The 115,343-nt window shown below is 60.6% G+C and carries 103 protein-coding genes, 1 tRNA gene, 1 pseudogene and 2 riboswitches (1 of these 107 cut by a window edge); of the genes and pseudogenes, 34 read left to right on the forward strand and 71 right to left on the reverse strand.

Annotation, left to right across the window (positions count from 1 at the left end):
* The 26 genes from RGAI101_RS06140 to RGAI101_RS06275 all read right to left on the reverse strand — a co-directional run.
* On the reverse strand, positions 1-1,093 hold a 1,093-nt coding region (locus RGAI101_RS06140), incomplete at its 3' end, for a TRAP transporter large permease (protein ID WP_037227555.1).
* Positions 1,086-1,622, reverse strand: coding sequence for a TRAP transporter small permease (locus tag RGAI101_RS06145; RefSeq protein WP_008226156.1), 537 nt, complete (start codon positions 1,620-1,622; stop codon positions 1,086-1,088). The genes RGAI101_RS06145 and RGAI101_RS06140, both read right to left, overlap by 8 nt.
* Positions 1,623-1,694: 72 nt before the next feature.
* Complete coding sequence (locus RGAI101_RS06150) at positions 1,695-2,831, reverse strand: C4-dicarboxylate TRAP transporter substrate-binding protein (RefSeq protein WP_008227552.1); 1,137 nt, start codon at positions 2,829-2,831, stop codon at positions 1,695-1,697.
* Between the two features lie 113 nt (positions 2,832-2,944).
* Entirely contained in the window at positions 2,945-3,721 is a 777-nt protein-coding gene (locus RGAI101_RS06155) for an enoyl-CoA hydratase-related protein (RefSeq protein WP_008227445.1), read from the reverse strand.
* The gene (locus RGAI101_RS06160) at positions 3,718-4,620 is read right to left on the reverse strand and encodes a crotonase/enoyl-CoA hydratase family protein (RefSeq protein WP_008227046.1); all 903 of its coding nucleotides are present in this window, start codon (positions 4,618-4,620) and stop codon (positions 3,718-3,720) included. The genes RGAI101_RS06155 and RGAI101_RS06160 overlap by 4 nt, the downstream gene beginning before the upstream one ends.
* Before the next feature lie 24 nt (positions 4,621-4,644).
* Complete coding sequence (locus RGAI101_RS06165) at positions 4,645-5,385, reverse strand: FadR/GntR family transcriptional regulator (RefSeq protein ID WP_008227925.1); 741 nt, start codon at positions 5,383-5,385, stop codon at positions 4,645-4,647.
* Positions 5,386-6,073: 688 nt separating this feature from the next.
* The gene (locus RGAI101_RS06175) at positions 6,074-6,835 is read right to left on the reverse strand and encodes an adenosylcobinamide-GDP ribazoletransferase (RefSeq protein WP_008226508.1); all 762 of its coding nucleotides are present in this window, start codon (positions 6,833-6,835) and stop codon (positions 6,074-6,076) included.
* Positions 6,835-7,860 (reverse strand): nicotinate-nucleotide--dimethylbenzimidazole phosphoribosyltransferase, encoded by a 1,026-nt coding sequence (gene cobT / locus RGAI101_RS06180; RefSeq protein WP_008229123.1) that lies wholly within the window; start codon positions 7,858-7,860, stop codon positions 6,835-6,837. Before cobT ends, RGAI101_RS06175 begins: the two co-directional genes overlap by 1 nt.
* A gap of 63 nt (positions 7,861-7,923) precedes the next feature.
* Positions 7,924-8,433, reverse strand: coding sequence for a bifunctional adenosylcobinamide kinase/adenosylcobinamide-phosphate guanylyltransferase (gene cobU / locus RGAI101_RS06185; protein WP_008226247.1), 510 nt, complete (start codon positions 8,431-8,433; stop codon positions 7,924-7,926).
* Positions 8,434-8,480: 47 nt separating this feature from the next.
* Positions 8,481-9,104 carry a cob(I)yrinic acid a,c-diamide adenosyltransferase gene (cobO, locus tag RGAI101_RS06190; protein ID WP_008225467.1) on the reverse strand — a complete coding sequence of 208 codons (624 nt, stop codon included), beginning with the start codon at positions 9,102-9,104 and terminating at the stop codon, positions 8,481-8,483.
* Positions 9,101-9,964: an ABC transporter substrate-binding protein gene (locus RGAI101_RS06195; protein ID WP_037227557.1), complete on the reverse strand. Its 864-nt coding sequence runs from the start codon at positions 9,962-9,964 to the stop codon at positions 9,101-9,103. The genes cobO and RGAI101_RS06195 overlap by 4 nt, the downstream gene beginning before the upstream one ends.
* On the reverse strand, positions 9,939-11,738 hold the full coding sequence (locus RGAI101_RS06200; RefSeq protein WP_008227030.1) for a TonB-dependent receptor plug domain-containing protein: 1,800 nt from the start codon (positions 11,736-11,738) through the stop codon (positions 9,939-9,941). Before RGAI101_RS06200 ends, RGAI101_RS06195 begins: the two co-directional genes overlap by 26 nt.
* A gap of 133 nt (positions 11,739-11,871) precedes the next feature.
* Positions 11,872-12,082: riboswitch (cobalamin riboswitch) on the reverse strand.
* Positions 12,083-12,128: 46 nt separating this feature from the next.
* A complete protein-coding gene (gene cobD, locus RGAI101_RS06205; protein WP_008225459.1) occupies positions 12,129-13,103 on the reverse strand; it encodes a threonine-phosphate decarboxylase CobD in 975 nt (324 codons plus the stop codon).
* Positions 13,104-13,113: 10 nt separating this feature from the next.
* A complete protein-coding gene (gene cbiB / locus RGAI101_RS06210) occupies positions 13,114-14,055 on the reverse strand; it encodes an adenosylcobinamide-phosphate synthase CbiB (protein WP_008225954.1) in 942 nt (313 codons plus the stop codon).
* A complete protein-coding gene (locus RGAI101_RS06215; RefSeq protein ID WP_050763247.1) occupies positions 14,052-14,885 on the reverse strand; it encodes a GHMP family kinase ATP-binding protein in 834 nt (277 codons plus the stop codon). The genes cbiB and RGAI101_RS06215 overlap by 4 nt, the downstream gene beginning before the upstream one ends.
* 177 nt (positions 14,886-15,062) lie before the next feature.
* The gene (locus RGAI101_RS06220) at positions 15,063-15,521 is read right to left on the reverse strand and encodes a CreA family protein (protein ID WP_037229150.1); all 459 of its coding nucleotides are present in this window, start codon (positions 15,519-15,521) and stop codon (positions 15,063-15,065) included.
* 175 nt (positions 15,522-15,696) lie between these two features.
* Positions 15,697-17,475, reverse strand: coding sequence for an ABC transporter ATP-binding protein (locus RGAI101_RS06225; protein ID WP_083792022.1), 1,779 nt, complete (start codon positions 17,473-17,475; stop codon positions 15,697-15,699).
* Entirely contained in the window at positions 17,472-18,419 is a 948-nt protein-coding gene (locus RGAI101_RS06230; RefSeq protein ID WP_037227559.1) for an acetamidase/formamidase family protein, read from the reverse strand. The genes RGAI101_RS06225 and RGAI101_RS06230 overlap by 4 nt, the downstream gene beginning before the upstream one ends.
* Entirely contained in the window at positions 18,409-20,049 is a 1,641-nt protein-coding gene (locus tag RGAI101_RS06235) for an ABC transporter substrate-binding protein (protein ID WP_008224993.1), read from the reverse strand. The genes RGAI101_RS06230 and RGAI101_RS06235 overlap by 11 nt, the downstream gene beginning before the upstream one ends.
* A 28-nt stretch (positions 20,050-20,077) precedes the next feature.
* Entirely contained in the window at positions 20,078-20,998 is a 921-nt protein-coding gene (locus tag RGAI101_RS06240) for an ABC transporter permease (RefSeq protein WP_008229396.1), read from the reverse strand.
* Positions 20,998-21,903 carry an ABC transporter permease gene (locus RGAI101_RS06245; protein WP_008228605.1) on the reverse strand — a complete coding sequence of 302 codons (906 nt, stop codon included), beginning with the start codon at positions 21,901-21,903 and terminating at the stop codon, positions 20,998-21,000. Before RGAI101_RS06245 ends, RGAI101_RS06240 begins: the two co-directional genes overlap by 1 nt.
* Positions 21,869-22,468: an ANTAR domain-containing response regulator gene (locus RGAI101_RS06250; protein ID WP_008227614.1), complete on the reverse strand. Its 600-nt coding sequence runs from the start codon at positions 22,466-22,468 to the stop codon at positions 21,869-21,871. The genes RGAI101_RS06245 and RGAI101_RS06250 overlap by 35 nt, the downstream gene beginning before the upstream one ends.
* Entirely contained in the window at positions 22,465-23,544 is a 1,080-nt protein-coding gene (locus RGAI101_RS06255) for a transporter substrate-binding protein (RefSeq protein WP_037229162.1), read from the reverse strand. The genes RGAI101_RS06250 and RGAI101_RS06255 overlap by 4 nt, the downstream gene beginning before the upstream one ends.
* Before the next feature lie 327 nt (positions 23,545-23,871).
* Positions 23,872-25,185, reverse strand: a complete 1,314-nt coding sequence (locus RGAI101_RS06260; RefSeq protein WP_008228824.1) for an HlyD family type I secretion periplasmic adaptor subunit — start codon at positions 25,183-25,185, stop codon at positions 23,872-23,874.
* Positions 25,182-26,912 carry a type I secretion system permease/ATPase gene (locus tag RGAI101_RS06265; protein ID WP_037229165.1) on the reverse strand — a complete coding sequence of 577 codons (1,731 nt, stop codon included), beginning with the start codon at positions 26,910-26,912 and terminating at the stop codon, positions 25,182-25,184. The genes RGAI101_RS06260 and RGAI101_RS06265 overlap by 4 nt, the downstream gene beginning before the upstream one ends.
* 711 nt (positions 26,913-27,623) lie before the next feature.
* On the reverse strand, positions 27,624-29,159 hold the full coding sequence (locus RGAI101_RS06275) for an AMP-binding protein (protein ID WP_037227561.1): 1,536 nt from the start codon (positions 29,157-29,159) through the stop codon (positions 27,624-27,626).
* Between the two features lie 236 nt (positions 29,160-29,395).
* Here RGAI101_RS06275 and RGAI101_RS06280 point away from each other — a divergent pair, with 236 nt between their 5' ends.
* The gene (locus RGAI101_RS06280) at positions 29,396-30,481 is read left to right on the forward strand and encodes a malate/lactate/ureidoglycolate dehydrogenase (protein WP_008228423.1); all 1,086 of its coding nucleotides are present in this window, start codon (positions 29,396-29,398) and stop codon (positions 30,479-30,481) included.
* Complete coding sequence (locus RGAI101_RS06285; protein WP_008226987.1) at positions 30,478-31,887, forward strand: FAD-binding oxidoreductase; 1,410 nt, start codon at positions 30,478-30,480, stop codon at positions 31,885-31,887. Before RGAI101_RS06280 ends, RGAI101_RS06285 begins: the two co-directional genes overlap by 4 nt.
* A gap of 200 nt (positions 31,888-32,087) precedes the next feature.
* Here the strand turns inward: RGAI101_RS06285 and uca are convergent, their stop codons facing one another.
* The 13 genes from uca to RGAI101_RS06350 form a co-directional block, all read right to left on the reverse strand.
* Positions 32,088-35,600 carry an urea carboxylase gene (gene uca / locus RGAI101_RS06290; protein WP_008228102.1) on the reverse strand — a complete coding sequence of 1,171 codons (3,513 nt, stop codon included), beginning with the start codon at positions 35,598-35,600 and terminating at the stop codon, positions 32,088-32,090.
* A gap of 3 nt (positions 35,601-35,603) precedes the next feature.
* On the reverse strand, positions 35,604-36,200 hold the full coding sequence (locus RGAI101_RS06295) for an urea amidolyase associated protein UAAP2 (protein WP_008227096.1): 597 nt from the start codon (positions 36,198-36,200) through the stop codon (positions 35,604-35,606).
* A gap of 4 nt (positions 36,201-36,204) precedes the next feature.
* Complete coding sequence (locus tag RGAI101_RS06300) at positions 36,205-37,020, reverse strand: urea amidolyase associated protein UAAP1 (protein ID WP_008226832.1); 816 nt, start codon at positions 37,018-37,020, stop codon at positions 36,205-36,207.
* A 1-nt stretch (position 37,021) separates the two neighbouring features.
* Positions 37,022-37,852 (reverse strand): ABC transporter ATP-binding protein, encoded by an 831-nt coding sequence (locus RGAI101_RS06305; RefSeq protein ID WP_008229073.1) that lies wholly within the window; start codon positions 37,850-37,852, stop codon positions 37,022-37,024.
* Entirely contained in the window at positions 37,849-38,667 is an 819-nt protein-coding gene (locus RGAI101_RS06310) for an ABC transporter permease (protein WP_008226249.1), read from the reverse strand. Before RGAI101_RS06310 ends, RGAI101_RS06305 begins: the two co-directional genes overlap by 4 nt.
* A 15-nt stretch (positions 38,668-38,682) precedes the next feature.
* Entirely contained in the window at positions 38,683-39,753 is a 1,071-nt protein-coding gene (locus tag RGAI101_RS06315) for a putative urea ABC transporter substrate-binding protein (RefSeq protein WP_008228398.1), read from the reverse strand.
* A gap of 70 nt (positions 39,754-39,823) precedes the next feature.
* A riboswitch (guanidine-I (ykkC/yxkD leader) is annotated at positions 39,824-39,932 on the reverse strand.
* Between the two features lie 189 nt (positions 39,933-40,121).
* Positions 40,122-42,116, reverse strand: a complete 1,995-nt coding sequence (locus RGAI101_RS06320; RefSeq protein ID WP_008224882.1) for a TRAP transporter permease — start codon at positions 42,114-42,116, stop codon at positions 40,122-40,124.
* 79 nt (positions 42,117-42,195) lie between these two features.
* Complete coding sequence (locus RGAI101_RS06325; protein ID WP_008226559.1) at positions 42,196-43,332, reverse strand: TAXI family TRAP transporter solute-binding subunit; 1,137 nt, start codon at positions 43,330-43,332, stop codon at positions 42,196-42,198.
* 235 nt (positions 43,333-43,567) lie between these two features.
* Positions 43,568-44,353: an SDR family NAD(P)-dependent oxidoreductase gene (locus tag RGAI101_RS06330; RefSeq protein WP_008228041.1), complete on the reverse strand. Its 786-nt coding sequence runs from the start codon at positions 44,351-44,353 to the stop codon at positions 43,568-43,570.
* A gap of 155 nt (positions 44,354-44,508) precedes the next feature.
* Positions 44,509-45,063: a pyridoxamine 5'-phosphate oxidase family protein gene (locus RGAI101_RS06335; protein WP_008228773.1), complete on the reverse strand. Its 555-nt coding sequence runs from the start codon at positions 45,061-45,063 to the stop codon at positions 44,509-44,511.
* Entirely contained in the window at positions 45,056-46,096 is a 1,041-nt protein-coding gene (locus RGAI101_RS06340) for a lipocalin-like domain-containing protein (RefSeq protein WP_037227563.1), read from the reverse strand. Before RGAI101_RS06340 ends, RGAI101_RS06335 begins: the two co-directional genes overlap by 8 nt.
* Positions 46,086-48,449, reverse strand: coding sequence for an ABC transporter permease (locus RGAI101_RS06345; RefSeq protein ID WP_037227565.1), 2,364 nt, complete (start codon positions 48,447-48,449; stop codon positions 46,086-46,088). The genes RGAI101_RS06340 and RGAI101_RS06345 overlap by 11 nt, the downstream gene beginning before the upstream one ends.
* Entirely contained in the window at positions 48,446-49,102 is a 657-nt protein-coding gene (locus tag RGAI101_RS06350) for an ABC transporter ATP-binding protein (protein ID WP_008228486.1), read from the reverse strand. Before RGAI101_RS06350 ends, RGAI101_RS06345 begins: the two co-directional genes overlap by 4 nt.
* Positions 49,103-49,281: 179 nt before the next feature.
* Between RGAI101_RS06350 and RGAI101_RS06355 the strand changes: the two genes are divergently transcribed.
* From RGAI101_RS06355 to RGAI101_RS06380, 6 genes are all read left to right on the forward strand, one after another.
* Complete coding sequence (locus tag RGAI101_RS06355) at positions 49,282-49,947, forward strand: TetR/AcrR family transcriptional regulator (protein ID WP_008225333.1); 666 nt, start codon at positions 49,282-49,284, stop codon at positions 49,945-49,947.
* 310 nt (positions 49,948-50,257) lie between these two features.
* Positions 50,258-51,109 (forward strand): ABC transporter ATP-binding protein, encoded by an 852-nt coding sequence (locus RGAI101_RS06360; RefSeq protein ID WP_008228648.1) that lies wholly within the window; start codon positions 50,258-50,260, stop codon positions 51,107-51,109.
* A 12-nt stretch (positions 51,110-51,121) separates the two neighbouring features.
* Positions 51,122-51,895, forward strand: coding sequence for an ABC transporter permease (locus tag RGAI101_RS06365; protein WP_008226318.1), 774 nt, complete (start codon positions 51,122-51,124; stop codon positions 51,893-51,895).
* Positions 51,896-51,928: 33 nt separating this feature from the next.
* Entirely contained in the window at positions 51,929-52,954 is a 1,026-nt protein-coding gene (locus RGAI101_RS06370; protein ID WP_008229390.1) for an ABC transporter substrate-binding protein, read from the forward strand.
* A 94-nt stretch (positions 52,955-53,048) separates the two neighbouring features.
* A complete protein-coding gene (locus RGAI101_RS06375) occupies positions 53,049-53,474 on the forward strand; it encodes a nuclear transport factor 2 family protein (RefSeq protein WP_008226049.1) in 426 nt (141 codons plus the stop codon).
* A 3-nt stretch (positions 53,475-53,477) separates the two neighbouring features.
* On the forward strand, positions 53,478-54,362 hold the full coding sequence (locus tag RGAI101_RS06380; RefSeq protein WP_008225828.1) for a polysaccharide deacetylase family protein: 885 nt from the start codon (positions 53,478-53,480) through the stop codon (positions 54,360-54,362).
* Between the two features lie 37 nt (positions 54,363-54,399).
* Here RGAI101_RS06380 and RGAI101_RS06385 read toward each other — a convergent pair whose 3' ends face one another.
* From RGAI101_RS06385 to atzF, 6 genes are all read right to left on the reverse strand, one after another.
* Complete coding sequence (locus tag RGAI101_RS06385; protein WP_008229060.1) at positions 54,400-56,031, reverse strand: dipeptide ABC transporter ATP-binding protein; 1,632 nt, start codon at positions 56,029-56,031, stop codon at positions 54,400-54,402.
* 3 nt (positions 56,032-56,034) lie between these two features.
* Positions 56,035-56,913: an ABC transporter permease gene (locus tag RGAI101_RS06390; protein ID WP_008229173.1), complete on the reverse strand. Its 879-nt coding sequence runs from the start codon at positions 56,911-56,913 to the stop codon at positions 56,035-56,037.
* A complete protein-coding gene (locus RGAI101_RS06395) occupies positions 56,910-58,004 on the reverse strand; it encodes an ABC transporter permease (RefSeq protein ID WP_254655246.1) in 1,095 nt (364 codons plus the stop codon). The genes RGAI101_RS06390 and RGAI101_RS06395 overlap by 4 nt, the downstream gene beginning before the upstream one ends.
* Positions 57,952-59,556 carry an ABC transporter substrate-binding protein gene (locus RGAI101_RS06400; protein WP_008228564.1) on the reverse strand — a complete coding sequence of 535 codons (1,605 nt, stop codon included), beginning with the start codon at positions 59,554-59,556 and terminating at the stop codon, positions 57,952-57,954. The genes RGAI101_RS06395 and RGAI101_RS06400 overlap by 53 nt, the downstream gene beginning before the upstream one ends.
* A 261-nt stretch (positions 59,557-59,817) precedes the next feature.
* Positions 59,818-61,296 carry an amidohydrolase family protein gene (locus RGAI101_RS06405; RefSeq protein ID WP_008226929.1) on the reverse strand — a complete coding sequence of 493 codons (1,479 nt, stop codon included), beginning with the start codon at positions 61,294-61,296 and terminating at the stop codon, positions 59,818-59,820.
* Positions 61,297-61,353: 57 nt separating this feature from the next.
* Positions 61,354-63,150 (reverse strand): allophanate hydrolase, encoded by a 1,797-nt coding sequence (atzF, locus tag RGAI101_RS06410; protein ID WP_008228256.1) that lies wholly within the window; start codon positions 63,148-63,150, stop codon positions 61,354-61,356.
* Positions 63,151-63,282: 132 nt separating this feature from the next.
* Between atzF and RGAI101_RS06415 the strand changes: the two genes are divergently transcribed.
* The 9 genes from RGAI101_RS06415 to RGAI101_RS06455 all read left to right on the forward strand — a co-directional run bounded on the left by RGAI101_RS06415 (position 63,283) and on the right by RGAI101_RS06455 (position 71,743).
* Positions 63,283-64,185: a LysR family transcriptional regulator gene (locus tag RGAI101_RS06415; protein ID WP_037229174.1), complete on the forward strand. Its 903-nt coding sequence runs from the start codon at positions 63,283-63,285 to the stop codon at positions 64,183-64,185.
* Between the two features lie 151 nt (positions 64,186-64,336).
* On the forward strand, positions 64,337-65,455 hold the full coding sequence (locus tag RGAI101_RS06420) for a BMP family ABC transporter substrate-binding protein (protein WP_008225774.1): 1,119 nt from the start codon (positions 64,337-64,339) through the stop codon (positions 65,453-65,455).
* 1 nt (position 65,456) lies between these two features.
* Positions 65,457-66,566 carry an ABC transporter permease gene (locus tag RGAI101_RS06425; protein WP_008225113.1) on the forward strand — a complete coding sequence of 370 codons (1,110 nt, stop codon included), beginning with the start codon at positions 65,457-65,459 and terminating at the stop codon, positions 66,564-66,566.
* Positions 66,566-67,492, forward strand: coding sequence for an ABC transporter permease (locus tag RGAI101_RS06430; RefSeq protein WP_008228299.1), 927 nt, complete (start codon positions 66,566-66,568; stop codon positions 67,490-67,492). The genes RGAI101_RS06425 and RGAI101_RS06430 overlap by 1 nt, the downstream gene beginning before the upstream one ends.
* A 12-nt stretch (positions 67,493-67,504) precedes the next feature.
* Positions 67,505-68,515: a formamidase gene (locus RGAI101_RS06435; protein WP_008227437.1), complete on the forward strand. Its 1,011-nt coding sequence runs from the start codon at positions 67,505-67,507 to the stop codon at positions 68,513-68,515.
* A complete protein-coding gene (gene biuH / locus RGAI101_RS06440; protein ID WP_008226720.1) occupies positions 68,512-69,189 on the forward strand; it encodes a biuret amidohydrolase in 678 nt (225 codons plus the stop codon). The genes RGAI101_RS06435 and biuH overlap by 4 nt, the downstream gene beginning before the upstream one ends.
* Before the next feature lie 34 nt (positions 69,190-69,223).
* The gene (locus tag RGAI101_RS06445; RefSeq protein ID WP_008228650.1) at positions 69,224-70,750 is read left to right on the forward strand and encodes an ABC transporter ATP-binding protein; all 1,527 of its coding nucleotides are present in this window, start codon (positions 69,224-69,226) and stop codon (positions 70,748-70,750) included.
* Positions 70,750-71,415, forward strand: coding sequence for a cysteine hydrolase family protein (locus RGAI101_RS06450; RefSeq protein WP_037229180.1), 666 nt, complete (start codon positions 70,750-70,752; stop codon positions 71,413-71,415). Before RGAI101_RS06445 ends, RGAI101_RS06450 begins: the two co-directional genes overlap by 1 nt.
* Positions 71,408-71,743, forward strand: coding sequence for a cupin domain-containing protein (locus RGAI101_RS06455; protein ID WP_008226634.1), 336 nt, complete (start codon positions 71,408-71,410; stop codon positions 71,741-71,743). Before RGAI101_RS06450 ends, RGAI101_RS06455 begins: the two co-directional genes overlap by 8 nt.
* Positions 71,744-71,860: 117 nt before the next feature.
* Here RGAI101_RS06455 and RGAI101_RS06460 read toward each other — a convergent pair whose 3' ends face one another.
* Positions 71,861-73,141: a glutamate-5-semialdehyde dehydrogenase gene (locus tag RGAI101_RS06460; protein WP_008226408.1), complete on the reverse strand. Its 1,281-nt coding sequence runs from the start codon at positions 73,139-73,141 to the stop codon at positions 71,861-71,863.
* A 199-nt stretch (positions 73,142-73,340) separates the two neighbouring features.
* A complete protein-coding gene (locus RGAI101_RS22555) occupies positions 73,341-73,466 on the reverse strand; it encodes a hypothetical protein (RefSeq protein WP_008227534.1) in 126 nt (41 codons plus the stop codon).
* Between the two features lie 275 nt (positions 73,467-73,741).
* Between RGAI101_RS22555 and proB the strand changes: the two genes are divergently transcribed.
* On the forward strand, positions 73,742-74,902 hold the full coding sequence (gene proB, locus RGAI101_RS06465) for a glutamate 5-kinase (RefSeq protein ID WP_008225724.1): 1,161 nt from the start codon (positions 73,742-73,744) through the stop codon (positions 74,900-74,902).
* Positions 74,903-75,014: 112 nt separating this feature from the next.
* Here proB and pcaF read toward each other — a convergent pair whose 3' ends face one another.
* From pcaF to RGAI101_RS06480, 3 genes are read right to left on the reverse strand one after another with little or no spacing between them, the layout of a single operon-like run.
* Positions 75,015-76,217: a 3-oxoadipyl-CoA thiolase gene (pcaF, locus tag RGAI101_RS06470; protein ID WP_008227535.1), complete on the reverse strand. Its 1,203-nt coding sequence runs from the start codon at positions 76,215-76,217 to the stop codon at positions 75,015-75,017.
* 9 nt (positions 76,218-76,226) lie between these two features.
* Positions 76,227-76,901: a CoA transferase subunit B gene (locus RGAI101_RS06475; RefSeq protein WP_008227106.1), complete on the reverse strand. Its 675-nt coding sequence runs from the start codon at positions 76,899-76,901 to the stop codon at positions 76,227-76,229.
* On the reverse strand, positions 76,898-77,605 hold the full coding sequence (locus tag RGAI101_RS06480; protein WP_008225165.1) for a 3-oxoacid CoA-transferase subunit A: 708 nt from the start codon (positions 77,603-77,605) through the stop codon (positions 76,898-76,900). The genes RGAI101_RS06475 and RGAI101_RS06480 overlap by 4 nt, the downstream gene beginning before the upstream one ends.
* A gap of 105 nt (positions 77,606-77,710) precedes the next feature.
* Between RGAI101_RS06480 and RGAI101_RS06485 the strand changes: the two genes are divergently transcribed.
* A complete protein-coding gene (locus RGAI101_RS06485; RefSeq protein ID WP_008226912.1) occupies positions 77,711-78,454 on the forward strand; it encodes an IclR family transcriptional regulator domain-containing protein in 744 nt (247 codons plus the stop codon).
* A gap of 52 nt (positions 78,455-78,506) precedes the next feature.
* Here RGAI101_RS06485 and RGAI101_RS06490 read toward each other — a convergent pair whose 3' ends face one another.
* Entirely contained in the window at positions 78,507-80,039 is a 1,533-nt protein-coding gene (locus tag RGAI101_RS06490) for an AMP-binding protein (RefSeq protein WP_008226839.1), read from the reverse strand.
* A gap of 186 nt (positions 80,040-80,225) precedes the next feature.
* On the reverse strand, positions 80,226-80,843 hold the full coding sequence (locus RGAI101_RS06495; RefSeq protein WP_037229182.1) for a TetR/AcrR family transcriptional regulator: 618 nt from the start codon (positions 80,841-80,843) through the stop codon (positions 80,226-80,228).
* 115 nt (positions 80,844-80,958) lie between these two features.
* Between RGAI101_RS06495 and RGAI101_RS06500 the strand changes: the two genes are divergently transcribed.
* A complete protein-coding gene (locus tag RGAI101_RS06500) occupies positions 80,959-82,047 on the forward strand; it encodes an efflux RND transporter periplasmic adaptor subunit (RefSeq protein ID WP_037227567.1) in 1,089 nt (362 codons plus the stop codon).
* Between the two features lie 4 nt (positions 82,048-82,051).
* Positions 82,052-85,135, forward strand: coding sequence for an efflux RND transporter permease subunit (locus RGAI101_RS06505; RefSeq protein WP_008225865.1), 3,084 nt, complete (start codon positions 82,052-82,054; stop codon positions 85,133-85,135).
* A gap of 73 nt (positions 85,136-85,208) precedes the next feature.
* Here the strand turns inward: RGAI101_RS06505 and RGAI101_RS06510 are convergent, their stop codons facing one another.
* The 6 genes and pseudogenes from RGAI101_RS06510 to RGAI101_RS06535 form a co-directional block, all read right to left on the reverse strand.
* Positions 85,209-86,192, reverse strand: coding sequence for a class 1 fructose-bisphosphatase (locus RGAI101_RS06510; protein WP_008228876.1), 984 nt, complete (start codon positions 86,190-86,192; stop codon positions 85,209-85,211).
* A gap of 215 nt (positions 86,193-86,407) precedes the next feature.
* Positions 86,408-86,912 (reverse strand): annotated as a pseudogene (locus RGAI101_RS06515) (FkbM family methyltransferase).
* A 353-nt stretch (positions 86,913-87,265) separates the two neighbouring features.
* The gene (locus RGAI101_RS06520) at positions 87,266-88,105 is read right to left on the reverse strand and encodes a metal ABC transporter permease (protein WP_008227053.1); all 840 of its coding nucleotides are present in this window, start codon (positions 88,103-88,105) and stop codon (positions 87,266-87,268) included.
* The gene (locus RGAI101_RS06525) at positions 88,102-88,977 is read right to left on the reverse strand and encodes a metal ABC transporter permease (protein WP_008228432.1); all 876 of its coding nucleotides are present in this window, start codon (positions 88,975-88,977) and stop codon (positions 88,102-88,104) included. Before RGAI101_RS06525 ends, RGAI101_RS06520 begins: the two co-directional genes overlap by 4 nt.
* Entirely contained in the window at positions 88,974-89,870 is an 897-nt protein-coding gene (locus tag RGAI101_RS06530) for a manganese/iron ABC transporter ATP-binding protein (RefSeq protein WP_008228235.1), read from the reverse strand. The genes RGAI101_RS06525 and RGAI101_RS06530 overlap by 4 nt, the downstream gene beginning before the upstream one ends.
* A 12-nt stretch (positions 89,871-89,882) precedes the next feature.
* A complete protein-coding gene (locus RGAI101_RS06535) occupies positions 89,883-90,773 on the reverse strand; it encodes a metal ABC transporter substrate-binding protein (RefSeq protein ID WP_008228068.1) in 891 nt (296 codons plus the stop codon).
* Positions 90,774-90,911: 138 nt separating this feature from the next.
* Here RGAI101_RS06535 and RGAI101_RS06540 point away from each other — a divergent pair, with 138 nt between their 5' ends.
* Positions 90,912-91,331 (forward strand): Fur family transcriptional regulator, encoded by a 420-nt coding sequence (locus RGAI101_RS06540; RefSeq protein WP_008225206.1) that lies wholly within the window; start codon positions 90,912-90,914, stop codon positions 91,329-91,331.
* On the opposite strand, the gene RGAI101_RS06545 is transcribed toward RGAI101_RS06540, so the two are convergent.
* The 6 genes from RGAI101_RS06545 to rpiA form a co-directional block, all read right to left on the reverse strand.
* Complete coding sequence (locus tag RGAI101_RS06545; protein WP_008228544.1) at positions 91,328-92,014, reverse strand: TetR/AcrR family transcriptional regulator; 687 nt, start codon at positions 92,012-92,014, stop codon at positions 91,328-91,330. The genes RGAI101_RS06540 and RGAI101_RS06545 overlap by 4 nt on opposite strands.
* A gap of 153 nt (positions 92,015-92,167) precedes the next feature.
* Entirely contained in the window at positions 92,168-93,652 is a 1,485-nt protein-coding gene (locus tag RGAI101_RS06550) for a Do family serine endopeptidase (RefSeq protein WP_008226683.1), read from the reverse strand.
* Between the two features lie 246 nt (positions 93,653-93,898).
* Positions 93,899-94,798: a protease modulator HflC gene (gene hflC / locus RGAI101_RS06555; protein ID WP_008225572.1), complete on the reverse strand. Its 900-nt coding sequence runs from the start codon at positions 94,796-94,798 to the stop codon at positions 93,899-93,901.
* On the reverse strand, positions 94,798-96,018 hold the full coding sequence (hflK, locus tag RGAI101_RS06560; protein WP_008228674.1) for an FtsH protease activity modulator HflK: 1,221 nt from the start codon (positions 96,016-96,018) through the stop codon (positions 94,798-94,800). Before hflK ends, hflC begins: the two co-directional genes overlap by 1 nt.
* Positions 96,019-96,087: 69 nt before the next feature.
* Positions 96,088-97,572 carry an FAD-dependent oxidoreductase gene (locus tag RGAI101_RS06565; protein ID WP_008225466.1) on the reverse strand — a complete coding sequence of 495 codons (1,485 nt, stop codon included), beginning with the start codon at positions 97,570-97,572 and terminating at the stop codon, positions 96,088-96,090.
* Positions 97,573-97,594: 22 nt separating this feature from the next.
* The gene (gene rpiA, locus RGAI101_RS06570; RefSeq protein WP_008226131.1) at positions 97,595-98,383 is read right to left on the reverse strand and encodes a ribose-5-phosphate isomerase RpiA; all 789 of its coding nucleotides are present in this window, start codon (positions 98,381-98,383) and stop codon (positions 97,595-97,597) included.
* 174 nt (positions 98,384-98,557) lie between these two features.
* Between rpiA and RGAI101_RS06575 the strand changes: the two genes are divergently transcribed.
* The 5 genes from RGAI101_RS06575 to RGAI101_RS06595 all read left to right on the forward strand — a co-directional run bounded on the left by RGAI101_RS06575 (position 98,558) and on the right by RGAI101_RS06595 (position 103,064).
* Positions 98,558-99,658 carry a type III polyketide synthase gene (locus tag RGAI101_RS06575; protein ID WP_008226224.1) on the forward strand — a complete coding sequence of 367 codons (1,101 nt, stop codon included), beginning with the start codon at positions 98,558-98,560 and terminating at the stop codon, positions 99,656-99,658.
* Positions 99,655-100,143, forward strand: coding sequence for an isoprenylcysteine carboxyl methyltransferase family protein (locus RGAI101_RS06580; RefSeq protein ID WP_008227817.1), 489 nt, complete (start codon positions 99,655-99,657; stop codon positions 100,141-100,143). The genes RGAI101_RS06575 and RGAI101_RS06580 overlap by 4 nt, the downstream gene beginning before the upstream one ends.
* 88 nt (positions 100,144-100,231) lie before the next feature.
* A complete protein-coding gene (locus RGAI101_RS06585; RefSeq protein WP_008229074.1) occupies positions 100,232-100,918 on the forward strand; it encodes a glutathione S-transferase family protein in 687 nt (228 codons plus the stop codon).
* The gene (locus RGAI101_RS06590) at positions 100,918-102,291 is read left to right on the forward strand and encodes an L-serine ammonia-lyase (RefSeq protein WP_008226663.1); all 1,374 of its coding nucleotides are present in this window, start codon (positions 100,918-100,920) and stop codon (positions 102,289-102,291) included. The genes RGAI101_RS06585 and RGAI101_RS06590 overlap by 1 nt, the downstream gene beginning before the upstream one ends.
* 92 nt (positions 102,292-102,383) lie before the next feature.
* Entirely contained in the window at positions 102,384-103,064 is a 681-nt protein-coding gene (locus tag RGAI101_RS06595) for a nitroreductase (protein ID WP_008227818.1), read from the forward strand.
* A 291-nt stretch (positions 103,065-103,355) separates the two neighbouring features.
* Here RGAI101_RS06595 and RGAI101_RS06600 read toward each other — a convergent pair whose 3' ends face one another.
* Positions 103,356-104,306, reverse strand: a complete 951-nt coding sequence (locus tag RGAI101_RS06600; RefSeq protein WP_008226163.1) for an NAD(P)-dependent oxidoreductase — start codon at positions 104,304-104,306, stop codon at positions 103,356-103,358.
* Positions 104,307-104,495: 189 nt separating this feature from the next.
* On the opposite strand from RGAI101_RS06600, the gene RGAI101_RS06605 reads away from it, so the two are divergent.
* Complete coding sequence (locus tag RGAI101_RS06605; RefSeq protein ID WP_008228973.1) at positions 104,496-105,407, forward strand: pirin family protein; 912 nt, start codon at positions 104,496-104,498, stop codon at positions 105,405-105,407.
* Positions 105,408-105,435: 28 nt separating this feature from the next.
* Here the strand turns inward: RGAI101_RS06605 and RGAI101_RS06610 are convergent, their stop codons facing one another.
* Complete coding sequence (locus tag RGAI101_RS06610; protein ID WP_008226647.1) at positions 105,436-106,023, reverse strand: TetR/AcrR family transcriptional regulator; 588 nt, start codon at positions 106,021-106,023, stop codon at positions 105,436-105,438.
* Positions 106,024-106,103: 80 nt separating this feature from the next.
* Here RGAI101_RS06610 and RGAI101_RS06615 point away from each other — a divergent pair, with 80 nt between their 5' ends.
* The 5 genes from RGAI101_RS06615 to RGAI101_RS06635 all read left to right on the forward strand — a co-directional run bounded on the left by RGAI101_RS06615 (position 106,104) and on the right by RGAI101_RS06635 (position 110,556).
* Positions 106,104-106,400, forward strand: a complete 297-nt coding sequence (locus RGAI101_RS06615) for a hypothetical protein (protein WP_008225715.1) — start codon at positions 106,104-106,106, stop codon at positions 106,398-106,400.
* A gap of 100 nt (positions 106,401-106,500) precedes the next feature.
* Positions 106,501-107,787 (forward strand): homoserine dehydrogenase, encoded by a 1,287-nt coding sequence (locus RGAI101_RS06620; RefSeq protein ID WP_037227574.1) that lies wholly within the window; start codon positions 106,501-106,503, stop codon positions 107,785-107,787.
* 104 nt (positions 107,788-107,891) lie between these two features.
* The gene (gene recJ / locus RGAI101_RS06625; protein WP_008225803.1) at positions 107,892-109,631 is read left to right on the forward strand and encodes a single-stranded-DNA-specific exonuclease RecJ; all 1,740 of its coding nucleotides are present in this window, start codon (positions 107,892-107,894) and stop codon (positions 109,629-109,631) included.
* A gap of 76 nt (positions 109,632-109,707) precedes the next feature.
* Positions 109,708-109,782, forward strand: a tRNA-Glu gene (locus tag RGAI101_RS06630).
* 459 nt (positions 109,783-110,241) lie between these two features.
* Positions 110,242-110,556: a putative quinol monooxygenase gene (locus RGAI101_RS06635; RefSeq protein ID WP_008225800.1), complete on the forward strand. Its 315-nt coding sequence runs from the start codon at positions 110,242-110,244 to the stop codon at positions 110,554-110,556.
* An 89-nt stretch (positions 110,557-110,645) separates the two neighbouring features.
* Here RGAI101_RS06635 and RGAI101_RS06640 read toward each other — a convergent pair whose 3' ends face one another.
* From RGAI101_RS06640 to RGAI101_RS06660, 5 genes are all read right to left on the reverse strand, one after another.
* A complete protein-coding gene (locus RGAI101_RS06640) occupies positions 110,646-111,617 on the reverse strand; it encodes a GGDEF domain-containing protein (RefSeq protein ID WP_254655247.1) in 972 nt (323 codons plus the stop codon).
* Between the two features lie 20 nt (positions 111,618-111,637).
* A complete protein-coding gene (locus tag RGAI101_RS06645) occupies positions 111,638-112,225 on the reverse strand; it encodes a heme NO-binding domain-containing protein (RefSeq protein WP_008227335.1) in 588 nt (195 codons plus the stop codon).
* Between the two features lie 148 nt (positions 112,226-112,373).
* Positions 112,374-113,936, reverse strand: coding sequence for a trimethylamine methyltransferase family protein (locus tag RGAI101_RS06650; RefSeq protein WP_008228119.1), 1,563 nt, complete (start codon positions 113,934-113,936; stop codon positions 112,374-112,376).
* A gap of 108 nt (positions 113,937-114,044) precedes the next feature.
* Positions 114,045-114,770, reverse strand: a complete 726-nt coding sequence (locus tag RGAI101_RS06655) for an HAD family hydrolase (protein WP_008225588.1) — start codon at positions 114,768-114,770, stop codon at positions 114,045-114,047.
* On the reverse strand, positions 114,767-115,048 hold the full coding sequence (locus RGAI101_RS06660; RefSeq protein ID WP_083792025.1) for a DUF3572 domain-containing protein: 282 nt from the start codon (positions 115,046-115,048) through the stop codon (positions 114,767-114,769). Before RGAI101_RS06660 ends, RGAI101_RS06655 begins: the two co-directional genes overlap by 4 nt.
* Before the next feature lie 102 nt (positions 115,049-115,150).
* Between RGAI101_RS06660 and RGAI101_RS06665 the strand changes: the two genes are divergently transcribed.
* A protein-coding gene (locus tag RGAI101_RS06665; RefSeq protein ID WP_008225273.1) for a diguanylate cyclase domain-containing protein crosses the window boundary here: on the forward strand, positions 115,151-115,343 show its 5' end (the start). 1,211 nt of this gene lie beyond the right edge of the window; the window shows 193 of its 1,404 coding nt (coding positions 1-193); it begins with the start codon at positions 115,151-115,153; its stop codon lies off the right edge, out of view.

The raw sequence follows: 115,343 nt of genomic DNA on the forward strand, positions 1-115,343 counted from the left end.
ACCACAGCAGGCTCCACCCCGATGCGTCGACCACCGGCAGGATAATCGGCAGCGTCAAAAGCATCGCGCCGATGGGTTCAAGAAACATGCCGATCAACAGGTAGACGCACACGATGCCAAGCATCAAAAGCACCGGGCTGTCCGCGATGGACAGAATTCCCCCGGACAGATAATCGCCCGCCCCCGACAACGCGAGGAACCGTGTCAGCAAACTGGCCCCGATCGCGATGATCAAAAGGGCGGCGGTCGTCATCAGGGTCTCGCGCGCGGCAGTCAGGAAGCGGCCAACCGTCATCTCGCCCGTGATAAGGGCCACGAGGCAGGCCAGAAACGCGCCTACGGCCCCCGCTTCGGTCGGCGTGAAGATGCCTCCGAAAAGGCCGCCGAAGATACCGATCATGATCAGCAACAGCGGCCATGTTTCCCGCAGCGCCAGCATCTTCTCGCGCAGCGTCACGCTTTCGTCCCGCTCCGGCGCAAGCGACGGGTTCAGCTTGACCCGGATGAGAACGACGATCACATACCCAAACGCGGTAAGGAGTCCCGCCGAGACACCGCCCAGAAACAGGTCGGCGATCGAGATTTGCGCAATCACGCCATAGAGGATCAAGATGATCGACGGCGGGATCAGCGCGCCGATGGTCCCGGCAACCGCAACCGTGCCTGTCGCCAGTTCGGGGTGGTATTTATGCTTCATCATCTCGGGGATGGCGATCCGCCCCATGGCAGCGGAACAGGCGATCGACGATCCGGAAACCGCCGCAAACCCGGCCGAACCGAAGATTGAGGCAATCGCCAAACCGCCGGGCAATCCCGCCAGCCAGATCCGCGCCGCGTTGAACATGCCCTTGGTCAACTGCGTGTGATAGCTGATGAACCCGAGAAACAGGAACATCGGGATCGACGACAAAATCCAGCTTGAGGTAAATTGATAGGGCACAAGGCCCATGGCCCCCCAGGCCACCCGCGGCCCCATAAGAGCCCAAAGCCCGCCAAATGACACGCCGATCAGCGCGATTCCGATAGGCACGCGTGCGGCGATAAGGGCGATCAGCGTCGCCAGACCCGTCAGGCCAATTCCAACATCAGTCATTGATAAGCTTTGCGTTCAAGTCTGTTTCATTAAGTCCGTTGCGCTGACCGGTCACGGTCACAACGATACGATAGGCGGCGATCAGCACCATCAGTGCCGCCCCCACTGGGATCGCCCAATAGCTTTGCCACACCTCGATCATCTGCGACCCTTCGACCAGTGTCGCACCGATGTTGGTTTTCTTCACCGCCTCGGTGTAGCCCGCGATCATCAGCACCGTGATGACGGCGACGGTCAGAATGTTCGAAAAGACCGAGAACCCCGATTGCACCTTTCTGGGCATCAGATCGGTCACGAATTCGACCGAGATATGCGCCTTTTTCTCTTCGGCGACGCCGATCGAGATGAACACGAGGACGATCATATAATAATTGGCGACCACGACGATGGTCCCCGCCAGAGGTGCATTGAAAAAGTAACGCCCGATCACGTCAGCGGTGACGTGCAACATCATCAGAACCACGCAGATCGTCCCGATCAGGGTCGATGCCTTTGCGAGTGCCGACAAGACTTTGCCGATCAGAAACATGGATTGTCCTCCCTTGGTCGCGAATGGGGCACCGGTCAGCCGCCGGTGCCCGCGTCAGTGTCATCGCGCGGCTTATTTGCCGTAGCTGCCGACATCGACCTTGGAGAAGATCTCATCCTCGTAAAGCTGCGCCAGGGCGTCGCCGCCTTCCACACCCTTGGTCAGATCGGTCCACTTGACCAAAAGCGCGTTCAGCGCGTCAGCCGCCGCGGCACCGGTTTCGATGCCGAACCGTTCCTTGTAGATGGAGGCAACGGCATCCTTGTCCTTGGCGATGAATTCACGGTTCAAAGCAACCATGTCATCAGCGGCACTGCCATATTCGATCCCCAGACCCGGCGCGCGTTCCTTACCTGCGCGGGCTTCTTCGATATAGACCCAGGTGACATCCGCCATCAATTTGGCGTTCGCACGCAGCATGGCCTGCTTTGCGCTGTCCGACAGGCTGTTCCAGCTGTCCTTGTTGATCGTGAACGGCACGTTGAATTGCGCACCCGGCAGACCGACGTAAACGTATTTCACGACGTCGATAAAGCTGAAGTTGACGAAGTCGGCCGTGTTGCTCGCGGTGCAATCCAGCACGCCCTGGTTCAACCCTTCAAGCGTTTCGTTTACCGACATCGACACCGGAACCGCACCGACGGTTTCAGCCCAACGCGCCCAGTAGGCCCCGGCGGCACGGATGCGCTTGCCCTCAAGATCGGCTGCGGAATTCAGTGGCACGACACATTGCAAAACGTAAGATGTTGTCGACCCAGCCCCCAGATAAACCTGATTTTGCGCCGCGACTTCCTGTTGGCAGTCGGGGCAGTTCAGCATGACGTATTCGGTAATTGCGCCGGCAAAGGCGGTTGAGCTCAGCTCGCCTGCGAATTGTTCAAGCTCGACCAACTCGGAAAATTCCGAGAGCATGTTGAGGTTGGGGTATTCAGCGGGAAAATACGCCGTCAGGTTGCCTGCGGCATCGGCGATCCCGTCGCGCACACCGGCGTTCACTTCGGCAAAGCTGAGCAGAGACAGCGGAAACACCTTCATGGTGACTTCACCGTTCGAATATTCCTCAAGCGCCTTGGCGTAGTCCTCTATCATTCTGGTCGGGGCGGAACCGGGGGGCCAGCCGCCTGCAAATGTCAGTTGCTGAGCATTGGCCGCAGCGGCCATTCCCAGCATGGATGCCCCTGCAAGTATTCCCTTGATTGTAATTCGCATGGTCTCGTTTCCTCCTCTTGAGACGTCGTCTTTCCCCGCGCCGCCATGTGACGGTTCGGGCCTCCCTCCAAGTCTGCGTGCCGGCATTTCTCCCGTTCAACCGGCACACGCGCTCAGTCGTTGAACCGCGCAGGTCGTTTTTCCAGAAACGCGGCCAGTCCTTCGGCAAAATCAGGCGTGTTCCCCGCCTCCTTCTGCCAAGACCTTTCATGTGCAAGCGTGGTTGCAAAATCGGTGTCAGCAGCGCTCCATGCCGCTTTGCGGATCAGGGCATGGCTGTGCAACGGCCCCGCTGCAAGCCGTGCCGCAATATCCTGCGCAGTCGTTTCAACGGCATCGTTGTCCACCAGCCGGGTGACCAACCCCCACTCGAAAGCGCGGTCAGCTGGTATTTTCTCGGCCAGCAACATCATTTCCATGGCGCGCACGCGGCCCACCGCGCGGGTCAAAAGCCAGGTTGCCCCGCCATCCGGGATCAGACCGATCCGGACGAATGCCTCAAGAAAATAGGCGTCGCGCCCCACGACGATGATATCACAGGCCAGTGCGATGGACGCCCCGACACCCGCTGCAGCGCCGCAAACGGCAGACACCAGCGGCACCGGCAGATCACGCATGGCCGCCATCAACGGATTATAATCCTGTTCAAGTGTTTCGCCGACGTCAAAGCTCGACATATCCTCGGACATCGACGCCTTGAGGTTTGCACCCGTCGAAAATGCCCTGGCACTGCCCGCCAGAATGATGGCCCGGGCGGTGCTTGCCTCTTGGAGCAGTTTTTCGTGCAATTCGCGGGCCATCGCGGGGGTCATAGCGTTCATTGTCGCGGGATCATTCAGGCGCAACACCGTGACCGGGCCGTCACGTTCGATCAGGATGGATCCGGTCATTGCGCATCTCCCTTACCGCGCGGCATTTCCCACTCAGGCTCGTCCCACCAAGGGTAAAAGCCCGGCATGTCGGCAGACACCTTGTCGGGGAATTCAGGGGCCCGCTTTTCCAGAAAGCTTGCCACGCCTTCGGCAGCATCCCCCATGCTGCTGCGCGCGGCGATGGCCCGACTGTCGATCCGATGCGCCTCCATCGGGTGCGCGGCTCCGGCCATCCGCCACATCATCTGACGCGTCAGCGCGATGGACACGGGGGCCGTGTTGTCAGCAATTTCGCGGGCAATGCGTTGCGCTTCAGGCAAGAGGTCCTTAGGGGCGTGCACCGACCGGACAAGCCCACCGGCCAGCGCTTCCTCAGCGCCGAACACCCGGCCTGAATAGCACCACTCCAACGCCTGAGACATGCCAACGATCCGCGGCAGAAACCACGAAGAGGCTGCTTCCGGCACGATGCCCCTGCGGGCAAAGACAAATCCGAACCGCGCCGTATCGGCGGCAAGACGAATGTCCATCGGCAGTTGCATGGTCATGCCAATCCCGACCGCAGGGCCGTTCACGGCGGCGATCACGGGCTTGAGGCACGCAAAGATGCGCAGGGCCAGAACGCCGCCCATATCCCGGTTCTCCGGATTGTCCCACACTGCAGGATCAGTCGCCCGTGGGTCAGGTTTTGCCGCCGTGAAGGCATCGGGATTGTCCAGATCGACGCCCGCGCAAAATCCGCGCCCTGCCCCGGTCACGATCACGACACGCACAGCGTCGTCGGCATCGGCCACATCGAACGCAGCGATCATCTGGTCCAGCATGCCGCGGGTAAAGGAATTAAGACGGTCGGGCCTGTTCAGCGTCAACGTCATGATACCGTCTTTGATATCGGTCAAAATCACTTGATCGGTCATGGGGTCAATTATCCTGCTGGTTCATCACGACAGAGCGCCCGGATTGAGGGCGATCTTGTCTTCAAGGCCAGCGATCTGCGCGCCGCGCCAGAAGTCTTCGATATGTTTGCGCGCCCATTTTTCTGCGCGATCTTCATCCCGGTCCCGCATCGCGGCAATGACGTTCGAATGCGCCTCGATCTGTCGCTTGTAAAAATTCGGTGCAAACGGGGCGATCTGCTCAAAGCCGCGAAACAGCAACAGGGCGATCGGTTCACGGGCAAGACCCAACACCCGGTTCCGGCCAATTTCCGCGATAAGCGTATGAAATTCCTCATCAATCTGGATGGTCCTGGTCGCGTTCCCTTCGGCGGCGACCAGTGCACCATGGAGAGTCTGGAGCGCGGTAATCTCGTCTTCCGTTCCATGCTGCGCGGCAAGCCGTGCCGCCAAAGGCTCGGTGACCATGGTGACCTGCGTCAACTCCCGAAACGTGACCTTCATCAAGGCCATCGCGCGACCGGCACGTGTCGTCAACTGGTCTGCTTGCGGTACCGTCACCTCCATCCGCCTTGGGGATGGCCGATGGACAAGGCCGTCGCTTTCCAACTGCCGCAAGCCTTCGCGCAGGGTTGAACGTGTCACGCCAAAGGAAACAGCCATCTGTTCCTCACCGGGCAACTGGTCGCCGGGCTTCAGATCGCCACGCAAAATCTGGGCCTCTATCTCGCCCGCTACCTGCTGGTAGGCGAAACCGGGCTGAACAGGTTTTGAGGCTGCACTCATTCTTCGTCCCCTCCCAATCGCACCCGCATCCCCTTGCGGTCAAACCCGCCCACAAAAAGAGCGATGAAGTTCAAACTGATCGCAAGCATTGCAATTAGTGTCCGACATTAATCCACATTGGCCAGAGTCCGTAAACCTGTCAACATCGGATTATTTTGGTGTCAGAGATAATATACTAGGCGTTTTTCTATGATTTCTCGCGGCAATGCCCCAGACAAAGGGATTCAATACACGAATCATCACGTGCCAAATCGCATTACTGTATGACAATAAATCTGAGCAGCGCCGCGTTTCACCTACCCGTCGCCACGTCGAACAGGTGCCAATGGCCGGTCGGTCGATGTTGTCAGGCCGTTTCGAACCGGCCGCTGTGCGCCCCGAGGTACCGCGGCCTACGAAAGGCAAACCGCGCGTCGGCATTCACGCGTCAATCTTCAAAAAACCGCGCAAGCGCCGCGCGCCGCCTAAGCTGATGTGGCCGGTAGGGTTTGACCTCGCCACTTTGCGGAACCGCCTCAGCATCAAGCCGGTCAGTCACTGACTGATGTAAAGGAAAGATGCAGATATTCTTTGCCATTTGTTCGCCCCACCAGGTCCTGTGTTCGGTTCACCTTATGGCTTTCGACTGCGTATGCGTGTGAAAATTTTCACCATTACGCGAATAACGGGATAGGCTGCGGGGTAACGATCAGCTTGTTGATGCCATCAGCAAGGTGATGACCGTCCATCCGGCGATCTCTGACAGTTTTTGGATTGATCCCATGACATCCCCCGTCTGTCCGCCAATCTGCTTCATGGCCAATCCGGAAACGGCAGCCCCGCAGGCCATCACGGCGCAGAAACCGACAATGGCCGGAAGGAGGCCGACAGCGAGAAGCCCGGCAAATCCGATAGCGATTGCAGCCAGGGCGGTACCTTTGGAAACGATGCTGACGGTCTGGCCCAGCCCGTCCTGACGGGCCGGCGGCATCCACCTGAGCCAGAATGGTAGACAGCCACGGCTTGCCATCGAAAGACCGATGGCTGCCGGGATCACAAGCGATGGGTCTTGAAGACGGGCGATCAGACTGGCGTGGATGGCGACCGCAAAGATCAATGCCAGAACGCCATAACTGCCGATGCGGCTGTCCCGCATGATATCCAGCTTTTGGTCCTTGCTGCGCCCCCCGCCAAAGCCATCTGCCATGTCGGCCAATCCGTCTTCGTGCATCGCCCCTGAACACAGGGCCAGCGTCGCAACCAACCCAAGCGCGGAAACCTGCGCCCCAAGTCCCGCAGTATAAAGCAGGAGATAGACAAGCGACGCAGGCACGGCGACGGCGAAACCGGTCAGCGGCCAGGCCCAGCCTGATGCACCGACGTCCGGAATAACATCCTTCAGGCGGCCGACCGGAAACCGGGTGAACAGCATGAAGGCAAGCTTCAGTTCGGCCAGCCGGCGGTGTACCATCACCCGTCCGCCACACCCGCCTCAGCAAAGGTCGACATACCACCGTGACAGGCCAGCGCAGACCGAAGCACCCCAAGCGCCAAAGCTGCCCCCGACCCTTCCCCAAGCCGCATGTCAAAATCGAGGATGGCGGTTTTCTGCAAGGCTTGCAGCAGCTTGCGATGCCCCGGTTCAACGCTCAGATGCCCCACCAGACAATGATCAAGGCAGGCCCGGTCGATCGCGTAAAGTGGCGCGACGGAGGCCGTGCAGATGAAACCGTCAAGGATCACCGGAATGCGCGCCAGACGGGCCGCCAGAACAGCACCGCAAATCGCCGCCTGCTCGCGGCCCCCCAGGGCTGCCAGTATCGCGGCACCATCGCCGTCCGTTTCCGCGTGACGGGCAAGGCCCCGTTCAATCACGTCGATTTTGCGCATCACGCCAGCATCATCCGATCCGGTGCCGCGCCCGACCCAGTCCTTGACAGCGCCGCCGAATACAGCGGCGACCAGTGCCGCCGCCACGGTTGAATTGCCAATCCCCATCTCGCCCAGGATCAAGACATCAGCGTCTGACGCGACTGCCGCTGCACCCGCATTCAGGGCGGCAACGCAGTCTTGGGGGGACATCGCGGCGTCTTGGGTAAAATCCGCTGTCGGCCTTTCCAGTTCAAGGTCAACGACGGACAGATCAGCGCCGTTGACCTTGCAAATCTGGTTGATCGCCGCCCCGCCCGCCTTGAAGTTCTGAACCATCTGGGCTGTTACCGCCTGGGGAAAGGGGTTCACATTCTGCGCGCAGATCCCGTGGTTTCCGGCAAAGACGATCGCCTGCGCCTTGCCGATTTCGGGCACTGCGCGGCCTTGCCAGCCTGCCATGAACACAGCCAGATCCTCAAGACGGCCCAGCGATCCGGGCGGCTTGGTCAGGGTATCCTGACGCGCGCGCGCGGCTTCATGGCTGTCCGGGTTCGAGGCAGGCAGATCACGGACAAGTTTTGCCAGATCGGACAGATCATTCAGGGGGAAAGTGACGTGGGGCATTCAGAACAACCTTTGTTGATGGGGACTTGTGGCTAGGACGGGCGCGTGTTTTTCGGTCACATTCTATCCCTTGAGCGTGAGAGGCAGGCCGCAGGACACCAGCACGACAGCGTCTGCCACTTCGGCAATCCTTTGGTTCATGACGCCGGACGCATCGCGGTACCGGCGACCAACGTCGGACATCGGAACGATGCCCCAGCCGACTTCGTTCGAGACCAGAACCACCGGGCTTTGCTGGGTCCGCAGAACATCCAGAACCTCGGACAGGCTGGCCTCCCAGTCGGTTTCGGCCAGAAACACATTCGACAGCCAAAGCGTCATGCAATCGACAAGCCGTGTGCCCCGCCCGTCCGAGCGCACCAAAGCGCCGCAAAGATCCAGAGGTTCCTCGATGGTTTCCCACCCTGCCCCACGCTGCACCTTATGCGCCGCGATCCGGTCCGACATCTCGTCATCCAGCGCCTGCCCTGTCGCGATATAGATCGCGGGACTGCCGGACGCCTTTACGATGCCCTCGGCATGACGGCTCTTGCCGGATTTTGCACCGCCCGTGACCAGTGTGATCTTGTTCATGATAGGGTGCCTTTCAAACACGGACCGCCGGGCGGCACGGCCTGTTTCTAGAATTCCACACCGGCTTGCGCGGCGATGCCCTGCTTGCGGAACGGGTGCTTGATCTCTTTCATCTCGGACACGAGGTCCGCGATTTCGATCAGACGGTCCGGCGCATTCCGACCTGTAATGACGACATGGGTCATCTCGGGCTTTTCACTCAGCAGAAATTCGGCGATCTCTTCTGCGTCCAGATAATCATAGCGCAGCGCGATGTTCAGTTCGTCCAGCAGGACCATGCGGTTCTGCGGGTCGCGGATCAGGTCTTTGGCTTTTTCCCATGCACGACGCGCTGCGGCAATGTCACGTTCGCGATCCTGCGTGTCCCAGGTAAAGCCTTCTCCCATCACATGGACCTGGCAAATGTCGCTGAAACGGTCGACCAGCAGTTCGCGGTCAGCAGAATACATCGACCCCTTGATGAACTGAACGACGGCGCAGGGGAACCCGTGCCCGATGCAGCGCAGGATCATCCCGAAGCCCGAGCTGCTTTTGCCCTTGCCGTTGCCGGTGTGGACGATGATCAAGCCCTTGGTCTTGGTCTTCTTGGCCATCATTTTCTTGCGCGCGGCCTGAACCTTGGCCATCCGTTCGGCGTGTTGCTTGTTCTCTTCCGGCGTATGGTCGGTCATTGGTCTTGCTCCTGATGCATGATGGTTTCGCGGGCGCGTCTGACATCCCTGACCGCCCGCAATGTGATCGGGGTACCGCAGACCCAGTCTGCCGAACTGAAGATAAGCCTTTCATCGCGCGCATAATGGGCGATGGCGGGGTGAAACATGATCTCTTCGGACCGTGACCCGCCCGGATAGCGCGGGCTCGAGATCAAGACGTCGGGGGCCTGCACGACCAACTGTTCCAGATCCAGGTTGCCGCTGCCCTTCATCCCCAGTTCCTGGGTCAGGTTCCGGAACCCTGCGGCCGTGATGATGTCGTGCCCCAGCGTATTCGCCCCGAGGGAATAGCCGTTGGGATAGTAAAACGCGGCCACGGGGGCCGTGCTGTCTGGGGGAACAACCGCGTCAAGATAGGCCTCGACCTCGGCCGCCCGTGCGGCGGCTTTGCCTTGCTGGTGCAGAACCTCGCCCATCTGACGGATCTGCTGTGGAATTTGGTCCAGCGCAGTCGTGATGGGAAACTGCTCTACCCGAAGCCCCAGCGACCGCAAAGTCGCCAGGGTCGTCTTGTCGGAATAGGTCCCCGCCAGCAAGATATCCGGCGCAGAGAGGAAAATCTCTTCGGCGCGGCCTGCATTGCGCGGGTATGCCTTGGCCTGCTCGGCCAGTGACGATGATCTGGCATCGGTTGCCAACCTGCTAAGCGATACGATCTGCTCGGGCTCGGCCAGCAGCAATACCAACTGGTCGGTACACAGGTTCATCGACACCACCCGCGGCAGGTCTGCCGCTTGGGCCGCGAACGCCCCAACCGACAAACTTCCCGCCAAGGCGATCAGACGGCCTAGATCAGAAATCCGCCTGGATACCGACATAAAGAGCCCTTCCCGAAGTGTTGTAGCCCCGCACCGTCTCGTATGTTTCATCCGTCAGATTGCGCAGTGTCACATAGGCGTTGGTCCGGTCGGTCAGGTCATACTGCGCCGACAGATCGACGACAGTATAGTCGGCAAGCGGCGTCAGCGTGCCAAAACCGTCCACCACATCCGCCACATGTGTCGCGCGCAGCACCGTCGACAGGCGGTCCGTCACATCGAAATCGGCGGCCAGAGACAGTTCGTGACGCGGGACACGCGCCAGCCGCGCGCCATCGCTTTCGCCAAGCGTATAGGTATAGTTGCCCGTAAAGCTCAGGCGGTCGGAAAAGCTGTAGTTCCCCGAAAGTTCAAGCCCCTTGGAAACCGTCGTGCCGGGCACCTGCGCATAGCTGGATGTCGCCGTGCTATATTCGATCAGGTTGTCGATCTCGATATAGAATGCCGTGGCGCGCAGCGTTGCTGTGTCGCCCATCCGATGTTCGACACCCAGGTCGAAACTGCGGCTGGTTTCGGGTTCCAGCACCGGTCCCGAATAGGGGCCAAAGCGTTCGTACAGCGACGGTGCACGGTAGCCTGTACCGAACGACGCACGGACAGTGGTCGCATCCGTCGCATCCCACGCCAACGCGGCCCGCCCTGAAAACTGGCCTTCGAAATCCGAGAAATCATCATAGCGCAGGTTGGCCGACAGCTCCAGATCATCACGGGGGGACAGTTTTATTTCGGCGAAGGCCGCCGTGTTGGAGGCCTCGAATTCCGTGCCGTCCAGCGACGCGCGTTCTTCGGTCCAGTCGATGCCAAAGGCAAGCGCGCTTGCGGTCGACAGATCGACACGCCCCACATACGCCGCCTTCAGCCGGTCACCGATGAACTCCTGCGTAAACCCGCCCGCATCAAACCGGTCATTGCGGTAAGCGGAGAGCGAGAATTCATGCTCCCACGCGCCTTGGGTCACTTCGGTAAACACGCGCAGACCCGACCGGACCTCGTCGGTGGAACCGCTGCTGTTGCTGGCGGAACGGTCAAAGTCGGACGTTCCGTCAGACCACAGACCCGACACCCCGACACGCACCGCGTCCGTCAGTTGATACGCGGCAAACAGGTTTGCCGTACTTTGTTCGAAACCGTCGTCTTCTGTGTCAGAGGCGCGGGCCGAAAAACCATCTGTGACGACGCGGCTGAGGCTGAAGGCAAGCTCAACCCGGTCGTCCCGGAACCCGACGCTGCTGGTCGCTGTGCGCGTGTTGAAGCTGCCGTATTCCAGCGTTGCCCTGCCGGACGCGCCATCCTGGGTCGGCCGCCATGTCTGGACGTCGATCAGACCTGCGATCGCATCAGACCCGTAAAGCGCCGATTGCGTGCCCTTGATTAGCGTGACGCGGTCCAGCGTGCCCGAGGTCAGCGTGCCAAAGTTAAAGCTGGTTTGCGTGCTGGACGGGTCCGTCACCTCGATCCCGTCGATGCGCACGCCAAGGTATGTGCCGTCCAACCCCCTGACCCGGATAGAAGACCGCGTTCCCAGCCCGCCGTTCGCGCTGAGTGAGACGCCCGGCAACACGGCAAGCGCATCTGCCACGCTGGCACCGCCCTGCTTGAGGTCTTCGCTGTCCACCACTTCGATCGTGGCACCGGTCGCGTCCAGCGTCGTCGGCAGGAACCCACCGTAAACGAGAATCGGCGCAAGGTCGAAAGTCGTTTCGCTCTGGGCCTGCGCCAGCGACGGCAAAAAGGCGACAGAACAAAGCAGCGTGCGCGTGAGGGTATTTTTCATAGAAATCTTCCAAGCCAGAATTCCGGTCGGTGACCGGTCAAAACAGATTTTACCTGGGGTGGATACGCCGCCCGCAGATGGTGAACGACACCTCTGCGGAAACTTCCGCCGTCCTGACGCGCCCCGCGCCCGAACCGGGTGTTCACTCTTGGCAGGTCTCCTGACTTGCGGGTCGACGCTTGGCTGGCCTTCCCGACCGGACATCCGGCAGTGGCATTTTCAGCTTCGCTCGCCGCTCACAGTTGCGGGGGCAGTCATGGAGTTCCCGTCGCCAGGTCACCACGTTCCCTTTTAACCAGATACACCAAATGGTGCGGCTCTGGACCAAGAATAATGGGTAAAGACCACCGGGCTTGATTTCTGTCAAGAGGTCCGGTGGCGAAAAACAGTCTAACCGCGCTGAAGGGCTGCGGTCAGGCGCGCCCAGTCATTTTCATGCGCAGGAAGCCCCAACCGTATCCATGTCTCAGAATAGGGAAAAATCCGTGTCCAGATCCGGTGCGCGGCAAGCTGTCTTTGCGCAACGACGCCATCCGGCGTGGCATATGTTCGAAACAGCGGTGTGCCCCCAACAAGGTTCCAGCCTGCGTCCTGCGCCAGCCCGTCCATCCGCACCGTGTCACGTTGCAACTGCGCCTGTGTCTGCCGTGTCCAGCCCGCGTCAGACAGCGCCCGCGCGGCCACCTCGATCGCCATGCCGGACACGGGCCACGGACCGACCATATCCCGGAACCGGCCCGCCAGCGCAGGCGTTGCCAGAACAAACCCGAGGCGCAGACCGGCAAGACCGTAGAATTTGCCAAAGGACCGCAGGACAACGACATTGTCCGGCAGGCCCCGCGAACAGGTGGTGACGGACAAATGGGGTTCCGGATCGACAAAGCTTTCATCGACGATCAGGATACCGACCTTGTCGGCAAGGGCAGCTAGGGCATCCGGCGCATAAAACCGGCCGTCGGGATTGTTGGGGTTTACGACCACGGCGACCGCATGTCCCTCAAGCGCGGCCAAGGTCGCGGCCTCACGAACCTCCCAGCCCGCGGATCGCAACGTCGCGGCGTGTTCGTTGTAGGTCGGCGTCAGAACGGCCGCCTGCCCTGCGGGTTGCAACCGTGGCACCAACTGGATCGCGGCCTGCGCCCCAGCGACGGCAACCACGTCCAGCGTGGTCCCGTAGGCCCGCTGAGCCCTACGCTCAAGACCAAGCAGACTTTCGCGTTCGGGCAACCGTGCCCAGGCCGCGGCAGACACCTGCCCGACGGGATAGGCGTTTGCGTTGATCCCCGTCGACAGGTCGATCCAGTCGGATGCGTCCCCGCCGAATTCGGCCATCGCCAGGCCGATATTGCCACCGTGATCTTGCATTCAATGATCCTCAAGCAAGCGCGACAAGCGCCAAGATTACGACCAGTACGACCATGGCCCGCACATAAAGCGCAAGCCCCCGATACGGCGCAGATGCCCCGGCATCGGGGGCGGTCGCGTTCAGCCAGGGTTCGTCCGCGGTCTGATCGCCATAGATCCGCGGGCCCGAAAGCCGCACGTCAAGCGCGCCCGCCATCGCCGCTTCGGGCCAGCCTGCATTGGGCGACCTGTGGTGCCGCGCATCGCGCAGCATCACGGAAAAGGACCGCGTCATGTGGCCGGACACCAGCGCAAACAGCACGCCCGTCAGCCGCGCCGGGATCAGGTTCACCAGATCATCCAGCCGTGCCGCGACCATGCCGAAATGCTCATAGCGCGCAGATCTGTGCCCGATCATCGAATCCATCGTATTGATCGCCTTGTACCCCACCAGACCCGGCAGGCCAAAGACGCCCCCCCAAAACACTGGCGCGACGATGCCGTCCGACGTATTTTCAGCAAGGCTTTCCAAGGACGCGCGGGCGATACCGGCATCGTCCAGCAAGTCGGGGTTGCGCCCGATGATCATTGAAACCGCCTGTCTTGCAGCGCCCGTTTCGCCCTGCGCCAAGGGGCGCGCGACGGCCACCACATGATCATAAAGCGATCGGGCGGCGAGGAAAGGCCACGCCAGAACCCCGCCGATGAGGATGCCAGCCCATCCGGCTGGCAGCATGGCGCTGAGCACAATGGAAGGCAGCACCGTTACGATCAGGATCACCACGACTGTCCCGGCACCAAGCAGATTCAGGACCAAAGGTGAGCGGCCCGGCGCATTCAGCCACCTTTCACACAGGCGGATGGCGTGGCCGATCCATGTGACCGGGTGACCGACAAGGCGAAACAGACCCGAGGGCCAGGCGACCAATGCTTCGATCAGGAAGCCCACGCAAAGTGCCGCTGCGAAGATCATCGCCCCGATCCCGTTAAAAACCGGAATGCACCGACGAACCCGGCAGCCTTTAGGATACTTTCGGCGTCCGAGGGAACCCCGCCTACCGGAAAGATGAAAGCCCGCGCCGAACCCGTATGTGCCCGTGCGTACCCCAATGCGTTCAGGCGTTTCGCGACCGCCGCAGACGGATCCCCTGCGGGACCGCGCAGGCGGGTGGTGCGGTCCGCCGCTTCGGACGCGAGACCTGCGATTTCAGCAAGGTCCGACGCGTCGGTAGCGTCCTGCCACGGGCCGATCAAATCGGAAATGTCGGCAAAGTCGGTATCATCAGCATTGGTTCTGATCGGGTCGCCAAGATATCCGCCGACAACCTCGCATTCCGGCGGACCTTTAAAGTGCTCACAAACTTCGGCGCTTCGGGACAACCAGAGCACGCGATCAGGATCTTGCAGCATCAATGGATCGGTTGCATTTTCGACCCGCAGGCACGCGGCAGCCACATCGTCTTCATCCATTCCAGCAGCCCGCGCCAAGGCGACCAGCCCCGCTGTTGATGACCCGGCCCCCACGCCCGGCGGGATATTTCCGGTCACGTGGAAATCTCCGCTTGCCGGTCTGCCACCTTCGGAAAGCAGGCGGATCAGACGGTCTTGTGTGACCCCGGCCTGCCCCGAGTGACATATCCGAAGGCTTGCAGCGGGCGCGAATGTCGCTTCGGTATAAAGCATATCGCAGGTCATCGTCACCAGAACGACTGGTCCATCAGGACCCAGCCGCCCCTGCAGCCATTCACCGAAATGTCCGTGAACCCGTGCACGCCGCAGGACTTCACTACGAATTGTCGTCATGTGATCGCCCAAATCAGACCTGCTTCGTTCAGATTTGGCTATATTGTTCATTGCCCCCGAAACAACAACACCAAAGACGATACGCCTTTGGCGGTTGAACGCGCTCTTACACCCTCAAGAACAAGATGCAGCAGCCGGGCCATAAGCCATCGGCGCGCGGCTTAATGCGGTGACCTGTCAGCTTCCCGGAACATATAAGGGGACAGTGGACATCGACATCTTGGCGGACCCGTTTTGCACATCACGGGCGTGGCTGATGTAGATCAACGTCTTGTTCGCCTCGTCGTAGATCCGCTTGACCTTCAACGTCTTGAAAATGACAGACCGGCGCTCGGAAAACACAGTCTCGCCTTCGTCATCGCGGGCGATATCGCCGATCTCGATCGGGCCGGTCTGACGGCAGGAAATGGAGGAATTGGAGGGGTCTTCGAACCAGTTTCCCTTTTGCAGACGGTCGATGATGCCCCGCTCGAAATAGGCAAGATGGCAGGTGACGCCCTTGACCTTGGGGTCGGCGACCGCCTCGACGACGATGTCGTTTCCCAGCCAGTCAACATCAACATTTCCCACCGTTTCGGCAGAGGATTGCGACAGACAGCCCAGCAGGAAGAACGCTGAAGCACCAAGGCGGGTCATATATGTATTGATTTTCATGCTGACATACGCCCCAGCCCGCAAGGAGTTCCCGATTTCCATGAATTAATCTGCGGGTAGCGTGGATTTACCACCGTCCACGCCCCTAGGGCTGCACATGACTTGCCAAGCGGGTTATTCCGCCACGCGCGCGGCAGTTTTCACCGCGCGCACGATGTTACACGGCCACAAGATGCCCGTCCCCCAAGGACCGATAGCTTACAATCTCTGGCGATTGCCCCACCGGCATCACGGGGCTTTTCAATTCGGAATTCGACCTGGCCCTTGCGGGGATCACCCGACGCGGATCGGGATAAGGGGCCGCAGCGATCAGCCTGCGTGTATAGGCGTGCTGCGGATTGCCAAAGACCTGCGCGCTTGACCCGATTTCGACGATCTGCCCCAGATACATCACCGCAACGCGGTCAGCGATGTTTTCCACCACCGCCATATCATGCGAGATAAACAGATAGGACATCCCGAATTCTGCTTTCAGTTCTTCAAGAAGGTCAAGAACAGTGGCCTGTACCGAAACATCCAAGGCCGACACGCTTTCATCGGCGATGATCAGCTTGGGGCTCAACGCCAGGGCGCGTGCGATGCAGATACGCTGGCGTTGACCGCCTGAAAATTCATGCGGATACCGGTCCAGAACCTCCGGCCCCAAGCCGACCCGTTCAAACAATTCCGTCGCGCGGTCCGTGCGGCTTTGTGCGGTGCCGATGCCGTGGATCACCAAAGGCTCGCGCACCAGATCGCCCACGGTCATGCGGCCATTCAGCGCCGCCATCGGGTCTTGGAACACCATCTGCATGGCGCGGGTATTGGCCAACTGGGACGCGCGGTCGCGCAACAGCGGCTTGCCTTCGAACTGGATCACCCCTTCGTGCGGGACAAGCCCGGTCAGCGCGCGCGCCACCGTCGATTTACCACAGCCACTTTCCCCGACGACGGCAAAGGTTTCGCCCGCGTAAATGTCAAAGTTGATCTTTTCGACCGCATGCACCCGCGCCTGGACGCGGTCCAGAATGCCTCCGCGCAGATCATAGGTGACACGCAGGTCCCTGACCGAAACCAACGGGCGCGCCTTGGTATCGACACCCCTTTCGCGCCCCTGCCCCATGCGCGGCACACTTGCCAGAAGGTGCTGCGTGTAAGGCTGCTGCGGCGCGCCGAACAAGTCCAGCACCGATGCCTCTTCGACCTGGCGGCCGCTTTGCATGACCAGCACGCGGTCGGCCATTTCGGCGACCACCCCCATGTCATGGGTGATCAGGATCAGCGCCATGCCCATCTCGGTCGCCAGTTCACGCAGCAGGTCCAGCACGTCGCGCTGGACGGTGACATCCAGAGCCGTTGTCGGTTCATCCGCGATCATGACATCTGGGCGCAGCGCAATCGCAATGGCGATCACCACGCGCTGTCGCATCCCGCCGGACAGTTCGTGCGGGTATTGTTTCAACCGGCGCTCCGGCTCGGTCAGGCGGACGGCCTGCAATGCCTCAAGCGCACGGGCCCGGGCCGCACGGGCCGACATGGGTTCATGTGCGCGGATGGCTTCGGTCAATTGATCGCCGATCCGCATCACGGGGTTCAGGGCGGTCATCGGTTCCTGAAAAATCATCGCGATGCGATCACCCCGCAGGTGCTGCATCTTGTGTTCGGGCAATCTGGTCAGGTCCTGCCCGTCGAACAGGATTTCACCCCCGGCGACATGGACGGCGGGCGGTGGCAACAATCCCATGATGGCAAGCGAGGTAAGGGACTTGCCCGAACCGCTTTCCCCCGCGATGGCCAGTGTTTCGCCACGCTTCAGATCAAAGCTCAGGTTCTGCACGAGGGGCTGTATACCGGCGTCACTGCGCACCGAGATATCAAGGTTGCGCACGGACAAAACTGTCGGTCGGTCGTCGGCGGCCACGGGGGCCACCGATGTTGTTGTAGCGGGCGCGGTCATTCGAACACGCACCGGGGGAAGTAGAAGGACACCACCCAATTGGGCATATCCACGATCTCTGAAATGCGCAGGTCGCCACAGGTGGACACCAGCATATAGGCATCCTCTGCCGACAGGCCCTGGGTCTTGCACAGCAGTTCGACCATCTGGCTGACGGCTTCACGCGCGCCCGTCATCAGATCTGGACCAATGCCTGTCGTGACCTCGTACCCCTTGGCATCAAGGTGGTTTGTCACCGGCCCCGGTGTCGTGAAACGCGGCATTTTCAACTGCGCATCCTTTATCAGGTCAAGCGTCACCGTAGCGTCCATCGGGCTTTCGATCGCCGTACCGCAGACTTCGCCGTCGCCTTGGGCCGCGTGCGTGTCCCCGATCGAGAACAACGCCCCCGCGACTTCGACGGGCAGGTACAAGGTGGTCCCTGCCGCCAGATCGCGGATATCAAGGTTGCCGCCGACGCGCCGTGGCGGAACGACGGAATGCAACCCCGGTTCTGCCAAGGCACAGCCGATGGTGCCCGCAAACGGCTTGAGAGGGACACGCCCGTTCTTGCCGAACAATGCAGGTTCCAAGGTGTCGGGATCGTATTTCCAGATCGTCAAAGCAGGATCTTCGAACTGGTCCGCCAAAAGGCCGAAGCCGGGGATGTTCGCCGTCCAGCCGAAACCGGACGGCGCAAAACCTTCGATGGTGATTTTCAACGCATCACCTGGTTCGGCCCCCTCGACATAGACCGGACCGGACACCGGATTGATCTTGCCGAAATCCATCGCAGCCACGTCGGCAACGGTACTGTCCGGCGTAAGCTGTCCGGCAGAGCTGTCGTGGCACTCGAATTCAATCGTTTCACCGGGGGCCACCGTGAGGGCCGGGACAAACGAGTTGTCCCAGCCGAAGTGGTGGCTTGCGCCGTGAATGGTGTAGTCAGGACATTTATTGCACATCGGTTACATACACATAGTCATAGTTGACGGGGATCGAGACAGGATCGACGTACAGCTTGTCGTCGCCGCCCATACGCTCGGACTTCATGGTATAGCGCTGTTCATTGAACACGGGCACCCATGGGGCATCTTCCATGACTTTCATGTAGATGTCGGACCACATTTTCAGACGCTCATCGACCTTTGCGGGGTCCGTCATGCTGTCTGCCTCGACCGCCATCGCGTCGATGTCGGCGTTGCAATACCACGACCAGTTCCACCCGCCCTGCACCGCGCCATCACAGCCCAGGATCGGGCCGTAAAAGTTTGAAGCGTCTGGGAAATCCGCGATCCAAGCCATGCCACCGGACCAGATCATAGGTGCCTGATCCGCCTCGCCGCCCGCAGCAATCACGCTGGCCTGTGCAAGAGATTGGATCGATGCCTTGATGCCGATCTTGGACAGGTCCTGCTGGATCGCCTGGGCAATGCGCGGGTTCGGGTCGGTGTTCATCACGAACAGTTCCGTCTCGAACCCGTCGGCAAAGCCTGCGTCTGCCAACAGAGCCTTGGCACCATCCGGATCATAGGCATAGCCCGCGTAGCCTTCGGTGTAGCCGGGCATGGACGGTGGCAGCGGTTGGGTTGCAGGCACGGCGCGACCGTTGATCACCTGGGTGATGCGTTCCTTGTTGATCGCCATGTTGACAGCCTTGCGGACATCCACGTTGTCAAAGGGCGGCATTTTCACGTTCAGCGTGATGTAGCCGGTGTGCAACTGGCCACCTTCGATGACCCGCGCCGCCTGGGCCGGATCACCCATGACTTCCTGGAACTTCGCTGGCGGAATGCCGTCGCCGGGCACATCGACCTCACCGTTTTGCAGACGCAGCAAGGCGACGATCGGCTCCTGCCCCACTTCGAAGGTTACGCTGTCCAGATAGGGCAGCCCCTCACGCCAGTAGTCTTCGTTCTTGGCGAAAACCAGCTTCTGGCCAATGGTCCAATCGGCAAGCTTGAATGCGCCCGTGCCCATCGCCGTTTTGCCGAAATCTTCGCCCGCGGCCTCGACCGCTTCCTTGGCGACGACCGAGGCAAAGTTCAGCCCCATCACGTGCAGGAATGTCGCGTCAGGGCGTGACAGCGTGATCTCGACCGTCTGGTCGTCCAATACCTTCACACCGGAAAGCGTGTCGGCCTCGCCCGAGGAAATCGCGTCGTAGCCGGCGATCGAGCCAAAGAAACCGGCACCGGGGCTTTGCGTAGTAGGGTTGGTCACGCGGTCAAGCGAGTATTTCATGTCATCTGCTGTCATCACGCGGCCGTTGTGGAACTTTACGCCTTCGCGCAGCTTGAAGGTGAAAACCATGCCGTCGTCGGAAATCTCGTAGCTTTCGGCCAGTCCCGGACGCAGTTCCGTCGTGCCGGGTTCGTAATCCATCAGCCCGTCGTAAAGCGATTTGATCATCGACCAGTTCTGCCAGTCATAGCCGATGGCAGGGTCCAGCGTGGCCACGTCGTCCTTGTAGGTCACGGTGATGTTGCCCCCGGATTTTGCATCCGGATCAAGCATGGAATGGCTTTCGGCACTTGCCAACTGAGGCAGGCCAAGGGCGGCCACGAGGGCCGAGGTTGTAAGCAGCTTCTTCATTCTGAGTTACTCCTGTTGGGGTGGTTTTTTAGCGGACCTTGATCCGCGGGTCGGCAAAGAGTGACGCGATATCCGCCACAAGGTTGCCAATGACGATGGCGCAGGCTGAAACCAGCGTGACGCCCATGATGATCGGAATGTCCACGCGCTGGATCGCCTGCCACGCAAGCTGCCCGATCCCCGGCCAGCCAAAGACGGATTCCACGACGACAATCCCGCCCATGAAAATCCCCACGTCGATCCCGATCATCGCAATGATCGGCAGGATGGCGTTGGGCAGTGCGTGACGCAGCAGGACACGCATCCGGCCCAATCCCTTGGCCCGCGCCGTGCGGATGAAATCTTGCCGCAGCACGTCGATCATCGAGGACCGCATCATGCGGCTGTACCAGCCCGACCCGAGGACCCCCAAGGTGATGGCGGGCAAGACCAGATGGGCAAATGTTCCGTAGCCGCCGATCGGGAACCAGTGCAGTTGCACCGCAAAGACATAAAGCATCAAAAGCCCCACCACGAATTGCGGTGCAGATACGCCGACGAAGCTGGCGATCATCAAGGCATTGTCTGTCGTCGTGCCACGCCGCAGGGCCGCGACGACGCCCATCGTCAGTCCCAGCACCAACTCGCAGACAATCGCCCCCAGCATCAGCAGCAAAGACGCTGGCAATCTCGACGCGATCAGCGTGCTGACTTCGGTCTTTTGCAAATACGACCGCCCAAGGTCACCTTGGACAAGGTTTCCCAGATACCGGGCATATTGCACGATGAAAGGCTGATCGAGTCCCAGCTGCGCACGGATGTTCGCCACGGTTTCCGGCGTGGCAGAGCGACCGGCAATCTGGCGCACGGGATCCGCAGGCAAAAGATACAGCAGTGCAAAGGTGATGAAGGACACCCCCAGCAGGATCAACGCCGACTGGATGAGACGTTTTGCGATAAAAGCCAGCATCACCCACGCCCCCGCTGTGTCGGGTCCAGCACATCGCGCAGCGCATCGCCCACCAGATTGAAGGCCAGGGCTAGGGTCACGATTGCCAGGCCGGGGAAAAAGACGAGCCAAGGGGCGGCCTGAAAATAGGTCTGGTTTTCAAAGATGATATTGCCCCAGCTTGGTGTGGGGGGCTGCACGCCGACCCCCAGAAAGCTCAGCGTCGCCTCAAGCAAGACGGTCGTCGATATGCCCAAAGTGCCCCACACAATGATGGTGGGCGTCAGATGCGGCAGGATATGGCGGAACAGGATGCGCAGGTTGCCCGCGCCCAGGGTCCGCTCGGCCGCGATGAATTCGCGCTGCGACAGGCTGGCGGTTTCAGCGTACAAAACCCGCGCGGTCTGCACCCAGTTCACCGTCGCGATCACCATCGCCACGATCCACAGCGACGGCTGGAAAATCGCGGCCAGACAAATCGCCAGCAGCAATGCGGGAAAGGCCATCATCAGATCAGTGAACCGCATCAGGATGCTGCCCAAGATACCGCCGAAATATCCCGCCGTGACCCCCACGAACGTCCCGATGATCAGCGCAACACCGTTGGCGACCAACCCGATGATCAACGACGTCCGCGCGCCGTAAAGAATGCGCGTCAGCAGATCACGGCCCAGCAGGTCCGTCCCCAGGGCAAACTGCGTACCCGGTGCCATCGGGGCCCCCTGCATCGTCAGCCCGTCGAACATCTGGTCATTCGGATCGAACGGGGTAAGGACAGGTGCAAATATCGCGCCGAACAGCGTGACAAGGATTAGCGCCATGCCGAACAGGGCCAGTTTGCGCTTTCGCAAGCGCTGCCAGACCGTCGGCGGCAGCAAAACGGTGTTTGTGTCAGCTACAGTCACGGAAAGCTCCTGTCGTTTCATTATGTTTCACGATCTCGACGGCCGCGTCTTCCATCGTTGTTTGCCACGCCATCGCAAGCTGGCGCAGACCATCATAGGCCGTCTCTTGAGAACCGGTTTTCTCGGCCAGGATCGTTACGGCGCGCACGATCGTCTGGCGGGCGGACAGCCGTTCCCGCAGCGATGCAATCTCGGCCAGCAGCGCCTTGCGCCGTTCAAACGATTGCCGCGCCATCAACAAGGCCGCAAACACACCGCTGGCCGCCAGGGGTTTGACCAAAAGGGCATCGGCCCCCGTCCGTGACGCCCATTCGATCCGCCCCGGGGCCTCTGACCCGACCAGCGCGATCATCGGCATCGGCGCGTTTCCCGCAGGCCAGGGGAACTGTTCATCATGCCCCGCGTCCGTGTCGTACAGGACGAAATCCGCCGTGATCGCAGAGGCCGGCACCTTCGGCCAAGCCACCTCTACGTCCAGACCGATCGCGCGTAACTGGCGCAGCAGGACCGCAAGCCTGTCATGTTCGGGGTGCAGGACGATGGCCCTTGCCCCCTCAAGCCCGGCGATGTCGATCTGTTTCTTCATGCGCGCACCACCGTCAGGCTGGGGTCGCGGAACTGCGGGTGCCGTGACGGCCGGGTCAGGTACGGGTCGGGCGCGATATCGGTCCAGCTGTGCAAAATCTCGAAGGCCCCGCCGCGCACCTGCGCGATATGCACGTCCAAGGTTTTGTGGTGGGTGGCCGGATCAATCCCGTAGCGCGCGCCATGTTCGGCCAGATAGCTGTCGAAGGGGCCGCTCACGCCCTCTGCCAGGATCGCCGCAAGGGTAAGCACCGATTGAAAGGCCGTCCGTTCGAGGGAAGACCCGCGCCCATCAGCCGTCGGCGTTTCACAAAATGACGGGCCGACCGAGATCATCCCCTCTGCCGCATCCCCCAGGACCGGCAGTTCGGCCTCTGTCAGGTTGCAGGACAACAAGGGGCAGTTTTCAGGCGCGAAATGCGGATCGCGTCGGCCCAGGTCCGCGTAGGCGGCGATGAACGCGTAGGATGACGCCCCTACCAGCGAATTCAGGACAAAGCTCGGGCGGGCGCGCTCGATCTCGGCGATCAGGGCCTCTACCGACATGTCGCCCAGTGGCAGATAGCGTTCGCCCAACACTCTGCCGCCGGAAGCTTCCAACCGCGTCCGTGCCACGCGGCATGTCTCCCAACCCCAGATGTAGTTGGAGCCGACAAGGTAACCCTGGTTGCCGAAATGCCGCTGCGCCCACCCCAATATCGGGAGGATATTCTGGTTGGTCGCCGCATGGGAATAGACCACCCGCGCCGAGGTCTCGAACCCCTCATACGGCACGTTGTACCACAGCGTCGCTTGGGCGCGGTCCAGTTCGGGGATGACTTCCTTGCGGCTTGATGACGTGACGCAGCCCACGACATGTTTCGCGCTGGAGTTGCTTAAAATATCAGCGCACATGGGGGCATAGTTGCTAAGGTCACAGGCCGGATCGCGCGTGATCGGCGTGAAACTTACCGGAATCGCCCTGTCTTGATTGACGGCCTCGATCGCTTCCATCGTCCCGATGAACAATGGCTCTGACAGCGCCTGATAGGTGCCGGAACGAGAGTACAAAACACCGATATCAAAAGTCTCGGACATGGATTCCCCATAAAAAAAGCCCCGACGAAGCAACAGCATGTTACTTTTGTCGAGGCCCGAATGCCTGCCTGGCGAACGCCAATGCATGATCTGATTTAAGATCACCATTGCAATCTGGGTGAAAACTTTGGCCGCCGCAAATCAAAAACGCATTTCGCTGACCGAAAACCGTCACCGCCGAAAGAGTGACTATTTTTTATGCAGCACAGGCCGTGAGAAATTGCCGAAGGTATGACCGTCGGGCAAAAACCGCCCTGACTGGCGCGCATACATGCGTTTGCTGAAACACGTCCTGGGTCGTTTCAGGATAGTTTGCAGGTCTCGAGGTCAGCTTTCCCGGAAAGCGCGGCTGAAGTAGACCGTGAGCGGTTTTGCCAGATAGCTGAGAGGTGACCGGTCTCCGGTCTTGATAAACGCCTCGACCGGCATGCCGGGCAACAGGATCTGACCCTCGAGTTTTTCGAGTTCGCCAGCCTCGGGGATCAATTCGACACGGTAAAATGACACGCCGGTTACCTCGTCGCGAAACACGTCGGCAGACAGTTTCGTGACCCGCCCCAGAATGGAAGGCGTCATCCGTTGGTCAAACGCCGCAAAGCGCAGATCAGCGACCTGCCCCACATGCACCTGATCGACATGGATCGCGTCAATCGACGCCGAGATAACAAGCGACCTGTCTTGCGGGATCACGAACATCACAGGTTCGGCGGCAGAAACGACCGATTGCAGGGCAAAGATCGTCGACCCATAGATGATCCCGCTGACCGGTGACCGGATCTCCATGCGCGACAGCGTTTCTTTCGAACTGAGCCGCCGCTGGAACAGTTCGGTTTCGCTGAACTGGAGGTCGCGCAGGGTGGTGATGGCGTCTTCCCTGATCCGCGAGGTCAGTGAAATCGTTTCGATGTTCAGCGACGCGATGCGGTCGCGCATTTCAGCGACCTTCGCATCCAGACTTCCGATCTCGCCATTCAGCCGCGCCTGTTCGCGGCGCAACGACGATACCCGGGCCGCAGGGGACAACCCTTTTTCGAACAGGGTTTCACTGTCCTTCAGCTCGACCTCGATCAAGGTTCTCTGGGTCTCGAGCGCGGCGAGCTGGGCCGTAGCACCTTTGATCTGGTTCTCTGTCTGGTTGATCTGTTCAGAAATCTGTTCCGACTTCTGCTGCAAGGTCGTCGCGCGCGCCTCGAACAGCCGTTGCTGGCCGTCGATCAGCCGCTGGACCGTGGCGTCATCGGCCAACGCCTCGCGTAGGTGGTCAGAAATCACGAGGTCATCCAGGCCGTCGCGCTCGGCCTCCAGCCGGGCCTTTCGCGCGAGGATTTCATAGAGCTGCCCTTCGATGATCGCCAGTTCGGCACGCTCGAGCGAGGCGTCCAGCCGAAGCAGAACATCGCCGGCACTGACCATATCACCATCATGGACCAGAATTTCGCCGACCACCCCGCCTTTGGGATGCTGCACGACCTGCCGGTTGGATTCGACCTGAACGCTGCCTGATGCGATGATGGCACCCGCGATCCTTGACTGGATGCCCCAGACCCCGAGGGCCAGCACCAACACCGCAAGGGCCAGAAATCCAAGACCAAGTGGCAGTGTCGCCTTCCACTTGCGTTTGACGCGAGGTTTACGGCTCATGATGTTTCCGCCTTTGCAATGGTTTGCCGGATGCTTCTGACGTTGGTCAGCATTGTCTTCAGCACCTCGTCGCGGGGACCATCCGCGATGATCCGGCCGCCTTCGATCACCAGAAGGCGATCACATTCGGAAATCGCCGTGGGCCTATGGGTCATGATGATGACGGCGCGGTCTGACGCCTTGAATTCCCGCACCGCGCGGTTCAGGGCCATTGATCCGTCATTGTCCAAAGCCGAATTCGGCTCGTCCAGCACCAACAGGACCGGGTCGCCGTACAGGGCACGCGCCAAAGCGATGCGTTGACGCTGGCCGCCCGACAGTTGGCTTTTGTCCCCCTGAACGATGGTCTTGTACCCGTCGGGAAGGGCCAGGATCATCTCGTGGGCATTGGCACGTTTCGCGGCCTCGACCACCTTTGCGTCATCGGGTTCTGTCGACATGCGCGCGATGTTTTCAGCCACGGTGCCGGAAAACAGCGACACGTTCTGCGGCAGATAACCGACAAAGCGGGCCAGCGCATCCGGATCGTATTGGTCAATCGTGGCCCCGCCCAGCCTGACCTCGCCCGCGGCGACGGGGACCAAGCCCAGCATCGCCTTTGCCAAAGTTGACTTGCCTGCCCCGCTTTTGCCGATCACGCCCAGCACCTGTCCCGGTGACACCGAAACGTTGATATTCGAGAGGGTCAGTTTCGTGGCTCCCGGCGCAAAGACCGACACACCTTTCAAGGACAGGTCCGCCTTCGGGCACGGCAGATCAAGCGTTTCGGGGTCAACCGGCGTTGTCTCAAGCAAGGTGCGCAGTGACCCCCACGCCGCGATCGACCGTTGCACCAATGCCCATTGCCCGATTGATTGTTCGATCGGGGCCAGCGCCCGTCCCAGAAGGATCGAACTTGCAATCATCGCACCGCCGGTGACCTCGCCCTGCAACACCAGATAGGCCCCAAGCGCCAGAATGGCGGATTGCAAGAGCAGCCGGAATGATTTGGTCAGCGCCGTAAACGACCCCGTCCAGTCGCTGGCCTTTATGGTCTGGTCCAGGGCTTCGTCGCGCAAGCCGTGCCACCGTTCAGAAATGGCGGCGCTCATTCCTTGTGACCGGACAACCTCGGCCGACCGCCGCGCCTGTTCCCCAAGACTGGCCGCCAGAGACGCCGTCGACTGCGCCTCGAGCGTTTTGCGGCGGGTGAGCCAGTTGTTGAGAAGCGCAATCACAACCAAAAGCGCACCGCCGATCAAGGCCAAGATCCCCAGCCACGGGTGAAAGATAAAGATTGCGCCCATGAACAACGGCGTCCACGGCGCATCGAACAGGGCGATCATGACCGGTGACGTGAACAAGGTCTGCACTGTCTCAAGGTCCCGCTGCCCGCTGCTGGGGGCCGCACGTTTCGACGGCATCAGCGCCTGTTTCAAAACCGCGTCAAAAACGCGTTCATCAAGTTCGGTCTGAAAACGTGCCCCGTAGCGCGCAAGTATCCTGCCGCGCGCATAATCAAGAACGCCCAACAGCCCGTAAAGCACGACCACAAGCGCAAAAAGCGCAACCAGCGTTTCCTCCGAGCGCGATCCAAGCACCCGGTCGTACACCTGCAACATGAACAACGGCCCCGTCAGCATCAGCATATTCACGAAAACACTGAACAGGAATACAGCGCTCAAAAGCTTGTTGCCGCTCCGTCTGGCTTTTTTCAGTTCGAGAAGCCCGAGTGTCCTATTGGTCATGGTTTGCCCCTGATAGTTTCTTGAAACGGTCGCCCGGCAGCCGGGCATGTCGTCGTCGAAAGCTGTCAGGTGAACCATCGCCCCCGCATCCGCGCGTCGCAGGCGAGGATGCTGACGCAGGACAACCAATCGCCCGCTGCACCAGCCAAGGATACGGGATGTCAGGCCGACACCCTCCTGATGCCGCCTTGTGCGAACCGGAAACTAGGTTCTCGACCCCTACCATCGCGATGGTTTCCGGCCTCTCGGTCCAGCCGACCACCCCCGATCCGGACCCCGCCGGGTCATCTGATCCGCGCTTTGATACACCATGCGTTTCGTCCGACCCCCAAAATCAATCTGCGGAGTTTCGTCTTGGGCTACCCTTGTCGGACGCCTTCGCCCCTTCCCAGACAGGAAGGGCACCACCCCAGTTGACATTGTTTGTAGGATTTCGGGCGGGGATCGGATTGATCCAGATCAACGCCGGTGTGACCCTTAGGGGCATCGCCCTTCGAATTGTCCTAGGATTCTAGTCATGTCCGTCCAGCCGGATTTGACCGAAAAATCAGCCTGGCCAATCATCGCCAGGAAAATCGACGCGACAAATATGTCGGGCTTTGGCATTTGGCGCAAAAATCATTGCGGTTAAATCCACCGTTCGAGATCTGAAAAAAAGGCACTGACAAATCAGCCCTGCATTCGCGCCGTGTTCCTCAGGTGCCATCTACTTCAGATTTTTCGACCCGCCCCGTCCCAATAAGGTGCGCGCAGTCTTGGCTTGAAGATCTTGCCGCTGTCTTCGCGTGGCAGGGCGTCGTGAAAATCTATGATCCGTGGGTGTTTGAAGCGGGCAAGCTTGCCGTCCAGAAAATCAAGAACCTCTTGCGCATCGGGGTTCCAGCCCTTGGCCGGTTCGACGGCAGCGACAATCTGTTCGCCAAATTCGGGGTCCGGCGCGCCAAAGACGGCCACGTCGCGGATGAACGGGGCGCGCATCAAAACCGCTTCGATTTCGACGGGAAAGATGTTTGCCCCACCCGAAATGATCATGTCCTTCTTGCGGTCCGTGATAAACAGAAACCCGTCAGCGTCTACCCACCCCAGATCACCGACCGAAAAATGCCCATGCTTTTCAGCTGCCAACCGGCTTTCGGGGTCGTTGGAATAGTCGAACCCGCCAAAGGCATCCATCCGCGCATGGATTTCGCCCACCTGCCCTGTCGGCAGTTCAACGCCGTCCGGATCAAGGATCAACACCGTGCCACCCATCTGCATCTGCCCTGCCGTCCCGGGTCTGGCCAACGCGTCCTGCGACGATACCATCGTCATGAACCCGATCTCGGTCGCGCCATAGCTTTCCCAGAAAACCGGTCCCCACCAATCAATCATCGCAACCTTCAGATCATGCGGCCAGGGCGACCCCGTCGAGACGCAGAATTCGACCGAGGACAGATCATAGCGCGCCTTCACCGCGTCGGGCAATTTCAACATCCGGCTCATCATCGTGGGTACCAGATAGACATGGGTAATCCGCTGCGCCTGAAGGGTTTCCAGGAACGTCTCGGGGTCGAATTTCGGGGCGACAAAGGTCGACACCCCGGGCGTCACCAGCGCCGCAGATGTGAGGGTCGAGGGCGCTGAGTGATAAATCGGGGCCGCCGTGAAAAACCGCGACCCCGGCTTGAGCCGCAACATCTCCGATCCGATACGCGCCAGGACGTCTTCGAAATCCTTTCGCGGACCGGACCCGACGCGCCGCACCCCCTTGGGCTTGCCCGTGGACCCCGACGTATAGCGCATCAGGGGCCGCATCATTTCGCGCGTCTCGACAGGCTGGTCCGCGGCCATAAGGCTTCCCCATTCCAGGGTGTCGGGGTCAGTCGCAGCAGACGCGGCATCAATCCCGTAGGCCGTACACAAGGCCGCACCAGGTGTCACGGCGATCACGGTACGGTCGACCAAAGCGGGCCGCACAGCGTCGATCAGATCGCGGTGAATGATCACGAAACGCGCCCCGCTGTCATCGCAAATGGCCGCGACTTCCTCGGCTTCGGCGTGCCAGTTCAGCGCGACGACCACCGTTCCGGCCATGGCCGCCGCGCGCATGATCTCGAGCTGCGCCAGATCGTTGCGCATGATGATGGCGACCGGAACATCCGCACCTGCCCCGATCGCGTCCAGTGCTGCGGCCCCCTTGGCCGCGTTTCGGGTCAATTCCGAACGACTTATCCGGCGATCAAAATCCGCAACCAACGCGTCAGACATATCCTCTCCCCCCATGCGGCAACCGCCGTTTCAGCCCGGCAAAGCCGTTCCGTTCGACGTCTTTTCACCAAACGCTACCCCATGTCCGGTCAGTGGTCCATCACGACGGTCGCGCGGCCCGGTGGTGCCCGACAGAAGCCGAATGATTTTTTCTGTGCTTGATCCCGTCCGCCAACGGCGCGAGGTTGACCTGAAACCGACCTTGACACCCGCGACCCAAAAGAAAGCCGTGATCCATGAAAATCTCTGCCGAACATCTGACCGCCCTGGCGACATCCATTCTAATCCATGCAGGGGGCCAGCCGGACGCCGCGCAGCGGATTGCCACGCGGCTGGTCAGCGCCAATCTGACGGGCCATGACAGTCACGGTGTCGGGATGATCCCGGCTTATGTTGACGGCATTTTCGCAGGCACACTGGACCCTGATGCATCCGTGGACGTCGTGCAGGACAAGGGCCCGTTTCTGCTGGTGGACGGCCAGCGTGGCTTTGGCCACATCGTGGCGGAACAGGCGATGGACCTTGCGATCCAGCGTGCCCGCACCAACCACTTTGCGGTGCTGTCCTTGCGCAACAGCTTTCACCTTGGACGATTGGGGGACTGGGGGGCCATGGCCGCCGAGGCAGGCTTCATCTGCATTCTCTACGCCAATGTGCAGTCCTCCAGACCGCTTGTGGCCCCCTTTGGCGGCAGTGACGGGCGTTTTGTGACCAACCCCTATTGCACCGCAATTCCGGCGACAGACACCCACCCGATGTTCCTGCTGGATATGGCCACCAGCAAGATCGCGATGGGCAAGGCGCGTGTGGCACATTTAAGCGGGAAACAGGTGCCCGAAGGATCATTGATCGATGCGCAGGGCAACCCGACCACCGATCCGTCGGTGATGTTCGACGACGCGGGCGGTGCACTGACGACATTTGGCGATCACAAGGGCTTCGGGCTGGCCCTTCTGGGCGATATTCTGGGCGGGTCCTTTAGCGGCGGCGGTGCCTACCTGCCCGAACGCGAGGTGCCGTTGAGCATTACCAACAACATGCTGGCGATCCTGATCGACCCCGATGTGTTCGGCATGGCGCAGGCCTTTGGCGTCGATATGGACCGCTACACCGATTGGGTAAAGGCATCCCCGCCGGCACCGGGCGTTGACGCCGTGCAACTGCCCGGCGATCCGGAACGCCGCAGCGCCCAGGACCGACAGGCCAACGGCATTTTCGTAGACGCCGGAACCCGCGCCCATTTGGTGGAAACGGCAACCCGTGCAGGCGTGCCACAGGACCAGATTGATGCCCTGATCGCCCCGGCCGGGGTCGCGCCATGACGCCACCACTTCACGATACGCTGCGTGCGATCCTTGGGGACAAGGGGTTTCTGACTGGCGCGGATGTCCATTCGGGCTATCACACCGACCCGCGCGGCACGGTCGATGCGCGGCCCGATATGGTCCTGCGCCCTGCGTCGACACAGGAAATGTCGCAGATCATGGCGGCCTGCCATGGCGCGTCCCAGCCCGTGGTGATCCAGGGCGGGCTTACCGGCTTGGTCGTCGGGGCGATGCCCCAGCACGGCGAGGTTGTGATTTCACTGGAGCGCATGAACAAGGTCGAAGCAATTGATGCAAAGGCGGGGACCATCACGGTGCAGGCCGGCACGCCTTTGCAGGTGGTACAAGAGGCTGCCGATGCCGTGGGCATGGTCTATCCCCTTGATCTGGGGTCGCGCGGGTCTTGCAGCATCGGGGGAAACCTGTCGACGAATGCAGGCGGCAACCGGGTGATCCGCTATGGCATGACCCGCGATCTGACATTGGGGATCGAAGCAGTTCTTGCGGATGGCACCATCATCAACAGCCTTAACGGCTATATCAAGAACAACACCGGTTATGATCTGAAACAGATGTTCATCGGCAGCGAGGGCACCCTGGGCCTGATCACCCGCGCGACTTTGCGACTGTATCCCAAGCCCAAGACGCAAGTGGTGGCGTTTTGCGCGGCCGACAGCTTTGATGCCGTGTCGGATTTGATGACCCATACGCGTTCCGGCCTTGGCGCGGACCTGAGCGCCTTCGAGGTGATCTGGGCCAGTACCTATGCCGCGATCCTGTCGGATGTGCCCGGCACAAAGGCCCCTGTCCCACCCGGCCACGCATTTTATGTGCTGATTGAAATGATGGGATCGGATTCGGCGGGCGACACGGATAAATTCGAAACCTGTCTGGGGGACGCGCTCGAACGGGGGATGATCGTAGATGCCGTCCTGTCGCGGTCGAACGCCGAGATTGATGCGTTCTGGAATGTGCGTGACGGCATGGCGCAGGCCATGGGCAAACAACAGCCCGCCGTGGGGTTCGACATCAGCCTCTCCATTCCCGATATGAAAACCATCGAAGACGAACTGCTACGCCGCTTGCGCGCCGCCTTGGGCGACGTGCGCCTGTTTGTCGGCGGGCATCTGGCCGATGGCAACCTGCATCTGGTCGCCAAGGCGGTCACCGATGCCCCGCAGCCCAAGGAACAGATCCAACAGATCGTCTATGGCTGGGTCGGAGAAGTCGGCGGGTCGATCTCGGCTGAACATGGCATCGGAACTCTGAAACGTGCTTATCTGGGCCAAAGCCGCACGGCAGCGGAACTGGCGCTGATGCGCACGCTCAAGCAGGCGATGGACCCGAAAAACCTGCTGAACCCCGGGCGCATTTTCCACATGCAGGCCAATGACCTTGGATGAAGCTGTCAGTGTGACGATTGATATATAGGCCCATTTTCGCGGCAACTTGCCAAGGCCCGTCGCCGCACGGATCACACGTGTAGTCCTGACCCTCGCGCGCGCGCTGAACGCGCGGCATCAAGCCTATCCGTCGCTGCTTGCCCCCGGTGCAGTCTGCGCTTTGCCCTTCGCGATGGCCTGCCAGGGACGCCCATTGCCCCCTATGACGGTGTCATCAACGCGACAACTTGGCCCGCGCGCAACGCCTGCCCCGGTGCCGCACGCACATCGCTGATGCGTCCGGACGCGGGGGCCAGCACCGCCATTTCCATCTTCATCGATTCAACAATCGCCACTGTGTCTCCGGCTTTGACAAGATCGCCGGGGGCCACGGTGACCTTCCACAGACTGCCCGGCACGGCGCTTTCGATGCCGATGAAACCCTCGGGGATATCGTCCGGTGCCGCATCTGCCACCTTTCCGTGATCCGGCGCAAAACTGTCTTGGCCCTGCTCTTTCCACCGCTGCCGCTCGGCCTCGAATGCGTCCTGCTGGTTGTTCTTGAACCGCGTGATATCCGCAGCCTGTTCGGCAAAGGCGCGCTTGTGATCGGCCCATTTGAATGTCGTCTCTTCGATCTTCAGCGGGTATTCCCCATGCGGAAAGGCATGCCGCGCTTCGGTCAGTTCTTCGTGGGATACCGGGAAAAACCTGATCTGGTCGAAGAAATCCAGCAGCCACGGGTTCTTGTGAAATGCAGGCGTGCGCCGCCACGTATTCCAGACCTGCACCGTCCGCCCGACCAACTGATAGCCCCCCGGTCCCTCCATGCCATAGACACACATGTAGGCACCGCCGATTCCCACGGCATTTTCAGGTGTCCAGGTGCGCGCGGGATTGTATTTCGTCGTGACCAGACGGTGGCGCGGATCAATCGGTGTCGCCACGGGCGCACCCAGATAGACATCCCCCAGCCCCAGGACCAGATAGCTGGCGTCATAGACGATCTTGCGCACGGCAGCTTCGTCCTGCAATCCGTTGATCCGGCGTATGAATTCGATATTCGACGGACACCACGGCGCGTCCGGACGGACCAGATCCTGATACTTTCGCATCGCCAGTTCGGCCTGCGGATCGCCCCAGGACAGCGGCAGATGCACGATGCGCGACGGCACGGTGATGTCTTCTGCGGGGGGCAAGGTCGCCTCGATCTCGGTCAGGAAGGCCAGCAGTTTATCCCGCGACAACCGCGTGCTGTCATAGTGGATTTGCAACGACCTGATCCCCGGTGTCAGGTCAATCACCGGCAACTTGGCGTCCCGAACAGCCTGCATCAACAAATGCACCCGCAGCCGCAATTCGATGTCCAGCGTCATATCACCGTATTCGACCAACAGATTGTCGTCACCCTGACGGCGGTACACGACCGGAACCTCTGCCCCGTCCTTGCGCATCATCACCGGGGATCCCGCACCCGCAAGGCTGGGGGCCGTGACCGGGTCGTCTGCCCGCTGCACTGGTTTGAACCGGATGGTATCGCCGGGACGGAACTGGCCCATTTTCCATCGGTCTTCGGCCGCGACGACAGCAGGGCTGACGAACCCGCCAAGGCTGGGACCGTCCGGCCCCAAAATGATCGGCATGTCACCGGTAAAATCGATGGCCCCGACCGCATAGGCGTTGTCATGCAGGTTCGACGGGTGCAATCCAGCCTCTCCGCCATCCGCGCGTGCCCATTGCGGTGCAGGTCCGATCAAGCGGACGCCGGTACGGTCGGAATTGAAATGCACCTTGTAGTCGGTGGCAAAGAACGCGGCGATGTCGCTGGTCCGAAAGAAATCCGGCGCACCATGCGGGCCATACAGGACGCTTACCTCCCATGCGGTGGTCAGCGACATGTCTTCCAGCGGCGCAGGGGCGGCACAGGGATGGGACGCGATATGGAGCACATCGCCGGTCTTGAGCGTGCCCATGGCGTGACCACCAAACTGCCCTAGGCCGAAACACGCCCGGGAGCCGAGGATTTCCGGCGCATCGAACCCGCCAGCAACTGCCAGATAGGCCCGCTGCCCTGCCCCGATGATCCCGCCAATGGCCAGCACTGCCCCGGCAGGCACGTCAATTACCGGCCCGACCACTTGGGCACCATCCAGGGCCAGCGTCATCTGCGCTCCGGCCATGGCAATGCGCGTCGCGGACAGAAAGCGCAGGGTCGGACCCGTCATTGTCAGTTCAAGCGCTGCGGTGTCGGGGGGATTGCCAAGCAGGCGGTTGGCGTTGCGGAAAGAGGCCGCATCCATCGGGCCCGACGGCGGCACACCAACATGCCACAAGCCAAGCCGACCGGGCAGTTCCTGAAGGCTGGATTGTGCACCGGGGGCGATCACCTCGATACAGGTGGGGGAGAAATCAAAGCGGTTCAACGCCGTCGTCGTTACCTGCCCCGACGCCAGAATGTCAGAAGCCGCAATCGCCCGCAGATAGCCCAGATTGGTTTCAATCCCCGAAACGCGGGTCTCCTCCAGCGCCTGTTGCAGCGCGGCGATGGCGGCTGGCCGATCCGCGCCGGTCACGATGATCTTGGCCAGCATCGGATCGTAGAAAGGGGTCACCTCGGTACCGGTTTCGATCCAGGTGTCGATGCGGGCAGTGTCGGGAAACTGCACATCCGTCAGACGCCCGGCAGAGGGGCGAAAGCCCGCATGCGGCACCTCGGCATAAAGACGCACCTCGATCGCGGCCCCCTGCAGCACCAGCGGGACGTCAGGCAGAACCGCTTCTCCGGCGGCCTGCCGGATCATCCATTCGACAAGGTCGATGCCATAGACGGCTTCGGTGACGGGGTGTTCGACCTGCAATCTTGTGTTCACCTCGAGAAAATAGAAATCCTCGCGCAGGGGGTCATAGATGAATTCGACCGTGCCCGCCGACGCATAGGATACGGACGCACAAAGCGCCTTGGCAGCAGCGTGCAACTGCGCGCGCACAGCGTCGGGCAAACCCGGAGCCGGTGTTTCCTCGACCACCTTCTGGTTGCGGCGCTGCAAGGAACAATCGCGTTCGCCCAAAGCTATCACGCGCCCCGCCCCGTCCCCGAAAACCTGCACTTCGACATGGCGCGCGTCTGCAACGAACCTTTCGATGAATACCCGGGCATCGCCGAAACTGGCGTTGGCCGTCCGCCCGACGGTTTCAAATGCCGCCGTCAATGCCGCCTCGTCAGCGCAAAGCTGCATCCCGATGCCGCCCCCGCCTGCAGTGCTTTTCAGCATCACCGGATAGCCGATGCGCGCAGCCTCGGCCACCGCCTGCGCCGCCGTGGCCAGCAAACCCGACCCGGGCAACAGCGGCACATCAGCGGCCATCGCCAGATCGCGCGCCGTATGTTTCATGCCAAACGCCAGCAGGTGTTCGACCCGTGGCCCGATGAACGTGATCCCTGCGTCAGCCAACCGTGCGGCAAAATCGGTATTTTCCGACAGGAAACCATAGCCCGGGTGCACCGCCTGCGCGCCCGTCGCGGTGCAGGCCGCAATCACGGCATCTGCGTTCAAATAGCTTTCGGCGGCAGGCGATAGCCCAAGGCGCACGGCCTCGTCCGCAAGCCTTACCGCTGGTGAAAAGCGGTCCGCATCCGACCACACGGCAACGGATGCGATACCCAACCGGCGCAACGTTTTGATGACCCGAACCGCGATTTCACCGCGATTGGCCACAAGTACCTTCGTGAACATGGCTTATCCTTTGATCACAACACGGATCGGCGTCGGGTCGAAACCGTTGCAGGGATTGTTGATTTGCGGACAGTTCGATATCACGCAAAGCACGTCCATTTCCGCCACCATTTCCACGTGATCGCCCGGCGCGGAAATGCCGTCATCCACGGTCATCGCGCCATTCGGGCTGATCGGCACGTTCATGAAAAAGTTGATGTTGGCGACGATGTCGCGCTTGGTCATGCCGTGGCGGGACAGTTCCATGATGAAATTCTCGCGGCACGCATGTTGATACAGCGTGTCATGGCCGAACCGGACCGTGTTGCTTTCGCATGAACAGCACCCGGCCGACGTATCATGCCGGCCCGAAGTATCGGCCGTCACCGTCAACATCGCGCGGCCTTCCGATGACATCAGCCGCGTGCCCGTGGTGATATATGCGGCCCCCTGGGCACGCAGCGTGTCCTGACTGGAATAGCGTTCGCCAAAATCGTCGGCCCGATAGAAAATCGTGTCGATCGCCTGCTGGCCATAGGTGTCTTCGACGCGGATGGTCTGACCTTTTCTCACGATCCCGGACCATGGTTTTTCGGCGGCAATATCATACACTTGATCCATGACCTTAACCCTTTGCCTTAGCATTGTTTTCAAATCCGCGTTGCGCTTCGGCGGTGGAGGTCCGACACATGTCATCGTCAGCCACCGGCGTGCCCGAAATCTTGGTTATCTCGACGGCGTCGGGGACGGATCCGGCACGCGGGTCCAGCGGATGCGGGCAGTTGGACAGGGCGACCAGCAGGTCGATTTCGGCGCGCAGTTCGATCCAGTCCCCTTGCGAGACCATGGAGCCGCGCCATTCAAACCGGCCATCGGACTGCACCCGGACCGGGGCAAACAGGGTAAACATCGGCGGGATATCACGCCGGTCCAACCCCAGCTTGGCCGCGGCCAGCACCATGTTGTCGTGGGTGTTGCGCATCCGGGGATCGTTGTATTTCTCGACCGTGGCGGGCGTCGACCCGCCTGTCAGCGCATCATGCGCCCCAGAGCTGTCTTCGACAATCGACAGCATCACGCGGCCCATGTCCGAAAAGATCACCCGCCCTTTCGCAAGGTCGGTTGTCCATTGCAGCTTGATGGTATCGGGCAGGTTCATCCGCTCGGTCGGGTCGGCGGCGGACCAGGCGGCCAACGACACCGATGACCCCGCCCCTTGCGGGGCAAGGCGGATGATGTCGCCCTCGGTCACGGCGAGGGTCGTGTACCAGCCCCCCGGCACAGTCCTGGACGACAGAACCGACGCAACGTCGATTTCCGGCGCAGGGCGCGGGCTGGCAACGGGCATTGAGCCCGGTGAATGGTCAAGCCCCATGCGTTGATGTTCAAGATAGCGCTGACGGTCGGCGTTGATCTGTTCGGGGGTGCGGTGGACGTGCATCTCAGGTCTCCGGTGGTTGATCGGGTCGTCCCGATGTCACGGCTTGTACGGTCGGGTCGTCCCAACCAAGGGCGTATTCGGTATTGAACAGGGTGCGGGCTCCGGCGACGCGGGGCGGCCAGATGTCGATGTCATTGGTGATCGAGGCCCCGTAGCGGTCGGCCTCTTCGGGGCGGTTGCGTTTGCGACCCAAGGCGACGACACGGGTCCCCAGGGTGAACGCCTCGCGCAGGTCATGCGTAACCATCACGACTGTCATGGGCCGTTCATCCCACAGCCGTTTCATCAGATGGTGAATGTCCGTCCGGATGCCGGGGTCCAGCGCGCCAAACGGTTCGTCCAGCAGCAGCACCCGTGGTTTCATCATCAACGCCTGCGCCAGGGCAAGCCGTTGCTGCATCCCGCCGGACAGTTGCGCGGGGTATTTATCTTCTGATCCGGCAAGGCCGACATCGGCGATCATCTGCCTTGCGGCCTCATTCAGATGTCGCCGCGCCGCGCCAAAGCTGCGGCCCACGACGCGCGCCGATTGCAATTCCGGACCCAACATGACGTTGCCCAGAACCGTCAGATGCGGAAACACCGAATAGCGTTGGTACACCACACCGCGGTCCGGCCCGGGTTCATCAGGCAAGGCTGCGCCATCCAGCATGATGGTGCCACGGGTTGCGCGTTCTTGCCCCAGCAACAGGCGCAGCAATGTCGTTTTCCCGCAACCTGACGGCCCGACAAGCGCCACGAAGGATCGCGGGGCGATATCAAGGCTCAGGTTTTCGATGACGATCTGGTCGCCGTATTCCTTCCAGACATTGCGCAACGTGAGGGCCGTCATCTGCCCGCCTCCAGCTGCGACCAGGGGAACAGCCAGCGGCGGAAGCGATCGATGCCGAAATCGGCACTGGCCGCCAGAAAGGTGATCCATGCGACATAGGGAAAGATGATGTCCATCGACAGATAGCGCCGTACCAGAAAGATGCGGTAGCCCAGACCGCTGTCCGCGGAAATCGCCTCGGCGGCGATAAGAAACAGGAAGGCGGGCCCCAGTTGCAGGCGCAGACTGCCCAAGAGACGCGGCAGGGCCTGGGGCAAGACGATGCGCAGGGCGATCAGCCAGCTTGAGGCCGACAGGGTCTCGGCCTTGACGATCTGTTCGCGGGGCAAGGCCAGCACGGTTTGCGCAAGATCACGGATCATGATCGGGGCGACGCCGATTACGATCAACGCAATCTTGGACGTTTCCCCCAATCCCATCGAAATGAAAAGGATCGGCAGCAGCGCCAAGGGCGGCACCATGGACACAAAGCTGACAAAGGGGGCCAGCAGCGCGCGAAAGAACGGCAGGATGCCGATGCAGACGCCGATCACCAACGCCAGTGCCGTCGATATGCCAAGGCCCGCGGCAAGCCGCTTCAGGCTGGACCAGGTATCGGTCCACAGCAGATAATCACCGCTGCGCCGGTCGGGGGTGAAAGCCATCAGATCGACGGCATCCGCAATGCTGGTGAGCGCCGGCAACAGCTTGTCATTTGGGTTTTCAGCCAACCGCAGGGACGACCCCAGCAGATACGCCAGTATCAGTACCAGGAACGGCGCGAATTTCAAGGCTGTCGCCGCCACCGGCGACAGCTGTTGATTGATCAGGCGCATCGGTCCCGTTCCTGCTTACAGCGCGCCGTCGGCGGCCATTTGCATGAACGTCGTGTCGAACCTGAATTTGACATTGGCGGTATCGCCCAGAATGGTGCCGTCGGGCAGTTCAATGCCGATGGCGTCTTCGGACGTGGCACCCGGTGTCAAAAGCCCTTTGTCGAACAGGAACGCGCGGACCAAATTCATCGTGCCCGCCAGATCAGACGACGCGGTAAAGGCAACGGCCTCGGCAGGGTCGGCAAAAAGTTTCGTCGCGGCCATCTGTGCTTCGAAGCCCGCCTGATCGGTGCCCGACGCAGCCCCCATGGCGGCGCGTGCGGCAGCGCCTTCGGGCGTGTCGGATGTCATCAGCGTCATCGTCTCGTACCAGATGCCGGCCAACGCCTGACCGAACTTGGGGTTATCTGACAGCACGTCGGTGTTGGCGACCATCAGATCGATGATCTCGCCTTCGATCTGCGCGCTGTCGAAAACCTTGACCGCGCCGGGCAGCGTTTCGATTTCCGACACCATGGGGTTCCATGTCACCATCGCAGTCACATCATCGGTCTGGAACGCCCCCACCATATCGGGGTCGGCGGTGTTGATGACCTTCACGTCCTGCTCGGACATCCCCACGCTGTCCAACGCGCGCGACAGCAGATAATGCGAGACCGAGAATTCCACCAGGTTCACATCGCGCCCGGCAATATCGGCCAGCGCGTTTCCGTCCTTGATGAACACCGCGTCATTCCCATCGGAAAAATCACCTACGATGACGGCGGTCGTATCCACGCCGCCCGCTGCCGGGATCGACAGGCCGTCCATGTTGGTCAGCGTGACCGCATCATAGCCGCCCGCCGTGTACTGGTTGATGGATTCGACATAATCGTTGAATTGCGTGACTTCGATCGAGATGCCGTATTTATCGGCCCATTTGTCGACGATGCCCGCGTCCGCAGCGTGCCCCCATGGCATCCAGCCGACATAGATCGACCATGCGACTTTGAAATCCGTCTTTTCCTGCGCGACGGCGGTCTGCCCAAAGCCCAGCACACCCAAGGCGGCCAAGGCGGCAAGCGTCATTCTGCGATTGGTTTTCATATCAGTCCCTTTTCAGTTTCAAAAAGGGATTGGATACAGATCATCGCCGCCAATCCCTTGGTCTTGCGAGGTCTCCCGGGCTTTTGTCCCGCCGTGCATCTGACGGATTTTTCTGTCCCGCCAGCTTCGGCTCTCGGACCAGACACGTGTTGAACGCCGGAACCCTAGCCGAAAACTCAATTTGATGATTGTTGGACAGGGGCCACTGCGGCAAGCATATCGAACGCTTTGGCATTGGCATCCGCATGGCTGCATTATTTTCAGGCAACCCGCGCGTCTGGCGATGGAAATTTAGGCACGAATGCGGTCTGCCCTCCGCTGCGCTTTGGCACCGAAGGGCAGATTACAACGTCAAAGGTGTTAGGCCATCACGCGTGTCGGGGGTCCACAGCATTTGCCCGCCACGCGACAAACATCGGCAGCGCGCAAAGTGCGGCCCCAATGGCAAAGGACAGCGCATAACCCAGATTGGCCAGATTATTCTGCGGCATGGCAATCAGCACCCCGCCAAAGAACAGCATGATCCGAAGCGGCAGGCCCGCGCCCCCGTCCAAGGGGCCAACCAGACTGACATAGCCCTGCAACGCAGACGAGATCATCGCGACGCCGATCAACGCACAGCTGAGCGCGACCGTGATCTCCCAAGCCGGTGCCTGCCCGATAAGCGCGGGGTTAAGCACGAAGAAGAACGGCGCGATATAGATGACTCCGCCCAGACGCATCGCCTCAAACCCTGTTGCGATAGGGTTCGACCCTGCCATCGTGGATGCCGCAAAAGCGCCAAGGGCGACAGGCGGCGTGATATAGCTGACCATGCCCCAATACAGGATGAACAGATGCACGGCCAATTGGTTCAAGCCGCCCGCCTCGAGCGCCGGAGCCAGAACGACCGCCAGAAAGATATAGCAGGCCGTGACCGTCATCCCCATGCCGAAGATGAACGCCGTGACGGCCCCCATCAGCAGCAACACCAGCGTGTTGTCGCCTGCGATGAACACCAGTTCGTTCACCAGCGTTCCCGCAAGCCCGGTGGCCGAAAACGACCCCACGATCAGGCCGACACCGAGCAGGATCGCCGTCAGCTCTGCCAGCCCCATGCCGACGCCAACAATCATGTTGCCAAGCCGCGTGATGTTCAGGCGGTGGCTGGCGCGGAACTGGTTGACCACCAACAGCAGCGCTGTCGCGTAAAACGGTGCCGAAGATTCCTGCCGCAGGCCGATCATCATGTAAAGCAGCAGCGCAAAGACAAAGATATAGGGCCAACCTTCGATCATGACCGCGCGCAGGCGTGGCAGATCGGGCTTGGGCAGACCGCGCAGGCCGCGTTTCGCCGAATAGGCATCGATCTGGGTGAACAGACCCCAATAGAACAGCAGGCTTGGAATGGCAGCGGCCAGTGCGATTTCGACATAGGGGCGCGACAGGAACGACGCCATCACAAAGGCCGTGGCCCCCATGATCGGCGGCATCAGGACGCCCCCGGTCGAGGCACATGCCTCTGTGGCAGCGGCGGTCTTGGCGGAGAAGCCGGTCTTGCGCATCGCCGGAATGGACACCGCCCCGGTTGTCAGCACATTCGAAATGACGGAACCGGACATCGACCCCATGAACCCGCTGGCAAAGATCGACACCTTGGCCGCCCCACCGCGGTAACCGCCGACAAGGCCAAGCGCCAGATCGTTGAAGAACTGCCCGCCGCCCGTGCGCTGCAACACCGCGCCGAACAGAATGAACCCGATCACCACGCCGCCGAAGGCCTTCATCGGGATGCCGAATGAACTTTCAGCGGAATAGATGTGATAGGGCACGGTCTGCATGAACGTGCTTTGGAACCCCGAAAACGGATCAGGCACCTGCCCTGCAAACGTCGGATAGAAAGCGAACACCGTGACGATGATGAACAAGACCAGCCCGCCCGCGCGGCGCGTCGCCTCGAGGATCAGAAAGAAGAAAACGACGGATACATATTGCGCCAGTTCCGGTGCGGCATATTCCCAGCCTTGCGACAGGTTCTGCTGCGCCGTCTGCGCCAGATAGGCGGTACAAACGACGGATAAGGCGAACAGCAGCCAATCAAGCCACGACGGCGTCCCGCCCTTGCCGCCGCGCATCTGAAAGATCAGGAAACTCAGCGCCAGAAACAGGCCGCCCAATACGTAAAGGTATCGCCCTTCGATCAGGACAAGGCCCATAAGCTGGATGTTGAACAGCTGGTTGATCACCAGCACCAGCGACAGCAACGTGCCGATCACCACGACCCAGCGGGCGGGGCCCGAGATAAGCTCGGCCGGGGTTGCGCCGTCAATGGCGACCTGTTCCAGGCCTTTTGATCCGGCAGGGGATGTATCGTGATCGGTCATGGGCGCGCTCGTATTTGGAATGAACATGACAAACCGGCCGGTTTCAGAAAAACCGGCCGATCACAGCATTTGGCAAGGATTAGAATACGACCGAGAAGCCGCCATCTTTCAGCGCCTTGCGACGTGCTTCGGACCACGCGGCCTCCCAATCGGCGGGGGCTGCTGCCTTGGTCGCTTCCCATGCGGCGGCCAACGCTTCCTGACGCGCGATCAGCTGGTCGTTATGCGCCTGTGCCTTGTCATTCCAGACACCTGCTTCTGTGAAATAGCGGATCGCACCTTCATGGTAGGGCACGACCCATTCCATGTTCTGCTTGTCCATCGCCCAGCCACCGATGCCGGGGGAATTGCCGTCATATTTCGGGAACAGTTCAACCATCGCCTTGGTCATGTTGTACACAAGGCTTTCATCTGTCGCGGCCATCGCCGTCAGCACGGGGTACGCATAGCCTGCCCCCTGATAGCCATCTGTGCCGTCGATCGTGGCCCCGACGCTGGCCTTGTTGATGGTAAAGAACGGTGCAACTGCCTGCATCCGCGCAAAGCCTTCGGTATCGGCCGGATCAATCGGGGGCCAGAACAGCCCGCGCGGACCTGCTTCGGCCTCATAGGCCTTGCCCGAGTTGGTGGAGGCAAACGCGGCATCAACCTGACCTTCGATCAGACCGGTCCAGCTGGCCCCGAAGCCGCCGAAATCAACGCGTTCGACATCATCCCACGTCAGACCGCCATAGGCCATGTACGCTTCGGTATTCACGTTCAGCGCCGGGGCACCAACGATATAGGCGACGCGTTTGCCCTTCAGATCGGCATAGGTTTCGATCCCCAGATCACCGGCGACACCGACGGCAAGGTTGATGGCACCACCGTTGTTGGCCATCAGCACGCGGACCGGCTGCGGCCCCCAGTTTTCCGCGCCAAAATCAAAGACGCCTTCTTGCGCCATAAAGCTGCCGCCGACACCGGTTGCCGAGAATTCGACCCGGCCCTGGCGCAGCGGTTCTGTCCGCGACACGTCGTTCTTGCCGGGCAGCACGCGCAAGTTCACGCCCGTTGCATCCTGCAAGGCCGCCCCGATCGCGACGGCCTGATTGTAGCCGGCTGATCCGGTGTCATAGGCTGTCCAGTTCAGCTGCTTTGGCAGCTCGATATCTTGCGCAGCGGCCATGGTGGCCGTCATGCCGAAAGCGGCAATCGTGGTTGTAAGGTAGTTCATCGTTTCCTCCCTAAAAATCCGAGCCTGCCCCATTTTCGGGATGCAGACCGGTCTGGCGGCCTCGTTTTCTGATGAAACGCTGTTCCGCCCTGTGGAAAGGATAGGTGCCTTGGTTTTGACCTGTCAACATAAGGTTACGTTATTGCAGGATTGATTCAGGGTCAGGCCCGGGTTTGTTTTACAGACCGAAACAAGCCCTGCCCCTGCCTCATAAATCCCTCAATCCACAACGTCTTCAGGCCAGATGCAATCCCGCATCGACCAGCAGCAATTCACCGGTCACGTGGCGCGACGCGTCCGACAGGAAGAATAATGCGGCGTCAGCGATGTCATCAGGCCCCGATGCCACCCCCAGAGGTGTTGCCGTTTCAATCCGCTCCACTGTCTTCGCAAAGGCGTCTTCGTCCATCGTATCCCTGAACCAGCGGGTGCCAATGAAACCGGGGCACAACGCGTTGACGCGGATCGCCGGGGCCAGCGCCCGTGCCAGTGACAGGGTCATCGTGTTCAGCGCACCCTTGGACGCGGCGTAGGCCACAGATGATCCGATGCCCTTGATCCCTGCGATCGACGATGTGTTCAGCACCGTGCTGGACCGTCCGGTTGTCTGATACGCCGCCTCAAGCAGCGTCTTGGTGGCCTGCAACATCAGATAGGGTCCGACCACGTTCACCTCGTAGGTATCCATAAAATCCGCCTTGGTCAGCGCATCCAGATCGGAATGATCCCGCGCGTGTCGGGTGATGCCAGCGTTGTTTACCAGAATATCCAGCCGCCCGCGCCGCTGTGCGGCCTGCGCCAGCGCCTGACACCCCTCGGGGTCGGCGACATTCGCCTTGACCACTTCAACCTGTGATCCGGCAGTGCGGCACAGGTCCGCCGCCTCTTCGGCCTCGGTCGCGGAGCGCGAATAGTTGATGATCACATCTGCGCCACGTTCCGCCAGCTTGACTGCGATTGACCGCCCCAATCCGGTTGCGGACCCCGTCACCAGCGCGATGCGCCCGTCAAGATCGCTCATTTTTGTTCCCCTCGCCTGTTTTCTTTAAACACCACCCTAACACCATCCCCCTTGGACCGCGCCAGCTTGCGTCAAGTTATGTTTTGGCTGTCAGGCTTTGGTCAAGGTATGAATTGGCCAAGGCCCCGCTGCGGTCATCGACAACTGCGCACGTCTCAGGGCGCAACCCACGTCCCCGCCCACGCGTCCCCTGCCCCAAACACCGCGCGCCGGTGTCGTGACCCAAGATGCACCAGATCCATCTCCTCCACGCTGCATCTTAGCACGGCAAACCGCGTGCGGTTGGCGGGTTTCTCATAGGCATAGACATCGGGGATGGGGCAACCGGGCACCGGTTCCGTGCCGTAGGACACCCGCGATGCCACAGGAACCTTAGCCCATTGCGCCGCGACCGTCGGGCCGGTCAAAACCTCGACCGTTGCCACCAGCCTGATTTGCAGATCCGCATCCGGCAGCCAGACATGCAAGGCCGCATGGGGGTTCTGGCCCAGGGCCGTGACCTTGGGCGTGGCGATATCTGTGTGAACTTCCAGAACGCCATCGTGCCGGGAGGCCGCGCGCAAGGCGACGGTACGGGCCTGGGGTTTGCCCTCTGGTGACACGGTGACAAAGGTCGGAAAACGCGCGGGCGACCGGCTGTCGGCGACACCGCGTTCAAGATGCTGCCATGCCTCCGCAAGGAAAGCCCGAAGATCGCCCGCGTCACTCATATCCTGTCATCTCCAGATATCCTTGTCCTGTGTGGCTGCCCGATACGGTGACCGGACCTTCCCAATAGGGAACCGAAAGCCCCATCCATGCCGCCGGGTTCACCGCCGTCACGTTTGCATCCAGCCCCTGCGCGGGCAGGGTCACGCGCCATGTGGTCGGGATCTGTCGTCCCGCGACCGTGCTGTCGGTCAACGGGGTCGCCGTGAACGCACCGTCTGGATAGGCTGTGGTTTGTCCATCGGGTTCGATCCAAGTTGATGCCGTATAGTGCGTGCCGTCAGTTTGGCGCAGTTGAAACCCCATCAGCTTTGACCCGCCCGCGAAGGACAGTGAAAACCAGTCCCATCCCGACTGCTGATCTGACAAGGGCTGCGATGACCATTCGCGGTCAAGCCAGGCGGTGCCGGTCACGGTCACCTTGCCGGTCGGAAGGGCCAGCGTTCCGGATATGTCGAAAAACGGTTGCGAGTAATAATAGCTCGCCTGCCCCTCGGCCGATTTGACCGAATAGCCGTTGTCGCCGTGAAAGACCAACGGCCCCTTGGCCGCAAGCGACATGTCATAGCCGAAATCGGCCCCCTGCGCGCTAAGGGTCATCGTATCGAAATCCGGTCCTTCCAGCGTCCATTCGTCGATCCATGCCCGAAACGGGTTGGCCTGAACGCCCGCCTGCCCAATCCCGCCACGGGCAAACCGTTCGGTTGCAAAATGCTGGTCCGGTGTCGTCACCGCCGCGTGGGCAAACCAGATTTGCGGCGATTGCCAGCCCGCCGCTTCCCCCGGTGCCAGGGCCGACCGGAACAGGGTCCATTGCAGGCCGTACTTAGTTCCGTCCAGACCGCTCAGGTTCGCGGTCAGATACCACCATTCAATCCGGTAATCTGGGTGCGCCCCATGATCGGCGGGAAATGCAAAGGTCGGATCGGGACCGGGCGTGGCAAACCCTTCGGCATCGGTGCCAAGCCCCGAGAAACCTTGCGCCATCAAGCCAAGCGGCCACAGAAAAAGCAAGGCCAGGACTTTAACGTTCACTTGCAAACACCCTCAATAAAGTGGCTGGCGGCGTGCGCATCAGGCGCAGGGCGGGCCATGCGGCGGCCAGAAAGGCGGCGATCAGGGCGTAGACACCCAGCCTTAGATATTCGAACGGAAACAGGTACATTGGCAGCTTCCAGCCAAAGGCCTCGACGTTGATGACCGACAGCAATATCCACGCCAGTGCCAGCCCCATCGGGATCGCGCAGACAAAGACGATCCCGGCAAGCAGCACCGCGCGCACCACTTCGAGCCAGCCCAAGCGGCGGCGGGTCAGCCCCAGGGCCCAGACGGGGGCCAGTTGCGGGACACGCAGGTCGGCCAGTGTCAGCAGGCTCATCAAGATTGCAAAGCCCGCCACCCCCAGCGTCAGGATGTTCAGCGCCGAGGTGACGACGAATGTCTTTTCAAACACCTCAAGCGACAAGGCCTTGATCGCCTCTTGGGCGGTAAAAGCTCCGTCATCGATCCCGACCGCCTCGACTATCGCGGCACGCAGCAGCGCCGCGTCCTGCGTGCGTATGCCAAACCGGTCAGGATAGATGTCGGGGTAGAGGCCCGCGAACCTTTGTTCCGATACAATGACCTGCCCCTGCGGGTTTCCGTAATCTCCCACGACCGCCGCGATCGGCACCGTCAGTTCGGAGGGCAAGCGCAGCCGGTCACCGACCCAAAGATCTGCCCGCCGCGCAAACTGTTCATTCACGACAACGGCCTCGCCCTTCTCGACAAGGTCCCAAGCGGCGGGGGCCGCATCCAGAAAGACCCAACTGGTGCGGTATGTTGGCCCGACTCGGACGCCATAAAGTTCGACCGGCAGATTGGCGACAGTGGTTTCGGTTTTCAAAAGCGGCAAGACCTCGACCTCGCGGCTTTGCAGGAACGTTGCCAAAGCAGCACTTTGATCGGCTGTTTCGGTCTGCACGAAAAGTTCGGGCGCGAGCCGCTGGTCAAGAAAGGCGACAAAGGTCAAACGAAAGCTCGACACCATGGTCGAGACCCCGATATTGGCCGAAACCGCCAGCAAAAGCGCCATCAAGGCAAGGCTCAGCCCCGGAAGCTGTTGCCGTGTGTCCGCCCAGAACCAACCCCAGATTGGCGTGATCGTCCGCCTTTCCAGTACGGTCAGAACGGCCGCCGCCACGGCAGGCAGGGCCAGTGCGGCACCGATCAGCAGACAGCCCAACAGCGCGAAACCTGCCAGCAGCCCGCTCCCCAGCAGTGCAACAGGCACCGCCGCGCCCAGCAACAGGATCGCCCCGATGGATTGCAGACGGAAACGCGACGCGGTGGCGGTTACCCATGCCCGTGGCCTCACGCTGGCCAACAGCGGCATATGCGCGATCTGCCAGATCCGCGAAGACAGCGCCGCTGCCGTCCCGACGACGGCCAGCAACATGCCCGACCCCCACCAAGACGCGCGCAGTTTCAGCGTGCCCGAGATTTCGGCACCGTACAGCCCGCGCAGCGTGGCGGCGACATCGGGCAGTAACAACGCGGCGATCAGGTATCCCAAAATGATGCCCAGCCCCGCCCCGATCAGCGCCAGCGTCATCATTTCAAGCGCAATCATCGCAATCAAAGTTTTCAGCGGCACCCCAAGCGACCGCAACGTCCGGATCATGCCGCGCCTTTGTTCGAACGCCAGTCCGATCGTGCTGTGCACGATAAAAAGGCCGACGGCGAAACTCAGCAGACCAAAGGCCGTCAGGTTCAGGTGAAAACTGTCCGTCAATTGCGCAACATCGGCGACCTGCTGTGCGGGCTGGACCCGCAGGCCCGGCGCGACAGAGGAAAGTGCGGGCTGGTCAAGCGGCTGCCCCGGCAGCACGACAAGGCGTGTCAGATCATCGCGCTGCAACAGCCTTTGTACGATCCCGATGTCCCCGACCGCCAGGCCCGGTGCCATGCCAGCGTCCAGCGTGACCTGCACAGCCGGATCAAGTTTCAGCGCGGTTTCCTTGGTCGCAAAGACAGTTTCGAACGGGTTGTCGGCCCCTTCCGTCTCTATAGCTCCCAAGCCCGTGGGCGACGTGACCGGGTCGATGCCCACCAGCCGCACATCGCCCAAACGGCCGTCAACCACCGGAGACACAAGCCAGCCGGACCGCCTGAGCGTCACATATTGTTCGAGAGAGATGCTGTCGCCCTGTCGTGGGACCAACACGTCAAACTGCCCGTCGCCCAAGGTCGCTGCCGCCGCATCATAGCTGGCGCGGGCTTCGGCATTGATCGCCTGAACCCCGGACCACAGGGCGGTGGCCAGGGCCAGACCGGCGAGGTAGGCGAACAGTTGCAAGGGATTGCGCCGCCAATGCGACAGCAAGGCCAAGAGGCAGGATCTGATCATGTCAGGCGGCCACTTTTCAGATGCAGCTGACGGTCCATGCGTTCGGCGATGGCTGGCGAATGGGTCACCACCATCAACGCCGCCCCCATCTGCGCGACCAGTTTCAGCATTTGGTCCAACACGTCGTTCGCCGTTTCCTCGTCCAGATTGCCGGTCGGTTCATCCGCCAGCATCAACTTTGGCTTGGCTGCAATGGCGCGCGCAATGGCCACGCGCTGCTGCTGACCGCCTGACAAAGCTTCTGGATATTTGGTCATCTGGCGCGACAGGCCCAAGGCATCTGAAACCTGTTCGACATGCGCGCGATCAACAGGGCCGGACAGCGCCGCCTGAAACGCGATATTCTGCGCCACGGTCAGCGACGGGATCAGGTTGAACTGCTGGAACACCAACGCGATGTCGGTTCTGCGCATAGCGGCACGCGCGCCGTCGTCCAGTGTTGTCAGGTCCTTGCCCGACACCCACACATGGCCCGCATCGGCGTCTTCCAACGCACCTGCGATATGCAGCAAGGTGCTTTTGCCGCTACCGGATTCCCCCCGCAGCGCAAGGGTCTGCCCCGCGGCAAGATCGAAACTGACGCCGCGCAACACAGGCACCACCCCTTCGCTGTCGCGAAAGGATTTTTCAACATTTTCAAGCCTAAGAACCATGGCGCATCCCCTTGGTGAAGCATCTAGTCCGGGATCGTCAGTTTGACAGCATTGCAGGTCGCGACAAGGACGATCTGCGCGCCCCTTTTCCGGCCACCCCCTGTTGACTAAGGCAGCACAGACCGCACACTGCTGCTGCACGATACCTTCAGACGGCAGATACATAAGACAGGTCCGACATGATCCAACCCAAACCGACCCGCAAAACCGAGCCCGTGCGCAGCCGTGATGCGGCCCGCACCCAGGCCGAAATCCTGTCTGTCGCGGTTCAGGAATTTTCCGAACACGGGTTTCATGGTGCGCGGATCGAACGGATCACGAATGCTGCAAAATGCAATTCGCGGATGATCTACCACTACTTCGGCAGCAAGGAGAAGTTGTATATCGCCGCTCTCGACACCGTTTTCGCCGCAATCCGAAATCAGGAAGCACGGCTGGATTTCAGCGCCGGTGATCCTGTGGAAACCGCACGGCAACTGGTCGAACTGACCTTCGACTACTTTGCCAACAACGCAAGTTTCCTGAAAATGACCCGCAACGAAAACCTGCTGGACGGCAAGTATATCCAACGCTCGCAGATGATCCGCGACATGTCGCAGCCGCTGATCACCGCAATCGGCAAGCTGATTGACCGCGGTTATGGGTCCGGGGCCTTCACCCGCAAGGCCGATCCCGTGCAGTTGTACCTAAGCATCGTCGCGCTGTCGGCGCACCACCTGAACAATGGGCCGACCCTTGGCGTCGTCGTGGGCAAGGACCTGACCGATGCGGGCTGGCAGGCCGACCGGCGGACACATGCGGTTGACGTGATCCTGAGCTACCTCGGCATTGCGCAGGATCGCTGAGCCGTCGGCACTGTTGCGCCACCCCGCAAGTAATCGAAATTTTACTTAATCTGTATTGCGTGTCTGTGACCGGCACCGGTTTCCCTTTGGTCAAAAGCGGCCAGTTCCCCCAGTTCAAAATTCGAATCGCGTTCTTAAAAGCGCACTTTTTAGGTCCCTTCAGCCGCAGATCGCAGGAAACCTCTTGTCATCTGCAAGTTTTTTAAGCGGTAACGATCCTTAGCGCCTAATAAACTACCGCCGCATTCTAATTCTAAAGATTCTTACTTTTGGATGTTCCAACTCAATCCGCGCCGCTGATTATGAAGTCATGAACATAGCAGCACCCCTCCCCCCGACCGAAAGCCCCGCCGAGGCCCCGCGCACAGGTCGCGCCCGCAACGCGCTTGAGCTTCAGAATGCCTCTGTCGTCTTCGGCAGCGGCGACATGGCTGTGACGGCCCTCGCACCGACCAACCTCAAACTGCCCGACGGTGACTTTCTGGCGCTTGTCGGGCCGTCCGGTTGTGGCAAATCCACGATCCTGCGGCTGGTCAGCAACCTGATCAAACCGTCGGAAGGTGTCGTGCTGGTCGGCGGCCGCGAAGCTGCCGCCAAACAGTTGCGCATTGGCATGGCATTCCAGAACCCCACGATGCTGCCCTGGCTGACAATCGAACAGAACGTGATGATGCCGCTCAAGATCGTGCCACCCTTCAAGGCGCGCTTTCGGGCGGAACGCAAAGGCGAATTCCGCGATCGGGTGCACCAGCTGCTTGCGCAGGTCGGGCTGACCGATTTTGCCGGGCATTACCCGTGGCAACTGTCGGGCGGCATGTTGCAACGGTCAAACCTGTGCCGCGCGCTGATCCATGAGCCCGACCTGCTGTTGCTGGACGAACCCTTTGGTGCGCTTGACCAGTTCACCCGCGAAGAGCTGTGGCAGACCTTGCAGGACCTCTACCTGGATCGCAAACCCACGGTGCTGTTGGTGACCCACGATCTGCGCGAAGCCGGATTTCTGGCGAACCGTATCTGCGTGATGAGCGCGCGCCCCGGCCGGATCATATCGGACGAGACGGTGAACATTCCACAGCCCCGCGACATCGACATGATCTACAGCCCGGAATTCGTCGAAATGACCCAAGGCCTGCGCGAATTGATCGCACAGGTCCGCAAATAGAAGGCCCCCGCCATGACCGAAAAAAACCGCATACGGATGATGTCCTTTTCGCTGCTCTTCGGCTTTTTCCTGATGTGGGAAGTGCTGTGCGTGCTGCTGAACGTGTCGGACCTGGTCCTGCCGCGCCCGTCTGAAATTCTGGTGACCCTGTGGGTCAAGTTTCCGATCCTTCTGCCCCATATCATCCAGACGCTCTATTCGACCCTGACGGGCTTTGTTCTCGGGGTCGGGATCGGTGTTGCCTTGGGCGTGATCGTCGGCACATCCAAGGTCGCCTATGCGGTTGCCTATCCGCTGCTGGTCGGTTTTTCATCCATCCCGAAGGTGGCCGTGGTGCCGATCTTTGTTCTGTGGTTCGGGTCGGGAACGACGCCGGCGATCCTGACGGCGATGGTGATCTGCGTGTTCCCGATCGTCGTGAATATCGCCACCGGCCTTGCCGCGACGGAACCCGATCTTGAGGACGTCCTCAAGACCCTGGGCGCGTCAAAATCCGAAATCCTCTGGAATGTCGGGTTGCCGCGCACCATGCCCTATTTCTTTGCCGCCCTCAAAGTCGCCATTACCCTGTCCTTCGTCGGCGCGGTGCTATCGGAAACCGTGGCGTCCAACCGCGGCATCGGCAACGTCATGATGACAGCATCCTCGAACTTCCAGGTCTCGCTTGTCTTTGCGGGCCTGATCATCCTCGCCCTGCTGGGCGTCGCACTTTACGCCCTGTTTTCCGTGCTTGAACGTCGGGTCACCGGCTGGGCGACGCGCGGCAATGACCTCTCCATCACCTGACCCCCCATTCACCTCAACACAAGGACCGCTTTGATGAAGCATACACTTTTGAGTGCGACATTCGCATTGATCGCCGGGATTACTCCCGCCTTCGCCGAGATGACCGATATCCGTTTCACACTTGGCTGGAAGACCCAAGGCAGCGATGCCCCCTTCCTGATGGCGCTTAGCCGCGGTTATTTCGAAGACGAAGGCCTGAACGTCACCATCGACCAGGGCGAAGGATCGGCAGCGACCGTGACGCGGATCATGGGCGGTGCCTATGACGCGGGGTTTGGCGACATCAACGCCATCATCCAAAACGCCGCCGCCCGTCCGGGCGAAGCGCCGGTGATGGTTTACCAGCTTTGGAACCGTCCTCCCTTTGCGATCGTGACGCCGAAAAGCGCCGGCATTGAAACGCCAGCCGACTTCGAAGGCAAACGGCTGGGCGGGGCGCAGGGCACGCCCACCACACGGCTTTTCCCGGTCTTCGCCAAGCTGAACGGCGTCGACATCGACAAGGTCGCCCAGGAAAACATGGCACCGAACCTGCAAGAACCGATGATGATCCGGGGCGACATTGATGGCGCGTTCGTCTTTACAATCACAAGCTGGTTCAACCTGATCGCCAACCGTCAGGACCCTGCGGCCGATTTCAACTGGTTCCAGTTCGAAGACTACGGGATGGACCTTTATTCAAACGGCATGATGGTCTCGCGGAAGATGCTGGCGGAAAACCCCGAGGCGGTCAGCGGTCTGGTCCGTGCGGTGAACCGCGCAACGCTGGAAATCGCACAGGATCAGGACATTGCGGTCGAGGCGATCATGGCCTTCGACAACCTCGTCGATCCGGAACTTGAGCGCGCGCGCCTGGAATTCGCGTTGACCAACCTGATGAACGCGCCCGAGACTGCGGAAATCGGCATGGGTGATCTGGTGGACGAACGGCTGACACGCTCCATCGCGATCGTTGCCGAAGGGTACGGGCTTGAGCGTCTGCCAGAAGCCTCTGAAATCTTCGACCGGTCCTTCCTGCCACCGGCCGATACACGTAGCTTTGTCGTCAGTATCGACTGAAACTGACAGACCGCGCGTCCGCCCCTGTTGCGGGCGCGCGGTTTATTTGCATTGAAACCTGCCCCTTGAACCGTTGACGACGAAAGTGCCCGCCATGGACCAGAAAACCGACCCCCTGATTGCAGCGAAAGCCATCGTCGAGGCCTATCTTGAACGCTCGATGGTGCCCGACCCCGAAGGGGCCTCAGCCTATGTCAGCGATGATTTCACGTTGACGTTCACCGGCGGACGGAAATTCACCCGCCCCGATCAAAGCGCGGGCTTCAACGCGAAACGCTATGCATGGGTGAAAAAACGGTTCCTGCGGACCGATGCGGCGCTTGATCCCGAAACGGGCGATGTGCACGTTTACAACACCGGATATCTTTACGGCGAATGGAAAGACGGCACCGCCTTTGAAACCAACCGCTATATGGATAAATTCGTCGTGCGCGACGACAAGATCATCGGTACGGATGTCTGGAATGACAGTGCCGAAATCCTGCTGCACAAGGCGGGACTGGCCGAAGCGGAGCTTTAGATCATGATCAAGGACCACGGGCGTTACACATATCGCGCCATCACGGACCGCCCGGATTACACCTGGCCCAACGGCAAGCGCCTTGCGGTCTACATCGGGCTGAACCTTGAACATTTCGCCTTTGGCGAAGGGTTGGGGGCGGAACTGGCCCCCGGTGGCCCGCAGCCGGATGTGTTGAACTACGCCTGGCGCGATTATGGCAACCGCGTGGGCGCATGGCGGATGCGCGACATGTTCGATGCGCTGGACCTGCCGGTCAGCGTGATCGCCAATTCGGCAATGTATGATTATGCCCCCGATCTGATGGCGGCCTTTCGCGCCCGCAATGACGAAATCGTCGGGCATGGACGGACCAATTCGGAACGCCAAAGCGTGCTTTCGACCAAGGACGAAGCGGCGCTGATCGCCGAGGCCACACAGGTCTTGCACAAGGCCGAAGGGGTCGCCCCGCAAGGCTGGCTGTCGCCCTGGATCGCGGAAAGCATGGACACCCCGGACCTGCTGGCACGGGCGGGGTATGGCTATACCTTGAACTGGTGCATGGATGATCAACCGGTCTGGATGGAAACCTCGGGCGGTCGGCTGCTGTCAGTGCCTTATGCGCAAGAGGTCAACGACATTCCGTCCATCGTCGCGCGCAAGGAAGGGGCGGCTGATTTCGCGGATATGATCATCGATAATTTCGACGAGATGCTGGAACAGTCAGTAGACCAGCCCCTGGTCATGGGGATCGCATTGCACCCCTATCTGGTCGGCCAGCCCTACCGCCTGCGCCATCTGCGCCGGGCGCTCACGCACATCGCCGCACAGCGCGACGCCATCTGGCTGACACGCGCAGGCGACATCCACAGCTATTGCCGCGATCAGATACCTGATTTGATCCCCTAAGGGAAAACCCAAGGGACGCCCCGCAGCCAGGCAACAGTTAGGCCACCTGTCTGCGCGCCGGAGGTGTCGGCGCTGCGGCCAGCAACGTCTTGGTATATTCGTTCTGCGGGTTCGCCATGACATCGCGCGCATGGCCTTGTTCGACAATCTCGCCGTCTTTCATCACGATCACATGGTCGCACAGCAGGCGAACCACATGCAGATCGTGGCTGACAAACAGATAAGTCATACCCAGCTTGGCGCGCAGATCGACCAACAGGTTCAATACGACCGCCTGAATGGACACATCCAGCGCCGCAGTCGGTTCATCCAGGATCAGGAATTTCGGTTCAAGGGCAACGGCGCGGGCAACCCCCACGCGGGCCTTCTGCCCCCCCGACAGCTGATGCGGGAACCTGTCCAGCAGGGGCAAAGGCAGACCGACCAGCACGGCCAGTTCCTCAACCCGCGCGCCCAGCTTGGCCCCGCGCAGCCCGCCCAGGCGACGCAGCGGTTCGACGATGGTCTGGCGCGCGGTGTGGCGCGGGTTCAGGCTGTCCGTGGCATCCTGAAACACCATCTGGATCTGGGCACGGCGTGGATTGCGGGCAAAACCCTTGGCCGGGATCGCAGCGATGTTTTCGCCCTCGAACAAGATATCGCCGCTCGTCGCATCCATCAACCGCACCAGAATCTCCGAGGTCGTGGATTTCCCGCAACCGCTTTCCCCCACCAGCCCGACGCTTTGTCCCTGCTTGATGGTGAATGAAATGCCTTTCACCGCTTGGACCGGGCCGGATTTGCCGCGATAGGTCTTGGTCAGATTGCGCACCTCGACCAACGGCGTATCCAGCACCTGATGGGGCAATTCGGCCTTGCGGTCCGCAGGGGGCAGCAGGCTACGGATGCTTTCGCCGATGCGCGGCGTGGCATCCACCAGTTTGCGGGTATACCCGTGCTGGGGATCGCTGAAAATCTGTACGGGATCGCCCTGTTCGACGATCAGTCCGTCTTTCATCACCATGATCCGGTCGCAATATTGTGCGGCCAGCCCAAGGTCATGGGTGATCAACAGACTGCTCATCCCGCGTTCGCGGATCAGGTCGCGCACCAGGTCCATCACCGCCTTTTGCGTCGTGATGTCCAGCCCCGTGGTTGGTTCGTCCGCGATCAGCAGGCGCGGGTCGCAGGCCAGTGCGATGGCGCAGACGATGCGTTGGCACATGCCGCCGGACAATTCGAAGGGATAGGCGTCATAGCGTGCTTCGGCGTCGTTGATCCGCACGGCCCTAAGGGCGGCAATCGCCTTGGCACGGGCATCCTGACGGGTGGCGCGGGCATGTTCACGCAGCACGTCTTCGATCTGGTGACCGACCTTGCGGATCGGGTTCAGGGCCGCACGCGGGTTCTGGAATATCATCGAGATTTCGCGCCCGCGGATATCGCGCATGTCCCGTTCGGCGGCGCGGCGCAGGTCGATGCCCGAATACGTCGCCTTGCCTGCCTTTATCCGGCCCCCTGCATCCAGGATGCGCATCAGCGCATAGGACGTCACCGATTTACCAGACCCGCTTTCACCCACGATCCCGAGGATTTCGCCCTTTTCCAGATCAAAGCTGATCCCGCGCACGGCATCCACAGCACCCCGACGGGTTTGAAAGGACACGGCAAGGTCTTTGACACTCAGCATGGGTCAGGTCCTTTTGCGCGGGTCAACGATGTCGCGCAGACCGTCGCCCAGAAGATTGAAGGTAAAAACGGCGATCATCAGCCACAGCCCCGGAAACACCGCCATCCACCATTCGCCAGAGACGATGAAGTTTGCCCCCTCGGCGACCATGATCCCCCATTCGGCTGTCGGCGGGCGCACGCCAAGCCCGATGAAGGACAGCCCAGCGGCGTTCAGTATGGCCCAGCCCAGGTTCAACGACACCTGCACCATCATCGGCGGCAACGCATTGGGAAAGATGTGCATCGCAAGCACCCGAATGTCCGAATTGCCCGACAGTTTGGCCGCCTGCGCAAATCCGGCCTCGCGGCGAATGTTCACCTCGGCGCGCACAAGACGGGCATAGAACGGCACGTTGATCACCGCCGTCGCGTAGATGATGTTCTCGATCGTGTTGCCAAGCGCCGCAACGATCCCCATCGCCAGCACGAACAGCGGAAACGCCATGATCGTATCAAGGATACGGTTCAACACGATATCCAGCCAGCCGCCCCAATAGCCCGCGATGCTGCCCAACACCGACCCCACGACAAAGGACAGCGCCACAGCCGCCAGCGACATCGACAGGTCCAGCCGTGTCGCGACGATCACCCGGCTGAACACGTCGCGGCCGACGTTATCGGTGCCAAACCAGTGATCCCAGGACGGTGCCTGCAGCGCATTGGATGCGTTAGTCTCTAGCGGATCGTAAGGCACCAGCGCCGGGCCGAAGATCGCCGACAGCACAATCAACGCGAACATGCCGAACGCGATCAGAGTTACCGGATTGGCGCGCAGGACGTAGATCAGGTGATCCACCCCGCCCGATGTTTTCCGGCTTTGCTTCAATGGCATATCGGTCATTTTGAACTGAACCCGATGCGCGGATCAATCGCGGTGTATAGCAGATCAATCACAAGGTTGAGCACCACGAACAGCAGCGCCATCGCCAGTACGAATCCCTGGACAGCGGCATAATCGGACACGACCAGCGCCTCGACCGCGTAGGACCCGATGCCGGGCCAGGCAAAGACTTTCTCGACCAGCACATTGGCCCCCAAGGCAAAGGAAAACACCATGCCCAGCGTCGTGACCACGGGCAGCAGCGCGTTGCGAAAGGCGTAGCCATACAGAACCTTGCCATTCGACAGGCCTGCCGCGCGCGCGGTCCGGATAAAGTCGGAAGACAGCGCCGTCAGCATCGACGCCCGCGTCATCCGCGCAATCGGCGCAAGGGTGAACAGCGCCAGAGTAATTGCAGGCATGACCAGTTGTTTGGCCGCACCGCTCCACGTTTCCCAATCGCCCATCAGGGCCGCGTCAATCAGGTAAAACCCTGTCACGTGATCGGGATCGAGGTAGATGAAATCAAGCCGACCCAGCGGCGCAGGCGCAATGCCCAGAAGGTAATAGAACACATAGATCAGCACGATGCCGGTAAAGAACGTCGGCAACGATACCCCGGCGGTCACCACCACGCGACACAGGTGATCCACCCATGATCCCGGCCGTGTCGCGGCCAGTATCCCCAAGGGAATGGCGATCGCGCAGGACAGGATCAACGCCGTCAGCGTCAGCTCAAGCGAGGCTGGCAACCGTTTGGCCAGGTCCTGCGCCACCGCCTGCCCGCTAGAAAGAGACCGCCCCAGATCGCCCTCCAGCAGATCACCCACATAGATAAAGAACTGTTGGATCAAGGGCTTGTCGAGGCCAAGCGCCGTGCGGACCTCTGCGATAGACGCCTCATCCGCAGCGGCACCAGCAAAATAGGCCGCAGGATCACCGGGCAACGCGCGGGTCAGCAAAAAGCTGATCAGCACAACGCCGATGACCACGGGAATGGACTGCGCGACACGCAAGGCGATGGCGCGCAGTCTGGGATATGCAGGGCTGGACAGGGTCTTAGCCCGCGGCCAGAGGGCGAACATCAAGCTGGCGATGGAACCAGAACTCATAGCCCTCTGCCCCGTTGACCGCCACGTTCAGTGCAGGCTGATACAGCGGGATGCGCGGCAGATCCTCGAGAACGATTTCGAACATGCGCTTGATCTTGGGCGCATATTCAGGGTCATCCATCGGCATGTGCAGCGTGGCGTTCACCAGCTCCTCGACCTCGGGGTTGAGATAGTTGGAGGAGTTGAACAGGTGGCCATGCTGATAGGCCCAGAAGAAGTAATAATCAGGCGTGTTCAGCCAGCCGCCAAAGTTGTCCAGATGCAGGTCCAGCCGTTTTTCGACCAGGGCCGCCGTGCGCCAGTTCGCACCGGGAATCTTGTCGATCTGGGTTTTGACGCCGATCTTGGCCAGACTTTCCTGGATCAGCAGCGCCGCAGGTTCCATCCACGCCAGATCGGTACTGATGGACAACGGCACGTCGAACCCGTCGGGGAAACCGGATTTGGCCATATGCTCGCGGGCCATGTCCAGATCGGTGGAATACTGGGTTTTGCGCGGCCACGCGGTATCGGTAATCTCGGCATCGCCTCCCCACAGCGGCGCGCCGCGTTTATAGGCCGACGCCTCAAAGATCGCCTCGTAGGGCATCGCATAGGCCAGCGCCTTGCGCACGTTCGCATCCTGAAACGGCTCGAAATTAGTGTTCAGGCAGACACAGTTGATGCAGTTTTCAACCGGCGTTGAATAGACTGTCAGCTTGTCCGCCAGTTCGGCTGCGTCCTTGTCGGGAATGTCAAAGGACACCTGAACATCGCCCCTCTCGATCAAGGCGCGGCGGGTCGCCGGGCTTGGCACTTCGCGCACCACGACGCGTTTGATCGCAGGGGTCGGGCCGCCGGCCCAGTCATCATTCCGTTCGTAGACCAGCTGTTCGCCCGGCGTCCAGCGCAGCACCTTATAGGCACCCGACCCGGCCGGCGTGGTGTGCAGGTATTCCATCGCCCAGGGGTCATCCGTCGTCGCATTCGCCTTGGCAACGGCGGAATTGATGATGAACGGGACCGGCACGGCCAGATCGGGAAGCGCCAGCTTGGACGGACGGTCAAGGATCACGGTAAAGGTCTCGGCATCGAGGGCGGCAAACTGGTCCGGACGCTCAAGCCCGCCCGCCTTCATCTGCACGGTCGGAAACCCACCAACGCTGACGGCGCGATCAAAGGACCATTTCACATCCTCTGCCGTGACCTTGCTGCCATCCCAGAAAGTCGCGTTTGGTTTGATCTTGAAGGTGATGGTCAGCCCGTCGTCGGATGTGCTCCAGCTTTCGGCCAGTTCGGGCACGATCGTTTCATAGTCATAGGACAGGCCGCCGCTTGGCACGTCCTTTGTGCCGAAGGACACCAGACGGTCATAGCAATTTACCGACACCTGATAAGACGCGCGGTTCGTGCCCGTGCGGTGCAGGTCCAGCGAATTGACAGTCTGCCCGTTGACGACAACCAGCGTATCGGCCCCTTGGGCTGCCGCAGGCATCGCCCGCAGAAACGGCAGGACAGACGCCCCGGCGGCACCCATTTTCAGAAAATTGCGTCGTGTGGTGTGGTCGGTCATCGAAAGCCCTCTCGCTGGTGGTGCGCCGATTGGATTCGGCCTTTGGCAAAGACTGCGCTGAATCAGCGATCACTTCTAATGCTATAAAATCAGTAATGCGGTGCATTAAATGCATCGGCTTGAAAGATGTAATTGTTTTCAAAGCCCTAAACATCGTGCCCCTTAGCCCGGTTGATCATTTAACGTTTGAAATGGTTGCGGTGGTGAGGTTTCTGCGGATCGCGGGCATCAACCGCCGGACCGTGAAGCCGGAGCCTTGGCCTAGCCAAGCCGGGTCGCATAGCCATCACAATTGCCGCGGCAAAAGCTTTGAACGACCAGCGCTGCGGCCTCGTTCATCAGGCGGGTGGCCGCGTTGGCACCGTCAAGACGCGCGGCCACATCGCGGGCACGCGCAGCCAAGGCACCTTCATCCAGTGTCAGGATCGTGTCATTCGCCAGGACATAACGCCCGGCGATCATCACCTCGCGCAGGGCCGCCCCGTTTTCGGCCAGAACCATTTGGTCCAGGGGATTGCGCAGCGGCGTATAGTGGCAATAGCCCGCGTCCAGAAACAGCAGATCGGCAGCCCATCCGGCAGCAATCTTGCCGACACGGTCCAACCCCAATATCCGCGCGCTGCCTTCGGTCGCCATCTTCAGCGCGGAACGGGTGCTGATCCACGCTGCCGGATCGGACGTTTGCGCGCGGCTCAGCGTGGCGGCAAGACGCATCGCCTCGAACATGTTCTGCCCGTCGGACGTGTTGCTGGCATCAGTGCCGACACCCAGATTCACGCCCGCATCCGCCAACATGCGCACGGGCGCGATCCCCGACCCCAGCCGCAGATTGCTAAGCGGGTTGTGGCAGATGCAGGCATCGTGCCGCGCCAGCAACTCCGCCTCGGGTTTGGAAAGCCACACACCGTGGGCACCGCTGAATTGCGGATGCAGGACGCCCAGTGCATCCAGATGTTCGGTCAGGCTTGTGCCGTATCTTTGCGCGGCCATCACCTGTTGCAGACGGGTTTCGGCCAGATGGGTTTGCAGCGGGATACCGTCGCGCTGCGACAGCGCCGCACAGGCTTGCAGGAATGCGTCCGAACAATGCAGCGGGATCGTCGGCCCGATGCCCGGGCGCACGCGGTCTTTCGGTACCGGCCAATGGCCAAAGGCCTCGGTGCAGGTTTCCATGATCGTTTGCCAAGCGGGCAAGGACAACGCCGCCACCGCATCACGCAACGGCGGATCGAACGCTTCGATCAACCCCGGCAGCGCCTGATACAGCGTCCGGTCCGCGATCATCGGGGCGACCACGGCCCGGATGCCAACGTCGTGGTAGGCGTTGGCGACGGCATGAATTCCGCCCATGGTCGGCCCGGGCAGTTCAACGAAAAGATCAAAGCACGCGGTGCAGCCCTTGCGGACCAGTTCGACCGCAGAAAGTTGCGCGCTCAGATGCAGGTCATCCAGATGGCGCGTGCCGTTCAGCCACGCGCCACCGGACAAGAACGCCTCGAGCGGGAGGTCATCCGGCACCCCGCCGCGCCCCAGCGCACCATGAGAATGGGTGTGGCCATTCACCAGCCCCGGCATGATCAACCGGTTGCTGACATCAATGCGTTCGGCGTCGCCGGGCCCTTCGCCATCGGGGATCAGCGCCTTGATCCGCCCATCGCTGATCAGCAGAGACAAGGCCGCGAACCGGTCGTTATCAACCAGAACAGTGCCGCCCTCCAAGAGCATCTGCGCGTGGGTCATGCGGTTCTCCTTATCTGGACCGCATCGCCCCTGCCCCCACAAACAGCCACGGCCCGACTAGGCCGTCAATGACGCGATATACTGCCGCCAGTCGCCGATATCCGTGATATCCTGCGCATCTGTGGTGGCGACCGTTTCACACAGGAACCCTTGCACCTGCGACCCGTCATCCAACGCGATCGTGCCAAGCCCGAGGGGGGCGGGAATGCCACCCAGAAAGCTGCCGACATGGGCAAGCGGCACATCCCATAGCTCAAGCGCGATCGGCGCGCCTGAACCGGCGGTGCCGCGCACCAGACCGGGCCGTGCGGGCGGCCCACCGGCCAAGACATAGAACCGGTACGCATCTGTGGTTCGCGCCTTTTTCACAAACACCGCGTTCCGGTCGGTCAGTTGGTGGTTCAACGGCAAGCCCGCCATATGCGCCCCGCAAACCGCCAGCCGCAGCGTCGTGGTTTCCCCTGCGGGCAGCGCAGGCGGCGCGGTATAGGCCCAGTCGGTCGCGCCAAGGCTGCGTTGGCCTGCCGCTTCAAGGCTTTGGGCCATAACGGCGATTTCTGCATCCTTTCCGGCAGCCGCCAGCAAGGTGACGCTGCCCGGACGCCCGTCGGACCGCGCAGGCACCGGTACGGCAATGCCGCACATGTCCAGCAGGTTAACGAAGTTGGTGTATGTCCCGAAATTCGAGTTCGGCGTCACCGGATCGGCCTCAAGCTCGGCCACGGTGTGGAACGTCGGGATCGTCGGCACGCAAAGCATGTCAACGCCTGCCAGCGACGGCTCGGCCGCGCGGGCCAGTTCCTTGAGGCGGTAGATGCCGCGAAATGCATCTGCCGCCGACAGGTCTTCGGCCTTGCAGATGATCTGGCGGGTCACGGGATGGATGGCATCCGGATCGCGCTTCAGCAGGTCTTCGATCACAGTGTAGCGTTCGGCCACCCACGCCCCTTCATAAAGCATATGCGCCACGGCATAGAGTGGTTTAAAATCGATCTCCCGTATCGTGGCCCCTTCGGCCCGCAGCAGATCGACGGCGGCATAAAAGGATGCCGATTGCACCGCGTCTCCCATGAATTCGATGGTGTCGGGGCTGGGTATACCTATCACAGGCGGTGTCCCCATGGCGGTCAGATCAGGTGCCGATATGGGACGTGCAAAAGCGTCTGCAGGATCATAGGCGCAACAAACCTGATAGGCAGCATAGGCGTCGCTGACCGTCAGAGCAAAAATAGATATCGTCTCGATCGAGCGGCAGGCAGGCACCACGCCGCTTGCCGACAGCGCGCCAAGCGTGGGTTTCAGCCCGACGATATTGTTCAACGCCGCCGGAACGCGGCCCGAACCGGCCGTATCCGTGCCCAGCGACAGCGGCACGATGCCATGCCCGACAGCCACACCCGACCCGCCAGAGGACCCGCCCGGCACGATTTCGGGATCGACAGAGTTCAACGGCGCACCATAAGGCGTTCGCACCCCGACAAGGCCGGTCGCGAACTGGTCCAGATTGGTCTTGCCGATCAAAATCGCCCCCGCCGCGCGCAACTGCGCCACCACGAAGGCGTCGGTTTCGGGGGCATAAGCATAGGCAGGACAGGCCGCCGTCGTCTCGTAGCCTGCGACATCAATGTTGTCCTTGACCACAAAGGGGATGCCCCAAAGCGGTTTGGCAGTGTCGAAATCGCCCAAGGTGGCAACATCCGCCAACACATCCTGGTGTGCACGCAATGCGATAAAGATGTTCGGATCACCGACCGCGGAGATCCGGTCAAACACCTGCGCGACCACGTCCCTGGGGCTGACACCCGCAGCATAGGCCGCATGAATATCCGGGATCGTCATCCTGAGGTCGGTCATGTCTTTGGGTCCTTCATTCGTTAAATTATTCACCTATCCGTTGTGTTTGGTTGCGCCCTCTGACGCAAATGCTAAGAATTCACAAAAGCGATGCAAAAAATGCAGCGCTCGGGATATTTCGGGACAAAGACCATGAAACACCTTCAGACGCTGCGCTATATTCAGGGGATTGTCCGCGCGGGTTCCATCCGCAAGGCGGCAGATGACATGAACATTACCGCATCGGCACTGAACCGGCGCATCCAGCGGTTCGAAGAGGAATTCGGTTCGGAGATCTTCGAGCGCCTGCCCCGCGGCGTCCGGCTGAACCCGGCGGGCGAGCTTTTGATGCAGCATTTCCGCACGCAGGTGTCCGACCTGCGCCGCGTTCAGGGTCAGGTCGCCGATCTGGCCGGCGAACGTCGCGGCCATGTCGCCATCGCCTGTTCGCAAGCGCTGATCCCCTATTTCCTGCCCGGCCAGATCGCCAGCTATCGCAAGGACCATCCCGGTGTGACCTTTTCCGTCATGGTCCGCGACCGCGAAGCCGCCGAGCGTGACCTGAGCCTGTTCAACAGTGACCTTGCACTGGTCTTCGAACCGATCCACCTCGTGGATTTCGAAGTGATTTCGCATTGCCCGCAAACCATCCACGCCATCATGCGCCGCGACAATCCGCTTGCAGCCAAAAAAGAAGTGCGGCTGCGCGAATGTCTGGACCATCCCCATGTGCTGCCCAGCACGAATTACGGTGTGCGGTCCCTGCTGGAACTGGGGGCAAAGGCGGGGTCGCGCCCGTTGCGCCCCAGCGTGGAGAGCGACAGTTTTGATTTCATGCGGCATTACGTCCGGCACGAAAACGCGGTCGCCTTTCAAATCCCCATCGGGCTGGATCTGGGCGATGATGATACGGTGGTCTCGCGCCCGGTTTCGGCGCGGGATGTGCCGGTGGGCAGTCTTTTCCTCGGGCAACTGCGGGGACGGTCCCTGCCGGTGGCCCCAGCGCGTTTCGCCCAAGGGCTGACCCGCGCCCTGGAAAATCTGGCTGACGACTGACCCGCTGCATCGGAAAACCTAGCGGTGCATTTTTTGCACCGCTTTGGCAAGATTTAAGCAGAAGTCAACAACGCTAAACCTCATTAAGCTCTGAGTCGATGAAACCGAACCGCGCCCTTCAGTGGGGTGCGCAAGCTGTTGGAGCGCAGATATGAGCAACTTTAAATCCCTGAACCGTCGGCATTTTCTTGGCACTTCTGCCGCAGCCCTTGGTGCGGCATCCTTTGGTCTGCCGCGCTTGGCCATGGCCCAGGACGCACTGACCGTCGGCTTTATCTATGTCGGCCCCAAGGATGACTTTGGCTACAACCAGGCCCACGCCGAAGGCGCTGCTGCCGTCAAGGCCATGGAAGGCGTCACGGTTCTGGAGGAAGAAAACGTACCGGAAAGCCAGGACGTCCAGAACACCATGGAATCGATGATCAACTTCGACGGTGCAGCGCTGCTGTTCCCGACATCGTTCGGCTACTTCAACCCGCATATCCTTGAAACAGCACCGAAATACCCCGATGTGCGGTTCGAACATTGCGGCGGCTTGTGGACCGAAGGCAACCCGACCAACGCAGGGTCCTATTTCGGATATATCGGCATGGGGCAGTACCTGAACGGTGTGACCGCCGGACATGCCACAAAGTCGAAAAAGATCGGCTTCGTCGCGGCAAAGCCGATCCCGCAGGTGCTCAACAACATCAACTCCTTCCTGCTGGGCGCGCGTTCGGTTGATCCGACGATCACCTGTCAGGTCATCTTTACCGGTGAATGGTCGCTTGCGGTGAAAGAAGCCGAAGCCACCAACGCGCTGGCCGATCAGGGCTGCGATGTCATCACCTGTCACGTGGACGGTCCCAAGGTCGTTTGTGAAACCGCTGCCGCACGCGGCGCATATGTCTGCGGCTACCATGCCGATCAGACCCCGCTGGCCGGTGACAAGTATCTGACCGGTGCCGAATGGAACTGGGCCAGCATCTACACCGACATGGTCTCCAAGACGATGGCGGGAACTCCGATCGACAACTTCGTGCGCGGCGGTCTGGCCGATGGTTTCATCAAGATGAGCCCGCTTGGACCCGCCGTATCCGACGCCGCCCGCGCCCAGTTCGAGGCCACGAAGGCCGAGATCGTCGCCGGTGGTTTTGCCGCCATCAAAGGCCCGCTGAAGGACAACAAAGGCAACGTGATTGCCGCCGACGGTCAAGCCTTTGTGGAAACGGATGTGGCGCTCGAAAGCATGGATTACCTTGTCGAAGGCGTCATCGGTTCCACAAGCTAAAATGAGCCTGACCGATCAGACCAAAATGGCCCGACAGCTGGCCTCAGCGCAGATCATCTCTGCGCTGAGGTTGCGCGCGGAGGGCGTGTTGATCCCGCTGGGCGCGCTTGTTGCCGGGTTCATCGCCTTCAGCATTTTCCTTGTGTTACTGGGGAAATCCCCTTTCGAATTTTTTAGCCTTGTCTGGAAGGGCGGGTTTTCATCCGCGTTTTCATGGCAGAACACCCTGTCGCGGGTGGCCCCCCTGGTTTTTGCAGCGCTGTGCGTCGCCCTGCCCGCCCGTCTTGGGCTGGTGGTCATCGGTGGCGAAGGCGCGATCGTGCTGGGCGGGTTGGCGGCTGCGGTCGCCGGCACTGCGCTTGGCGGTCTGCCTGCCGTTTTGGGGATGCCCCTGATGGCCCTCGCAGGGATGGTGTTGGGCGGCCTCTGGATCGGGGCCATCGGGGCGCTGCGCATCAAACGGGGCGTAAACGAGACCATATCATCGCTGCTGATGGCCTACATTGCCATCGCGCTCTTCAACCATTTCGTCGAAGGCCCCTTTCGCGACCCCGCAAGCCTGAACAAGCCATCAACGGCACCGCTGGCCGACAGCTTGCGCGTCGGTGACATGCCGTTCATTGCGGCACACTGGGGCGTGCTGGCCGGGGTCATCGCCTGCATCCTGTGCTGGGTCTTGATCGACCGCACGACAGTCGGATTTGCAGCCCGTATCGCTGGCGACAACGTGCGCGCGGCCCAGATCCAGGGGCTACCGGTGGCGAAACTGGTCATCGGGTTCACCGCACTTGGCGGGGCCTTTGCCGGATTGGCCGGTTATTTCGAGGTCGCCGCTGTGCATGGATCGGCCAATGCGTCACTGATCGCGGGATATGGCTATACCGGAATCCTTGTGGCCTTTCTGGCGCGGCACAATCCGCTGGCGATCCTGCCCGTCGCGATCCTGCTTGGCGGGATCGAAGCGTCGGGCGGACTGATCCAGCGCCGGATGGAACTGCCCGATGCCACCATCCTGGTCTTTGAAGGCATGGTTTTCATCATCATCCTGCTCAGCGAAGCACTGTACGGCAAGCTTGGCATCTTTAAAACCAATGCAGGGGGGACCCGCTGATGGAACCTGTTGACATCGGCCTTTGGGGCGTCCCGCTGGCGATCCTGGGCGGCGCAATCCGGGTGTCCACCCCGTTCATCTTCGTGTCGCTGGGCGAATGTCTGACCGAACGGTCAGGAAGGATCAATCTGGGCCTTGAAGGCACCTTGGTCTTTGGCGCAATGAGCGGCTATGCCGTCGCCTACGAGACCGGCAACCCCTTTATCGGTGTACTGGCTGCCGCCCTTGCGGGGGCGTGTTTCGGCCTGCTGCACGGGTGGATCTGCAAGTTCAAGGGCGTCAACGACATCGCCGTGGGCATCGCCATGATGTTGTTCGGCATGGGGCTCGCCTTCTTTTTCGGCAAACCCTACATCCAGCCCCAAGCGCCGGATCTGCCCGCGATTTCATTTGGGTTCTGGTCCGACATTCCGCAGGTTCAGGCAGCCTTGCAGGTCAATGTGCTGTTCATCGCAGGCGGTATTCTGGCGGTGGCGATGGCGTGGATGTTCCGGTCAACCCGCGTCGGCCTGACGGTCCGCGTCGTGGGCGACAGCACCGATGCGGCGCGCGCCATGGGGCTGAACCCCGACCGGGTGCGCCTGCTGTCGACGGCGGCGGGTGGCGCATTGGCGGGCATCGGCGGTGCCTATCTGTCGCTCTACTATCCCGGCAGCTGGACCGAGGGCATTTCGTCAGGCCAAGGGCTGATGGCCATCGCCCTCGTGATCTTTGCCCGCTGGAACCCAATCAACTGCTTTTGGGCGGCCCTGCTGTTTGGCGGCGCGGGCGCACTTGGCCCCGCGTTGCAGTCGGTGGGCGTGTCCGAAGGCTATTACCTGTTTTTCGCAGCCCCCTACGTTTTGACGCTGGTGCTGCTCATCATGACCAGTTCGCCGGACCGCGCCCTGCAAGGTGCCCCGCTGGAACTGAGCCTGACAAAGTAAGGAGTATATCGAATGAATGGTTTTGGTGGATTGAACAAATCCGAAAATGGCGTCGTGCTGGGGTTGGTGCAACTGAAACTGCCCGTGGTCGAGACCAAGGAACAGTTGACCGCGCAAACCGCGCGGGTCGTTGAACTGGTGGGCAAGGCCCGGCGCAATATGGGCACGATGGATCTGGTCGTGTTCCCCGAATACATGCTGCACGGCCTGTCGATGGACACCAACCCCGAAATCATGTGCACCATGGACGGCCCCGAAGTTGCAGCGCTGAAACAGGCCTGCATCGACAACAATATCTGGGGCTGCTTTTCGATCATGGAGTTCAACCCAGGCGGCTATCCTTTCAACACCGGCCTGATCATTGATGACCAGGGAGAGGTGCAGCTGTATTACCGCAAGATGCATCCTTGGGTCCCCGTCGAACCCTGGGAGCCGGGCGATATGGGCATCCCCGTCTGCACAGGCCCCAAGGGGGCCAAGATCGGCCTGATCATCTGCCACGATGGCATGTTCCCCGAAATGTCCCGCGAGGCCGCCTATAAAGGGGCCGAGATCATGATCCGCACCGCCGGCTATACCGCGCCGATCCGGCAGGCGTGGCGGTTCACCAACCAGTCAAACAGCTTTTGCAACCTGATGGTGACGGCGAATGTCTGCATGTGCGGGTCCGACGGTACCTTTGACAGCATGGGCGAAGGCATGATCATCGACCACGAAGGCACCGTGATCGCTCATGGCAAAACCGGCCGCGCTGATGAAATTATCACCGCCGAAGTCCGGCCCGATCTGGTCCGCGAGGCGCGCGCGGGCTGGGGCGTTGAAAACAACCCCTACCAGTTCGGTCATCGCGGCTATGTCGCCGTGCAAGGTGGCGCGCAGGATTGCCCCTATACCTACATGACCGATCTGGCTGCGGGCGCGTACCGCCTGCCCTGGGAGGACGAGGTCAAGGTCACGGACGGCACCGGCTTCGGCTTTCCCAAACCGAACCGCAAATTTGGCGAAAAGGAACCGGGCCAGTGACCACAATAGACAGCACCCCCTACGCCTGGCCCTATGATGGCAACCTGCGGCCTGACAACACCGCGCTGATCGTCATCGACATGCAGACCGATTTCTGCGGCACTGGTGGGTATGTCGATCACATGGGCTATGACCTGTCGCTGACCCAAGCGCCTATTGAACCTATCAAGGCGCTATTGGCCGCCATGCGCGGCAAGGGCTATCACATCATCCACACCCGCGAAGGGCACCGCCCCGACCTGTCCGATCTGCCCCCCAACAAACGCTGGCGCAGCCAGCAGATCGGCGCTGGCATCGGCGACGCGGGCCCCTGTGGCAAGATTCTGATCCGGGGCGAGGCCGGTTGGGACATCATCCCCGAGCTCTATCCGCTGGACGGCGAAATCATCATCGACAAACCCGGCAAGGGCAGTTTTTGCGCCACCGATCTTGAGCTGATCCTGCGTACGAAAGGCATCACCAACCTGATCCTGACGGGCATCACCACCGATGTTTGCGTATCGACAACGATGCGCGAGGCGAATGACCGGGGCTTTGAATGCGTGATCGTCGAAGACTGCTGCGGCGCAACCGACACCGGCAACCATGCCGCCGCGATCAAGATGGTCACCATGCAGGGCGGCGTCTTTGGTGCCGTGACCGACAGCCAGCGCCTGATCGCGGGGCTGGTGTGATGCGGCGGTTGCCGCCAGACGCGGCAGGCACGCTATGAAATACGAACACGATAACGGGGCCATCAGCGTCGAAGCGCTGAACATGACCATGAAATTCGGGGCATTCACCGCCCTTGATGAAGTGTCGATCAGCATTCCCGCAGGCTCGTTTCACGCATTGCTCGGCGAAAACGGGGCCGGGAAATCCACCCTCGTCAAATGCATGATGGGCTTTTATCACGCTACCGACGGGGAATTGTTGGTCGCCGGGAAACAGGCCCGCATGACGGACCCCAAAGTGGCGCAAACGCTGGGGCTTGGCATGGTCTACCAGCATTTTACGCTCGTGCCGTCGCTGACAGCCGCTGAAAATCTGGTAATCAGCCGTACCGACACCCCGGCCCTGATCGACTGGCGGCGCGAACGTACCGCCCTTGATGCCTTCATGGCGAAGATGCCGTTTTCAGTGCCGCTGGACCAGCCCGTCAGCCGTCTGGCAGCGGGCGAAAAACAAAAGCTCGAGATCCTCAAGCAGCTGTATCTGGGCAACCGTTTTCTGATCCTCGACGAACCAACGTCGGTTCTGACCCCGTCAGAAGCGGACGAGGTTCTGGGCCATGTGCGCGCCCTGACCCGCGCAGGCGAAATCACGGTTCTGATGATCACCCACAAGTTCCGCGAAGTCAGCGCCTTTGCCGACGATGTGTCGATCCTGCGGCGCGGGAAATATGTCGGGGGCGGTGCCGTCGCGGACCTGAGCATCGACGAGATGAGCCGCGCGATGATGGGCGAGGCCCCTGTGGTCAGCGAACGCACCCGCAAGGGCACCCAAGGCCAGCCGCTGATGACCCTGCACGGGCTCAGGACTGCGGATCGCACCGGCCTTAAGGACATCCAGATTGACGACGTGACCCTGCATTCCGGCGAAATCCTTGGTATTGCGGGCATCTCCGGCAACGGCCAGATGGAGCTGATGGAAATTCTCACCGGCCAGCGCCGGATCAGAAGTGGCACGATCACGGTCAACGGCACCGCTTACGGTGCCACCCGCGCCGAAGCGCGCGCCCACGCGATCCGCTACCTGCCCGAAGAACCGTTGCGCAACGCCTGTGCGCCCCGGATGTCCGTGGCCGAAAACCTTGCGTTCCGGATGTTCGACATCGGCAAGGATGGCACGCATGTCTTTTGGAAGGACAACCGCGCCATCGCCGGCAATGCAACTACGCTGATCGATGCGTTCAAGGTCAAGACCAGTTCCCCCGCCGCGCCCATTGCATCGCTGTCGGGCGGCAATGTCCAGCGTGCCGTTCTGGGCCGCGAACTGACCGGCGATGTCAAAGCGCTGATCGTGTCGAACCCCTGCTTTGGTCTGGATTTCGCAGCTGTCTCCGCGATCCGCGACCGCCTGATCGAGGCGCGGAACCAAGGCACCGCGATCCTTTTGATCAGCGAGGATCTGGACGAGATCATGGAGCTTTCGGACCGCATTCTGGTGATGTCCGAAGGCCGCATTGCGTTCGAAACCCCGATTGCGACGGCCGATGTGGCGCAGATCGGACAACATATGGCGGGGCATGGATGATGACCAAAATTGACGCGGCACCTTTCGCATTTCCCTTTGACCGCGACAAGATTGCGCTGGTGGTCATCGACATGCAGCGCGATTTCATCGAACCGGGCGGCTTTGGCGCAAGCCTTGGTAATGACGTCAGCCTGCTGGGGGCCATCGTGCCCACGGTGCGCCGCCTGCTGGACGGTTTTCGCGCTGCAGGCCTGCCCGTCTTTCACACACGTGAATGCCATCTGCCGGACCTGTCGGATTGCCCTCCCGCCAAGCGCCTTCGCGGTGCGCCGGCACTGCGCATCGGTGACGCGGGGCCGATGGGCCGCATTCTGATCGCAGGCGAACCCGGCGCGGACATTATCCCCGAATTGGCCCCCCTGCCCGATGAAACCGTGATCGAAAAACCCGGCAAGGGTGCTTTCTATGGCACCGGCTTCGGCGACATGCTGGCGGCGCGCGGCATTGCGCAACTGGCGATCGCCGGGGTCACGACCGAAGTCTGCGTGCAGACCACCATGCGCGAAGCCAATGACCGCGGCTATGACTGCCTGCTGGCAACCGATGCCACCGAAAGCTATTTCCCGTCCTTCAAGGCGGCCACCATCGACATGATCGTCGCGCAAGGCGGTATCGTGGGATGGGCGGCCCCGACAGACGCAATTCTGGAGGCGCTTGATGGCTGATCCAAAATCCTTTGCCGGTCTGTTACCCGACAGCTGGCAGACCATGCCCTTTGAACATTTCCGCGAAGGTGTTGAAATCTGCCATCTTTGGCAAGGCGGACCGGATGTCGCCCTGCTGCGCTATGCCGCCGGGGCGTCCGTGCCACGCCACCGCCACACCGGACTGGAAACGATATTGGTGCTGTCCGGGAGCCAAAGCGACGACAACGGCCGCTATTCCGCTGGTTCGATCGTGTTCAACCCGGCAGGATCGGTCCACGACGTCTGGTCCGAAGACGGATGCACCGTCTTGATCCAATGGGAAAAACCTGTCGAATTTGTGGACTGATACCGCTGTTCGCCTGTCTGCAGCCCTTGCGTGACTGAGCCGCCGTTTCAGCTCGACTGAACCAACAACGATTATCAAACGACGCGCCCGCGGGGGTCCGCAGGCGCGTGCATTGTATTACGGACGCTTCTGCCCGTCGCCAAAGACGAAGTATTTGAAGCTTGTCAGCTGCTCAGCACCAACCGGGCCGCGGGCATGCATTTTGCCTGTGGCAATGCCGATCTCTGCCCCCATGCCGAATTCGCCGCCGTCTGAAAACTGCGTCGACGCATTGTGCATCACGACCGCTGAATCGATCGCAACCATAAAGCGTTTCGCAGCGTCACGATCCTCGGCCACGACGGCATCCGTGTGCCCCGAGGAATGGGCCTGCACAAAGCCAATCGCCTCTTCCAGACCGTTCACGATCTTTACGGAGATGATGTTGCTCAGGTACTCTGTATTCCAGTCTGTATCGTTGGCGGCGACCATGTCGGGCAGGATCTCTCTTGCCGCTGCATCGCCGCGCAATTCACAATCCTCAAGCGCGACAGCCAGTGTCGGCAGCACCTCGGCCGCGATCTTGCGGTCGATCACCACGCATTCAGTGGCCCCACAAATGCCCGTCCGGCGCATCTTGGCGTTCTGCACGATGCCGACGGCCTTTTCGAGATCGGCGCTCTCGTGGATATAGGTGTGGTTGTTGCCATCAAGATGCAGCAATGTCGGCACCCGCGCTTCCTTTTGCACCAGCGACACCAGACCGCGCCCGCCGCGCGGGATCACCAGATCAACCGTCTCGATGCTGTGCAGCAGCAGTTTCACCGCCTCGCGGTCGCGCGTATCCACCAGTTGGACGGCGTCCTCCGGCAGCCCCGCAGCCCGCAGGCCCTGCGCCAGACAGGCGACGATCACCCGCGACGATTGCAGGCTTTCGGATCCGCCCCGCAAGATAACGGCATTGCCGGATTTTATGCAAAGGGCACCCGCATCGGAACCCACGTTTGGACGCGACTCGTAAATCATTGCGATGACGCCGATCGGCACGCTGACCCGGTCAATCTTCAGCCCGTTGGGCCGGTTGAATGTCGCAAGGCTGCGCCCCAGCGGGTCGTCTTGCCCTGCAATCGCCTCGACCGCATCGGCCATCGCCGCCACGCGGTCCTCGCTCAGGCTAAGCCGGTCGATAAAGGCGTCGTCCTTGCCGCTGTCCTTGATGCTCTCGAGGTCCTTCGCATTTGCCGCCAAAATCTCTGCCGTACGGGCGCGCAGGGCTGTTGCGGCTTCTCGCAGCGCCAGATTGCGCTGTTCGGCAGTCGCCATGGCAAGATCGCGCGATGCCGCCTTGGCGCGCTGGCCAAGGTCCGCGACGAGGGTCGCGACGGTCATCTGGGCGGTATCTGTGCTCATGTCATTCATACTCTATACTCCTTCAAAGATTTGCAGGTCTTGCGATGGCGTGCCTTGCTGCGCCAGCACCATGCCAACCGGCCTGCTTGTGGTATCCGCGTCGCGGTATCAGCGTGCCCCTTGTCGGAAGGGCATCCATGATCGCGTGCCGCGAGTTCGCCAAAGTGCTACATTCATCAACGATCAAATATGTCGCTTTTAGAACATATCAAGTCCACACCGGACCCGCCACCGCAAAGGGGCTGCCGACCGTCAGCCGACTGACTTCATTGTCGTCGCGATAACGCGGACCAACGTGGGCCGTCTTGCCGCATCCGATCACTTGCATGTTCATTTTCGGTCCCTTCCGCCTTGCCCGACCCCGCCCTGGAAACGCGCGAAATCTGCACTGCGTCACCCGCCCGGAATGTCCGTACAAGTGCTTTTTTTCGACGGGTCGGCCTTGGGCCAACTGGACGCTGCGCTGCAGCGACCTAGTTGCACTTCCATGACGGTTTCATGTTATAGCAACCCGAATCGATTGAAGGGACAGTGCTATAGGTCAGCGTCACAGAACGCAAACCACCGAGACTTTATCCCTTGCAATCAACAAGATATAGGAGACATAAGATGTCAAAGAAGAAAAAAATCGTTGTCAAAATCGGATCCAGCCTGCTTGCAAACAGCGACAAACTTACCCTGCGTTACGCTTTTATGAACGGATTGATGAACGATCTGGCCCATCTTCAAAAAGAAGGTCATGACATCATTCTGACCTCTTCCGGGTCGGTCGCATTGGGGCTGAACATGATTGGAAAACGCCCCGAAGATGCGGGCATTCTGGACAAGCAAGCCGCCGCAGCCTGCGGTCAGCCCTTGCTGATGAACGCCTATCGGCAGGTCGCCTCAGAGTATGATATGGACGTCGCCCAAATGCTGGTGACGGTGGGTGATATGGAAGAGCGCCGCCGGTTTTTGAACATCAAAAACACGATGCTGCGCTTGTTCGAAAGCGACATCCTTCCGATCATCAACGAGAACGATTCCATCGCGACGCATGACTTGCGCGTGGGCGACAACGACCGCCTTTCCGCCAAGGTAGCACAGATGATCAACGCCGATCTGCTGATCATCCTGACCAGTGTCGAAGGCCTGTATGACCGCGATCCGTCCGAACCCGGTGCGCAGTTCATCTCGGAAATCGAGGACGTCAGCGAACATCTGGAATCGACCACCGGCATCAGTGCCTTGGGCAGTGGCGGCATGTTGACCAAGATGCAGGCCGCGAACATGGCGCAGAATGCAGGCGTCGAAACCATCATCGCCGACGGCATCATCGAACGGCCCATCTCGTCCGTGCTGAACAACGAGCGACGCTTCACGCGCTGCCTTGTCACCGGGGAAACCCTTTCGCCGCTGAAGGTCTGGCTCAGCAACCGGCTCAAGGTTTCGGGCACGCTTGTCGTCCCCAAGGCGGTGGCGTCAGCCGTGGCCGAAGGAACCTGCGGAATCAGCCGGAGCGACATCATTTCGATCCAAGGCGATTTCAGCAAGGGCGACGTTCTGCACGTCTATGACGAAGAAGGTACCGAAATTGCCCGCGGCCTGACGAACTTCTCGTCCGAGGAAACCATGTTGATGGCCCGCAACCTCGATACACCCGTCGAAGACGTGATCGGCTACAAGACAAAGGCCGATGTTATCGCCGTCGAGAACATTCTGGTTCTCGAGGACAACCACCTGCTGCTGGATGCCCCCGAGGACGATCAGAAGATCGTTGCCCCTGTCTAAAAGTATCTGTCAGCCCGCCCGTCCCGCCACATTGCGGGGCCACCGGGCGGGCTGACATGGTTTTGGTCGCTGAAACGCGACGCGGGCACAACTGCGTGGTGATGCCGTTGATTTACACCCGCTCCAGCGCCAGTGCGATACCCTGTCCGACGCCGATGCACATGGTCGACAAGGACCGCTTGCCACCGTTCAACGACAGCTCAAGTGCTGCCGACCCGCTGATCCGCGCACCCGACATGCCCAAAGGATGGCCCAACGCAATCGCACCACCATTGGGGTTCACGCGGGGGTCATCGTCCGAAATGCCAAGGGCGCGCAACGTGGCAAGACCCTGGCTGGCAAAGGCTTCGTTCAGTTCGATCACGTCGAAATCTGTCTGGCTTAGCCCTAGGCGCGCCATCAGTTTCTGCGACGCCGGGGCCGGGCCGAACCCCATGATGCGCGGTGCAACACCTGCTGTGGCACCCCCCAGAATGCGGGCAATCGGCGTCAAGCCGTATTTGGCCGCCGCCTCGGCCGAGGCGATGATCAGGGCCGCAGCGCCGTCATTCACACCCGATGCGTTGCCCGCCGTCACAGTACCGCCCTTGCGGAAAGGCGTGGGCAATTTTGCCAACTGCTCAAGCGATGTCGCGCGCAAATGTTCATCCGCGTCGAACACAATATCGTCGCCACGCCGCTGGGGAATGGTGACCGGCGTGATCTCCTTGGCCAATCGTCCGCCGGACTGGGCCTCTCCGGCCTTGGTCTGGCTGCGCAGGGCAAAAGCGTCCTGATCGGCCCGACTGATGTTGAAATCCTCGGCCACGTTCTCGCCGGTTTCGGGCATGGATTCGACGCCGTATTGCGCCTTCATCAGCGGGTTCACAAAACGCCAGCCGATGGTCGTGTCATAGATTTCCGCGTTGCGCGAATAGGCACTGGTGGCTTTGGGCATCACGAAGGGCGCGCGGCTCATGCTTTCGACACCGCCTGCGATCATCAGGTCGGATTCGCCTGCCTTGATCGCGCGCGCGGCAGCAATGATCGCGTCCATGCCGGATCCGCACAGCCGGTTGATCGTGGTCCCCGTCACCGCTTCGGGCAGGCCCGACAGCAGCGCGGACATGCGCGCCACGTTGCGGTTATCTTCGCCCGCTTGGTTGGCGCAACCAAAGATCACGTCATCCACGGCCTCCCAATCCACGCCAGTGTTGCGCGCCATCAAGGCCCGCAGCGGGATCGCCCCCAGATCATCCGCGCGCACAGAGGCAAGCGAGCCACCAAAGCGCCCGATCGGGGTGCGGATATAGTCACAAATAAAAGCGTCAGCCATGGGTATTCCTTATAGTTCCGGGGTGATCAGGTCGATGACCGGATCCGTGATATGAAGTTCAGCATCGGTCAAATTTTGCAGGTCTTCCAGCGAAATCTGCGGCAGTTTTTCGCGCAGGACGAAACGTCCGCCTTCGATATCGACCACCGCAAGGCTGGTATAGACGCGCGTGACGCACGCAAGACCGGTCAACGGAAAGATGCATTTTTCGACCAGTTTCGGTGCGCCGTCTTTGGTGACATGGTCGGTTATCACCGCGACACGCTTGGCCCCGTGGACCAGATCCATGGCACCGCCCACCGCTGGCACGCCCTTGGCCCCGACGCGCCAGTTCGCCAGATCACCGTTTTGCGCGACCTGATAAGCACCCAAGATGGCCACGTCCAGATGCCCGCCGCGCACCATCGCAAAGCTGTCGGCGTGATGAAAGAAAGACGCGCCCGGGTTCAGCGTCACCGCGCGTTTGCCCGCGTTGATCAGATCCCAGTCTTCCTGCCCCGCTGCGGGGGACGGACCAAAGCCCAGAATGCCGTTTTCGGTGTGAAAGATGGCCTGACGGCCTTCGGGCTGGTACTGCGCAACCTTTTCGGGGAAGCCGATGCCAAGATTGACATAAGCACCGTCATGAATGTCTTGCGCCGCGCGCCACGCAATTTGCGCGTTCGAGAGTTTATGATCGGTCATGGGTACACTGCCTCCGCACGGATCAGCAGCTCTTCTTGCTGCGGGTTGGGGATTTCGATGATCTGGTCGACGAACAGCCCCGGCGTGATGACGTGTTCGGGGTCAATCATCCCGGCCTCGACGATCTGGCTGGCCTGCACGATGGTCGTCTGGGCCGCGGCACACATCAGCGGGCTGAAATTGCGCGCGGTTTTGTTATAGGTCAGGTTGCCGTGGCGGTCGGCCTGTTCCGCCTTGATCAGCGCAAAATCGGCCTTGAGCCAGCGTTCTTGCAGATAGGTACGTCCATCGAAATCACAGGTAGGCTTGCCGATCGCCAGTTCGGTCCCGACCCCCGTGGGCGTGTAGAACCCCGGAATGCCGGCACCGCCCGCGCGGATGCGTTCGGCCAGGGTGCCTTGAGGGACCAGCTCAAGCTCGATCTCTCCGGCCAGATATTTTTCGTTGAAGGCACGCGGGTCAGACGACCGTGGAAACGAGCATATCATCTTGGCCACAAGCCCCGCGTCGATCATCGCCGCGATACCGATGCGGCCGTTGCCTGCGTTGTTATTGACGACGGTCAGATCCTTGGCACCGTGGTCGATCAGCGCGTGGATCAGCTCGATCGGGGCACCTGCGCCGCCAAAGCCGCCGATCATCACCACCGCCCCGTCCGGGATTTGCGCAACCGCAGCGGCCGCACTCGGGATTGTCTTGTCCATCTCATCCTCCTGTTTTGCGGAAGGGGTAAGGCTGACGGCCCTCGACAGCAAATCAATTTGTGCGTTATATGCTATTTGTTGACATATCGCACAATGAGGCCGCCAATGGCGCAACGTGACATCATGAGCGGCCTTGCCAAAGGTCTGGCCGCGATCGAGACTTTCACCGCCGATACCCCGCGCCAATCCATCGCGCAGGTCGCCACGGCCAGCGGGCTCGACCGGGCCACGGCACGGCGTTGCCTGCTGACCCTCGCCCATCTGGGCTTTGCCGACTATGACGGGAAGTTCTTTACGCTGACGCCCCGGATCATGCGGCTTGGGACGGCCTGTCTTGCCACGATGCCCTTGCCGCAAATCATGCAGCCGATGCTGGACCGGCTGTCGGATGATCTGGGCCAAAGCACATCGGCGTCGATCCTTGATGGCGACGAAATCGTCTATATCGCCCGCGCCGCACAGCGCAAAGTCATGTCGATATCACTGACGCCGGGATCACGCCTGCCCGCCCATTGCACGTCGATGGGCCGGGTCATGTTGTCCGCCCTGCCGGAAGATCAGGTCGCGCGCGCACCGCTTGCCGCCCGCACCCCCCGTACGATCACCGACAGGGCAGCGCTTTTGGCGGAACTGGCGCGCGTGCGCAGCCAAGGATATGCCGTGATTGACCAAGAGGTCGAACTGGGCCTGATATCTATCGCCGTGCCCTTGTATGACGCCCGCAGCCGCGTTGTCGCCGCGCTGAACATCGGGCTGTCGTCCCACCACGCCGACGCCGGGCAGCTTGCCGAATTGTATCTGGATAAACTGACAGCGATCCAGTCAGAGCTGCGCAAGGTACTGATTTAACGGGGCTTGCGACGGGCGTGCCCCTCACAAGCGCCAATGGTGAACGCAGACCTTAGCCCGCTGCGACCTGATCGCGCAGCAGACGGCGCAGGATCTTGCCCGAGGCGGATTTGGGCACCTCGTTGACCCACCGTATCTGGTGCAACTGCTTGTAGGTCGACAGTGTTTCTTTGAAATGCGCGTGGATGTCCGCGTCCGTCGGGGCATCCTTACCCGCCACCACAAAGGCAATTGGCACCTCGCCTGCGTCGTCATCGGGAATGCCGATCACTGCGGCATCGATGATCCCGTCCATGGCGACAAGCGTCGCTTCCAACTCGGCCGGAGCGACCTGAAAGCCCTTGAATTTGATCAATTCCTTCAACCGGTCGACGACGAACATATAGCCGTCTTCGTCAATCAAGGCGATGTCACCGGTGCGCAGCCAGCCGTCTTCGACGATCGTTTCGGCAGTGGCCTTGACGTTGTTCAGATAGCCCTGCATGACCTGCGGGCCTTTCACCCAAAGCTCGCCCTCCTGACCTGCGGGCAGGTCCTTTCCGCTTTCCACATCGACGATCCGGCACAGCGTTGACGGCGCGGCCAGCCCCGAGGCCCCCGACCGCGGTCTGCTGGCGGGAATAAGATGGGACACGGGGCTTAGTTCGGTCATGCCGTAGCCTTGCAGCGTGATGCAGTTCAGCCGCGCGGAAATGGCATCGGTTAGCTCGGCCCCCGAAGGTGCCGCCCCGATCAACACCTGTTCAAGATGCGACAGGTCGTAATCATCCACCATCGGGTGCTTGGCCAGGGCCAACGCCACAGGCGGCACTGTCCACATGCGTCTGGACTTATGATCCTGGCTGATCTGCAGGAACATCGCCAGGTCAAAGCGCGGCATGGTCACGATGCCCCCTAGGGCAAGGTGGATGTTCATCACCAGGTTCATCCCGTAAATGTGGAAAAATGGCAGGAAGGCGGCGGCGACCTCGCCCGGTCTGAATTCGGATCCGGTGATCGACTGGTCCATGTTCACCACAAGATTGCGGTGCGACAGCATCACCCCTTTGGGCAGGCCCGTGGTCCCTGACGAATAGGGCAAGACCAGCGTATGCACGTCCAGATCAACAGGGACTTGGGCCATGATCGGATCGCCGAACAAGGCGTCATATTCCCGTGTACCGATGGCCACGACATGCAGATCGCCAGCGCCCTCTGTCGCCGTTGCCATGAAGTCCGGCACGGTGATCAGCATCTCCGCACTGGAATCAGCCAGCTGGTGTTTGACCTCGCTGGCCGTGTAGGTCGGGTTCAGTGTCGTGATCGTGCCCCCAGCCCAGGCCACCGCATGAAAAATCACGCAATATTCAGGAAGGTTCGGTGCCATCAGCGCAACCGTATGCCCCGCCCCAAAGCCTGCGGCCGTCAGCCCGCCGGCCATTCGCTGCACCTGATCAATGAATTGCCGCGCCGTCAGGCTGCGCCCGGTCGGGCCGTCGGTGACGATGGTTTCATCCAGACGGTCCCCGAGATGGGAAAAAACATGCTGGGTGATCGTGACGTCACGCAAAGGGACATCGGGAAAGGGGCTGCGGTATATCGTCATGGTTTCCTCCTCGGGGTGGGATGAATGTCCGTCCCGCTTTGGTCAGGCGCAGGCGGCATTTCGTTGACATCCATTACGACCCATTCAGCGGCGTTTGTCTAATGAAACGGCATCCCTGTGGGGCACAAAGGCAGCGCGATACGGGCCGGGGCACGCCATCGGCACCTAACGCGACGCGATCGACTGCTATTTTATGTGCGGCTGATTGGGATAGGCATGCGCGGCAAGAATGGTCGCAACGGCGCGGGTCGCGCGTTTTTCGGCGTCCTCAAAAGGATAGAGTGACACACCAAGCTGCACGCGAACCATCCCCAACCCTTCGAGCAAGGCCAGAAAATCCTCGGCAATATCAGAGGCATCAGCATCATCCGACACAAGCTGATGTGCCTGAGCATGTTGGATGATCTTGCTGATTTTCCTCAACGTCTTCGCATGGGCGGCCTGATAGAAAAGACGCCCGACCTGCGGGTTGCCACGCGCTTCCTCGTGGATCAACCGGGCAAATTGTACCGTGTCGGGCTGGTTCAAAAACCGCAGCAGTTTGATCCCAAATTCGCCAAGGGCCCCCCGCAGATCCTCAAGCGTTTCGATCTGCGGCGGGGCGTCGGCGTTGAATTTCATCACCTCGGCTTCGGCGACAGATTTCAGGACGTCGTTCATGTTCGCGAAATGACGATACAGCGTCGCCTTGGACACCGCCGCCTCTTTGGCAAGCATATCCGTCGATACCTTTTCAAAGCCGTGCTTGAAAAACAAATCGCGCGCTGCGGTCAAAATGCGCATCTGGGAAGGGCTGGTGGTCATATTTGCTGCATAATGCCCGCGCATCGAAAAGAGAAGTACCAGACAGTACTCTTTCTGCTTGCCTTCCACCCGTGGCGCGATAAGTACCGCGCAGTACTCTACATGGATGCCTGATATGAAACGCTTTGCCGCCCTTGCGATCTGCCTGTCTCTTGCCGCCCCGCTGACCGCGCAACAGACCCAGGACCTGACCCCTTCGGGGGATCCGGCCCCGATGCGCGCGGTCAAACTGCTCAGGGCGGGCGGCGACACCGCACAGCTGGAGCGGATGTTCTTCGGACAGGTCGTGGCGCGGGAAACCGTTGATTTATCCTTTGAGGTCGGCGGGCGGCTGACGATGTTCGACGCACAGGAAGGGCAGTCCATTGACCGCGGCGTGCAGATTGCCGGCCTTGAAAAGGCTGCCTTCGAACGCGCGGTCGAACGGGCGGAACTTGAACTGGCGCAAGCCGAACGCGCCTTGTCGCGCGCCCAGACCCTTGCGCAATCCAACGCGGTTTCTGAGACGCAGGCGGAAAACGCACTGACCGCGCGCGACCTGGCCGCCGTATCCCTGCGCGAGGCGCGCGATGCCCTGGCCGACACGGTGTTGGTCGCGCCGTTCAAGGCGCTGGTTGCCTCGCGGCTGACGCCAAATTTCTCGAATGTGACGCCCGGCCAGGCGATCGTGCGGCTTCATGACATGTCAGAGGTGCGCGTCGAAATCGATGTGCCCGAACGCCTGTTCCAAAGCCGGGGCAGCGCGGACGGAATTCGTTTTTTCGGTATATCGCCGCTGTTCAAAGGCGAAGTGCCCCTGCAACTGCGCGAATTCAATGCCGAAACCCAGAGCATCGGGCAAAGCTACCGCGTCACCTTTGCCCTGCCTCAGTCTGATGTGCCCGCTGCCATCATTCCCGGCGCTTCCATGACCGTGGTTGCGCGGTCCAGTGGCCTTGCCGCCAGCGAAATTGTCCTGCCCCCCTCTGCGGTAAAGATGACCGGCGAAGCGGCGCAGGTTCTGGTCTATAGCCCGGTAGAAGACGGCGCAGGTGATAATGAAACAGGCACGGTGTCGTGGATGCCGGTCACCGTGTCTTCCTCAAATGGCACGCAGATCGCAGTAAACGGGATAGACCCCGAAACCATGATTGTGGCCGCTGGCATCCAGCTTTTGCACGAGGGCGACATCGTGCGCCCTTTCATCGGCCTGAGCGCGGAGTAACCGGATGAAGATCGCACGGTTTTCGATTGAATATCCGATATATACGTGGATTTTCATGCTCTTTGCGCTGTTTGGCGGGCTGATCGGCTACATGTCCGTCGGCAAGCTTGAAGACCCCACCTTTACCGTGAAATCCGCCCTTGTGATAACGGCCTACCCCGGTGCCACTGCGGCAGAGGTCGCGACTGAAATCTCAGAGGTGCTCGAGGCCGAAATCCAGCAGATGGACGAGGTCAAGACCGTCACCTCGCGCAACACCCAAGGCGTGTCCGTGATCGAGGTCGAAGTCGAGGACCGCTTTGACGGAGAAGCTTTGCCGCAGATTTGGGACGACCTGCGCGACCGCGTGACCGACGCCCGCAGCGCATTGCCGGACGGGGCGTTGCCATCAACCGTTAACGATGATTTCGGCGATGTTTTCGGCATTCTATACGCTGTGTCTGCACCGGGGTTTTCCGATGCTGAAATCTGGGACATCGCCACCTTCATGCGGCGTGATTTGCTGACGGTCGACGGGGTCGCCAATGTCGATATCAGCGGCCTGCCCGAAGAGGCGATCTTTGTCGAACCGTCATCGCAGATCGTGTCGACGCTTGGCATCGACCCGTCGGTGATCATCAGCGCGATAAACACCTCGACCGCGATCAACCCCACGGGTTTTGTCCCCAACGGCAGCGCGAACCTGCGGATCGAAGGCCCCTCGGCCGAGGACAGCGTGCGCGAGATCAGCGGGCTGACCTTCGGGTTTCAGGGTGAGGTGCTGAACCTGCTGGATTTTGCCGACGTCAGCCGCGCCCGTGTCGACGCCCCCGACCACATCCTGCGCCACAATGGCCAAGAGGTGTTCACGCTTGGTGTGTCAGGCCAGCTGTCGGAAAACATCGTCACGGTCGGCCAGCGTGTCGAGGCCGAGTTGAAAGCGCTCGAAGAATTCCTCCCCCTCGGTGTCACGGTTACGCCGATCTATGAGCAACACCGCGTTGTGGACGCGGCAAACAGCAGTTTCATGATCTCGCTGGCGCTGTCCGTGGGTGTCGTGATTGCCGTTCTGGGCGTTTTCATGGGGCCAAGGGCGGCGATCGTGGTCGGCGTATCCTTGTTGCTGACCGTCACCGCGACGTTCTTTTTCATGTATCTGTTCGATGTCAAAGTTGAACGGATCAGCCTGGGGGCCTTGATCATCGCGATGGGGATGCTGGTGGACAATGCCATCGTCATTGCCGAAGGGATGCAGCAAGAGATGCGCAAGGGGCACGCATCCGTCGACGCGGCTGACTCTGCAGCGCAAAAGACGCAGATCCCCTTGCTGGGGGCGACGGTCATCGGGATCATGGCCTTTGCGGGCATCGGGTTGTCACCGGATGCCACGGGCGAATTCATGTTTTCGCTGTTCGCGGTCATCAGCATTTCACTGCTGCTATCATGGATCGTGTCAGTCACGGTGACGCCCTTGCTGGGCCACTACATGTTTCAGACCGGCGGGCTTGAGGGCGATGACACAGGCTATAACGGGCCGGTGTTTCGGGCCTATGGCAGCCTTGTGCGCGGCGCATTGAAACTGCGCTGGCTGGTGATTGCAGGGCTGATCGGGACGACTGTTGTCTGTGTGATGGCCTTTGGGCAGGTCAAGCAGCAGTTCTTTCCCCCGGCCACCACGCCGCTGTTCTATCTGGAATACAAGGCCGCGCAGGGCACCGCCATTCAAAAGGTATCATCGGATTTGGTCGCCCTCGAGGACTGGCTTTTGGCGCGCGAGGATGTGGCCGCCGTGACGACGACCATCGGTCAGGGCCTGACGCGTTTCATCCTGACCTATGACCCGCCCATCACCGACAGTTCCTATGGCCAGCTTGTGATCCGCGCCACCTCGCCCGAGGCGATCCCGGCCTTGCGCGCCGATCTGGACCAGTTCGCGGTCAAAGCGCTGCCTTGGGCGGAACTGCAAAGCAAGCGCATCATCTACGGGCCGCCTGTGACGTCGGACATCGCGGCGCGGTTCAGCGGGCCTGACACCCGCGTCCTGCGCGATCTAGCCGCCAAGGCCCAGGCGATCCTGCGCGATGCCAGCCCCCTGCTGCACAGCGAACACCAAGACTGGCGCGAGCCTGAAATCATCACCCGTCCGATCTATGCCGAAGACCGCGCCCAAGCCGCCGGGATCGGGCGCAGCGACGTGGCCAATGCCATAGCACTGGCCACCAACGGCATCCCTGCGGGCACCTATCGCGAACGCGACCGTCTGATCGACATCATCGTGCGCACCCCCCGCACCGAGACCGCCCGTCCCGGCCAATTGCTGGACCAGATCGTCTACTCAAACGCGATCGGGGGCTATCTGCCGCTAAGCCAGGTGATCGACGGCTTTGCCGTGGTGTCCGAAGACGCGGTGATCGAACGGCGCAACAGGGTGCAGACCATCACCGTGCAGGCCAATGTGATCGACGGGGTCACCCCGCCGACAGTGTTTCCGCAAATTCGGCCCCTGATCGAAGCGATAGACCTGCCCGCCGGCTATAGCCTTGAATGGGGTGGCGAATTCGAAAGCGCAGGCGACGCGCAGAAATCGCTGGGACGTCAGATGCCGATGGCCTTTGGCACCATGCTGGTGATCACCATCCTGCTGTTTGGCAAACTGCGGCAGACGGCGGTGATCTGGACGATCGTGCCAATGGCGATCAACGGCGTGGCCCTTGGATTGCTGTTCTCGGGCATCGCTTTCAGCTTTACCGCGATGCTGGGGCTTTTGTCCCTGTCGGGCATGTTGATCAAGAACGGCATCGTCCTGGTCGAGGAAATCGACGCCCAGAAGGCCGAAGGCCTGCCGCAGGATCAGGCGATCATCACCGCCAGCGTCAGCCGCCTGCGCCCGGTCGTGCTGGCTGCCGTGACCACGATCCTGGGCATGCTGCCCCTGCTGTCGGACGGATTTTTCGCGGCTATGGCCGTGACGATCATGGGGGGCTTGGGCTTTGCGTCGGTCCTGACGCTGATCGGCGTACCGGTGCTGTACCATACATATCTGCGCAAGGAACGCTTGGCAGATCAGCGCGCAGGGCAGCCGTCACAGCAGGTACCTGCCCCCGTCTAGGGGCGGACCGGACCGTCACGAAAATACGCGCAGGCTGATCGGGCCCGCGCGTCTGGATCATCGAACCGATGGTTTACGTGGCCGATGCGTCGGAATGGTATTGCGCCAGCAAGGCGACCTCGTCGCGTGACCCAAGAATGACCGGCACGCGCTGGTGCGGTGCTTCGGGATCAACCTCAAGTATCGGGCCGAACCCGGTCGAGGCCCCGCCGCCCGCGCTTTCGATGATCATCGCCATCGGGTTGGCTTCGTACATCAAACGCAGCTTCCCGCCCGCCTTTTGATTGTTGCTGTCTGCTGGGTACAAGAATACGCCGCCGCGGATCAGGATGCGGTGGATGTCAGCCACCATCGACGCGGTCCAGCGCATGTTGAACGACCGCCCTCGGGGGCCTTCCTTGCCGGCGACACATTCGTCGACGTAACGTTTGACCGGATCATGCCAATAGCGCGCCCGCGAGGTGTTGATGGCGTATTCAGATGTCTCGGCGGGTACGGTCATTTTTGGGTGCGTCAGGCAGAATTCACCAGTATCAGGCTGGCAGCTAAAGCCTGCGACCTCGTCGCCTTGGGTGATGACAAGCATCGTTGACGGCCCGTATACCGCATAGCCCGCGCAGATCTGATTGCGCCCGGCATGCAGAACGTTGCGGTCGCCATCGGCCTGCACCTGCATGACCGAGAAAATAGACCCCACCGACAGGTTCACATCCAGATTGGACGACCCGTCCAGCGGATCGAAATACAGCAGGTAATCCCCGATCTTGGGTTCTTTCAACCACGTGACCTCTTCGACCTCTTCGGACACCAAAGCGGCAAGGCGCGGACTGTTGGCGCATTCGCGTTCAAAAACGTCATTGGCCATGATATCAAGCGTCTTCTGCGTCTCGCCCTGCACGTTGGTTTGACCGGCCGATCCAAGGTTGCCTTCAAACGCGCCGGTGCGGACCAGACTTGCGATGGCGCGCGACGCTGTCGCGATGTCTTCAAGCAGGAAAACCAGATCGGGGTCATAGGCGTTTTGCATCAGATAGCTGCGCAGCGTGGGAGCGGTCATTCTATTTCCTTAAAATTCAGCGGTGCTTGGGGTCAGGGCCAGTCTGTCGCACCGCAAGGTGGCTTGTCCATGCCCGGCCGTTCCCGCGTGTCTGTGGTCCGAAATTGGCAGAATTGTACGGGGATAGAATAGAACCCGGCGCGCACTCCTGCAAGCCGCGCCTGAGGCTAACGGCAGTTCAATGGCCTGACGGGTTCAAATGGCCCGGCCTTCGGTCAAGCGTGTTCGAAAAGCAGGTTCTGCGCCTCGCCCCCCAAGACGGCCGGATTATACCCTTTCGACTGAAAGAAATCGCGCACTTGGGGTTCTGTCTGTTGGCTTACTTCGACGTAAACGGTGGGTTTGGCCACATCGAAAACAGCCCCCATTCCAGACAGGACATGTAATTCAGCACCTTCCACGTCGATCTTGATAAAGGTCGGGATGTCCTTGGAAAACGCGAGGATGTCATCTGCGCTGACGGTGGGGACAGTCACAGACTGGCGGGTGCCCCCCATCTGGCTGCGTCCGCCTGCGGATTCCAGCGCGTTCGATGCGCGCCCGCGCTCTGCGATCATGAATGTCGCAAACCCTGCCCTGTCCACAGGCGACCGGGATGACGCTTAAATTGGCCCCCAGATTATTTTCCGCGATCGTCCGGTTCACAATGCTCGCCAAGAAGACGTCAGGTTCAAATGCGTAGACTTTCCTGACCCCCATAAGCGCCGCTGAAAAGCTCATCACGCCGACATTTGCGCCGATGTCCCAAACGACGCTGTCAGGGCCCAGATGATCCGTGGCCAAGGCCTGAAGATCAGTGTCCCAACTGTTCTGCCCTTGAAGGTATTTGAGCTGGGCATCTGGCGAGTAGAAAATTTTATCGTCCGACCATTGAGCGTGGACTTGCGCCGCAGAACCTTTTGTCTGAACAGTGTCTCAACTATTTTTCTGACAAGCCGCATAAGCGCTCGCTCTGACTGGTACCGACCCTGAAAGTTCAATAAATGAGGGATATTTAGTCTTTAGCGCAGATATTTAGGCCTGAAACCTCAAAATGGGCCGATCACCAGTGTCTGTAAATTCGGATCAGGCCGTCACGTCACGCTGCGGCGCGCGGCCTTGCGGGTGACGTAAAGCCGGTTGCTGAAGGCCAGAACGAATACCGCCGTCAGGATCAGCACGATCGTAGGTGCGGGCGCGCTGTCGATAAAAAAGCTCAGGTAGGTGCCCGCCAGCATTGACAGGGTGCAAACCGCGACCGACACGATCAGCATCGGGCCAAAGCTGCGCACCACCAGAAACGCAATCGCCCCCGGCGTGACCAGCAGCGCCACGGCAAGGATCAGCCCCGTCGCCGTCAGCGTCGCCACGATGGTCAGCGACAGCACTGCCAGCAGGCCGTAGTGCAGCAGCCCGGTGCGCAATCCGCTAGCCTGTGCCTGTGCCGGATCAAAGGCATGCAGCAGCAGATCTTTCCATTTCAGCACCAGAAATCCCGTGACGAATAGCGAGATGATCCCGGCGGTCCACAAATCCTGCGTGCCGACCCCCAGCATGTTGCCGAACAGGATGTGATCCAGATGCTGGTTCGTCGTGATCGAGGTGTACATGATGATCCCCACCCCGAACATCCCCGAGAAGACGACCCCCATCACCGTGTCCTGCTTGATGCGGCTGTTGTAGCTTAGATACCCTGTCAGCAGGGCGCAGGACATGCCGGCGGCAAAGGCCCCGACGATCAGGGGAATGCCAGTGATCCATGCCAGCACCACGCCGGGCAGCACCGCGTGACTGACAGCGTCACCCATCAGCGCCCAGCCCTTGAGCACCAGAAAACACGACAAGAGCGCCGTAGGCGGCGCAACCAGCAGCACAATCCAAAAGGCGTTCTGCATGAAGGGGAACTGGAACGGAAATAGCAGCGTGTCGATCATGGCGTTTGCCCTTCGCGCAAGGTCTGCAAGGCGGCAGCGGCCTTGCGTCGGGCCGCGAGCACGCCGTGCTTGGGGGCAAAGACGAAGGCCAGCAAAAAGATGGTGGTCTGCAAGGTGACGATGACACCGCCCGTCGCACCGTCCAGGAAATAGCTGACGTAGGCCCCCAGAAACCCGGTCAGCGTGCCGATCAGCACCGAAACGATGATCAGACGCGGAAAGCGGTCGCACAGCAGGTAAGCCGTTGCCCCAGGTGTCACCACCATGGCGATCACGAGGAACGCGCCGACCGTCATCATCGCGGCCACCACGGCAGCGGACAGCAGCACGAAAAAGATCGCTTTCAACAGCTCAGGCTTCAGCCCGATGGAGCGTGCGTGGTTTTCGTCGAAAAACGTGACCATCAGGTCTTTCCACTTGAGCAGCAGGACCGTCATGCACACCACGCCGATGATCGTCAGTTGCACGATATCCTGCGGGGCGATGGCCAGAATGTTGCCCATGATGATGGTCTGGATACTGACCGACATGGGCGACAGCGACACCATGAACAGGCCCAGCCCGAAGAAGGATGTAAAGATGATCCCGATGATCACATCGATTTTCAGCCCCGACCGCCCCGACAGAAACAGCATCGCCCCCGCTGCCAGACCGCCCGCCAGAAACGCGCCAAGCGCAAAAGGCAGGCCCAGCATATAGGCCCCCGCGACGCCCGGCACGACGGAATGGCTTAGCGCGTCACCGATCAGGGACCAGCCCTTGAGCATCAGGTAACAGGACAAAAACGCGCAGACCGCACCGACCATCGCCGACACCCACATGGCGTTGAACATGTAGCCATAGCCAAAGGGTTCCAGAAGGACGTCGATCATTTATCCGCCTCGTCCGGCGCAAGGCGTTCGCCGTAATGGACGAAGGGGCGTTCGTCATCGGTGATGATGCGCACTTCGCGGCCGTCATCGTCGTCATGCAAATCGCTGCCGCCAAGGGTAAAGTGGCGCAGCACGCCGCCAAAGGCGTTTTCAAGGTTTTTGTGGGTGAACACGGTTTCCGTCGGGCCATAGGCAAGGATCGTGCCCTTGACCAGAACGGTGCGGTCGCAAAATTCGGGCACCGATCCCAGATTATGGGTCGATACCAGCATCACGCGGCCTTCATCACGCAGTTCACGCAGCAGACCGATGATCTGTTCCTCGGTCTTGACGTCAACGCCGGTAAAGGGTTCGTCCAGCAGGATCACGCGACCGTCCTGTGCCAGCGCACGCGCCAGAAACACGCGTTTGCGCTGACCGCCGGAAAGCTCTCCGATCTGGCGGTGGCGGAATTCTGTCATGTTCACGCGGTGCAACGCCTCGTCCACTGCGGCGTGATCGGCTGCCTTTGGACGGCGCAGAAAACCCATATGGCCATACCGACCCATCATCACCACGTCCTGAACCAGCACGGGGAAAGCCCAATCGACTTCCTCGGATTGCGGGACATAGGCCACCAGATTTTCGCGCAACGCCGCACGGACGGATTTGCCCAGCAATGTAATCTCGCCTGCTGCAGCGGGGACAAAACCCATGATCGCCTTGAACAAGGTTGACTTGCCTGCCCCGTTCACCCCGACCAAGGCCGTGATCGTGCCACGCGGAATTTCGAAGCTGGCATCATAAAGGGCCGTGTGCCCGTTTCGATAGGTGACGGTGACGTCGTGCGCCGCGATCCCGCTGTCTTCGGGCGCAAAATGTTCGGCTTGCGGCAACGGTTCAACGCTTTTCATGCGGGTATCCAGTCATTTAAGGTTTTCGGTCAGCCCGTCTGCCACAGTCTGCGCCGTGACACGCAACAGGTCCAGATAGCTTGGGACCGGCCCGTCGGCGGCGCTTAGGCTATCGACATACAGTACGCCGCCAAAGACCGCCTCCGTTTCACGCGCAATCTGTTTGGCGGGGGACGTATTCACCGTGCTTTCGCAGAACACCACGGGAATGTCGTTGGCGCGCACTTCGTCGATGACCTTGCGCACCTGCTGCGGGGTGCCGGTCTGGTCGGCGTTCATCGGCCAGAGGTAAAGCTCCTTCAGTCCGAAATCGCGCGCCAGATAGCTGAACGCACCTTCGCAGGTCACAAGCCAGCGCTTGTCTTCGGGAATATCGGCGATGCGTTCACGCAGCGGCGTGATCGTCTCGCGAATCCGGGTCTTGTAGGCATCGGCATTGGCCAGATAGGTCGCGGCATTTTCGGGGTCGTGCAGCACGAAGGCAGAGGCGATATTGTCCACATAGATCAACGCATTTGCCAAACCCATCCACGCATGCGGGTTCGGCATTCCCTCGTATCCGCCTTCGGCGATGGAAATCGGATCGATCCCATCGGTCAGGGTCACGGAAGGAATGTCGCCAAGGTTGGACAGAAATTGTTCGAACCACAGTTCAAGGTTCATACCATTCCACAAGATCAGGTCAGCATCCACCGCACCGACAATATCACGCGGTGTGGGTTCATAGCCGTGAATTTCGGCACCGGGCTTGGTGATGGACACCACCGTGGCCGCGTCGCCCGCAACCTGCTGTGCCATATCCGCCAGCACGGTAAAGGTCGTCACGACCTTGAAGTCCGCCCAGGCAGGGGCCGCCATCAGCACCGCTGCGGTAAATGCACCAAAAAAAGATCGTTTCATCATGTGTCCCCTACTGTCCCGGACCGGGCTGCTACTTGTTAATGCGAATAATTCGCAAATGTCAAACATGCGAATGCGAATAGGTCGCAAAAACTTGCAGACAAGGACAAAGCCGCTTAAACAGAGATCAACAAGGAAACGGTGAATGCTTTGAAGAACGGTCTCGACTACAAGCAGGTATTGCGCGACGCAGGGCTGCGGGTGACGCCACAGCGCGCATCGATCATCACGATTCTGTCCGAAGCCGATGATCACCCCAATGTCGAAGACCTGTACGAAAAGACCCGCGCGCTGGACGACACCGTGTCAGTCGCGACGGTGTACCGCACCATGTCGGTGCTGGAAAACGCAGGGCTGGTACGCAAGTTGATGCTGGACGACGCCCCTGCCCGCTATGAGATGATGCCGCAGACGGATCATGATCACCTCGTGGATGTGGAAAGCGGCGATCTGGTCGAAATCCCAGGTACCGAAATCGCCGAACTGATGGGCCGCGTCGCAGCAGAGCTGGGATATGAGATCGTCAGCCACCACACGGTGATCCGGGCCCGCAAGACCTAAGTCTTGGGGCAGTCCACCAGTGACCGCACCATGGCCGCCGCCCCCGCCGCGACGGTCCTTACCAGCACGTCTTCGGGGATATCACGGCAAAGCCAGTCGCGCATCGGGCCAAAGGCTGACAGGAACACCATCAAATTCGCCATGATATCCAGCCGCGCGTCATCGCCATCAAGATCAAGGCGCAGGCTCAGCTGGTCGGCAAGGTCCTTCATCGCAGCGAATTCGCGCATGTGCAGCGCCTTGCGATCGACCGCCTGCATATGCGGGACGCTGCGATAGGCCAGCAAGGTGCCTTGACGCTTTTTGGCCCAGCTCTCGCGGAAATACTCCTCAAGAGCGGCCTCAAGTGACAGGGATTGATCCAGCAGGATGACCGGCAGTGTCGGAACATCTTCGCGGAACCACAACTGGTTCAGCAGACGGCGCAGGATATCATTCTTGTTGGCGATATAGTCGTAAATGCTGGCCTGATTCACGCCGGACCCCGCGCAGATGTCGCGGATGGTGGTCGCGGCGAACCCCTTTTCAAGGAACAATTCAAGGGCTGCATCACAAATCTGTTCGCGTCGGCTGTGAATCAGGGATTTGTTCTGGACGTTTGTGATGTCCGCCTCGGCCAAGAATTGGGACCGCAGGGTTTGCAGGCGCTGGCCTTCATGGGGTTGAGTACTCGTGTCTGGCATTCACAGTTCCTTTTCTGTGTAAAACCTAACGTCTTTCGATATGTGAAACAACCGCGAAGCCACGTTGCGCCTCACCCCGTTTGAAACGAAAAATCCCCGCCTGGCGGATGCGCAAGCGGGGATCAGATTACATTCGGATAAAGTGAGTTCGGCTTATTCTTCCAGACCAAGCGCCACGAAGCGGGGGTCGCCTGCGCGGCGTACCAGCAGCAGAAGCGATTTACGCCCCGCATCCCGCGCCAGCGTTACGCTGTCCTCAAGGTCGGCGAAGGTCATGATGCTTTGCTGCCCCGCTTCGGTGATGATGTCCCCGACACGCAGGCCTTTTTCAAAAGCCTCTGACAGTTCGTCCACAGCCGTCACCGCAAGACCCGATGTCGACGCATCCGCCCCCAGTTCTGCGCGCAGATCGTCGGTCAGGGGCGTCAGGGTCAGGCCCAGCATCGAGTCAGTCGCCGGACCTTCAGTAGTGCCTTCCTCGGCTGGTTCTTCTTCGGTTGGCGCGGGCGCTTCAGCGTCCTCACGACGGCCCAGGGTCACCTTCAATGTCTGGGTTTTCCCGTCACGCAGGATGGTCACGCGTACGGCAGCCCCAACGGCGCTGTTGCCGACCTGACGTACCAGACCGCGGGTGTCTTCGACATCGACACCGGCAAAGCTCATGATGATATCACCGGTCAGCAGGCCCGCTTCCTTGGCGGGGCCTTCGGGTACATCGGTGACCAGCGCGCCGGTCGCTTTGGCCAGTCCCATGGCATCTGCCACGTCCTGTGTCACGTCCTGAATACGGACACCCAGCCACCCGCGGCGGGTCTCACCGAATTCCTTCAGCTGGTCCACGACCCGCGTCACGACATTGGACGCCATCGAAAAGCCAATCCCGATCGACCCGCCGTTGGGCGACAGGATCGCGGTGTTCACGCCGATCACGGCACCATCCATGTTGAACAACGGCCCGCCGGAATTGCCCCGGTTGATTGCGGCGTCGGTCTGGATGTAGTCGTCATAGGTTCCGGACAAGGCACGGTTGCGCGCGGAAACGATCCCGGCGCTGACCGAAAACCCCTGCCCCAGCGGGTTGCCCATCGCAATGACCCAATCACCGACCCGTGCTGCATTGCTGTCGCCAAAGCTGACGAAGGGAAGCGGGTTGGATGCTTCGACCTTCAGCAACGCGATGTCTGTGTTCGCGTCGGTACCGATCACTGTCGCCTTCAGCTCTTCTCCGGAAAAGAATTCGATCGTGATCTCATCCGCACCGTCGATCACGTGGTTGTTCGTCACGACATAGCCGTCTTCCGAAATCACGAAACCCGACCCAAGCGCCGAGGATTTGCGCGGTGCGGGTGCTTCGCCGTTGTTGTTGCGGTCGCGAAACTCTTCGAAAAAATCTTCGAAGGGGGAGCCTTCGGGCACGATCCCGCGCGGGCCGGTGCGCCCTTCGACCATCGTCGAGGTGGTGATGTTCACCACCGACGGGCTGATCTGTTCGGCCAAGGGTGCCAGGCTTTCAGGCTTTGCATAAGACATCACCGCTTGCAGCATCACAAAGGCCACCGCCAGCAGTCCCATCATCAGCAGCTTGATCCGCGGCGTCATTGCATTGGTTTTCGTCAGAGCTACGGCCTTGGGCTGCATTCATTGTCTCCTGATCATAGTCGGGGCAGATGCCCCAAGGGTTCGCGCACCAGAGTGCATCCGCAAGCGCGGTGCTGCAAGTTGTAAGATGTGTATCCTTTCGGTCATGTCAACGCGCGCTGACACATCCGTTACCAATTCGCAAAGATTTGAACGCTCGCCATTGCCATTCGCTTGTGCGACAGACGCAAAAAGGGCCGGCGCAGTGGCCAGCCCTTTGTCGTGTCGTCCTGACGTTGGTCAAGATCAGTTCTGTTCGCCTTCGGCCGACCTGCTGCCCTGATCCGAGCGCAAGTAGTTGAAGAATTCGCTGTCCGGCGACATCACCATTGTCGAATTCTTACCCTGCAAAGCGGCTTCATATGCGCTGAGCGACCGATAGAACTCGAAGAACTCCGCATCTTTCGAATAGGCTTCGGCAAAGATCTTGTTCCGCTCGGCGTCGGCTTCACCTTCGGTAATCCGCGCATCACGGCGGGCTTCCGACAGGATTTCCTCGTAGGTACGATCGGCAAGGGCCGTCACACGCTGCGCAGCTTCGCGGCCACGCGCCCGTTCGTCGGTTGCTTCGCGGGCACGTTCCGCGATCATCCGCTGCAAGGTCGCGTCAAAGTTCTGCTCTGGCAAGTTGGTCTGGCGCAACCGCACGTCAACCACATCAAGACCCAAAGCCTGCGCACGCGCATCAGAGCGTTCGCGGATCTGATCCATCAGCGCGGACCGTTCAGGCGACAGGATCGTGTTCGATGTCACGCCCTGAGAACCCAGAACCGCACGGATCTGACCGTCAAGGATACCGTTCAGCTGGATTTCGGCCTGACGGCCCCCATCGGCACCAAGCGCCTGACGGAACTGGCGCACGTCCGCGATGCGGTACAGAACGAATGCATCGACCTCTAGACGCCGATCATCTGCCGGGGTGACTTCGATCATGGGTGTCTCAAGCGACAGGATGCGGTCTTCGTAGCGCACCACTTCGTCCAGCAGGGGTATTTTGAAACCGATACCGGCGTCTTCACGTACCTGTTTGATCTGGCCAAAGCGCAGCACCAACGCCTTTTCACGCTCGTCTACGATAAAGATCGACGACAGGGCTACGACGATCGCGATAATGATCGCGGGAATGATGAAATTTAATTTCCGCATCAGTTTGATCCTCGGTTGGAATTGCGCAACTCGTTCAGGGGAAGATAAGGCACGACGCCCTGCCCGCCGCCCTCAGAGCTGTTTTCAAGGATGATCTTGTCCACATCGCCAAGGACCTTTTCCATCGTTTCGATGTAAAGGCGTTTACGCGTCACATCAGGTGCCGAGGCATATTCACGCAAGACCGCCTCGAAGCGGCTGGCCTCACCGACCGCGTCGTTGACCACCCGGGCGCGATAGCCTTCGGCAGCTTCCAGAAGCCGCGCGGATTCACCGCGCGCTTCGGCGGTGCGCTGGTTGGCGTAGGCATCCGCCTGACGTTCGACCCGGTCGCGTTCCTGTTCGGCGGCCTGCACATCGCGGAAGGCGTCAATGACCGATTCCTGCGAGGTGTTGCCCTGGGCATCCGTCACGGTGACGGTCTGTCTGGGCGGATCCACCTTGTTAAAGTTGACGCGGATGATGTTGATACCGGTCTGACGGTTGTCCAGCGTGGTCTGGATCAGCTCGCGCGCAGTTGCTTCGATTGTTGCACGGTCACGGTTCAGGATCGGTGCCAGTTCGGACTGGGCGATGATTTCGCGCATCGCGGATTCCGAAATCGCCCGTACGGACGCATTCGGATCACGCAGAGAAAATTTGAAGTCGCGTGCGTTTTTGACGTTCCAGACCACCTGAAAGTCGATGTCGACGATGTTTTCGTCCGTCGTCAGCATCAGACCTTCGTTATCGCCACCCGAGCGCCCGGCACCGATGGTTTCCGCGCGGTTGGTTGTCACGTCAAACACTTCGGCGGTCACAAATGGCCACGGGGCAAAGTTCAAACCTTCGGTGCCGATGCTGGAGAATTTACCCAGGAACAGTTCAATCGACTGCTGTTCGGGACGAACCGTGTAAAAGCTGGCCATGCCCCAGACAACGACTGCGGCCAATGCGCCAAGGCCGATGGTGCCACGGGTCAATTTCGGCCCGCTGCCACCGCCGTCGCCGCCCGACCCGCCGGTGCCACGATTGCCACCTTTGCCGCCCATCAGAACGCGCAACTGTTCCTGGCCTTTTTTTACCAATTCATCAATTTCGGGAATCTGTGGTTTTTCACCACCGGGGCCCCTGCCCCCGCCAGTTGGTCGGTTGCCGTTTGGCCTGTTCTGGTCACCACCAGAATTTCCGCCGCCTGAGTTTCCTCCGCCGCCCCAAGGGCCGCCTGTGTTTCCAGCCATTAACTCTTCCCTGTTACGACCGCCTGTGCGGTCTTATCTTGTTCAAACTTGGGCATCGCTGCCCGGATTTCAAGCCGTGCGCGTCGGGGTGCGCATGGTGACCAGTTCTTCGGACATGGTCGGATGCACGGCGCAGGTCGCATCGAATTGCTCTTTAGTCAGGCCTGCCTTGACGGCGATCCCCACCAACTGGATCAGCTCGCCCGCATTTGGTGCGACGATGTGGCACCCCAAAACAACGCGGGTTTCCTGACACACAATCAGTTTCATCATCACGCGCTGGCTCTGATCGGCAAAGGCGGTCTGCATGGGCCGGAACGATGTTGCGTAGATTTCGACCGGACCTGCATCGCGCGCGTCTTCTTCGGACAGGCCCACAGTGCCCATTTCCGGCTGCGTAAAGATCGCCGAGGGGATCAGATCGTGATCCACGGGTGTCGGGTTCGCAGCAAAGACGGTCTGCACGAAAGCCATGCCTTCGCGGATCGCCACCGGCGTCAGGTTCACGCGGTTGGTCACGTCACCGATCGCATAGATCGACGGCACGCCGGTCTGGCTGTACTCATCAACTTCGATCTCTGCCCCCCGGCCAAGGCGCACACCGACCTCTTCGAGGCCCATGTCATGGGTCATCGGGGTCCGGCCCGTTGCGAACAGAACCATATCGAATACTTTTTCGCCCCCATTGGTGGATTTCACCCAGATCGGCCCCTGTGTGCCCTGGCGCGCCGCCGCGTTATGCCGGTTCAGCTCGCCCGCCTGCTCGGAGGTGGCCCCCATCGCTGCATCGGAGTTGCTGGGCGTGCTGCCTTCGTGACGCTCGGCTTCCAGTGCCATTTCGACGATGTTGGTGCCGGTGTGGATGTCGATGCCATTTTCACGCATCGATTCAGCGACCAGGCCACGGGCTTCGTCATCAAAACCGCGCAGAATCTGGGCACCGCGGTAATACTGCGTCACCTCGACGCCAAGCCCCTGCAAGATGCAGGCGAATTCGCAGGCGATATAGCCGCCACCGATGATCAGAATGGATTTCGGCAGCTTTTCCAGATGGAAGATATCGTCGGACACGATTCCCAGATCGGCATTCGGAAGATCGGGGCGCACGGGACGGCCCCCGGTTGCGATCAGGATGTGCTTGGCGGTCTTCACCTCACCGGTCGACAGTTCAACCGTGTGCGCGTCCTTGACCCTGGCACGCGCGTCAAAAGTCTCGACGCCGGACCCCGACAACAACTTGCGGTAGACAGCCTCAAGACGGTCCAGTTCACCGTGCAGTCGCTTGCGGAAAGAATGCCAGTCAAACGTGCCGGGCTTGATGTCCCAGCCATAGGATTGCGCTTCCTCCGCCATGCCGGAATAGCCCGATGCGAACACCATCAGCTTTTTGGGCACGCAGCCGCGGATCACGCAGGTCCCGCCATAGCGGTCCTCTTCGGCCAAGCCTACCTTGGCACCATGTTCGCTTGCCGCGACCCGCGCGGCACGGACCCCGCCAGAACCGCCACCGATGACAAACAGATCAAAATCGAATTCACTTACTTGGTCGGGCATTGGGCCGGGGCCTTTCTATTATTTAGTCGCTCAGGTCCGTGAACAGATTGTCTGTCTCGACGAAATCAAGCCTATCACGGTCAACCGTCCCCGCATTGATGTCGCGCACTTCGACGCGGCCATCGCCGAAGCCGATTACCACTGCATCACAGATATCAATGAACAGCCCGTTTTCAACAACGCCGGGCATCTGGTTCATCACCAGCGACAACTGGCGCGCATTGCCAATCCGGTTCAGGTGCAAATCCATGATGTAATTGCCTTCGTCGGTGATGAAGGGAATGTCACCGTTCATCCGCAGGGTCGACGTGCGCCCCAGCACATCCATCGAGATCAGCGTTTCTTCGACCAGCGCCTGCGTGGTCTGCCAGCCAAAGGGGATCACTTCGATCGGCAGCGGGAAGGCCCCGAGCGTTTCGACCTCTTTGCCGATATCGGCGATCACCACCATTTGATCGGAGGCGGTCGCCACGATCTTTTCTTGCAACAAGGCACCGCCGCCGCCCTTGATCAGGTTCAGTTCACCGTCAAATTCATCGGCACCGTCGATGGTCAGATCCAGCCACTTCGCCTCGTCCAGGCTGATGACTTCGATCCCGACCTCGCGTGCCAGCTGCGCCGTGCGTGTCGATGTCGGCACGCCCTTGATGCGCAGACCGTCGTCGCGCACCATTTCGCCAAGACAGCGTACCAGCCACGCGGCGGTTGAGCCGGTGCCAAGTCCGACACGCATGCCGTCTTCGACAAATTGCGCTGCCCGTTTGGCAGCGACAAACTTGGCCTTATCAATGGGTGATAATTCTCCGGACATGGTAGCGACTCCTGATTGATCGACGCCCTTATAGACGCACCCGCCGGAGGGTGCGACCCCTCAAAATCGGGTTCTCTGGCTTGGGCGGGCTCGCAAAAACGGCTTTTGACTGGATACCCCCCTGCTACGGGCTACCTAAACTTCATACCAAGCGTACTTTTGAAAGTATTGCACATGTTGCAGATGCCCCATCCAATCGTCCCCCACACACAGGAAACCACCTGCGTGACCCTCGCCGGGATCGGAACAGCCTTGCCGCCGCACAAGCTGCCGCAGGCGATGGCGCAAGACTATGCCCGCGCCCTGCTGGGCGACCGCTATACACATTTTGAACGGCTTGCCCCGGCGTTCGAGAATGCCGGCGTCGATATGCGCCATCTGGTGCAGCCCGTTGCGTGGTACGAACAGGACCACGGCTGGGCGGAACGCGGCGCGGCCTATATGGAAACCGCCCCGCGGATGTTCATTGATGCGGCACAGGCCGCCCTGACAGACGCCGGTTGCAGCGCGGCAGAGGTTGACGTCATCGTCACCGTCTCATCTACCGGTATCGCCACACCGACCCTTGAAGCGCAAGCCTTCAAGGCAATGGGGTTTCGGCAGGATGTGCAGCGCGTGCCGCTGTTCGGGCTTGGCTGTGCAGGCGGCGTGACGGGGCTGTCGCTGGCCCGCAGGCTGGCGGCCTTACGGCCCGACCAGACCGTGTTGATGGTCGCGGTCGAAGCCTGTTCGCTGTCGTTCCGCACGGACCGCCTGCAAAAGGCAGACATCATCGCGACCGTCCTGTTTGGCGACGGGGCCGCGGCGGCGGTGCTGAAGTCGGGCACGTCGCAGGATGCGGGGGCCGTCACCCTGGGCGACGGTCAGGAACATATCTGGCCGGATACGCTGGGGATCATGGGCTGGGATGTGGACGAGAACGGGTTGGGCGTTGTGTTTGACCGGTCCATTCCCAACTTTGTGCACGACAACTTTCGCGCGGCCCTTTTGGCGATGCTCGACCGTGCAAACTTGCCGCTGAAGGACATCGACAGGTTTGTCTGTCACCCCGGCGGGGCCAAAGTGCTTGGGGCGATCGAAAGCACCATGAACCTGCCTGACGGCAGTCTTGACGCCGAACGCGACACCTTGCGCGCGGCGGGCAACATGTCCGCCCCCACGGCGCTGTTCGTTCTGGACCGCGTGCTGAAGTCCGGGCAGACGGGGCAACTGGCACTTTGCGCGCTTGGCCCCGGCTTCACCGCCGCGCTTTTGCCGATAAAGGTCGCATCATGACCCTTGGAACATTTCTTTTCCTTGGCTTTATCGTCGTCCAAAGACTGGCCGAGCTTGTGATCTCGAAACGTAACACAGCCGCCCTGATGGCCAATGGCGCACGAGAAGTCGGGGCCGGACATTATCCGGTGATGGTGGCGCTGCACAGCGCCTGGATGCTTTGCCTGCTGGTGTTCGGCCACTCTGAGGAGATCCATCCGCTTTGGCTGGCACTCTATGCCGTGCTTCAGGTTTTCCGCGTCTGGATTCTGGGCACACTTGGCCCGCGATGGACAACACGGATTATCGTGACTGACACACCATTGGTCACCAACGGCCCGTTCCGTTTTATACCCCATCCGAACTATACTCTGGTCGTGTTCGAAATCTTTGTCGCGCCCATGGTCCTTGGCCTGCTTTGGGTCGCGCTTGTATTCAGCCTGCTGAACGCAGCCATGCTATATCATCGGATCCGTGTAGAAGACGGTGCGCTGCGCCCAAACTAAGCGCGTTTTCCCGCTTGGTCTTCTTCAATGCACTTGGATATGTCGTTTTCAATCGCACTGCCCGCCTGCGATCGGTTAACACAGCGGCATGAGCACCTATATCCTTCATTATGCGCCAGACAACGCGTCGCTTATCATCCGATTGGCGCTCGAGGCATCGGGCCAGCCCTATCGCGCCGTTCTGGTTGATCGGGCGACATCGGCGCAGACCTCGGATGCATATCTGGCACTGAACCCGCATGGCCTTATCCCGGTGCTGGAATGCCCGGATGGTGCGATCTTTGAAACCGGGGCAATTCTGCTTTGGCTTGCGGACCGGCAGGGCGGATTGGCACCGGAAACTGACAGCCCCGAACGTGCGGATTTCCTCAAGTGGTTGTTTTTCATATCGAATACCGTTCATCCGGCGTTACGCATGACGTTTTATCCGGAAAAATATGCAGGCGCGGACCCGGCCCATCAGGCAGCCTTGCGATCCACCATGCAAGCGGCCCTGTCGCGTCATTTGAAATCGCTTGATGAACGGGCTGCAAAGGGGCCCTTTGACATGGCAATCCAGTTTTATCTGGCCGCATTGCTGCGCTGGTGCGTGCTCTATCCCGTGCAAAAGGATCATGACTGGTTCGACCTTGACGACCTGCCCCATCTCAAAGCAATGTGCCTGTCGCTTGAGACCCTGCCTTGTACGATCGCCGCCCAAGAGGCCGAAGGTCTTGGCCCCACGCCGTTTTCGGCACCGCGTTACGCAACCCCACCCCAAGGAAGTGCCACCTGATGTTTCTCTCTGTCTTCGATATGTTCAAAGTCGGCATCGGTCCGTCTTCCTCGCACACCATGGGGCCGATGGTGGCTGCGGCACGGTTTCTGGACCAGATGCGCGCATCGCCGTTCAAATTCGCAGGGCTGCGCGCGTCGCTGCATGGCAGTCTGGCCTTTACCGGCGTCGGGCACGCCACAGACCGCGCGACGGTGCTGGGTCTGGCCGGGTTCACGCCGCAAGACTATGACCATGCCCTGGCCGAAACGACCCTGGCCGAGATACGGCAAACCCGCCAGATTACGCTGTCTGATCTTGGGGTGCTGACCTTCAACCCCGAAACGGACATAATCTTTGACTACGATGTGAAGCTGGCTGGCCACGCCAATGGTATGATGCTGATGGCCACCGACGCCCAGGGCGACGTTACCCTGCGCGAGACGTATTATTCCATCGGCGGAGGTTTTGTGATGACCGAAGCCGAACTGGCGGCGGGCAAGGCTACGGACGAAGGTGCGCCCGTGCCCTACCCCTTCAAGACCGCGACAGAAATGCTTGAGATGGCAAAGATATCCGGCAAGACCATCGCAGGCATGAAACGCGCCAACGAGGAATCGCGCGGCGGCGCGGCGCATCTGCGCGACGGGTCCAAACGGTTGTGGCAGGTGATGAACGATTGCATCAACCGCGGACTGGAAACCGATGGCATCCTGCCCGGCGGGCTGCATGTAAAGCGCCGGGCCAAAGGCATTCACGATGCCCTCTTGGCCGAGCGTGGCACGAACCAGCAAGCGCCCCATACGATCAACGACTGGATGAGCGTCTATGCCATGGCGGTGAACGAGGAAAATGCCGCCGGTGGTCAGGTCGTCACGGCCCCCACCAACGGGGCCGCAGGCGTGATGCCCGCGACCTTGCGCTATTACCTCGATCACGTGCCTGGCGCGTCCGAAGCGCATATCGAAGATTTCCTGCTGACGGCTGCGGCGATTGGCGGTCTGGTGAAATTCAACGCCTCGATCTCGGGTGCCGAAGCAGGCTGTCAGGCCGAGGTCGGATCGGCCGCCGCCATGTCAGCCGCTGGCTTGTGTGCCGTCCTGGGGGGTACCCCGGAACAGATCGAAAATGCAGCCGAAATCGCGCTGGAACACCATCTGGGCATGACCTGCGATCCGGTCCGCGGGCTGGTGCAGGTGCCCTGCATCGAACGCAACGGCCTTGGCGCGATCAAGGCGGTATCGGCGGCGTCGCTGGCGCTGCGCGGTGACGGCACGCATCTTGTGCCACTGGATGCCTGCATCGAAACCATGCGCCAGACCGGTGCCGACATGTCCGAGAAATACAAGGAAACCTCGCTTGGCGGTTTGGCCGTCAACGTGCCGAATTGCTGATCTGACGCAGCGGCAGCGCGCAAAGCCCCGCTTGACCCCGCCCGCCCTTTGCAAGACGCTGACGTCTGTCAGGAAACGTCGGGAGGGACATCATGGAACTGGAACAGGCAATGCTGGGGCGCCGCAGCATCAGGGGATTTACCAAAGACCCGGTGTCGCGCGAACTGCTCGAAGAGATCATTGCGCTGGCCAATCGCGCGCCATCTTCTATGAACACCCAGCCATGGCATTTTCACGTCCTGACAGGCCAACCGCTTGAAAATGTCCGCGAAGGCAATTCCACCCGCATGCTGCAAGGTGTACCGCCGGTCCGCGAAATCAGCGACCACGGGGCCTATGCGGGTGTGCACCGCGAACGGCAGGTCGACATTGCCAAACAGCTTTTCGCGGCCATGGGGATTGAACGCGAAGACAAGGAACGCCGTCAGGACTGGGTGATGCGCGGGTTCCGCCAGTTCGATGCGCCCGTCTCGGTCGTTGTGTGTTTCGATAAATCACTGGATGACAACGGCACCATCGCGCATTTCGATCTGGGTGCGGTGACCTATGGGCTGGTTCTTGCGGCCTGGAGCAAGGGCCTGGGGTCCGTGATCAACGGCCAAGGCATCATGCAGTCGCCCGTCGTGCGCGAGCATGCGCAAATTCCGGATGACCAGGTTATCATGACCTGCGTGGCATTGGGGTGGCCTGATGAAAGCTTTTCCGCGAACGACGTCAAATCGGTCCGCCGCCCCGTTGACGCTGTGGCGCGGTTCGTGGGCTTTGACAGCTGAAATCGAGCATCAGCTCGATTAACGTTCTGCGCCGGATTTCCGGGCGTATTGGCACCGACCGTCGCCCGGAAAACATAACCTTTGCAAATGGATAGGCCCACAATCCTCATGCGGCACATCAGAATTAATTAATGTGAATTAACCTTTAACAGAGGGTTAAGCCGTTGCCTTCCGGCGCGGGAAATCTTCACATTTTCAATCTTCAAATCACGGGCCACCCTTCAGGCCGATCCCGAAAAACCCTTCTTTGGCAACGCCTTGCGCGACGCCCCTATTCTGACACGTTAGAATTCACAAAGATGAACGCGCGGCGACCTCGTAACCGCGTTCTTCAGGCTCATCATCGACCAATTCCTGTGGAAACCCGTCTGCCAGTATTTTCAGGCCCGTTGCGTCCTCAAGCCGCTCTATGATCCGGTCGGATTGCGCCCGCTCTCCATAGCGTTTCTGCCCGTCCGTCATGATATCTATGATAAGCGGCGATACCTCCAACGGAACCAAGAATTCATCCGCAAGCTTTTGAAAAAGCCCGATATCCTTTTGTACCAGATCCATGGTGAAATTCACATCCCGCGACCCGGACAGGATCAACTGGCTTTCGGTTTCGTGGACGAAGGACGTGCCAGACGACATCGATATCGCCTGGAATGTCGTGGCCAGATCCATGCCTGCGGCTTTCATCACGGTCATCGCCTCGCAGACCGAGATCAGGTTCACCGTGGCCAGATAGTTGGTCATTACCTTCAACACCGACGCTGACCCCAGATCGCCTGTATGCAAGACCCGCCGACCCATGATGGTCAGCAGCGGCAGGATGCGGTCAAAGCTGGTACGATCGCAGCCCGCGAAGATGCTGATGTTGCCGGTATCCGCACGGTGACACCCGCCCGACACCGGGCAATCGACAGCCGCACCGCCCGCATCGATCACCGTACGGCCAAGGCGCTCCACCTCGGCAGCATCGGTGGTCGACATCTCCATCCAGATCTTGCCGCGGCCGACATGGGGCATCATCTTGTCCAGCACCGCCGCCGATGCCGCAGGGCTGGGCAAGCAGGTGATGACAACATCACAGTTCTGCATCAGATCGGCGGGCGACTTGCCGTCCTTGGCCCCCATCGCGACCTTGGCGGCAACGAAATCCGCATTCAGATCGTGCACCGAAAGGTCGATGCCATTGCGCAGCAGGCTGCCCGACAACTTGCCCCCCACATTCCCCAAACCGATAAATCCAACTTTCATTGCGCTTCTCCCCTTCGCGTTGATACAAATGAACCGCCCCGCCCGCGCAGGGTCGCGTCTGTTTGCGACCCCTTGCCGCGATGGCGCGCAAAGGTGCGGATATGCACGGGTTTCGTGTCTTAACGCATCCTTGCGCGGGTGCCGGTGCAGCCCTATTTTTTGCCGTAACGCATCAAAAGGAGAGCGATCATGTCCCTTAGACCCACGCTTGAGACCCGCGCCGCCATACCAACCCTGGAAGGTGCCGGCGTAAAATTGCACCGCGCTTTCGGCTTTCAGGACCCGTCCGAGCTGGACCCGTTCCTGCTGTTTGACGATTTCCGCAACGAACGGCCGCAGGATTTCGAAAAAGGTTTTCCCTGGCATCCGCATCGCGGCATCGAAACGATCACCTACGTCCTCGAAGGCACCGTGGATCACGGGGATTCGCTGGGCAATGTCGGCACGCTGGGGGCTGGCGATGTGCAGTGGATGACCGCAGGGTCGGGCATTTTGCATCAGGAGATGCCTCACGGGAATGCGCGCGGCCAGATGCACGGCTTTCAACTGTGGGGAAATTTGCCCGCCGCGCAAAAGATGACGGCACCGCGGTACCAGGATGTGACCGCCAAGGATATTCCGGTGATCACGGATGACGATGGTACCATGGTCAAGGTGATCACCGGCAATTTCTGGGGCAAGACCGGCCCGGTGGACGGCATCGCCGCCGATCCGCAATATCTGGACATCACCGTGCCGGCTGGCGTCAAGAAAACCTTCAAGATCGACACCTACCGCCGCGCCTTTGCCTATGTGTTCCAAGGGGCAGCCGCCTTTGCGGATGCGTCGAAACCGTCAGGTGTGTTGCTGGAAAAGGAAGTGGCGGGCGAAGAGCTCAACATTCGCGACCTTAGCGGCGACCGCACGTTGATCCGCTTTGGCACGGGCGACGAGGTAACCTTGCAAGCCGGACCCGAGGGCGTGCGTTTCCTGCTGATTTCCGGCGCGCCGATTGACGAACCCGTCGCATGGCACGGACCGATCGTGATGAACACGCAGGCCGAACTGCGTCAGGCGATGAAGGACCTCAACAATGGTACCTTCATCAAGGCCGCGCACTAAAAGACCAACGGGGTAAGGCCAGACGGTCTTACCCCACGACCACGGATTTGCGCACCATATCCCAATATTGCGCGATCACCTGATCCAAAGACAGCCGCCCGCCGCTGCGAAACCAGGTGTTGACCCCCGTTAGCATGGCAATCACCGCAAGCGTCGCGATTTTGGTGTCTGCAATCGAAAACGCGCCTGACTGCGCCCCGCGCCGCAAGATGCCCTCCAACCGGTTCTCGTACTGCCTGCGCAAGGCTTCGACGGCGGTAAAGTTCTCCGGGGTGAGATTGCGCAGTTCCATATAAGAGATGAAGACCTCGTCGGGTCGGTCGGCATGAAAGCGGATGTGAAAGTAGACGAAATCACGCAACTCGTCCAACGGGTCGGCAGCGGCATCGTCTTGGGACGCCGCCAGCAATTCTTCCATATGGTCCCGCATCAGGTTGAACAGCAGGGTCTGTTTGTCGGGCGTGTAGTTATAAAGCGCACCGGCCTGCACCCCGACTTCGGTGGCGATGGCCCGCATGGACACGGCCGCATAGCCATGTTGCGCAAACAGCCGCAACGCCGCTGTGCGAACCTTGGGGCCGGTAATGTCAGAGTGTGATCCAGTTGTGCGCGCCATGAAAGCAACGCTAATTGAACACCTGTTCAAAAGCAAACCCCCGCTTGCGCGAAAACCGCCGCTGGTGCATGACTGGGCCCATGATGATGCGCCCGATCTATGGCCTTTGCGCCCTTGCCTTGCTGCTGCCCGCAGCCTGCACGCAGTTTCCCGCGCTCGACAGCCGTGCGACGCCCGAATTGCTGGCTGCTGAATACCCTGCCCTTGTGCCGGTCGATCCGCTTTTGGCCGCTGCCCGTGCCGGCCAGGTGGACACGCGACAGACCGAGGCGGCATTGGCGGGGCGGGTTGCCAATCTGCAAGCGCGCGCTGCCCGTTTGCGCGGCGCTGTCCTGTCAGGCCCCGAAAAACAACGCCTCGCACAAGGCTTGCGCTAAGGTTTTGTCGCTATGCCGCGTTGCACGCAGGCAGCGCATCCGCTACATCGCGTCGCAAAGAAATCATGCGCGCCCGCGCGGTATCACAAAGGAATACACCATGTCACAGCCGCTTCGTCTTGGGATTGCCGGATTGGGCACCGTCGGTGTGGGCGTTGTGCGCATCTTGCGCAAGCAAGCCGCCTTGATCGAGGCGCGCACGGGGCGGGCCGTCACGATTTCAGCCGTCTCGGCGCGCAGCCGGGACAAGGATCGGGGGGTCAACCTGTCCGATTACGCGTGGGAAGACGATCCAGTGGCGCTGGCCAAACGCGACGATATCGATGTGTTTGTCGAATTGATGGGGGGGGACGAAGGCCCCGCCAAGGACGCCACCGAAGCCGCCCTTGCATCGGGCAAGGACGTGGTCACGGCGAACAAGGCCATGCTGGCGATGCACGGGCAGGCCCTGGCCGAACAGGCCGAAGCAGCAGGGTGCCTGATCCGCTACGAGGCCGCCGTCGCTGGGGGCATTCCCGTCATCAAGACGCTGACCGAAGGGCTGGCCGGCAACGAGATCACCCGCGTGATGGGTGTGATGAACGGATCGTGCAATTATATCCTGACGCGGATGGAAGACGCGGGGCTGCCCTATGCAGACGTCTTCGCCGAGGCCGACGGGCTTGGCTATCTCGAGGCCGACCCTGCCCTGGATGTGGGCGGTATTGATGCGGCGCATAAACTGGCGATCCTGTCGTCGATCGCCTTTGGCACGCAGGTCGATTTCGCCGGGATCGAGATCGAGGGCATCGAGCGCGTCAGCATCGAGGACATCAAGGCCGCGGCTGACATGGGCTACAAGATCAAGCTCTTGGGCGTGGCGCAGATGACCGGGCGCGGGCTTGAGCAGCGCATGCAGCCCTGCCTCGTGCCTGATCGCTCTCCGCTTGGACAATTGGCGGGGGGGACGAACATGATCGTGCTGGAAGGCGATGCCGTGGGGCAGATCGTCCTGCGCGGCCCCGGTGCGGGCGAAGGCCCGACGGCCAGCGCTGTTTTGTCGGACATCTGTGACATTGCGCGCGGATGGCATGGACCAGTGTTCGGCCAAAAGGCCAGCACCCTGACTGCGGCGACGTCAGCCATGTCGCAAGCGCCGGCAGCGTTTTACCTGCGCATCGGACTGCTGGACAAACCCGGCGCACTGGCCAAGATCGCCACGGTTCTGGGCGAGGCCGGCATCAGCATCAACAGGATGCGCCAGACCGAGCACCGGTCGGATCACGCGCCCGTGCTGATCGTGACCCACAAGACCAGCCGCAAGGCGCTGGACGAAGCCTTGGCGGCGATGTCGGGCACAGGCGTGTTGGCAAGCGATCCTGTCGCTTTGCGCATTGAGGATCTGTAGGGACCACTTGGCCTCTGGCCTGACCGGAACCGCCGAGCGGCGTTTCCGGTGAGAGGCCAGATGCCTTCGGCGAGGATTTTAGACCATTTGGAAGCGAGGGACGCATGAGCTTTTTAGGTGTTGATGCGTCCTTGACCGGGCGGCGTTGGGTCGGCCCCGGTGTCGAGGTGGAGCGGGCAAGCGAAGTTTTGGGGCAGCAGACCAGCCTGCCCCCCGCGCTGTGTCAGGTTTTGGCGCGGCGCGGCGTTGGTCCAGCCGAAGCCGAGGGGTTTCTCGCCCCGTCCTTGCGGGACCTGCTGCCCGACCCCCGATCTTTGCGCGATATGGAAAAGGCGGCGACACGGTTCCTGGCAGCCGTAAAGGCGCGGCAGCGTATTGCCGTTTTTGCCGATTACGACGTTGACGGGGGCAGCTCTGCCGCGTTGCTGCTGGTGTGGTTGCGCGACATGGGCTGTTCCGCGACCTTGTATGTGCCTGACCGGATCGACGAAGGCTATGGCCCAAATGACGAGGCGATGGCCGCCTTGGCGGCCAAGCATGATCTGATCGTCTGCGTCGATTGCGGGACCTTGTCCCATGGCCCGATTGCCGCGGCCGTCGGCGCGGAAGTGATCGTACTGGACCACCATCTGGGGGCGGAAACCTTGCCCGACGCCCATGCCGTGGTGAACCCCAACCGTCAGGACGAAGACGGTGCGCTGGCGCATCTTTGTGCGGCGGGCGTGGTGTTCTTGATGCTGGTCGAGGCCGGGCGGCAATTGCGCGAGGCTGGGGCCAAGGGCCCTGACCTGATGGCGCTGCTGGATTTGGTGGCTTTGGCCACGGTCGCCGATGTCGCCCCCTTGATTGGCGTGAACCGTGCCTTTGTGCGCCAGGGCCTACGGGTCATGGCGCGGCGCGACCGGTTGGGTCTTGCCGCTTTGGCCGATGCCGCACGGATGGATACCGCGCCTTCGTCCTATCACCTTGGTTTCCTGTTGGGCCCCCGCATCAATGCGGGCGGGCGGATTGGCCAGGCCGATCTGGGCGCGCGCCTGCTGGCCTGCAGCGACCCGCACGAAGCCGCCGCACTTGCCGAGCGGCTCGACACGCTGAACACCGAGCGGCGCGATGTAGAGGCCGCTGTGCGCGCAGCAGCCCTGGATCAGGCCGAAGTGCGCGGCTTTGATGCGCCCTTGGTTTGGGCATCGGGTGACGGATGGCATCCCGGGGTCGTCGGGATTGTGGCCTCGCGGTTGAAAGAAGCGTCGAATCGCCCGTCCATCGTGATCGGTTTTGAGGATGGAATCGGCAAGGGATCGGGGCGATCCGTATCAGGCATTGATCTGGGCGCGCCGATCCAGCGTCTGGCGGCCGAAGGGCTTCTGATCAAGGGCGGCGGGCACAAGATGGCAGCGGGCCTTACCGTAGCCGAGGACAAGCTGGAGGCCGCGATGGCACGGCTGTCCGAGTTGCTGGCCAAACAGGGCGCGCATCTGGGCGGGGCTGCTGATCTGCGCCTTGACGGGATGCTGATGCCAGCCGCCGCCACGGTTGAACTGGCCGAACAGATCGAACAGGCGGGCCCCTTTGGTGCCGGTGCCCCTGCCCCGCGCTACGCTTTTGCTGACATGCAGATTCGCTATGCGAACCGCGTTGGCGAAAGCCATCTCAAGATCAGCTTCGGCGACGGCAGCGGCACAAAGCTGGATGCCATCGCATTTGGTGCCTTTGACGGGCCAATGGGTCCTGCGCTGGAGAATCACGGCGGCGCGCGCTTTCATTTGGCCGGTCGGTTGGACATCAACAGCTGGCGCGGGCGGCAGTCTGTACAACTTCGGCTTGAAGATGCCGCACCTGCCTAAAACTTTTTTGCTTTTCTCGCAATTTTCGCTTGCGCCCTTTCGCGCTATTACCTATTGAACCGCTCACAAGCTAAGTGGCCCGTTCGTCTATCGGTTAGGACGTCAGGTTTTCAACCTGAAAAGAGGGGTTCGACTCCCCTACGGGCTGCCACTTGTTTTTCCAAACATGTTGTTTCGGCGGACATTTACAGGATAAATGGTCCAGAGATTGACTAGGGAAGATCTGCTTCTTCGATCCTCATTCTTGCCAGCAGTTACTGCGGATTAGGACCTCAGTGCGGCAGGTACGTCCCTTAGTCGGAAACAAATGCTCTTCCAGAAATTCAGGATTCTCTTGCGCAATGGATCAGGCGAGTCGCTGGCACCTGCTTTCGCCAAACAATTCAGCCATCAGAATCTGCGGGCCGTGCAGTTATGTCGTCCGAGACCTGCAAACCTATCCCCCGTCCGACTTTGAAAATCGACAGAATCCTTTGAGATGCGCCAATGGCGTGCGCGCTGCAGGCGGCAATCCATTGCAAACACGGCCCTGTGGTGCCGATGGAAAAGCACTTTCGCCACCGGGGTAATCGTATGCTAAACCGCTGAGGTCACAAACAGGGAGACAACTATGTCCATCGTCCACGTTATCGCAGTCATCACCACCAAGCCGGGCCAGCGCGCGGCTGTGCTGGACCTTTTTAACGCCAATGTCCCGGCCGTTTTGGCCGAGGATGGCTGCATCGCCTACGAAGGCACAATTGACACCGAAAATGCCGGCCCCATGCAAAGCGCATTTGGCCCTGACACCTTTGTCGTCGTTGAGAAATGGTCAAGCATGGAAGCGCTTGGCGCGCATGCCAGATCACCCCACATGAAGGCTTACGGGGCCAGTACGAAAGACATGCTGGCAGACCGCGCGATTCACATTCTTTCGCCTGCCTAAGGCACACAGGTCATCACCTGACTGGGCCCCACATGGCCAGCGGGCGGGATGTGCGGGTCCGCTGGCGGTATTGGCAGGGCCAAAGGGGCTTAGCTGACCAGTGGACGCCTGCGCCCGTCAAAGATCGTCTGGCGTGCGCGTCCGGCGTTCTTTGATTGATAAAGGGCGATGTCCGCGTCGGACAGAATGTCCTTTGGCACGACGTTTTGGTTTTCGCGAATCCAGACCGTACCGATACTGGCAGAGATGCGGCACTCCTTTCCTTGAAACAAAATCGGTTTTTCGAGCCGTTCAATCAGCCTTTCGCCGACATTCAATAGGGTTTGCTGCGCCTCGATCTCAGGAAGGATCAGGGTGAACTCATCCCCGCCCACCCGTGCGATCGTGTCAGCGGCGCGAGTCTCCTCGACCATGATCTGCGCGACCGCCTGCAACACATGATCGCCCGCCGCATGACCCAGAGTGTCGTTGACCGCCTTGAAGTAATCCAGGTCGATCTGCATGACGGCAAAGCCAAGCTTGCGGCTGACCAACCGTGCCAGAACATGATCCATGGCGCGGCGATTCTTGAGACCGGTCAAGGTATCGGTGAATGCCTGTTCTTCGGCAGCGATCTTGGCCCCCTGCAGTTTCAGGTTCAACTGACGCGAAGAATCCATCGCGGCCGATTTCGCCTCGATCAGATAAAGCATTTCGATGGCCAGATCCGTGGCGGCAAAATCTGCATTGCTCAGCCCGTAGGTGCGCACACCGTCAAGGATGGAAATGCCGAACGACAGGTTGATTACCACATCATCCGCGCCGTCGCTGCGCGGGACCAGAACCGCCTTGAGATCGCTGGACGGATCACCCCGCAGGGCAAGATGAATCTTGGTCCCCACCTTGCGGCGCATATCGGTGATGGATTGCACCGATTTGGGACGTTTGACGTCAAAATGTTCAAAGAAGTGCGCGCCGATCCATGTCATATCCGGGCGCAGTTTCTGCACGGTCGGCCCGACATGGACAATGCGCCCATCGTTGCGGACCACCAGGTGCATGGGGCACAAGACGTCCAGCATGTTCAAATCCGGGTCACCTTTCATATGATCGGCGCGCCCAATTCGAATTGCCGCCCTTCGGCGAAATCCGTATCGATCAACGTTATCGAGACACGTTCAAAGCCATCGGCTGTGGTTTCGTGATCCAACACGACCAAAGCGCCGTAATCATCGGCAATCACACGCAGCACACCGGTCATCACCAATCCAAACCCCGGCACAGGGCTTTGGCAGATCAGATCGAATTGGCCATCCGGCTTTTCATCAAGCTCCATTCGCGGCAGATCAAGATCTGAGACGGCCAGTTTGGCCCGGTCGGGCAGATCATCCAGAGACTGCAGAAACTCTTCAAAGTTCACACCGCCAAAGCGCAACAGCCGCCGCACCCCTTCCAGCTTGGGGGTCGAGACCAGATAGGTGCCGATATCCTCCAGCAAGTCAGTAAGCGAGCGATGCGTGACCGCCGCCATGCTGTCCAGCAGGCGGGGCGTGATATCATCTTTGTAGGACAGCATGGCCTCGAACTCGGAAAACCCAAGATCGGCGCGTTGCGTCACCTGTAGCCAAACGTCTTTTCCGAACGTATCGCAGACAAAGTTCTGAACACTGCGGTTGATAAGCCCGTGCATGGATATCCCTTCCCACTCATGGAAAGGGAGAATGCAAACCGGACGTTAACATCATGCAAATCTCTTATGGCAAAAGCCCCGTTCAACCCTTGAAAAATACTGCGCAATTAGTGCGGATTTTCCGAAAGTTTACCCGAAGACAGAAACCCTAGAAATCCGTGGGTGCCCCGCCTTCGGCTTTCCGGCGCGCCACGAAATCCGCCAGTTCTTCGCGAATGGCCACATCCATCGGGGGTTCTTCGAAGTTGGCGATGATATCCTTGAACATCATATGCGCCCGCTCCGGGGTCCAGATGGCCCCGGCGACTTCCCATCCTTCATAGTTTTTCCAGTCACTCAAAAAGGGCTGATAGAAAGCGTCGGTATAGCGGTCCTGAGTATGTTGAATTCCAAAGAAATGCCCGGCGTTGCCAACGGATTTGATCGCATCCAATGCAATTTCATCAGGTCCCGTGGCACAGATGACAGGGTTCATATAGCGCTGGATTTGCTGAAGGATTTCGCAATCCATGATGAATTTCTCGGGGCTGGCGATCAGCCCGCCCTCAAGCCAGCCCGCCGCGTGATAGACCATGTTCGTGCCCGATTGCACCGCTGCCCACAGGCTGTTCGACGTCTCCCACATGGCCTGACCGTCCGGCACATTCGCGGCACAGACGCCCGACGACCGCATCGGCAGGCCATAGAACCGGCACAACTGCCCTGTCATCTGGGTGGCGCGCATGTATTCCGGCGTGCCGAACGCTGGCGCGCCGGTCTTCATATCCACATTCGAGGTGAAGGTTCCGATGGCACAGGGCGCACCGGGGTTGATGATCTGCGCCAGAACAACTGCGCACAGCGCCTCGGCCAGCGATTGGGCCACAGCGCCGGACATGGTCACAGGGGCCATGGCACCGGCCAGCGTAAAGGGCGTCACCACCAGCCCCTGTCCACGCCGCGCAAGGCGCATCCAGCCGTCCAGCATGGGGATGTCGTGCTTGAGCGGCGAGGTCGAGTTGATGTTGGTGTACATGCGCGGGGTGGCGTCGAATTCATCATGGGTCAGACCACCCGCGATGCGCACCATTTCCATCACGTCTTCGACACGCTCCTTGCCAAGGCTATAGGCATGCATGACCTTGTCGGTGATCGTCAGCTTGTCATACAGTACGTCCAGATGGCGGACAGAGGCGTGGATGTCGACGGGTTCCACCGGATAGCCGCCCGCGAAATGGATGCAATTGAAATACTGTGTCAGTTTCAGCAAGTCCTGACACATCGCACGGGTACCGGGGACTTTGGTGCCGATCGACATGTCCCAGTAATTGGGGGGCGAAGACACATTGCCGAACACCAGATGCTTTCCGCCGATGGTGATCTGACGATCCGGATTGCGCGGGGTCAGGGTGAACTCTGACGGCGCATGAGCGATCCATTCCATGACGAAATCACGCCCCATACGGACGTTTTCCCCGTTCACGGTGCAGCCGGCCTTGCGCAGGATTTCCAGCGCTTCATGGTTCAGGAATTCGATCCCGATTTCTTCGAGAATGCGCATGGCCCCATCATGGATCGCCTCGACGCCTTCGGGGGTTAGCGGTTCGGTGGGGCGGTCGATGTTCACCGGCGGGTTCCACGGCATCTGTTCGATCACAGATGTGCCGCGCCTGTTTTTGGCTCCGGCACGCCCGCCCGTGCGGGTTTTGCGTTTGGGATCGGGATCAGACATTGCAACCTCCTGACAAACAGTCCCAGAAGGCATGATCTGTGGTGCTGCGGCGTTCCCGTTACCGACGGCCTATGTCGTTTTTCGCGCCTGTGCGGCCCACGGCAAGGCCTAGTCGCCCTGCCCGTCCAGCCACTTGGGCAGATGGGTGATGTCGGGCAGCACCACATCGGCATGCGGGGCCAGATCATCGGCCGACGCCATGCCCGTCAGCACTGCAATGCGGGTCATGCCAGCGGCTTTGCCAGCAATCAGGTCATGTGTGCTATCGCCGATCATGGCGATCTGGCTGGGGTCCAGCCCGACGGATCTGGCGAATGCGGTCAACTGGCCGGGGCCGGGTTTTCCGCCATGACCGCTGTCAAACCCGGCAATGAAATCAAACAGATGCGCCACGCCAGCCTTGTTCAGATGCGCCAGTGCGGGCACTTCGGCATCATTGGTGGCCACCCCAAGCGCCAGCCCGCGCGCACGCAAGACCTGAAGAAACGGGACCAGCGGCGTGACTTCGCTTTGCGGGGCGTTTTCGGCTTCCTCGTTAAGCACATCAATCAGCGCCGCCTGCGACATCTCGGGCACATGGGAGGCCAGCACAGCAACGACATCGCCCGGCGTACCCGCGATCACGACACTGTCCTTGGAGAACCGGCCGGCTGCCATATCAAAGCCGACTGCCGCCCCGATCACCGTGGCGCGCGCAACGTCCCCTTGGGTCAGCCGAAGAAGGCACGCATTGGCCCAAGCCTCCCAAGTTTTGGCGAAATCGAACAAGGTCCCGTCCTTGTCGAACAAAAGCCCTTTGATCGAAGAAGCGGAAGCGGTTTCAGCAATATTCATGTCCAATTCACCTGTTCACCGCCCGGCAAGGCCTGCCGCGCCTGCATGATCCGCTCGTATGGGACATGGATGCTGTCGCAAAACGAAATCACCCATTCGTCATTCATCATCAGAAAGTCCAGGACCGCCCCCAAAAACGCGGGATCCGTCGCCCGACCGCGCATGTCATCCGCGCCGGCACCGGTTTCTCCCATGAATACAGGCATCAAGTCGTCATTTGCGGCCAGCCATCCCAATGCCTGGAGGGCAAAGGTCTCAGCGGCTTCTTGCTTAATCATGAGGAGCATTCCTGCTTACTACTTTGGATGGAAACTCTTTGTTAACTAATAACGTCCTTAAGATCACTGCATCTGGTTAGTTTTACTGAGGAAGGAAAACAAGTGCAGGGAAAGATCCTCATCGTAGACGCCATAGCCACGAATCGTATTGTCCTCAAAATCAAACTGGCCTCTGCCTATTACGATGTTCTCCAGGCCACCTCGGTCGCCGAAGCGCTGAAGGTGGCCAGCAAGGAACAACCGAACCTTGTGATTACCGCCTTTGAACTGCCCGATGCCGATGCCGCAGCGCTAT

The organism is Roseobacter sp. GAI101, assembly GCF_000156335.1.
In the GTDB taxonomy this organism is placed as follows: domain Bacteria; phylum Pseudomonadota; class Alphaproteobacteria; order Rhodobacterales; family Rhodobacteraceae; genus Sulfitobacter.

What these genes read in the sequence shown, in the direction of transcription:
- RGAI101_RS06145 (WP_008226156.1), bottom strand. Translation starts at nt 1,622, where the DNA reads ATGTTTCTGATCGGCAAAGTCTTGTCGGCACTCGCAAAGGCATCGACC.
- RGAI101_RS06150 (WP_008227552.1), bottom strand. Translation starts at nt 2,831, where the DNA reads ATGCGAATTACAATCAAGGGAATACTTGCAGGGGCATCCATGCTGGGA.
- RGAI101_RS06155 (WP_008227445.1), bottom strand. Translation starts at nt 3,721, where the DNA reads ATGACCGGATCCATCCTGATCGAACGTGACGGCCCGGTCACGGTGTTG.
- RGAI101_RS06160 (WP_008227046.1), bottom strand. Translation starts at nt 4,620, where the DNA reads ATGACCGATCAAGTGATTTTGACCGATATCAAAGACGGTATCATGACG.
- RGAI101_RS06165 (WP_008227925.1), bottom strand. Translation starts at nt 5,385, where the DNA reads ATGAGTGCAGCCTCAAAACCTGTTCAGCCCGGTTTCGCCTACCAGCAG.
- RGAI101_RS06175 (WP_008226508.1), bottom strand. Translation starts at nt 6,835, where the DNA reads ATGGTACACCGCCGGCTGGCCGAACTGAAGCTTGCCTTCATGCTGTTC.
- cobT (WP_008229123.1), bottom strand. Translation starts at nt 7,860, where the DNA reads ATGCCCCACGTCACTTTCCCCCTGAATGATCTGTCCGATCTGGCAAAA.
- cobU (WP_008226247.1), bottom strand. Translation starts at nt 8,433, where the DNA reads ATGAACAAGATCACACTGGTCACGGGCGGTGCAAAATCCGGCAAGAGC.
- cobO (WP_008225467.1), bottom strand. Translation starts at nt 9,104, where the DNA reads ATGACCGACCATACGCCGGAAGAGAACAAGCAACACGCCGAACGGATG.
- RGAI101_RS06195 (WP_037227557.1), bottom strand. Translation starts at nt 9,964, where the DNA reads ATGTCGGTATCCAGGCGGATTTCTGATCTAGGCCGTCTGATCGCCTTG.
- RGAI101_RS06200 (WP_008227030.1), bottom strand. Translation starts at nt 11,738, where the DNA reads ATGAAAAATACCCTCACGCGCACGCTGCTTTGTTCTGTCGCCTTTTTG.
- cobD (WP_008225459.1), bottom strand. Translation starts at nt 13,103, where the DNA reads ATGCAAGATCACGGTGGCAATATCGGCCTGGCGATGGCCGAATTCGGC.
- cbiB (WP_008225954.1), bottom strand. Translation starts at nt 14,055, where the DNA reads ATGATCTTCGCAGCGGCACTTTGCGTGGGCTTCCTGATCGAAGCATTG.
- RGAI101_RS06215 (WP_050763247.1), bottom strand. Translation starts at nt 14,885, where the DNA reads ATGACGACAATTCGTAGTGAAGTCCTGCGGCGTGCACGGGTTCACGGA.
- RGAI101_RS06220 (WP_037229150.1), bottom strand. Translation starts at nt 15,521, where the DNA reads ATGACCCGCCTTGGTGCTTCAGCGTTCTTCCTGCTGGGCTGTCTGTCG.
- RGAI101_RS06225 (WP_083792022.1), bottom strand. Translation starts at nt 17,475, where the DNA reads ATGACCGCGCCCGCTACAACAACATCGGTGGCCCCCGTGGCCGCCGAC.
- RGAI101_RS06230 (WP_037227559.1), bottom strand. Translation starts at nt 18,419, where the DNA reads ATGTGCAATAAATGTCCTGACTACACCATTCACGGCGCAAGCCACCAC.
- RGAI101_RS06235 (WP_008224993.1), bottom strand. Translation starts at nt 20,049, where the DNA reads ATGAAGAAGCTGCTTACAACCTCGGCCCTCGTGGCCGCCCTTGGCCTG.
- RGAI101_RS06240 (WP_008229396.1), bottom strand. Translation starts at nt 20,998, where the DNA reads ATGCTGGCTTTTATCGCAAAACGTCTCATCCAGTCGGCGTTGATCCTG.
- RGAI101_RS06245 (WP_008228605.1), bottom strand. Translation starts at nt 21,903, where the DNA reads ATGAAACGACAGGAGCTTTCCGTGACTGTAGCTGACACAAACACCGTT.
- RGAI101_RS06250 (WP_008227614.1), bottom strand. Translation starts at nt 22,468, where the DNA reads ATGAAGAAACAGATCGACATCGCCGGGCTTGAGGGGGCAAGGGCCATC.
- RGAI101_RS06255 (WP_037229162.1), bottom strand. Translation starts at nt 23,544, where the DNA reads ATGTCCGAGACTTTTGATATCGGTGTTTTGTACTCTCGTTCCGGCACC.
- RGAI101_RS06260 (WP_008228824.1), bottom strand. Translation starts at nt 25,185, where the DNA reads ATGAGCCGTAAACCTCGCGTCAAACGCAAGTGGAAGGCGACACTGCCA.
- RGAI101_RS06265 (WP_037229165.1), bottom strand. Translation starts at nt 26,912, where the DNA reads ATGACCAATAGGACACTCGGGCTTCTCGAACTGAAAAAAGCCAGACGG.
- RGAI101_RS06275 (WP_037227561.1), bottom strand. Translation starts at nt 29,159, where the DNA reads ATGTCTGACGCGTTGGTTGCGGATTTTGATCGCCGGATAAGTCGTTCG.
- RGAI101_RS06280 (WP_008228423.1), top strand. Translation starts at nt 29,396, where the DNA reads ATGAAAATCTCTGCCGAACATCTGACCGCCCTGGCGACATCCATTCTA.
- RGAI101_RS06285 (WP_008226987.1), top strand. Translation starts at nt 30,478, where the DNA reads ATGACGCCACCACTTCACGATACGCTGCGTGCGATCCTTGGGGACAAG.
- uca (WP_008228102.1), bottom strand. Translation starts at nt 35,600, where the DNA reads ATGTTCACGAAGGTACTTGTGGCCAATCGCGGTGAAATCGCGGTTCGG.
- RGAI101_RS06295 (WP_008227096.1), bottom strand. Translation starts at nt 36,200, where the DNA reads ATGGATCAAGTGTATGATATTGCCGCCGAAAAACCATGGTCCGGGATC.
- RGAI101_RS06300 (WP_008226832.1), bottom strand. Translation starts at nt 37,020, where the DNA reads ATGCACGTCCACCGCACCCCCGAACAGATCAACGCCGACCGTCAGCGC.
- RGAI101_RS06305 (WP_008229073.1), bottom strand. Translation starts at nt 37,852, where the DNA reads ATGACGGCCCTCACGTTGCGCAATGTCTGGAAGGAATACGGCGACCAG.
- RGAI101_RS06310 (WP_008226249.1), bottom strand. Translation starts at nt 38,667, where the DNA reads ATGCGCCTGATCAATCAACAGCTGTCGCCGGTGGCGGCGACAGCCTTG.
- RGAI101_RS06315 (WP_008228398.1), bottom strand. Translation starts at nt 39,753, where the DNA reads ATGAAAACCAATCGCAGAATGACGCTTGCCGCCTTGGCCGCCTTGGGT.
- RGAI101_RS06320 (WP_008224882.1), bottom strand. Translation starts at nt 42,116, where the DNA reads ATGACCGATCACGATACATCCCCTGCCGGATCAAAAGGCCTGGAACAG.
- RGAI101_RS06325 (WP_008226559.1), bottom strand. Translation starts at nt 43,332, where the DNA reads ATGAACTACCTTACAACCACGATTGCCGCTTTCGGCATGACGGCCACC.
- RGAI101_RS06330 (WP_008228041.1), bottom strand. Translation starts at nt 44,353, where the DNA reads ATGAGCGATCTTGACGGGCGCATCGCGCTGGTGACGGGGTCCGCAACC.
- RGAI101_RS06335 (WP_008228773.1), bottom strand. Translation starts at nt 45,063, where the DNA reads ATGAGTGACGCGGGCGATCTTCGGGCTTTCCTTGCGGAGGCATGGCAG.
- RGAI101_RS06345 (WP_037227565.1), bottom strand. Translation starts at nt 48,449, where the DNA reads ATGATCAGATCCTGCCTCTTGGCCTTGCTGTCGCATTGGCGGCGCAAT.
- RGAI101_RS06350 (WP_008228486.1), bottom strand. Translation starts at nt 49,102, where the DNA reads ATGGTTCTTAGGCTTGAAAATGTTGAAAAATCCTTTCGCGACAGCGAA.
- RGAI101_RS06355 (WP_008225333.1), top strand. Translation starts at nt 49,282, where the DNA reads ATGATCCAACCCAAACCGACCCGCAAAACCGAGCCCGTGCGCAGCCGT.
- RGAI101_RS06360 (WP_008228648.1), top strand. Translation starts at nt 50,258, where the DNA reads ATGAACATAGCAGCACCCCTCCCCCCGACCGAAAGCCCCGCCGAGGCC.
- RGAI101_RS06365 (WP_008226318.1), top strand. Translation starts at nt 51,122, where the DNA reads ATGACCGAAAAAAACCGCATACGGATGATGTCCTTTTCGCTGCTCTTC.
- RGAI101_RS06370 (WP_008229390.1), top strand. Translation starts at nt 51,929, where the DNA reads ATGAAGCATACACTTTTGAGTGCGACATTCGCATTGATCGCCGGGATT.
- RGAI101_RS06375 (WP_008226049.1), top strand. Translation starts at nt 53,049, where the DNA reads ATGGACCAGAAAACCGACCCCCTGATTGCAGCGAAAGCCATCGTCGAG.
- RGAI101_RS06380 (WP_008225828.1), top strand. Translation starts at nt 53,478, where the DNA reads ATGATCAAGGACCACGGGCGTTACACATATCGCGCCATCACGGACCGC.
- RGAI101_RS06385 (WP_008229060.1), bottom strand. Translation starts at nt 56,031, where the DNA reads ATGCTGAGTGTCAAAGACCTTGCCGTGTCCTTTCAAACCCGTCGGGGT.
- RGAI101_RS06390 (WP_008229173.1), bottom strand. Translation starts at nt 56,913, where the DNA reads ATGACCGATATGCCATTGAAGCAAAGCCGGAAAACATCGGGCGGGGTG.
- RGAI101_RS06395 (WP_254655246.1), bottom strand. Translation starts at nt 58,004, where the DNA reads ATGAGTTCTGGTTCCATCGCCAGCTTGATGTTCGCCCTCTGGCCGCGG.
- RGAI101_RS06400 (WP_008228564.1), bottom strand. Translation starts at nt 59,556, where the DNA reads ATGACCGACCACACCACACGACGCAATTTTCTGAAAATGGGTGCCGCC.
- RGAI101_RS06405 (WP_008226929.1), bottom strand. Translation starts at nt 61,296, where the DNA reads ATGACCCACGCGCAGATGCTCTTGGAGGGCGGCACTGTTCTGGTTGAT.
- atzF (WP_008228256.1), bottom strand. Translation starts at nt 63,150, where the DNA reads ATGACCGACCTCAGGATGACGATCCCGGATATTCATGCGGCCTATGCT.
- RGAI101_RS06415 (WP_037229174.1), top strand. Translation starts at nt 63,283, where the DNA reads ATGAAACACCTTCAGACGCTGCGCTATATTCAGGGGATTGTCCGCGCG.
- RGAI101_RS06420 (WP_008225774.1), top strand. Translation starts at nt 64,337, where the DNA reads ATGAGCAACTTTAAATCCCTGAACCGTCGGCATTTTCTTGGCACTTCT.
- RGAI101_RS06425 (WP_008225113.1), top strand. Translation starts at nt 65,457, where the DNA reads ATGAGCCTGACCGATCAGACCAAAATGGCCCGACAGCTGGCCTCAGCG.
- RGAI101_RS06430 (WP_008228299.1), top strand. Translation starts at nt 66,566, where the DNA reads ATGGAACCTGTTGACATCGGCCTTTGGGGCGTCCCGCTGGCGATCCTG.
- RGAI101_RS06435 (WP_008227437.1), top strand. Translation starts at nt 67,505, where the DNA reads ATGAATGGTTTTGGTGGATTGAACAAATCCGAAAATGGCGTCGTGCTG.
- RGAI101_RS06445 (WP_008228650.1), top strand. Translation starts at nt 69,224, where the DNA reads ATGAAATACGAACACGATAACGGGGCCATCAGCGTCGAAGCGCTGAAC.
- RGAI101_RS06450 (WP_037229180.1), top strand. Translation starts at nt 70,750, where the DNA reads ATGACCAAAATTGACGCGGCACCTTTCGCATTTCCCTTTGACCGCGAC.
- RGAI101_RS06455 (WP_008226634.1), top strand. Translation starts at nt 71,408, where the DNA reads ATGGCTGATCCAAAATCCTTTGCCGGTCTGTTACCCGACAGCTGGCAG.
- RGAI101_RS06460 (WP_008226408.1), bottom strand. Translation starts at nt 73,141, where the DNA reads ATGAATGACATGAGCACAGATACCGCCCAGATGACCGTCGCGACCCTC.
- RGAI101_RS22555 (WP_008227534.1), bottom strand. Translation starts at nt 73,466, where the DNA reads ATGAACATGCAAGTGATCGGATGCGGCAAGACGGCCCACGTTGGTCCG.
- proB (WP_008225724.1), top strand. Translation starts at nt 73,742, where the DNA reads ATGTCAAAGAAGAAAAAAATCGTTGTCAAAATCGGATCCAGCCTGCTT.
- pcaF (WP_008227535.1), bottom strand. Translation starts at nt 76,217, where the DNA reads ATGGCTGACGCTTTTATTTGTGACTATATCCGCACCCCGATCGGGCGC.
- RGAI101_RS06475 (WP_008227106.1), bottom strand. Translation starts at nt 76,901, where the DNA reads ATGACCGATCATAAACTCTCGAACGCGCAAATTGCGTGGCGCGCGGCG.
- RGAI101_RS06480 (WP_008225165.1), bottom strand. Translation starts at nt 77,605, where the DNA reads ATGGACAAGACAATCCCGAGTGCGGCCGCTGCGGTTGCGCAAATCCCG.
- RGAI101_RS06485 (WP_008226912.1), top strand. Translation starts at nt 77,711, where the DNA reads ATGGCGCAACGTGACATCATGAGCGGCCTTGCCAAAGGTCTGGCCGCG.
- RGAI101_RS06490 (WP_008226839.1), bottom strand. Translation starts at nt 80,039, where the DNA reads ATGACGATATACCGCAGCCCCTTTCCCGATGTCCCTTTGCGTGACGTC.
- RGAI101_RS06495 (WP_037229182.1), bottom strand. Translation starts at nt 80,843, where the DNA reads ATGACCACCAGCCCTTCCCAGATGCGCATTTTGACCGCAGCGCGCGAT.
- RGAI101_RS06500 (WP_037227567.1), top strand. Translation starts at nt 80,959, where the DNA reads ATGAAACGCTTTGCCGCCCTTGCGATCTGCCTGTCTCTTGCCGCCCCG.
- RGAI101_RS06505 (WP_008225865.1), top strand. Translation starts at nt 82,052, where the DNA reads ATGAAGATCGCACGGTTTTCGATTGAATATCCGATATATACGTGGATT.
- RGAI101_RS06510 (WP_008228876.1), bottom strand. Translation starts at nt 86,192, where the DNA reads ATGACCGCTCCCACGCTGCGCAGCTATCTGATGCAAAACGCCTATGAC.
- RGAI101_RS06520 (WP_008227053.1), bottom strand. Translation starts at nt 88,105, where the DNA reads ATGATCGACACGCTGCTATTTCCGTTCCAGTTCCCCTTCATGCAGAAC.
- RGAI101_RS06525 (WP_008228432.1), bottom strand. Translation starts at nt 88,977, where the DNA reads ATGATCGACGTCCTTCTGGAACCCTTTGGCTATGGCTACATGTTCAAC.
- RGAI101_RS06530 (WP_008228235.1), bottom strand. Translation starts at nt 89,870, where the DNA reads ATGAAAAGCGTTGAACCGTTGCCGCAAGCCGAACATTTTGCGCCCGAA.
- RGAI101_RS06535 (WP_008228068.1), bottom strand. Translation starts at nt 90,773, where the DNA reads ATGATGAAACGATCTTTTTTTGGTGCATTTACCGCAGCGGTGCTGATG.
- RGAI101_RS06545 (WP_008228544.1), bottom strand. Translation starts at nt 92,014, where the DNA reads ATGCCAGACACGAGTACTCAACCCCATGAAGGCCAGCGCCTGCAAACC.
- RGAI101_RS06550 (WP_008226683.1), bottom strand. Translation starts at nt 93,652, where the DNA reads ATGCAGCCCAAGGCCGTAGCTCTGACGAAAACCAATGCAATGACGCCG.
- hflC (WP_008225572.1), bottom strand. Translation starts at nt 94,798, where the DNA reads ATGCGGAAATTAAATTTCATCATTCCCGCGATCATTATCGCGATCGTC.
- hflK (WP_008228674.1), bottom strand. Translation starts at nt 96,018, where the DNA reads ATGGCTGGAAACACAGGCGGCCCTTGGGGCGGCGGAGGAAACTCAGGC.
- RGAI101_RS06565 (WP_008225466.1), bottom strand. Translation starts at nt 97,572, where the DNA reads ATGCCCGACCAAGTAAGTGAATTCGATTTTGATCTGTTTGTCATCGGT.
- rpiA (WP_008226131.1), bottom strand. Translation starts at nt 98,383, where the DNA reads ATGTCCGGAGAATTATCACCCATTGATAAGGCCAAGTTTGTCGCTGCC.
- RGAI101_RS06575 (WP_008226224.1), top strand. Translation starts at nt 98,558, where the DNA reads ATGTTGCAGATGCCCCATCCAATCGTCCCCCACACACAGGAAACCACC.
- RGAI101_RS06580 (WP_008227817.1), top strand. Translation starts at nt 99,655, where the DNA reads ATGACCCTTGGAACATTTCTTTTCCTTGGCTTTATCGTCGTCCAAAGA.
- RGAI101_RS06585 (WP_008229074.1), top strand. Translation starts at nt 100,232, where the DNA reads ATGAGCACCTATATCCTTCATTATGCGCCAGACAACGCGTCGCTTATC.
- RGAI101_RS06590 (WP_008226663.1), top strand. Translation starts at nt 100,918, where the DNA reads ATGTTTCTCTCTGTCTTCGATATGTTCAAAGTCGGCATCGGTCCGTCT.
- RGAI101_RS06595 (WP_008227818.1), top strand. Translation starts at nt 102,384, where the DNA reads ATGGAACTGGAACAGGCAATGCTGGGGCGCCGCAGCATCAGGGGATTT.
- RGAI101_RS06600 (WP_008226163.1), bottom strand. Translation starts at nt 104,306, where the DNA reads ATGAAAGTTGGATTTATCGGTTTGGGGAATGTGGGGGGCAAGTTGTCG.
- RGAI101_RS06605 (WP_008228973.1), top strand. Translation starts at nt 104,496, where the DNA reads ATGTCCCTTAGACCCACGCTTGAGACCCGCGCCGCCATACCAACCCTG.
- RGAI101_RS06610 (WP_008226647.1), bottom strand. Translation starts at nt 106,023, where the DNA reads ATGGCGCGCACAACTGGATCACACTCTGACATTACCGGCCCCAAGGTT.
- RGAI101_RS06615 (WP_008225715.1), top strand. Translation starts at nt 106,104, where the DNA reads ATGATGATGCGCCCGATCTATGGCCTTTGCGCCCTTGCCTTGCTGCTG.
- RGAI101_RS06620 (WP_037227574.1), top strand. Translation starts at nt 106,501, where the DNA reads ATGTCACAGCCGCTTCGTCTTGGGATTGCCGGATTGGGCACCGTCGGT.
- recJ (WP_008225803.1), top strand. Translation starts at nt 107,892, where the DNA reads ATGAGCTTTTTAGGTGTTGATGCGTCCTTGACCGGGCGGCGTTGGGTC.
- RGAI101_RS06635 (WP_008225800.1), top strand. Translation starts at nt 110,242, where the DNA reads ATGTCCATCGTCCACGTTATCGCAGTCATCACCACCAAGCCGGGCCAG.
- RGAI101_RS06640 (WP_254655247.1), bottom strand. Translation starts at nt 111,617, where the DNA reads ATGCTGGACGTCTTGTGCCCCATGCACCTGGTGGTCCGCAACGATGGG.
- RGAI101_RS06645 (WP_008227335.1), bottom strand. Translation starts at nt 112,225, where the DNA reads ATGCACGGGCTTATCAACCGCAGTGTTCAGAACTTTGTCTGCGATACG.
- RGAI101_RS06650 (WP_008228119.1), bottom strand. Translation starts at nt 113,936, where the DNA reads ATGTCTGATCCCGATCCCAAACGCAAAACCCGCACGGGCGGGCGTGCC.
- RGAI101_RS06655 (WP_008225588.1), bottom strand. Translation starts at nt 114,770, where the DNA reads ATGAATATTGCTGAAACCGCTTCCGCTTCTTCGATCAAAGGGCTTTTG.
- RGAI101_RS06660 (WP_083792025.1), bottom strand. Translation starts at nt 115,048, where the DNA reads ATGATTAAGCAAGAAGCCGCTGAGACCTTTGCCCTCCAGGCATTGGGA.